The sequence below is a fragment of the Arthrobacter sp. genome (assembly GCF_048266065.1).
GTDB lineage: Bacteria > Actinomycetota > Actinomycetes > Actinomycetales > Micrococcaceae > Arthrobacter_H.
The window spans coordinates 225939-337707 of sequence record NZ_JBLXAH010000004.1 but is presented as its reverse complement, the minus strand read 5'-3'; the positions used below and the strand labels follow the sequence as shown (position 1 = coordinate 337707).

106 protein-coding genes and 1 pseudogene (1 of these 107 running past the window's edge) are annotated in these 111769 nt (G+C 69.1%); 63 read left to right on the top strand and 44 right to left on the bottom strand.

What is annotated here, in order from left to right; translation table 11 throughout:
• Window positions 1-56: 56 nt before the first annotated feature.
• The 7 genes from ACN0TP_RS09030 (at window position 57) to thpD (ending at window position 7505) form a co-directional block, all read left to right on the top strand.
• Window positions 57-992, top strand: a complete 936-nt coding sequence (locus ACN0TP_RS09030) for an SGNH/GDSL hydrolase family protein (protein ID WP_372697624.1) — start codon at window positions 57-59, stop codon at window positions 990-992.
• Window positions 993-1122: 130 nt separating this feature from the next.
• Window positions 1123-2583: an aldehyde dehydrogenase family protein gene (locus ACN0TP_RS09025; RefSeq protein WP_417218517.1), complete on the top strand. Its 1461-nt coding sequence runs from the start codon at window positions 1123-1125 to the stop codon at window positions 2581-2583.
• An 82-nt stretch (window positions 2584-2665) separates the two neighbouring features.
• Window positions 2666-3871 (top strand): hypothetical protein, encoded by a 1206-nt coding sequence (locus ACN0TP_RS09020; protein ID WP_417218516.1) that lies wholly within the window; start codon window positions 2666-2668, stop codon window positions 3869-3871.
• 169 nt (window positions 3872-4040) lie between these two features.
• Window positions 4041-4589 (top strand): diaminobutyrate acetyltransferase, encoded by a 549-nt coding sequence (gene ectA, locus ACN0TP_RS09015; protein WP_417218515.1) that lies wholly within the window; start codon window positions 4041-4043, stop codon window positions 4587-4589.
• Window positions 4590-4673: 84 nt separating this feature from the next.
• Window positions 4674-5942 (top strand): diaminobutyrate--2-oxoglutarate transaminase, encoded by a 1269-nt coding sequence (gene ectB, locus ACN0TP_RS09010; protein ID WP_417218514.1) that lies wholly within the window; start codon window positions 4674-4676, stop codon window positions 5940-5942.
• Between the two features lie 109 nt (window positions 5943-6051).
• On the top strand, window positions 6052-6453 hold the full coding sequence (locus ACN0TP_RS09005) for an ectoine synthase (RefSeq protein ID WP_417218513.1): 402 nt from the start codon (window positions 6052-6054) through the stop codon (window positions 6451-6453).
• Window positions 6454-6605: 152 nt separating this feature from the next.
• The gene (thpD, locus tag ACN0TP_RS09000) at window positions 6606-7505 is read left to right on the top strand and encodes an ectoine hydroxylase (RefSeq protein WP_417218512.1); all 900 of its coding nucleotides are present in this window, start codon (window positions 6606-6608) and stop codon (window positions 7503-7505) included.
• A gap of 69 nt (window positions 7506-7574) precedes the next feature.
• Here thpD and ACN0TP_RS08995 read toward each other — a convergent pair whose 3' ends face one another.
• A complete protein-coding gene (locus tag ACN0TP_RS08995; protein WP_417218511.1) occupies window positions 7575-8024 on the bottom strand; it encodes a pyrimidine dimer DNA glycosylase/endonuclease V in 450 nt (149 codons plus the stop codon).
• 128 nt (window positions 8025-8152) lie between these two features.
• On the opposite strand from ACN0TP_RS08995, the gene ACN0TP_RS08990 reads away from it, so the two are divergent.
• Window positions 8153-8410, top strand: a complete 258-nt coding sequence (locus tag ACN0TP_RS08990; protein WP_417218510.1) for a helix-turn-helix transcriptional regulator — start codon at window positions 8153-8155, stop codon at window positions 8408-8410.
• Between the two features lie 174 nt (window positions 8411-8584).
• A complete protein-coding gene (locus ACN0TP_RS08985; RefSeq protein ID WP_417218509.1) occupies window positions 8585-9478 on the top strand; it encodes a type II toxin-antitoxin system HipA family toxin in 894 nt (297 codons plus the stop codon).
• A gap of 410 nt (window positions 9479-9888) precedes the next feature.
• Here ACN0TP_RS08985 and ACN0TP_RS08980 read toward each other — a convergent pair whose 3' ends face one another.
• From ACN0TP_RS08980 to ACN0TP_RS08935, 10 genes are all read right to left on the bottom strand, one after another.
• A complete protein-coding gene (locus tag ACN0TP_RS08980) occupies window positions 9889-11397 on the bottom strand; it encodes an aldehyde dehydrogenase family protein (protein ID WP_417218508.1) in 1509 nt (502 codons plus the stop codon).
• Window positions 11394-12152 carry an HD domain-containing protein gene (locus ACN0TP_RS08975; RefSeq protein WP_417218507.1) on the bottom strand — a complete coding sequence of 253 codons (759 nt, stop codon included), beginning with the start codon at window positions 12150-12152 and terminating at the stop codon, window positions 11394-11396. The genes ACN0TP_RS08980 and ACN0TP_RS08975 overlap by 4 nt, the downstream gene beginning before the upstream one ends.
• Window positions 12149-13456 carry an NAD(P)/FAD-dependent oxidoreductase gene (locus ACN0TP_RS08970; protein ID WP_417218506.1) on the bottom strand — a complete coding sequence of 436 codons (1308 nt, stop codon included), beginning with the start codon at window positions 13454-13456 and terminating at the stop codon, window positions 12149-12151. The genes ACN0TP_RS08975 and ACN0TP_RS08970 overlap by 4 nt, the downstream gene beginning before the upstream one ends.
• Window positions 13457-13458: 2 nt before the next feature.
• The gene (locus ACN0TP_RS08965) at window positions 13459-13779 is read right to left on the bottom strand and encodes a 2Fe-2S iron-sulfur cluster-binding protein (RefSeq protein ID WP_417218505.1); all 321 of its coding nucleotides are present in this window, start codon (window positions 13777-13779) and stop codon (window positions 13459-13461) included.
• 33 nt (window positions 13780-13812) lie between these two features.
• Window positions 13813-14598, bottom strand: a complete 786-nt coding sequence (locus tag ACN0TP_RS08960) for an SDR family NAD(P)-dependent oxidoreductase (RefSeq protein WP_417218504.1) — start codon at window positions 14596-14598, stop codon at window positions 13813-13815.
• Window positions 14591-16495, bottom strand: a complete 1905-nt coding sequence (locus ACN0TP_RS08955) for a PEP-utilizing enzyme (protein WP_417218503.1) — start codon at window positions 16493-16495, stop codon at window positions 14591-14593. The genes ACN0TP_RS08960 and ACN0TP_RS08955 overlap by 8 nt, the downstream gene beginning before the upstream one ends.
• 90 nt (window positions 16496-16585) lie before the next feature.
• Entirely contained in the window at window positions 16586-17665 is a 1080-nt protein-coding gene (locus tag ACN0TP_RS08950; protein ID WP_417218502.1) for a PEP/pyruvate-binding domain-containing protein, read from the bottom strand.
• A 4-nt stretch (window positions 17666-17669) separates the two neighbouring features.
• On the bottom strand, window positions 17670-18950 hold the full coding sequence (locus ACN0TP_RS08945; protein WP_417218501.1) for a cytochrome P450: 1281 nt from the start codon (window positions 18948-18950) through the stop codon (window positions 17670-17672).
• 141 nt (window positions 18951-19091) lie between these two features.
• Complete coding sequence (locus tag ACN0TP_RS08940) at window positions 19092-19958, bottom strand: IclR family transcriptional regulator (RefSeq protein WP_417218500.1); 867 nt, start codon at window positions 19956-19958, stop codon at window positions 19092-19094.
• Window positions 19959-20251: 293 nt separating this feature from the next.
• The gene (locus tag ACN0TP_RS08935) at window positions 20252-20935 is read right to left on the bottom strand and encodes an HD domain-containing protein (RefSeq protein ID WP_417218499.1); all 684 of its coding nucleotides are present in this window, start codon (window positions 20933-20935) and stop codon (window positions 20252-20254) included.
• A 143-nt stretch (window positions 20936-21078) separates the two neighbouring features.
• Between ACN0TP_RS08935 and ACN0TP_RS08930 the strand changes: the two genes are divergently transcribed.
• The 5 genes from ACN0TP_RS08930 (at window position 21079) to ACN0TP_RS08910 (ending at window position 25904) form a co-directional block, all read left to right on the top strand.
• The gene (locus ACN0TP_RS08930; protein WP_417218498.1) at window positions 21079-21804 is read left to right on the top strand and encodes a DedA family protein; all 726 of its coding nucleotides are present in this window, start codon (window positions 21079-21081) and stop codon (window positions 21802-21804) included.
• 65 nt (window positions 21805-21869) lie between these two features.
• Window positions 21870-23204: a 23S rRNA (adenine(2503)-C(2))-methyltransferase RlmN gene (gene rlmN / locus ACN0TP_RS08925; protein WP_417218497.1), complete on the top strand. Its 1335-nt coding sequence runs from the start codon at window positions 21870-21872 to the stop codon at window positions 23202-23204.
• Between the two features lie 35 nt (window positions 23205-23239).
• Window positions 23240-24094: an oxygenase MpaB family protein gene (locus ACN0TP_RS08920; protein WP_417218496.1), complete on the top strand. Its 855-nt coding sequence runs from the start codon at window positions 23240-23242 to the stop codon at window positions 24092-24094.
• Between the two features lie 72 nt (window positions 24095-24166).
• Window positions 24167-24604 carry a hypothetical protein gene (locus tag ACN0TP_RS08915; RefSeq protein ID WP_417218495.1) on the top strand — a complete coding sequence of 146 codons (438 nt, stop codon included), beginning with the start codon at window positions 24167-24169 and terminating at the stop codon, window positions 24602-24604.
• 139 nt (window positions 24605-24743) lie between these two features.
• Entirely contained in the window at window positions 24744-25904 is a 1161-nt protein-coding gene (locus tag ACN0TP_RS08910; protein WP_417218563.1) for an aminotransferase class I/II-fold pyridoxal phosphate-dependent enzyme, read from the top strand.
• A 44-nt stretch (window positions 25905-25948) separates the two neighbouring features.
• Here the strand turns inward: ACN0TP_RS08910 and ACN0TP_RS08905 are convergent, their stop codons facing one another.
• On the bottom strand, window positions 25949-26350 hold the full coding sequence (locus tag ACN0TP_RS08905; protein WP_417218494.1) for a hypothetical protein: 402 nt from the start codon (window positions 26348-26350) through the stop codon (window positions 25949-25951).
• A gap of 99 nt (window positions 26351-26449) precedes the next feature.
• Here ACN0TP_RS08905 and ACN0TP_RS08900 point away from each other — a divergent pair, with 99 nt between their 5' ends.
• From ACN0TP_RS08900 to ACN0TP_RS08860, 9 genes are all read left to right on the top strand, one after another.
• Entirely contained in the window at window positions 26450-27088 is a 639-nt protein-coding gene (locus ACN0TP_RS08900; protein ID WP_417218493.1) for a MerR family transcriptional regulator, read from the top strand.
• Window positions 27089-27156: 68 nt separating this feature from the next.
• On the top strand, window positions 27157-28116 hold the full coding sequence (locus tag ACN0TP_RS08895) for an ABC transporter ATP-binding protein (RefSeq protein WP_417218492.1): 960 nt from the start codon (window positions 27157-27159) through the stop codon (window positions 28114-28116).
• Between the two features lie 31 nt (window positions 28117-28147).
• Entirely contained in the window at window positions 28148-28900 is a 753-nt protein-coding gene (locus tag ACN0TP_RS08890; RefSeq protein WP_417218491.1) for an ABC transporter permease, read from the top strand.
• 10 nt (window positions 28901-28910) lie between these two features.
• Window positions 28911-30014, top strand: a complete 1104-nt coding sequence (locus ACN0TP_RS08885; protein ID WP_417218490.1) for a sensor histidine kinase — start codon at window positions 28911-28913, stop codon at window positions 30012-30014.
• A complete protein-coding gene (locus ACN0TP_RS08880) occupies window positions 30008-30619 on the top strand; it encodes a response regulator transcription factor (protein WP_417218489.1) in 612 nt (203 codons plus the stop codon). The genes ACN0TP_RS08885 and ACN0TP_RS08880 overlap by 7 nt, the downstream gene beginning before the upstream one ends.
• Window positions 30620-30758: 139 nt before the next feature.
• Window positions 30759-31796 carry an iron-siderophore ABC transporter substrate-binding protein gene (locus tag ACN0TP_RS08875; protein ID WP_417218488.1) on the top strand — a complete coding sequence of 346 codons (1038 nt, stop codon included), beginning with the start codon at window positions 30759-30761 and terminating at the stop codon, window positions 31794-31796.
• 84 nt (window positions 31797-31880) lie between these two features.
• Complete coding sequence (locus tag ACN0TP_RS08870) at window positions 31881-32852, top strand: FecCD family ABC transporter permease (protein ID WP_417218487.1); 972 nt, start codon at window positions 31881-31883, stop codon at window positions 32850-32852.
• The gene (locus tag ACN0TP_RS08865; protein WP_417218486.1) at window positions 32849-33997 is read left to right on the top strand and encodes a FecCD family ABC transporter permease; all 1149 of its coding nucleotides are present in this window, start codon (window positions 32849-32851) and stop codon (window positions 33995-33997) included. The genes ACN0TP_RS08870 and ACN0TP_RS08865 overlap by 4 nt, the downstream gene beginning before the upstream one ends.
• Entirely contained in the window at window positions 33994-34791 is a 798-nt protein-coding gene (locus ACN0TP_RS08860; protein ID WP_417218485.1) for an ABC transporter ATP-binding protein, read from the top strand. Before ACN0TP_RS08865 ends, ACN0TP_RS08860 begins: the two co-directional genes overlap by 4 nt.
• Here ACN0TP_RS08860 and ACN0TP_RS08855 read toward each other — a convergent pair.
• The 4 genes from ACN0TP_RS08855 to purB all read right to left on the bottom strand — a co-directional run bounded on the left by ACN0TP_RS08855 (window position 34788) and on the right by purB (window position 39609).
• Complete coding sequence (locus ACN0TP_RS08855; protein ID WP_417218484.1) at window positions 34788-36185, bottom strand: MFS transporter; 1398 nt, start codon at window positions 36183-36185, stop codon at window positions 34788-34790. The two genes, ACN0TP_RS08860 and ACN0TP_RS08855, sit on opposite strands and share 4 nt — an antisense overlap.
• A gap of 139 nt (window positions 36186-36324) precedes the next feature.
• The gene (locus tag ACN0TP_RS08850) at window positions 36325-37728 is read right to left on the bottom strand and encodes an MFS transporter (protein ID WP_417218483.1); all 1404 of its coding nucleotides are present in this window, start codon (window positions 37726-37728) and stop codon (window positions 36325-36327) included.
• The gene (locus tag ACN0TP_RS08845; protein ID WP_417218482.1) at window positions 37721-38146 is read right to left on the bottom strand and encodes a MarR family winged helix-turn-helix transcriptional regulator; all 426 of its coding nucleotides are present in this window, start codon (window positions 38144-38146) and stop codon (window positions 37721-37723) included. Before ACN0TP_RS08845 ends, ACN0TP_RS08850 begins: the two co-directional genes overlap by 8 nt.
• Window positions 38147-38202: 56 nt before the next feature.
• A complete protein-coding gene (gene purB / locus ACN0TP_RS08840; RefSeq protein ID WP_417218481.1) occupies window positions 38203-39609 on the bottom strand; it encodes an adenylosuccinate lyase in 1407 nt (468 codons plus the stop codon).
• A 173-nt stretch (window positions 39610-39782) separates the two neighbouring features.
• On the opposite strand from purB, the gene ACN0TP_RS08835 reads away from it, so the two are divergent.
• Window positions 39783-40019 carry a hypothetical protein gene (locus tag ACN0TP_RS08835; protein WP_417218480.1) on the top strand — a complete coding sequence of 79 codons (237 nt, stop codon included), beginning with the start codon at window positions 39783-39785 and terminating at the stop codon, window positions 40017-40019.
• Window positions 40016-41497, top strand: a complete 1482-nt coding sequence (locus tag ACN0TP_RS08830) for a hypothetical protein (protein WP_417218567.1) — start codon at window positions 40016-40018, stop codon at window positions 41495-41497. Before ACN0TP_RS08835 ends, ACN0TP_RS08830 begins: the two co-directional genes overlap by 4 nt.
• Window positions 41498-41531: 34 nt before the next feature.
• On the opposite strand, the gene ACN0TP_RS08825 is transcribed toward ACN0TP_RS08830, so the two are convergent.
• The 4 genes from ACN0TP_RS08825 to ACN0TP_RS08810 are packed head-to-tail and all read right to left on the bottom strand — an operon-like array spanning window position 41532 to window position 47142.
• Window positions 41532-41939, bottom strand: coding sequence for a phage holin family protein (locus ACN0TP_RS08825; protein ID WP_417218479.1), 408 nt, complete (start codon window positions 41937-41939; stop codon window positions 41532-41534).
• 49 nt (window positions 41940-41988) lie between these two features.
• Window positions 41989-43515, bottom strand: coding sequence for an FAD-dependent oxidoreductase (locus tag ACN0TP_RS08820; RefSeq protein WP_417218478.1), 1527 nt, complete (start codon window positions 43513-43515; stop codon window positions 41989-41991).
• Window positions 43512-45707, bottom strand: a complete 2196-nt coding sequence (locus tag ACN0TP_RS08815; protein ID WP_417218477.1) for a molybdopterin oxidoreductase family protein — start codon at window positions 45705-45707, stop codon at window positions 43512-43514. The genes ACN0TP_RS08820 and ACN0TP_RS08815 overlap by 4 nt, the downstream gene beginning before the upstream one ends.
• A 1-nt stretch (window position 45708) precedes the next feature.
• Entirely contained in the window at window positions 45709-47142 is a 1434-nt protein-coding gene (locus tag ACN0TP_RS08810) for an MFS transporter (RefSeq protein WP_417218476.1), read from the bottom strand.
• Between the two features lie 128 nt (window positions 47143-47270).
• Between ACN0TP_RS08810 and ACN0TP_RS08805 the strand changes: the two genes are divergently transcribed.
• The 4 genes from ACN0TP_RS08805 to ACN0TP_RS08790 all read left to right on the top strand — a co-directional run bounded on the left by ACN0TP_RS08805 (window position 47271) and on the right by ACN0TP_RS08790 (window position 52182).
• Window positions 47271-48392 carry a histidinol-phosphate transaminase gene (locus ACN0TP_RS08805; protein ID WP_417218475.1) on the top strand — a complete coding sequence of 374 codons (1122 nt, stop codon included), beginning with the start codon at window positions 47271-47273 and terminating at the stop codon, window positions 48390-48392.
• Between the two features lie 122 nt (window positions 48393-48514).
• The gene (pdhA, locus tag ACN0TP_RS08800) at window positions 48515-49672 is read left to right on the top strand and encodes a pyruvate dehydrogenase (acetyl-transferring) E1 component subunit alpha (protein ID WP_417218474.1); all 1158 of its coding nucleotides are present in this window, start codon (window positions 48515-48517) and stop codon (window positions 49670-49672) included.
• A complete protein-coding gene (locus ACN0TP_RS08795) occupies window positions 49669-50643 on the top strand; it encodes an alpha-ketoacid dehydrogenase subunit beta (RefSeq protein WP_417218473.1) in 975 nt (324 codons plus the stop codon). Before pdhA ends, ACN0TP_RS08795 begins: the two co-directional genes overlap by 4 nt.
• A gap of 42 nt (window positions 50644-50685) precedes the next feature.
• Window positions 50686-52182, top strand: coding sequence for a dihydrolipoamide acetyltransferase family protein (locus ACN0TP_RS08790; RefSeq protein ID WP_417218472.1), 1497 nt, complete (start codon window positions 50686-50688; stop codon window positions 52180-52182).
• 23 nt (window positions 52183-52205) lie between these two features.
• Here ACN0TP_RS08790 and ACN0TP_RS08785 read toward each other — a convergent pair whose 3' ends face one another.
• Window positions 52206-52946 (bottom strand): IclR family transcriptional regulator, encoded by a 741-nt coding sequence (locus ACN0TP_RS08785; protein ID WP_417218471.1) that lies wholly within the window; start codon window positions 52944-52946, stop codon window positions 52206-52208.
• Between the two features lie 148 nt (window positions 52947-53094).
• Here ACN0TP_RS08785 and ACN0TP_RS08780 point away from each other — a divergent pair, with 148 nt between their 5' ends.
• Together ACN0TP_RS08780 and idi are read left to right on the top strand one after the other, a co-directional pair.
• Window positions 53095-54441, top strand: coding sequence for an MFS transporter (locus tag ACN0TP_RS08780; protein WP_417218470.1), 1347 nt, complete (start codon window positions 53095-53097; stop codon window positions 54439-54441).
• 71 nt (window positions 54442-54512) lie between these two features.
• Window positions 54513-55070 carry an isopentenyl-diphosphate Delta-isomerase gene (gene idi / locus ACN0TP_RS08775; RefSeq protein WP_417218562.1) on the top strand — a complete coding sequence of 186 codons (558 nt, stop codon included), beginning with the start codon at window positions 54513-54515 and terminating at the stop codon, window positions 55068-55070.
• A gap of 37 nt (window positions 55071-55107) precedes the next feature.
• On the opposite strand, the gene ACN0TP_RS08770 is transcribed toward idi, so the two are convergent.
• Both ACN0TP_RS08770 and ACN0TP_RS08765 read right to left on the bottom strand, forming a co-directional pair.
• Entirely contained in the window at window positions 55108-56649 is a 1542-nt protein-coding gene (locus ACN0TP_RS08770) for an SLC13 family permease (protein ID WP_417218469.1), read from the bottom strand.
• A 145-nt stretch (window positions 56650-56794) separates the two neighbouring features.
• The gene (locus tag ACN0TP_RS08765; protein WP_417218468.1) at window positions 56795-57397 is read right to left on the bottom strand and encodes an NAD(P)-dependent oxidoreductase; all 603 of its coding nucleotides are present in this window, start codon (window positions 57395-57397) and stop codon (window positions 56795-56797) included.
• Window positions 57398-58790: 1393 nt separating this feature from the next.
• Between ACN0TP_RS08765 and ACN0TP_RS08760 the strand changes: the two genes are divergently transcribed.
• From ACN0TP_RS08760 to ACN0TP_RS08735, 6 genes and pseudogenes are all read left to right on the top strand, one after another.
• A complete protein-coding gene (locus ACN0TP_RS08760; RefSeq protein ID WP_417218467.1) occupies window positions 58791-59057 on the top strand; it encodes an ATP-binding cassette domain-containing protein in 267 nt (88 codons plus the stop codon).
• A gap of 128 nt (window positions 59058-59185) precedes the next feature.
• On the top strand, window positions 59186-59371 hold the full coding sequence (locus tag ACN0TP_RS08755; protein WP_417218466.1) for a hypothetical protein: 186 nt from the start codon (window positions 59186-59188) through the stop codon (window positions 59369-59371).
• A gap of 350 nt (window positions 59372-59721) precedes the next feature.
• Window positions 59722-60099 carry a hypothetical protein gene (locus ACN0TP_RS08750; protein WP_417218465.1) on the top strand — a complete coding sequence of 126 codons (378 nt, stop codon included), beginning with the start codon at window positions 59722-59724 and terminating at the stop codon, window positions 60097-60099.
• Window positions 60078-60368: a hypothetical protein gene (locus ACN0TP_RS08745; protein ID WP_417218464.1), complete on the top strand. Its 291-nt coding sequence runs from the start codon at window positions 60078-60080 to the stop codon at window positions 60366-60368. The genes ACN0TP_RS08750 and ACN0TP_RS08745 overlap by 22 nt, the downstream gene beginning before the upstream one ends.
• Window positions 60369-60430: 62 nt before the next feature.
• Window positions 60431-60859 (top strand): annotated as a pseudogene (locus tag ACN0TP_RS08740) (ABC transporter substrate-binding protein); the annotation flags it as partial.
• Between the two features lie 104 nt (window positions 60860-60963).
• Window positions 60964-61437, top strand: a complete 474-nt coding sequence (locus ACN0TP_RS08735; protein WP_417218566.1) for a hypothetical protein — start codon at window positions 60964-60966, stop codon at window positions 61435-61437.
• An 83-nt stretch (window positions 61438-61520) separates the two neighbouring features.
• Here the strand turns inward: ACN0TP_RS08735 and ACN0TP_RS08730 are convergent, their stop codons facing one another.
• From ACN0TP_RS08730 to ACN0TP_RS08720, 3 genes are all read right to left on the bottom strand, one after another.
• Window positions 61521-62816, bottom strand: coding sequence for a PLP-dependent aminotransferase family protein (locus ACN0TP_RS08730; RefSeq protein ID WP_417218463.1), 1296 nt, complete (start codon window positions 62814-62816; stop codon window positions 61521-61523).
• A gap of 98 nt (window positions 62817-62914) precedes the next feature.
• Window positions 62915-63319 (bottom strand): helix-turn-helix domain-containing protein, encoded by a 405-nt coding sequence (locus ACN0TP_RS08725; protein WP_417218462.1) that lies wholly within the window; start codon window positions 63317-63319, stop codon window positions 62915-62917.
• Between the two features lie 22 nt (window positions 63320-63341).
• Window positions 63342-64028, bottom strand: coding sequence for a DUF2848 domain-containing protein (locus tag ACN0TP_RS08720; protein WP_417218461.1), 687 nt, complete (start codon window positions 64026-64028; stop codon window positions 63342-63344).
• Between the two features lie 137 nt (window positions 64029-64165).
• Between ACN0TP_RS08720 and ACN0TP_RS08715 the strand changes: the two genes are divergently transcribed.
• On the top strand, window positions 64166-65527 hold the full coding sequence (locus tag ACN0TP_RS08715; RefSeq protein ID WP_417218460.1) for an MFS transporter: 1362 nt from the start codon (window positions 64166-64168) through the stop codon (window positions 65525-65527).
• A 39-nt stretch (window positions 65528-65566) separates the two neighbouring features.
• Here ACN0TP_RS08715 and ACN0TP_RS08710 read toward each other — a convergent pair whose 3' ends face one another.
• The gene (locus ACN0TP_RS08710) at window positions 65567-66223 is read right to left on the bottom strand and encodes a GntR family transcriptional regulator (protein WP_417218459.1); all 657 of its coding nucleotides are present in this window, start codon (window positions 66221-66223) and stop codon (window positions 65567-65569) included.
• Between the two features lie 34 nt (window positions 66224-66257).
• Here ACN0TP_RS08710 and ACN0TP_RS08705 point away from each other — a divergent pair, with 34 nt between their 5' ends.
• From ACN0TP_RS08705 to ACN0TP_RS08680, 6 genes are all read left to right on the top strand, one after another.
• A complete protein-coding gene (locus ACN0TP_RS08705) occupies window positions 66258-67100 on the top strand; it encodes a carbon-nitrogen hydrolase family protein (protein WP_417218458.1) in 843 nt (280 codons plus the stop codon).
• A 229-nt stretch (window positions 67101-67329) separates the two neighbouring features.
• Window positions 67330-68511 carry an NAD(P)-dependent malic enzyme gene (locus ACN0TP_RS08700; protein WP_417218457.1) on the top strand — a complete coding sequence of 394 codons (1182 nt, stop codon included), beginning with the start codon at window positions 67330-67332 and terminating at the stop codon, window positions 68509-68511.
• Between the two features lie 169 nt (window positions 68512-68680).
• The gene (betT, locus tag ACN0TP_RS08695) at window positions 68681-70915 is read left to right on the top strand and encodes a choline BCCT transporter BetT (protein WP_417218456.1); all 2235 of its coding nucleotides are present in this window, start codon (window positions 68681-68683) and stop codon (window positions 70913-70915) included.
• A gap of 2 nt (window positions 70916-70917) precedes the next feature.
• Window positions 70918-72435: an aldehyde dehydrogenase family protein gene (locus ACN0TP_RS08690; RefSeq protein ID WP_417218455.1), complete on the top strand. Its 1518-nt coding sequence runs from the start codon at window positions 70918-70920 to the stop codon at window positions 72433-72435.
• 41 nt (window positions 72436-72476) lie between these two features.
• Window positions 72477-74069 carry a GMC family oxidoreductase gene (locus ACN0TP_RS08685; protein WP_417218454.1) on the top strand — a complete coding sequence of 531 codons (1593 nt, stop codon included), beginning with the start codon at window positions 72477-72479 and terminating at the stop codon, window positions 74067-74069.
• A gap of 45 nt (window positions 74070-74114) precedes the next feature.
• Complete coding sequence (locus ACN0TP_RS08680; RefSeq protein WP_417218453.1) at window positions 74115-75293, top strand: DUF4232 domain-containing protein; 1179 nt, start codon at window positions 74115-74117, stop codon at window positions 75291-75293.
• Here ACN0TP_RS08680 and ACN0TP_RS08675 read toward each other — a convergent pair.
• Window positions 75290-75700 (bottom strand): LapA family protein, encoded by a 411-nt coding sequence (locus ACN0TP_RS08675; protein ID WP_417218452.1) that lies wholly within the window; start codon window positions 75698-75700, stop codon window positions 75290-75292. The two genes, ACN0TP_RS08680 and ACN0TP_RS08675, sit on opposite strands and share 4 nt — an antisense overlap.
• A 127-nt stretch (window positions 75701-75827) precedes the next feature.
• Between ACN0TP_RS08675 and ACN0TP_RS08670 the strand changes: the two genes are divergently transcribed.
• Complete coding sequence (locus tag ACN0TP_RS08670; protein WP_417218451.1) at window positions 75828-76871, top strand: Gfo/Idh/MocA family oxidoreductase; 1044 nt, start codon at window positions 75828-75830, stop codon at window positions 76869-76871.
• A 17-nt stretch (window positions 76872-76888) separates the two neighbouring features.
• Here the strand turns inward: ACN0TP_RS08670 and ACN0TP_RS08665 are convergent, their stop codons facing one another.
• The 3 genes from ACN0TP_RS08665 to ACN0TP_RS08655 are packed head-to-tail and all read right to left on the bottom strand — an operon-like array spanning window position 76889 to window position 79557.
• Window positions 76889-77641 carry an amino acid ABC transporter ATP-binding protein gene (locus ACN0TP_RS08665; RefSeq protein ID WP_417218561.1) on the bottom strand — a complete coding sequence of 251 codons (753 nt, stop codon included), beginning with the start codon at window positions 77639-77641 and terminating at the stop codon, window positions 76889-76891.
• Window positions 77642-77652: 11 nt separating this feature from the next.
• A complete protein-coding gene (locus tag ACN0TP_RS08660; RefSeq protein WP_417218450.1) occupies window positions 77653-78645 on the bottom strand; it encodes an amino acid ABC transporter permease in 993 nt (330 codons plus the stop codon).
• Between the two features lie 6 nt (window positions 78646-78651).
• Window positions 78652-79557 (bottom strand): ABC transporter substrate-binding protein, encoded by a 906-nt coding sequence (locus ACN0TP_RS08655; protein ID WP_417218449.1) that lies wholly within the window; start codon window positions 79555-79557, stop codon window positions 78652-78654.
• A 379-nt stretch (window positions 79558-79936) separates the two neighbouring features.
• On the opposite strand from ACN0TP_RS08655, the gene ACN0TP_RS08650 reads away from it, so the two are divergent.
• Window positions 79937-81196, top strand: a complete 1260-nt coding sequence (locus ACN0TP_RS08650; protein ID WP_417218448.1) for an NAD(P)/FAD-dependent oxidoreductase — start codon at window positions 79937-79939, stop codon at window positions 81194-81196.
• On the opposite strand, the gene ACN0TP_RS08645 is transcribed toward ACN0TP_RS08650, so the two are convergent.
• Window positions 81193-82269, bottom strand: a complete 1077-nt coding sequence (locus ACN0TP_RS08645) for a YihY/virulence factor BrkB family protein (RefSeq protein WP_417218447.1) — start codon at window positions 82267-82269, stop codon at window positions 81193-81195. The two genes, ACN0TP_RS08650 and ACN0TP_RS08645, sit on opposite strands and share 4 nt — an antisense overlap.
• A 358-nt stretch (window positions 82270-82627) precedes the next feature.
• Between ACN0TP_RS08645 and ACN0TP_RS08640 the strand changes: the two genes are divergently transcribed.
• The 7 genes from ACN0TP_RS08640 to ACN0TP_RS08610 all read left to right on the top strand — a co-directional run bounded on the left by ACN0TP_RS08640 (window position 82628) and on the right by ACN0TP_RS08610 (window position 91577).
• Window positions 82628-84358, top strand: coding sequence for an ABC transporter substrate-binding protein (locus ACN0TP_RS08640; RefSeq protein ID WP_417218446.1), 1731 nt, complete (start codon window positions 82628-82630; stop codon window positions 84356-84358).
• The gene (locus ACN0TP_RS08635; protein ID WP_417218445.1) at window positions 84355-85377 is read left to right on the top strand and encodes an ABC transporter permease; all 1023 of its coding nucleotides are present in this window, start codon (window positions 84355-84357) and stop codon (window positions 85375-85377) included. Before ACN0TP_RS08640 ends, ACN0TP_RS08635 begins: the two co-directional genes overlap by 4 nt.
• Entirely contained in the window at window positions 85374-86291 is a 918-nt protein-coding gene (locus tag ACN0TP_RS08630; RefSeq protein WP_417218444.1) for an ABC transporter permease, read from the top strand. Before ACN0TP_RS08635 ends, ACN0TP_RS08630 begins: the two co-directional genes overlap by 4 nt.
• On the top strand, window positions 86288-88012 hold the full coding sequence (locus tag ACN0TP_RS08625; RefSeq protein ID WP_417218443.1) for a dipeptide ABC transporter ATP-binding protein: 1725 nt from the start codon (window positions 86288-86290) through the stop codon (window positions 88010-88012). Before ACN0TP_RS08630 ends, ACN0TP_RS08625 begins: the two co-directional genes overlap by 4 nt.
• Window positions 88009-89268, top strand: a complete 1260-nt coding sequence (locus tag ACN0TP_RS08620; RefSeq protein ID WP_417218442.1) for an acyl-CoA dehydrogenase family protein — start codon at window positions 88009-88011, stop codon at window positions 89266-89268. The genes ACN0TP_RS08625 and ACN0TP_RS08620 overlap by 4 nt, the downstream gene beginning before the upstream one ends.
• On the top strand, window positions 89265-90665 hold the full coding sequence (locus tag ACN0TP_RS08615) for an LLM class flavin-dependent oxidoreductase (protein ID WP_417218441.1): 1401 nt from the start codon (window positions 89265-89267) through the stop codon (window positions 90663-90665). Before ACN0TP_RS08620 ends, ACN0TP_RS08615 begins: the two co-directional genes overlap by 4 nt.
• 66 nt (window positions 90666-90731) lie before the next feature.
• The gene (locus ACN0TP_RS08610; RefSeq protein WP_417218440.1) at window positions 90732-91577 is read left to right on the top strand and encodes an HpcH/HpaI aldolase/citrate lyase family protein; all 846 of its coding nucleotides are present in this window, start codon (window positions 90732-90734) and stop codon (window positions 91575-91577) included.
• A gap of 6 nt (window positions 91578-91583) precedes the next feature.
• Here ACN0TP_RS08610 and ACN0TP_RS08605 read toward each other — a convergent pair whose 3' ends face one another.
• The 4 genes from ACN0TP_RS08605 to rraA all read right to left on the bottom strand — a co-directional run bounded on the left by ACN0TP_RS08605 (window position 91584) and on the right by rraA (window position 94271).
• Window positions 91584-92150: a copper resistance CopC family protein gene (locus ACN0TP_RS08605; RefSeq protein ID WP_417218439.1), complete on the bottom strand. Its 567-nt coding sequence runs from the start codon at window positions 92148-92150 to the stop codon at window positions 91584-91586.
• A 65-nt stretch (window positions 92151-92215) separates the two neighbouring features.
• Window positions 92216-92953, bottom strand: a complete 738-nt coding sequence (locus ACN0TP_RS08600) for a YcnI family protein (protein ID WP_417218438.1) — start codon at window positions 92951-92953, stop codon at window positions 92216-92218.
• A 108-nt stretch (window positions 92954-93061) separates the two neighbouring features.
• Entirely contained in the window at window positions 93062-93703 is a 642-nt protein-coding gene (locus ACN0TP_RS08595; protein ID WP_417218437.1) for a hypothetical protein, read from the bottom strand.
• Window positions 93704-93806: 103 nt separating this feature from the next.
• A complete protein-coding gene (gene rraA, locus ACN0TP_RS08590) occupies window positions 93807-94271 on the bottom strand; it encodes a ribonuclease E activity regulator RraA (RefSeq protein WP_417218436.1) in 465 nt (154 codons plus the stop codon).
• Between the two features lie 70 nt (window positions 94272-94341).
• Here rraA and ACN0TP_RS08585 point away from each other — a divergent pair, with 70 nt between their 5' ends.
• Complete coding sequence (locus ACN0TP_RS08585; RefSeq protein ID WP_417218435.1) at window positions 94342-95616, top strand: MFS transporter; 1275 nt, start codon at window positions 94342-94344, stop codon at window positions 95614-95616.
• Complete coding sequence (locus ACN0TP_RS08580) at window positions 95613-96299, top strand: FadR/GntR family transcriptional regulator (RefSeq protein WP_417218434.1); 687 nt, start codon at window positions 95613-95615, stop codon at window positions 96297-96299. The genes ACN0TP_RS08585 and ACN0TP_RS08580 overlap by 4 nt, the downstream gene beginning before the upstream one ends.
• Here the strand turns inward: ACN0TP_RS08580 and ACN0TP_RS08575 are convergent.
• From ACN0TP_RS08575 to ACN0TP_RS08560, 4 genes are read right to left on the bottom strand one after another with little or no spacing between them, the layout of a single operon-like run.
• Window positions 96296-97141: a fumarylacetoacetate hydrolase family protein gene (locus ACN0TP_RS08575; RefSeq protein WP_417218433.1), complete on the bottom strand. Its 846-nt coding sequence runs from the start codon at window positions 97139-97141 to the stop codon at window positions 96296-96298. The genes ACN0TP_RS08580 and ACN0TP_RS08575 overlap by 4 nt on opposite strands.
• Before the next feature lie 41 nt (window positions 97142-97182).
• Window positions 97183-98166: a ribokinase gene (locus ACN0TP_RS08570; protein WP_417218432.1), complete on the bottom strand. Its 984-nt coding sequence runs from the start codon at window positions 98164-98166 to the stop codon at window positions 97183-97185.
• Window positions 98163-99587: an MFS transporter gene (locus ACN0TP_RS08565; RefSeq protein ID WP_417218431.1), complete on the bottom strand. Its 1425-nt coding sequence runs from the start codon at window positions 99585-99587 to the stop codon at window positions 98163-98165. The genes ACN0TP_RS08570 and ACN0TP_RS08565 overlap by 4 nt, the downstream gene beginning before the upstream one ends.
• Window positions 99584-100582 (bottom strand): nucleoside hydrolase, encoded by a 999-nt coding sequence (locus tag ACN0TP_RS08560; protein ID WP_417218430.1) that lies wholly within the window; start codon window positions 100580-100582, stop codon window positions 99584-99586. Before ACN0TP_RS08560 ends, ACN0TP_RS08565 begins: the two co-directional genes overlap by 4 nt.
• Window positions 100583-100758: 176 nt before the next feature.
• Here ACN0TP_RS08560 and ACN0TP_RS08555 point away from each other — a divergent pair, with 176 nt between their 5' ends.
• Window positions 100759-101811: a LacI family DNA-binding transcriptional regulator gene (locus ACN0TP_RS08555; RefSeq protein WP_417218429.1), complete on the top strand. Its 1053-nt coding sequence runs from the start codon at window positions 100759-100761 to the stop codon at window positions 101809-101811.
• On the opposite strand, the gene ACN0TP_RS08550 is transcribed toward ACN0TP_RS08555, so the two are convergent.
• Window positions 101732-101992 carry a hypothetical protein gene (locus tag ACN0TP_RS08550; RefSeq protein ID WP_417218428.1) on the bottom strand — a complete coding sequence of 87 codons (261 nt, stop codon included), beginning with the start codon at window positions 101990-101992 and terminating at the stop codon, window positions 101732-101734. The two genes, ACN0TP_RS08555 and ACN0TP_RS08550, sit on opposite strands and share 80 nt — an antisense overlap.
• Before the next feature lie 16 nt (window positions 101993-102008).
• Window positions 102009-102197: a hypothetical protein gene (locus tag ACN0TP_RS08545; protein ID WP_417218427.1), complete on the bottom strand. Its 189-nt coding sequence runs from the start codon at window positions 102195-102197 to the stop codon at window positions 102009-102011.
• A gap of 102 nt (window positions 102198-102299) precedes the next feature.
• On the opposite strand from ACN0TP_RS08545, the gene ACN0TP_RS08540 reads away from it, so the two are divergent.
• From ACN0TP_RS08540 to ACN0TP_RS08530, 3 genes are read left to right on the top strand one after another with little or no spacing between them, the layout of a single operon-like run.
• Window positions 102300-102956: a TetR family transcriptional regulator gene (locus ACN0TP_RS08540; RefSeq protein WP_417218426.1), complete on the top strand. Its 657-nt coding sequence runs from the start codon at window positions 102300-102302 to the stop codon at window positions 102954-102956.
• Window positions 102957-102958: 2 nt separating this feature from the next.
• Window positions 102959-103897 (top strand): ABC transporter ATP-binding protein, encoded by a 939-nt coding sequence (locus ACN0TP_RS08535; protein WP_417218425.1) that lies wholly within the window; start codon window positions 102959-102961, stop codon window positions 103895-103897.
• Window positions 103894-104751: an ABC transporter permease subunit gene (locus ACN0TP_RS08530; RefSeq protein ID WP_417218424.1), complete on the top strand. Its 858-nt coding sequence runs from the start codon at window positions 103894-103896 to the stop codon at window positions 104749-104751. Before ACN0TP_RS08535 ends, ACN0TP_RS08530 begins: the two co-directional genes overlap by 4 nt.
• Window positions 104752-104763: 12 nt before the next feature.
• Here the strand turns inward: ACN0TP_RS08530 and ACN0TP_RS08525 are convergent, their stop codons facing one another.
• The gene (locus ACN0TP_RS08525) at window positions 104764-105402 is read right to left on the bottom strand and encodes a DUF805 domain-containing protein (protein ID WP_417218423.1); all 639 of its coding nucleotides are present in this window, start codon (window positions 105400-105402) and stop codon (window positions 104764-104766) included.
• A gap of 109 nt (window positions 105403-105511) precedes the next feature.
• A complete protein-coding gene (locus ACN0TP_RS08520) occupies window positions 105512-106726 on the bottom strand; it encodes a helix-turn-helix domain-containing protein (protein ID WP_417218422.1) in 1215 nt (404 codons plus the stop codon).
• A gap of 150 nt (window positions 106727-106876) precedes the next feature.
• On the opposite strand from ACN0TP_RS08520, the gene ACN0TP_RS08515 reads away from it, so the two are divergent.
• The 4 genes in view from ACN0TP_RS08515 to ACN0TP_RS08500 are tightly spaced (at most 11 nt apart) and all read left to right on the top strand, a layout consistent with a single transcriptional unit that may run on beyond the window.
• Window positions 106877-108199, top strand: coding sequence for an MFS transporter (locus ACN0TP_RS08515; RefSeq protein WP_417218421.1), 1323 nt, complete (start codon window positions 106877-106879; stop codon window positions 108197-108199).
• Window positions 108200-108210: 11 nt separating this feature from the next.
• Window positions 108211-109875, top strand: coding sequence for a thiamine pyrophosphate-dependent enzyme (locus tag ACN0TP_RS08510; protein WP_417218420.1), 1665 nt, complete (start codon window positions 108211-108213; stop codon window positions 109873-109875).
• The gene (locus ACN0TP_RS08505) at window positions 109872-111581 is read left to right on the top strand and encodes an amidohydrolase (RefSeq protein ID WP_417218419.1); all 1710 of its coding nucleotides are present in this window, start codon (window positions 109872-109874) and stop codon (window positions 111579-111581) included. Before ACN0TP_RS08510 ends, ACN0TP_RS08505 begins: the two co-directional genes overlap by 4 nt.
• Window positions 111578-111769: the beginning of a M20 family metallo-hydrolase gene (locus tag ACN0TP_RS08500; RefSeq protein ID WP_417218418.1), read on the top strand. Its footprint extends 1077 nt past the window's final position; the window shows 192 of its 1269 coding nt (coding positions 1-192); its start codon is at window positions 111578-111580; its stop codon lies beyond the right edge, outside the window. The genes ACN0TP_RS08505 and ACN0TP_RS08500 overlap by 4 nt, the downstream gene beginning before the upstream one ends.

Below are 111769 nucleotides of genomic sequence, written 5' to 3'. Positions count from 1 at the left end.
CGGGACCGCCTCTCCGCGCAGGTTTGGGCGGAGGGGACAGGAGAAGGACCCTCATCATGCACCGCACCCAGCTACAACGACTCCGCACCCTGCTCTACTCCACCGCAGCCGCCCTGGCCCTCGTCGCCACCGGCGTCGGACCCGCAACCGCCGCCCTCACGCCGACCGCCGGCGTCCCGGCCACCCACGCCACCGCCTCCCACGGGTCTTCCTTCCACGGGACCGCCGGAAAGCGCCACCACCACCCTCCGCAACGCATCGACTACGTCAACCTGGGTGACTCCTACTCGGCGGGCTTCGGCTCCGGGAACATCGTCGCCGGCCCCTTCCCGGGCTGCCTGCAGGGTGACGGGCCCACGCATGTGACCCGGTTGGCGGCCCGGCCGGGTGTCCGCCTGATCGCCAATGCCGCCTGTGCCGGGGCCACCCCGTCCGACGTGGCCACCGTTGCCGCGGGCCTGAAGCCACAACTCGCGGCAGCCGAGCTGGTGACGCTGACGCTGGGCGGGAACGATCTGGACTTCCGCGGGATCGCGACCGCCTGCAGCACGCAGGGGACCGCACAGGCCTGCGCCCTGGCCACGACGACGGCACGAAGGGCCATGCCGGGAATCACCTCCGACGTGCGCTCCACGTTGCGGAAAATCGACAGGTCCACCCGCGCGCGCATCCTCGTGCTGGGATACCCGCGGCTGTTCTCCCCGCAGTTCGGTGACAATGCAGTCATCACCGCCGGCAACGCCCGGGCGCTGAACCGGCTCGCGGACCAGCTCAATCGCGCGGTCCGTGCCGGAACCCGGGGCCATGCCAGCTTCGTCCCGGTCACCAGCGCGTTCACGTGGCACGGCATCGGCTCCCCGGTGTCCTGGATCCACCTCAACCCGCTGAACCCGGCTGACCCGGTGAATCTGCACCCGACGACCGCCGGATACCTGTACGGCTACTACCCGGCGGTGCTGCGCAAGGCCCAGCTGCATCGGCTGGCCCGGTGAATCCACGGCCCGGAGCCCGGCTCCGGGCCGGCCCCCTCGGGCGGACCCCTGTCCCTTCGTGCTGGAACATGGGCACAATGGGCGCAGGGGCCCCGCGGCTTCCCGATCCTCCGACCGAAAGGCTGACACCGTGACCTTCCTTGGCGATTCACTCTGGGACGCGAAAATCTACTCCAGCGGCTGGAAGGCAGGGCGAGGCGGCACGTCGGCCGCAGTGGAACCGGCCACCGGTGACACGCTGGCCAGCTACGGCGTGGCCTCCCGCGAGGACGTCCTGGAGGCTTCCCGGGCCGCCGCCGCAGCGCAAAAGGAGTGGGCGGCCCGCAAACCGGAGGAACGCGCCGCCGTCCTGCGCCGGGCCGGTGCCCTCTGGGAAGAGCACGCCGCGGAGCTGGACGAGTGGATCGTGAGGGAATCCGGCGGCATCCCCGCCAAGGCCGGCCTGGAAACCCATACCGCGGCCAACGAATGCCATGAGGCCGCGGCGCTGCCCGGACTGCCCGCCGGTGAGGTGCTGACCACCAACGAGGACCGCTGGTCCTTCGCCCGCCGCCGTCCCGCCGGGGTCGTCTCGGTCATTTCCCCGTTCAACTTCCCCCTCATCCTGGGGATCCGCGCCGTCGCACCGGCCCTGGCATTGGGCAATGCCGTGCTGCTGAAGCCGGACCCGCGGACCACCGTGTGCGCCGGGGTGACGATCATGCGGGTCTTCGAGGAAGCCGGTCTGCCCCCGGGGCTGCTGTCCCTGCTGCCCGGTGGCGCCGACGTCGGCGCTGCCCTGGTCGAGGCGCCCGAGGTACGTGTCATCGCCTTCACCGGTTCCACGGCCGCCGGCCGCAAGATCGGCGAGTCGGCCGCCCGGCTGCTCAAGCGCGCGCATCTGGAACTCGGTGGGAACTCGGCCATGATCGTGCTGCCCGGCGCCGACCTCGCGAAAGCGGCCTCCGCCGCTGCCTTCGGATCCTTCATGCACCAGGGTCAGATCTGCATGGCGACCGGCCGCCACCTGGTGCACCGGGACCTCTACGAGGACTATGTGGCGGCCCTGGCCGAGAAGGCCAGGAACCTGCCGATGGGCGATCCGAAGACCGGCACCGTGGCCATCGGACCGGTCATCGATGCCGGCCAGCTGGAGCGGATCGACGGCCTCGTGCAATCGGCGGTGTCCTCCGGCGCCCGGCTGGCCGCCGGCGGATCGGTCCGCGACGGATTGTTCTACCACCCCACCGTCCTGGCGGATCTGACGGACGAACAGGACGCCTGGCGCGAGGAGATTTTCGGCCCGGTCGCCCCGGTGCGCAGCTTCTCCACCCTGGACGAGGCCGTGGCGATGGCCAACAACTCCAGCTACGGACTGTCCGTCTCCGTCCTGGGCGACGTCGGCACGGCGATGCAGCTGGCCGACCGGCTCGAGTCCGGCAAGGTCCACATCAACGAACAGACCGTCTCCGACGAACCCAATTCCCCGTTCGGCGGGGTGAAGGATTCGGGCAACGGCGGGCGGATCGGTGGTGCCGCCGCGAACATGGAGGCCTTCACCGAACTGCAATGGCTGACCATGCGACCGGAGATCGCCCCGTACCCCTTCTAGGCCCGCCCACCGCGGCGCCAGCCATGGCAGAATCAAGGGGCCAGCCGTCAGCGCCCGGGTGTCGTCAGGAGGCCGTCGAAGGATGCAGGAGGAGGGAGCCGTCCCCGTTGCCCGGCGACAGCTGGACATCGAGTCGCGCTCCATCTGGGCGGGTGTCGCCGCCGGGGTGGTCGCCATCATCGTCGGGCTCATCGCGTTCCGCGGATACCGGCCACCGTTGGCCGGGGACGGATCGGTGGCGATCTACGCCTCCGTCGTCGCCGGTGCGATGGCCGGTGCTGCCTTCGTCGCCGGCTACGTGCAGAACGTGCGGACCGTCCACCTCTGGCTCGGGGCCAGGCCGGTGGTGCGCCAAATCGTCGACGTCGCCGCCCTGCTCGTCGTCCATGCCTCCATTGCCACCATGTCGGCGCTGGTGCTCTTCCGGCTCTTCCAACAGGCCTTCTCCGGGCTGACGGTCGACCCGGTGGCGGGAACGGTGATGCTGGCCGTCTCCGCGGGCGTGGCCGGCTATTTCGGCTACACCTCCGGGGCCCGCATCACCGCAGTTGCCCTCTCCGTCATGCTGGCCGTGTTCATGGCCTCCGGCATGCTCGTGAGCATGCTCTACGCGGAGAACCCGCTGTGGTGGCACTCGATGTTCAGCGAGTTGGGCACCGGCCAGGCCGGGCTGACCTCCTTCTGGACGTTCAACACGACGATCACCACCTCGGGGATCATCCTGACGACCCTCTCGGCCTTCATCACCCGCGATCTCAAACGCTGGGCCGAGGTCGTCGCCACGCGCCGGCACGACGCCGGTGCCCCCGGCCGCGGGCACCGGAACCCGGGAGGCAGGTTCCTGCGTCCCCGCCCGGCGGTCATCCGCGCGTGCCTGGTGGTCGGTGGCATCTGCATGGTCGGGATCGGCCTGTTCCCGGTCAACACGTTCGAGCGGATCCACACCTCGTTCGTCCAGGTCCTCGCCGTCGCCCTGATGGTCCTGTTGACCGGTGTCCCGCTCTGGCTGCCGGGCTTCCCGAAGGCCTTTTTCCTGCTCACGTATATGTCGGTGGCCGCGCTCATCGCAGCGGCGCTGTTGTGGCGCCCGGTGCAGTACTACAACCTCACGGCACTCGAGCTGGCGGCGGCCGGAATCGTGTTCGCCTGGCTAGTGGTTTTCATCCGCAACACCACGGCAGTCGTCGCCGCCGCGGGCGTCGCCCCGGCCGTCCCCGGGCTCCCTGCCGGGGTTCCAGCGGCCCCGGAAGGCCCCGACGAAGCCTCCGGTAATATAACGAAACGGTAACGATGGGCGGTCGGGGGACACGCCCGGGTGTGATCGGCGGCATCCCTTGGCATCTTTGGGATCCCTCCGAATGGGATGGCGACGGCGAAAGTGTCCTCTTGGGGGGATTCGGTGTCAAATCCCCACACCCCGGGTTGATCGAAAATCTCAGCACGTTACGTTGGTGGGGATGGAAAATGAACTCGTAAACACCACGTCCGAGGCTACATTTCGCCACCCAGTCACCGAAGATGGAGCCGCCATGTGGACCATGGCGAAGGATTCCGAGGTGCTGGATCTCAACTCGTCCTACTCCTACCTGCTGTGGGGCCGCGACTTCGCGCAGAGCTCGATCATGGCCGAAATCGACGGCCGCGCCGCCGGCTACGTCACCGGTTACATGCGCCCCGACGAACCCGGCACGCTGATGATCTGGCAGGTCTGCGTCGGCGCCGACTTCCAGAAGCGCGGCCTGGCCGCCGCCATGCTCGATGAGCTCGCAGCACGCACCAACGCCGATCGGCTGGAGACCACGATCACCGCGGACAACGCGGCATCGAACCGGCTGTTCCAGCGCTTCGCCGAACGCCACGAGGCCGACTGCGACCGCGAACCGCTCTTCACCACGGCGATGTACCCGGACGGGCACGACACCGAGTACCTGTACCGGATCGCCCCGCTGGGCCTGGACGCCGACCTGCGCTCGCTGAACCTCGCGGCCAGCCGCTCCGAGTCCTAGCACCCCCTGGTTTCCGACGCCCGGGGCACCCCTTTGCCCCCTGCCGTCATCACGCCTGTCATCGCACCTACGAAGGGAATGACCATGACTGACATTTTTGAAACGCTCGAATCCGAGGTCCGCGGCTACAGCCGCAGCTGGCCCGCCGTCTTCACCCATGCCTCCGGCGCCATCCAGACCGCCGAGGACGGCACGGAGTACATCGACTTCTTCTCCGGTGCCGGTGCGCTGAACTACGGCCACAACAACCCGGCCCTGACCGCCCCGCTGATGGAGTACCTGGCCAGCGGCGCCGTCGTGCATTCGCTGGACATGATGACCCCGGCCAAGCGGGAGTTCCTGGAGACCTTCCAGGAACTGATCCTCAAGCCCCGGAACCTTGACTACAAGGTCATGTTCCCCGGCCCCACGGGGACCAACACCGTCGAGGCCGCGCTCAAGCTGGCCCGCAAGGTCACCGGACGCCAGAACATCATCTCGTTCACCAACGCCTTCCACGGCATGACCCTGGGCTCGCTCTCGGTGACCGGCAACGCCATGAAGCGCCAGGGCGCCGGCGTCCCGCTGGGCAACACCTCCAAGATGCCCTACGACAACTACCTCGAAGGTGCCGGATCCGACCTGGCCTTCCTGGAGCGCTCCCTCGAGGACACCAGCTCGGGCATCGACAAGCCCGCCGCGGTCATCGTGGAAACCGTGCAGGGCGAAGGCGGCCTGCGTGCCGCCCGGGCCGAATGGCTGCGCAACCTCGCTGCCCTGCTCAAGCGCCATGATGTCCTGCTGATCGTCGACGATGTCCAGGCCGGCTGCGGCCGCACGGGCACGTTCTTCAGCTTCGAGGAGGCGGGCATCGAACCGGACATCGTGTGCGTGTCCAAGTCGATCTCCGGCTACGGCCTGCCGATGGCCCTGACCCTGTTCCGCCGGGAACTGGATGTCTGGGGTGCCGGGGAGCACAACGGCACCTTCCGCGGCCACAACCCGGCGTTCGTCACCGCGACGGCTGCCCTGAAGAAGTACTGGGCCACCGACGACTTCCAGAATGAGCTGGCCGGCACCATCGCCGCGCTGCACCGTGGCCTGGCCGAGATCGCCTGCCTCGTCGACGGCGCGGAGATCCGCGGCCGCGGCATGCTGGCCGGAGTGGTCTTCCCCGACCAGGCCACCGCCTCCAACGTGGCCGCCGAGGCCTTCGCCCACGGCGTCCTGGTGGAGACCTCCGGCTCGGAGGATGAGGTCCTGAAGGTCATGCCGCCGCTGACCATCACCGATGACGTGCTCCAGCGTGGCCTGGCCATCATCACCGAGGCCGTGCGCACCGTCGCCGGCAAGCCCGCGCTGGCCGCCGTCTAGGCCAGCCCCCAGATTCCACACCGGGGGAATGCCAACCCATTGCCCCGGTGTGAATGACCAGGGTGTCCGTCAGGGCACCGCAAACCATCATGAATTCCCAGGAGGACCCATGCAGGTAGTGAACCTGAACGACCTGAACGACACCGAGCGCGACATCAAGTCCGAGACCTGGCGCAGCCGCCGCATGGTGCTGGCCCGCGAGGGTGTCGGCTTCTCGTTCCACGACACCGTGATCTACGCCGGCACCACCTCGACGTTCCACTACGCGAACCACATCGAGGCCGTGTACTGCGTCCAGGGTGAAGGCACGCTGACCAACGAGGTGACCGGCGAGGTCCACGAGATCTCCGACGGCACCATGTACCTGCTGGACGGCAACGAGAAGCACACCGTGCGCGCCACCACCGAGCTGCGCATGGCCTGCGTCTTCAACCCGCCGGTGACCGGCCGCGAGGTCCACGACGAGAACGGCGTCTACCCGCTGGTCGTCGAGGAGCCCGCCCAGGCCTAAGGCCCCGGCACCCACAGTTTGCGCGAAGCGCGGCTCGGACTTCGGTCCGGGCCGCGCTTCGGCGTATCCCCGGCCGGACCGTCCGTCCGGCCGACGTACCCAGCCGCGGGGCAGCGGAGTTCCGGCGGCAAACCATCGAGGAGGAAATGGACATGACGGAAACCCTTCGTCGCCACATTGACCAGTATCCAACGCGAACGGACGACGACGTCCGGGTGATCGACCGCGAAGGCCCCGTGGTGTGGGGCGGCCCCGACGACGGGCCCCTCGACGCGGCCACACTGGCCGGGTTCGATGCCAACGGCTACCTCGCCATCGACCAGCTCATCAGCGCCGATGAGCTGGAGGAACTGCGGGCCGAGCTGCGTCGCCTCTCGGAGGACCCCGAGGTCCGCGCCGACGAGGCGACCATCGTGGAGGCTGCCTCCCAGGAAGTGCGATCGGTCTTCGACATCCACCGCACCAGCGAGGTCTTCAAGAAGATCGCCAACGACCCCCGAGTCGTCGGCCGCGCCCGGCAGCTCCTCGGATCCGACGTGTACATCCACCAGTCTCGGGTGAACTTCAAGCCCGGGTTCGAGGGCAAGGAGTTCGCCTGGCACTCCGACTTCGAGACCTGGCACGCCGAGGACGGGATGCCCGCCCCGCGCGCGGTGAGCATCTCGATCTCGTTGACGGACAACCACTCGTTCAACGGCCCGTTGATGATCATGCCCGGGACCCACCGCAAGTACGTCTCCTGCGACGGCGCGACCCCGGAGCTGAACTACAAGAAGTCCCTCATCATGCAGGGCGCCGGCGTCCCCGACAAGGAGACGCTCACCCGTTTCGCCGACGAATACGGCATCGACGTCCTCGAGGGCCAGGCCGGCGGCGCCATCATGTTCGACTCGAACTGCATGCACGCCTCCAACGGCAACGTGACCCCGTTCGCCCGTTCGAACGTGTTCATCGTCTTCAACTCGGTCGAGAACACGCTGGTCGAGCCGTTCGCGGCGGCCGGGCGCCGTCCGGACTTCGCTGGGTCGCGGGACTTCACCCCCGCAGGCTAAGGCGCAACAAGAACACTGCACGACGGCGGCTGGAACCTGTGGTTCCGGCCGCCAGCTCTGTCAGGGCTGCTAACCCGCCGACGAGACGACCTCCCATGGTTCCACCGGGCCGGGAACGGCCGAAAACAGGGGATGCGGATCCGGTCGTGCTGGCGCGGCAGGTACGGCCGTCAGGCGTTCGGGGGACCGGACGGCGAGCTTGGCCAGGAGGTGGACGCGCTCGTGGTCCAGCTGGCCCGTGGTTACCGTCATCAGCGGCACCACGCCGGTCGGGGGGCGCAGGATGAGGGAACGGTTGAAGCGGTAGGCACGGGCATCGGCCTGCGCCGCAATGCCCTCCAGGTAGGCGCCGATCAAGGCCAGCGGTTCCCCACCGGCGCGGAAGCGTGCGAGCTGGGGATGGTTGCGGTAGCCCGTGGTCTTGCCGTCGAGGACCTTCTGCGCCAGCAGCGTTTCCCGCCAACAGGCCACGAGTCCCTTGGCGTCCAGATACCGGGGGTGCAGGGACCAGATGCGCATAGGCCATGGTAACCGCTGAATTTGCCCGGAATTTCGGAAGGATTATTCCGATGCGCTCGATATTCCATGATCGCCTTGGCCAACCAGCAAGAAACGGAAGAATCTTGCCGAAATGATGCGGACCGGTCATGATGGAACGACTGGAGAACAGAACCGGAAGGATCATTCCGCTCATGGATAGGTCGGTAGGGAACGATGCGATGGCCGTGGGGCAAGCCATCCGAGCTGCACGGCGGGAGTCCGGATTGACTCAAACGCAGCTCGGTGAGCTTGTCGGGTTGTCGGACCGCACGGTTCGTGAAATCGAAAAGGGCGGCGGCGGTTCGAGTCTTGGTGCCGTATCGGCTGCAGCCAATGCCCTCGGCCTGCACATAGCTGCCTCCTGATGGTCGACGATCTGGAGGAGTTGCGGTTCGTTGCCGAAGCCGACGTCTACAAGGCAGGTGTGCTGGCGGGCCGCTTGAGCCGGAGGGCGTCGGGAAGCGTGAGGTTCGACTACCTCCCGGCGTACAGCGGTTCGGCAGTGGCTTCGACGCTGCCCGTGCACGCAGGCCGAATCGGTGGGTGGGGGGCTTCCGGCGTTCTTCGCCGGGCTGCTCCCTGAGGGGCATCGTCTGACCGTCTTGCGGCGTGCTGCCAAGACGAGCATGGACGACGAACTCACGCTCCTTCTGGCCGTGGGCTCCGATGTCCCCGGGGATGTCCAGGTCGTGCCGGAGGGGGAACCGCCCGTGACTCCCGAGCCCCGGGCGGGTTCAGCGGCGGCCTCTCTCGACTTTGCCCAACTGGCCGAGGCACCGGATCGCCATGGCATCCCCGGTATTCAGGCTAAAGCCAGCGCCACCATGCTGACGACTCGCGTCCATGCTGCAGGCCTCCAGGCCATCCTCAAAATCGACCCTCCGGACTACCCGCACCTGGTGCTCAATGAGGCATTGCACCTGAAAGCGGCACAGGCGCTCGGCCTGACCGTGGCGACAGCCAGGGTTGTCCACGATCGCCGCGATCGGGCGGGGCTACTGGTCGAGCGGTTCGATCGTGTGCAAGATGATCAAGGCTCGTGGATCCGCCTGGCCAGGGAAGACGCTGCCCAAGTCATGGACATCCTCCCGGCGGCCAAATACAACGTTGCGGCCGAGGAAGTGGTCCAGGCACTGTCCCGAGTGGCCAAGGCCCCTGCCGTTGCCGCCCGGAACCTCTACCTCCAGTTCGTTTTTGCCTGGTTGACCGGCAACGGGGACCTGCACGCGAAGAACCTCGCGGTATTGGCTGGGCGACGCGGAGGGTTTGTGGTGGCACCCGGCTACGACACCCCCTGCACCGCCCTCTACCGGGACATGACGCTGGCACTACCAGTCGCCGGAAAAACCAGGAACGTGCGAGCTAGGCACTGGGAGGAGTTCGCCGAGGCCATCGGCCTGCCGCAGCGCGCAGCGCCAACCAGCTGGCCTTGAAAGCTGCGGTCCAAGCCGACCTGTCCACGCTGCCGTTCGATGGGTCATTGCGCCACGGTGCGCCACGGTGCGCAGCGGGAGTTGCGGCACCGCCGGGAAGAATTCCGCTAGCAGAGTGGCCAAGGGCCGGGCCATGCTCGCGAAGACCCATACCAGCCCACGACGGTGGTGGACCGCCCCGGGGCATCGCAGGCCCCGACGGCCAGGACGTATTGGAAGGCCTCCGGCTCGAGGCTCGCGGTGGCGACGACCGCACCGGCCGTCCACCATGGCCACCGCACCGCGGGAGCCCGAGGTGGAGGCCGAATGTCAGGAACAGCAGCACGTTGATGCCGAGTTTTGACGGGGCGTTGGCGCCGACCCCTCATCCTCGACGTGGTGGGCTGGTGTGCGCCGGACATTGCCGCCCCTCATCGCCGGTGGATCGACTTGTAGCTCAGGTACGCGGAGAGCCCCTCCTCGCCGTATTCGGTACCCAGCCCCGAGTCGTGGCGTCCGCCGAAGGGTGCCGAATGGTTCGACGCGAAGAAGTTCAGGCCCACCGATCCCGAATCGATGCGGTCCGCGACCGCCAGGGCAGCGTCCTGGTCCTCGCCGAAGACCAGGCCTCCCAAGCCGAACCGGGTGTTGTTCGCCAAGGCCACCGCGTCGTCGACATCGTCGTAGCGCAGGACGGAGAGCACCGGACCGAAGATCTCCTCACGGGCGATCCGCAGGGAGGGGGCCACGTCGGCAAAGACCGTCGGTTCGACGAAGAACCCGTCCTCCAGCCCGCCGCCCAGTTGTGCCGCCCGACCGCCGGTGGTGGCGCGGGCGCCCTCGGCATGGGCGGATGCCACGTACTCCATCACCGTGTTGAACTGCGAGGAGGTCGCGCAGGGGCCGAACACCGTGTCGGGATCCAGCGGATCTTCCTGCCGTCCGGCGGCAATCGTGGCGGTGACCATGTCCACCACCTCGTCGTAGCGCGACGCCGGGGCGAGGATGCGGGTGGAGATGTAACAGGTCTGGCCGGTATTGCGCATGCAGGAGCGCACCAGCACCGAAGACATGGCCTCGAGGTCCGCGTCCGGCAGCACGATGGCGCTGGATTTCCCGCCGAGCTCCAGGGTGACGGGACGCAATAGTTCCCCGGCCGCCGCGGCGATCTTCCGGCCCACGGGCGTTGAGCCGGTGAAGGCGACTTTGTCCACGCCGGGATGCCTCACCAGGGCATCGCCGAGCCGCCCCGAACCGGTCACGAGGTTCACCACCCCGTCGGGCACCCCGGCGGCGGCCACCGCGTCGACGATGAAGCGGAAGGACAACGGCGTCGGGGAGGCCGGTTTCATGACCACCGAGCACCCGGCCAGCAGGGCCGGGGCCAGTTTGATGACCATCAGGTTGATGGGGAAGTTCCATGGTGCGATCAGCGCGCAGACGCCCACCGGATCCCGGCGGACCACCGACTCGCCGACGCCCGACGGGAACGGGCGCACATCCTCGGCGTCCAGCCGCGGGGCCAGGGACGCGAAATACCGCAGGATCGATGCGGCATTGGCCGCCGCCCCGCGGGATTCGGCCACCGGGGAGCCGTTCTCCCGCGTATTGGTCAGCGCGATCTGCTCCGCGCGGGCCTCGATCCCTTCGGCGATGCGCAGCAGGTAGCCCGCCCGATCGGTGGCGCTCATGCGCCGCCACGGCCCGGATTCGAACGCTTGCCGGGCAGCGCCGACGGCAGCGTCGATGTCCTCGGCGTTGCCATCGGGGACCGAGCCCCAGATTTCCCCGGTCGCCGGGTCCGTCACCGGGTTCCGTCCGGTGCCCTGGGCGGGGGTCCAGCGGCCGCCGCTGAAGACGTCGTCCACGTGGGTGTAGGGAAGTTCCAGTCCAGCCCGGAGCGACAGTGCGTCGGGGGTGGCAGGTGCCGGGGCGCTCATCGCAGGACCTCGGTCCGCAACAGCGTCACGGAGCGGTCCAGATCCGCGGTGCCCATCCGGACTGCGGCCTCGGTGATCAGCTCGGGGATGATCTCGGCGCGGAGCCTGTCGCTGTACACCGCAGGGTTCATGCCGAACCACGACGATGCCAGGGCGATGCCCGCATGGTCGAAGCGCCAGAGCCGGTCGGCGTCGCGCACCAGCGCATCCTCCAGCGAGTAGGCGACGGGCCGGGTGTCGTGCCCGTCGATGATGGTGCAGACCCGCTCGATGAACTCCTCGTCGTAGCCGAGCCCCGGGAGGACCCGTCGTGCCACGGCGCAGCCCTCGGCCTCGTGTTCGAAGCGGATGGCGGCCTTGCGCCAATCCCCGCCGAACCCCTCGGAGAGGATCCGGGACTCGTCGACATGGGCCCATCCGGTGTCATGCAGGATGATGGCCACCGATACCAGTTCGCGATCCGCGTCAGGATGGGCGTCGCAGAGCCGGGCGGCGAAGGCCAGCGAGATCGGCAGGTGGATGTCGTTGCCCCGGGTGCGCGTCTCGGGGACGACGGCGGCGAAGAGTTGTGTGTACTCCGTTGCAGGGGTGCAGGCAATGGGGGAGGTGTCGACGGGGCCGGCCGCGGGGATGGGCCGGTCTGGGTGGGCCGTAGCGAAGGCCTGGGCCCGCGGGTCGGAGCCATGGTCGGCCGGAGCGTGCGGCGCCCAGGCGGCAGTGGTGCCGGGGGCCGAGCCGGTGGGTTGCGCTGTCATGATGCTCCTTCAAGATGGGGTGTGGCCGCCGGATCGACGGCGAGGGTCTTGAGCTGGACGGCCGGGTCGGTCGCGGCGTCGGCGGGGATGGTCTGCCCGTTGGCCAGGGCGTTCTTGACCGCCATGAAGTCCAGCGGGGCGTTGATGCAGTCGGCGGCGATGATCCGCCCGTCGCGGTAGTAGAGGACGGTGAACTTCCCGCGCTCCTCGACGCGGCGCACTACTGTCTGGTCGAATCCCATGGACAGGCCGGCGATCTGCAGTTTCAGGTCGGCCTGGTTCGACCAGAACCAGGGGATCCCGGCGTAGTCCTCCCGGTGGCCCATCAGGGAGTAGGCGGCGACCTTGGCGTGCTCGATCGCGTTGTTCACGCTCTCCAGCCGCAGGCGCTCGCCGGCGGGTGCCCCGGGCAGCGGATTGGGCATGTTGGCCACATCGCCGACGGCCACGGTGGTCCCGTCGGAGGCCAGGGCGTTCGTGTCGACCGTGATCCCGTTGTCCACGGCCAGCCCCATCTTCTCGGCGAGTTCGGTGTTCGGGATGACCCCGATGCCGATCAGCACGATCTGCGCGTCGAGGTGGGTTCCGTCCTCGAGCTCGACGCCGGAAACGGCGCCGGCGCCGTCGTCCACCATCCGGGCAATCCTGGCGTTGAGGTGGATGTCCAGTCCCCGGGCCCGGTGGGCGTCCAGGAAGAATTCGGCGGTCTGCTCGCCGACGGCCCGCCCGACCAGGCGCGGCCCGTATTCGAGCACCGTGACGTGCTTGCCCATGCCGTGCAGGCTGGAGGCGGCCTCCAAGCCGATGAATCCCCCGCCGACCACCACGACGTCGGTGGCCGAGCCGACGATTTCCTTCAGGTGCAGGGCGTCATCGGCGTTGCGCAGGTAGACCACGCCGTCGAGCCCGCCACCGTCGACGTCCATCCGCCGTGCACGGGCACCGACGGCCAGGGCCAGGCGGCGGAACGGGAAGGCGGCCCCGGAGGAAGCGTGGGCCACGCCCGATCCGTCGTCGTTGGTGTCGATCGACTCGATCCGTTCGCCCTTGACGAGGGCCACGTTGTGCTCGGCCCAGTACTCGTTGGAGCGGAAGATCAGGTTCTCCTTGTCGACCTTGTCCTGCAGGAACTCCTTGGACAGGGCCGGCCGCTGGTAGGGGCGGTGGTCCTCGTCGCCGAGCAGGGTGATGGGCTCCTCGAAGCCCAGTGCCCGCAGCGAGATGGCCAGCTGGACGCCGGATTGGCTGGCGCCGATGATCAGCAGGCCGGTGGGTTCGGCCGTCGTGGTGGGGGCGGTGGACATGGCTACACCTGTGTTTCGGGGGTGGTGACGTGGAGGTCCTGGCCCTCGCAGAGCTTGAGCTGGCAGGACAAGCGGGAGTTCTCCTCGCGGTCGACCGCCGTGCCGTAGAGCATCTCGTCCTCCATGTCCTCCATGGCGGGCAGCCGCTCAAGGTCGTCCTCGCGGACGAACACGTGGCAGGTGGCGCAGGACAGGGAACCGCCGCATTCGGCGACGATGCCCGGCACGCCGTTGCGGACCGCGGTCTCCATGACCGAGTCCCCGACGTTGCCCGTGATGTCGCGGACGTCTCCGTCGGCGTCGGTGAATTGAACCTGGGGCATGATTCCTCCTGTGGTTGGTGCAGGTCTGGGTGGCTAGATGAATTGCCGGCCGCCGTCGACGACCAGGGTCTGGCCCGTGACGTACGAGCTGTCGGGTCCGGCGAGGAACAGGGCGGCGCCGACGATGTCCTCGGGTTGGCTGGGGCGTTTGAGCGCCCCGCGGTCCACTCCGTAGGTGGCGGCGTCGTCCATGAGCCCGTAGCTGGCCTCGGTGAGGGTGAAGCCGGGGGCGATGACATTGGCGGTGATGTTGCGCCGGCCCAGTTCCTTGGCCAGGACGCGGGTCAGCGCCACGACCCCGCCCTTGGAGGCGACGTAGTGCATCCACTGTTCGGAGCCGGAGAAGACGGTGGCCGATGAGAGGTTGATGATGCGACCGCCGTCGGGCAGGTACGGGCTGGCCGCCCGGGCGACCAGCCAGGGGCCCTTGAGGTTGACGTTCATGACCAGGTCCCACTCGGCCACGTCGATCTCCTCGAACGGGCTGCGGGTGACTGTCGCGTAGATCGCTGCATTGTTGATGACGACGTCGATGCGCCCGGCACCGAACTCGGCGGCCTGCCGCGCCAGCTCGGCGGTGGAGGCCGGGTCGGTGACATCGGCGGCGAAGGCCGCGGCCTGCGCCCCCTGCCGGCGCACCAGTTCCGCCGTCTCCCGGGCCCCCTCCTCGTTGACGTCGGCGACGGCCACCCGGTATCCCCGGGCGGCGAATCCGAGGGCGAAGGCCCGGCCCAGGCCCCCCGCCCCGCCGGTGATGAGCACCGTGCGGGAGGGGGAGGCCTTGGACTGCGGGTCGCCCGGGGTGGGCACATCAGACATGGCTGGCACCTGCTGGCGCCGCCGCGGGGACACCGCCGGCGTGGTCGTGGCTGTGGGCTCCGGGACCGGCGACGGGTTGGCGATCCAGGATCTCCACCGTGCCGGCCGTGCCGTTCACGCGCAGCCATTGGCCCGTGGTGATGGTCGTCGACCCGGAACCGGTTCCGGTGACCGCCGGGAGGGCGTACTCACGGCACACGATGGCAGCGTGGCTCATCATGCCGCCGATGTCGGTGACCGCCGCGGCGATCTTGCCGAAGATCGGACCCCAGCTCGGTGCGGTGACGGTCGCGACCAGGATCTCGCCGGGCTGGATCTCGGAGAGCTGGTCGGAATCGTGGATGACGCGGGCCGGCCCCTCCACGGTGCCGGGGGAGGCGGCCATGCCGCGCAGTCCGCCGCCTTCAACGGCTTCGCCGCCGCCGAGCCACTGCTCGACCTGTTCGGTGGTGATGCCCCAGAGCATCCGGGTGAAGGGTTCGGTGATGATCTCCGGCGGGGTGTTCAGCGCCGGTGCCGGGCGTGCCGTCTTCAGTGCCGTGACGATTCCGCGGCGTTCCTCGATGATCCCGGGCCAGTAGATGGGGCCGATCGGTGCCTTTGCGCCCACGCCCCAGCTGGTCACCAGGTCGAACAAGGCGTCGCGGACCTCGTTGCGGCCCAGGTACAGCAGGTCGTCGGGTTCGGTCCAGAACCCCTCGGCGTGCATCATGCGCGAGAGTTCGCGGATCTTGCGCCAGAAGACGCCCATCGTCCAGTGCTCGATGTAGAAGTTGTGGTTTTCCACATACGGGTAGGCGGTGGCTGCCAGTTCGCGCTTGGCGTCGAAGGCCGCCTGGTTCTCGCCGTCGAGCAGGTCGCGGTATTCCTGGACGATGCGTTCCTTCTCGGCGATCAGCGCCTCCTTCGGGCGCATGATGTCCTGGCCGTCGTCGAGCCGGCGGATGTAGTCCGCGATGTAGCCCAGCGGGATGTCCTGGTGCTCGTACCAGTACTTGTCGTGACCGTAGAAGCCGTTGCCCACGGTGAAGTTGAACCAGGGGTCCTTGGCTTCCTCGTACTGGGCCAGCCAGCGCTCCCCGCCCTCCAAGGTGGCGATGGACGCCAGGGTGGTGCCGGCATCGTCCGGGTTGGAGAAGGCGCCCTGCATGCCCAGCTCGACGGCCAGCTTGGCCAGCGACTTGAGCTCGTCATCGGGCCGGAAGAGCTCCATGTCCACGCCCTGGACCATCGTGGCGATGGACTGGTCGGGGATGTTCGGGAAGACGGCCTTGCAGAAGTTGAAGAAATCCAGGTAGGCGATGTAGCCCAGGTTCAGGAATTCGAAGTGGTACTGCCAGTTCTGGTAGGCCAGCTGGATCAGCCGGTCGTAGTTCTCCAGCAGCACCTCGGAGCCGTCCATGGCCTTGCCGGAGGTGATGTCCTCCATGGGCACCATCTCGGGGAGCTTCTTGAAGCTCAGCGACTCCATCTCGTCGATGGTGCCGCGCACCTTGGTGTGCCACTGCTCAAGCTTCTCGGTCCAGTTGGCGAAGTAGTGGCCCACGCGCTCCTCGAAGAGCGGGACGCGTGCGGCGATCTGGTCCTCCGGCACCGGGATGGGTGACATGTAGAGGTAGCCCAGGTGGACCCGGAATTCGATGCCGTTGGCGTTGGGGATCATCAGGTGCCGGGCGTTGTACTGGCCCAGGCACTTGACGGCGAACTCGCCGCCGATGGTCTCGAACGGCTTAAAGACGGTGGGCCAGTGCTGCGAGTCGCAGAACCAGAACTTCGCGTCCTCCGCCTCCTTGAGCTCGTCCTGGAACACCAGGTAGTAGGGATAGATCTTTTCCCAGCCTTCGGCCCCGGGTGGGACGGCGAGCTCGGAGGGCTTGGGGAAGGATTTCATGGACATGTCGTGTCCTTTCAGGGTCGGCTCGACGGTGGGCCGGGGAGGGGGAGGGTGCCGGGGTGGTGAACGCGGGCCGGAAGCCCGCGGTGGGTGTCAGGCTCCCTGCTTCAGGGTGCCGGGGGTGAGCCCGAGGGCAGCGGCGAAACCGCCGCCCAGCACGGGGTTCGGTGCGGTGTGCGGTTTGGAGGAGTGGACGGTTTCGGGCCGGGACTGGAGCAGCAGGAGATTCTGGCCGTCGGGCAGGTCGGCGTCCAGGGCCCATTCGATGTCCTGCGGGCAGCCGTAGTGCTTTTCGGCCCGTTTGGCCATCGCGGCGACGGCGGCGAGCTCGTCATCGGTGAGGCAACGGCGGGCGCGGCGGTCGGCGTCGACCTCGCGTTCGACCAGGCTGTGGGTTCCGGCATCCGGGATGAGCTCGGCATGCTTGTCGCCAATGTGCTCGTGGACCAGGGCCAACGTCACCTTGTCGAGTTGGATGTTGTCCGGGGTGACGGTCCCGGAGACCACCATTTCCCCGACACCGTACGAGGCGTCGATGGTGATCTTGGAGCGGTCTCCCGTGGCCGGGTCCAGGGTCATGGCCACGCCGGAGGTCCGGGCGTTGACCATCTTCTGCACGACGACGGCGATGGAGAGCCCCTCGTCGGGGATCTTGTTCTTCAGCCGGTACAGGATCGCGCGGGAGGTGTAGAGCGATGCCCAGCACTGTCGGATGTGCTCGCCGACGGCGTCGAAGCCCTCGAGCCACAGGTAGGTGTCCTGTTGGCCGGCGAACGAGGCGTCGGGCAGGTCCTCCGCGGTGGCCGAGGAGCGCACGGCCACCGGGACCGGGCCGTCACAGCGGGTCATGAGATCGGCGTAGGCGCCCCGGGTGGCTTCGCGCGCCTCCTCCGGAACGGGCCGCGAGCAGATGGCCTCGCGGATCCGGGCGGAGATGGCATCGACGGCTGCGACGTCGTCGGGGTCGATGCCCGAGAGGTGCTCGGTGATCTTCCCGGCGATGCCCGTCGATTCCATGAACAGGTTGAACTGGTCGGTGGTGACCACGAATCCCGGTGGGACGGGCATGCCGGCGGCGGTCATGGTGACCAGCGAGGCGCCCTTGCCGCCGAGGCGTTCGAGGGAGGCGGGGGTGCGGTCGTCGAAGAACTGGATGTGTTCGGTGGTGGTCATGGTGTCAGGCCTCCCAGGTGACGGGGACGGTTTCGGGGACGCGGAAGGACAGGTTCTTGCGGAACCCGATGTCCTCGGGCGAGTCGAGCTGGAGGTTCGGGGCGAGCCGGGCGATCTCCTCGAGGCAGATCTTTGCCTGCAGTTTGGCGAGCATGTTGCCCAGGCAGTAGTGGATCCCGAATCCGAAGGACAAGTGTTCGCGGGCGTTGTCGCGGGTGATGTCGAAGGCCTCGCCCGCTTCGAATCGGGAGGAGTCCCGGTTGGCCGAGCCCATCAGGAGCAGCAGCCCGGCGCCTTGGGGGATGTCGACGCCGCCGACGGTGGCATTCCGGAGCGCCTTGCGGCGCCAGCCGACGATGGACCCCGAGTAGCGCAGGATCTCGTCGATCGCCTTGGGGATCAGCTTCGGGTCGGCGACCACCTGCTGCCACTGGTCGGGGTGGGCCATCAGGACGCGCACGCAGTTGGAGATCAAGGTGGTGGTGGTCTCGTGTCCTGCGAAAAGCAGGCTGTACAGAACGGAGGCGATTTCGTGGTCGGTGATGTCGGCGCCGTCGTGCTGTGCTGCCACGAGGTCGGCGGTCAGGCTGTTGCCGCCCTCGGCGTGGGCCTCGGAGACCAGCCGCAGGCATTCGGTCCAGTACTCCACGAGGTTGTGGGCGTGGGGGATCTGTTCCTCGTTGCCGAGGTCTCCCCAGGTCATCGCGGCCCGCGAGTCCGACCAGCGCTTGTAGGTGTCGATTTTCGAGGTGTCGGCGCCGATGAGCGTGAGGATCGTGATGGTCGGGATGTCGTAGGCCAGATCGTGGACCATGTCGCCGCGGCGTTCCGGGCGGGCGAGCATCGTCTCCAGGCGGGACACCACGTTCTCGCGGATCGCCGGTTCGAGCTGCTTGTAGCGACGCGGGGTGAAGGCCTTCTGGACGACGGTGCGGATCCGGGTGTGCTCCGGGGGCACCCGTGCCGAAAGGCCCGAATAGGCGGTGAATCCACCGTCGGCCATGATCTGCTTGGCCTCCGGGCCGCGTTCCCTGACGGGGGCCTGGGCGTTCTCGCTGGAGAAGGTCTCCCAGTCGTCGAAGACCGCTTTGATGTCGTCGTAGCGGGTGACGACGTAGTAGTTGATCCGTTCGTCGAACATCACCGGCTGTTCCGCGCGGAGTTCGGCGTAGGCGGGGAACGGGTCCTTCATGTCGAACGGCTCGTAGCCGTGGTGGCCGGCCGGTGCTGCTGCAGCCCCGTGGCCGAAGGGGCAGCCCGTTGCCGTATCCGAAGGGGAAGACATGTGTACTCCTGGTGGGGTCTGCGGTGCGGCAGGATGTTCCGCCGTCGTCCTACCAGTGTCGTCCACGTCACACCGGAAGGCCCGCGCAATCTTCCACTGGACGGAAGGCGTATGTGGGGGTGGCCTCGTCGCTTCGCGCGGCTAGTGTTCCGGGGGTGCCGGCGGCAGCGGATCGATGATGCTGCCCAGCAGGGTCTCCAACGGGATGTGGGCCGTGGCTCGCTGGATCTGGGCGGCGATGCCGTTGAGCACGGGGAGGTGCCGGTTCATCGCGGACGCCTGCCCGGCGGGGAGCACCAGGCCGATCGAGCAGCCGATCTTTCCGGTGTGGAAAACAGGTACGGCGATCGAGCACAGGCCCAGGCGCATCTCCTCGAAGGTGGTGGCGTACCCCTGGGCACGGACGTCCGAGAGTTCGGTGGCCAGCCGTTCCGGGTTGGCGTGGGTATGCAGGGTGGGCTGCTGCAGGGTCCGTTGGAGGTATCCCTGGCGGACCCAGTCCTCCTCGTAGGCGAGCAGCACCTTGCCGCAGGCGGTCGCGTGCAGGGGCAGGCGGCCCCCGACGCGTGAGGCGCGGGGGATCCGCTTGCTGCCGTAGACCCGGTCGATGTACAGCGCATTCACCCCATCGCGGACGACCAGCTGGCTGGTTTCCCCGGTCAATGAGAAGAGGTCCTGCACGAAGGGCCGGGCCGTCTCGCGCAACTGCCGGCCGGCGTTCTGCGCGATCGCCCAGAGGCGCAACCCCAACTGGATGCGGCCGGTGGGGCCGCGGGAAAGGAACCCCCAATCGACCAGTTCGCCCACCAGGCGGTGCGTGGTGCTCAGGGGAAGGCCCGAGTGCGCGGAAATCTCCGTCAGTGACATGGAGCGACGAGTGGTTTCAAAGACCTCAAGGATGCCCAGCACCTTGGAGGTGACGCTGCGTCCGCTCTCCTGGCTGCCGCCGGCCATCGCTGCCACCTTTCCGGATTGGACCTCGATCTGCGGTTCCCCGTGGATTCCCACGGTGCCGCCACGCTTGAGTCTAGGGCCCGCGAATCACCCCGTGGCCATCTGGCCCGATGGTGGGCCCGGGGCCCGGCCGGCGCGGTGGTTTCGCCGGCGATCGGCACGTCGTCCGGCCATCTGCTGCGCACACCGCGGCAGCCAGGTTGCTTGTTCCCAGGCGGCAGGATATCGGGCTGGTGGGAGGCGGATGCCCGGTTCAGGACACCGGAAGATGCCGCGGACAATGTGCCGGGGCCCGCGCGCCGACAGGCGACGTGGACGGTCCCGGTTCCAGTTCCGTGCTGCCCGGCCTACGGCTCCAACAGCGCCCGGCGCTGGGGCCATAGGTTCGCCGACTCCAGACCGGCCAGTGCCCGGGCCGTGGCGCGGGCCTCGTCCGTGAACAGGTGCCCGTGGACGCGGGCGCTGCACAACCGCAGCGCGTGATCCCGGTCCAGCCCGAACCAGTCCATGACGGTATCGAGGCCGTGGGGGCTCAAGCGCCAGGTCTTGTCGGCGTCCTTGACGATCGCATCGTCGATGTCCAGGGCCTCGCGCCGGGAATCGTGCCCGTCGATGATCTGCAGGATGCGGGCACTGCGGTCGGCGTCGTACCCGACTCCGGCGAGGATGCCTTCGGCCAGCCGACGGCCCTCACGTTCATGCAGCAGCACCAGGTCGGGCCGGCCACCACTCGGTGAGATCGCCGAGAGGACCTCGTCGGGTGGGACCTGTGACCAGCCGATGTCATGCAGGAGGATGGCCGGACCGACCACCGCTGGATCGGCCTCGGGGTGGGCGGCCAGGAACGACTGGGCCAGGGCGTAGGCGTAGAGCGTGTGGGCGTCGTTGTCCCGCACGGCCAGCAACGGGGCGGCCTGCTCCCAGATGGCCGCATCCCGGCCGTGCAGGGACACCACCCCGTCCGGCGCCGTGGGCACGTCGGCGGAAACGTCGGAGCCGTAGTGGTTGGCCAGCGGCTGCAGTTTGGTCATGGGGCCAGCGTTGCACCGAAGGCCCGCCCGGCCAAGTGGTGGATTCTGCTGGATGGAAGACGGTCGGGCGCCCGGCCCCGATGTGTGCCCGCCTGGCATAGGATCGACCCTCGGACGCACGACCACAACGAAAGGCTGGACCCGTGAACGAGTTGGGCGAGGGGCTGCGCTCCCTCGACGACATCTGGGTCTATGCCGTCGGCGCCCTGTTCGTGACGGTTTCCGCGCTGATCCCCCCGGTGCCCAGCACCACGCTGTTCGTGGCCCTCGGCGCGCTGGCGGCCAACTCTGATTCGTTGAACCCGGTGCTGCTCGGGATCGCCATGCTCGTCGGCGCCCTCGCCGGGGACTTGGCGACCTACGCGCTGGCCCTGCGCTACGACGTCGTGCATTGGCGCATCCTCTCCGGCAGGCGGTGGCAATCCGCCCTGGCCGCTGCGCGCAGCCGGCTGAAGGACAACGACCTGCCGCTGGTCATGACCTCGCGGTTCATCCCGTTGGGACGGCTGACCCTGAACGTCGGATCCGCGCTGATCCCGCATCCGTGGAGCGTCTTCTTCCGGCATTCGCTGATCGCCGGCATCGTGTGGTCGATCTACTCGGTCGGGGTCGGCGTGCTCTCCGGGTTGTGGGACGGGCTGGACACCGAGTTCGCCGTCCTGCTGGCCATCGTCGTCTCGCTGGTGCTGGGCCGGCTGATCTCCACCATCATCCAGTGGTGGGAGACGCGCAGCATGCCCTCGGCGGTCGTCGCCGCACGGACCGGGTTGCGTGCCCGGCGCAGGCGCCGGCTCGACGGCCGCGCCGCGAAGGCCGCTGCCCGTGACGCGGCCACCGGGCCCCGCACCGACGGGAACGACGCCGGCTAGCAGCCCCGGGACAGTGGTGGGGGACACTCGTTGCCCGGCTGGACAGGCATGGGACAATGGAGACGATGACTACCTCCGAGAAGCCCACGCCCCCCGACGCCGCCGAGCACTCCCGCAGCCGGACCTCGGAGGCCGTTGCCGCGCGCGCTGACCGCCCCGCCAAGCACGATGAGTCAGACAAGCGCCGCATCTCCGAACGCCGCGCCGAGCAGGAGGGCCGCACCCAGGTCCGTCCCACGGCCGAAGGCTGGACGCAGGCCATGGCGCCGGACGGCCGGCCCAAGCTGGAATTCAAGTCCAAGCCGCGCGTCTCCCAGCCGCCCGTGCACCTGGCCGACCTCTCGCTGCCCGAACGCCAGGCGAAGCTCAAGGAGCTCGGCCTGCCGGCCTTCCGCGCCAAGCAGCTCTCCGTGCACTACTTCCAGCACTACACCACCGACCCGGAGGCCATGAGCGACCTGCCCAAGGAGCGCCGGACCGAACTCGTCGAGGCGATGTTCCCCACGCTGCTCACCGAGGTCAAGCGGCTGACCACCGACAACGGGGACACCATCAAGTTCCTCTGGCGGCTGTTTGACGGCTCCCTCGTCGAGTCGGTGCTGATGCGCTATCCCGGCCGCGTCACGCTGTGTGTGTCCAGCCAGTGCGGCTGCGGCATGAACTGCCCGTTCTGCGCCACCGGGCAGGCCGGGCTGACCCGCAACATGTCGGCCGCCGAGATCCTGGACCAGATCGTCCAGGCCAACCGGGTCATCGCCGAGGGCGGGCTCAAGGGCGGACGCCGCGACGGAGGGCACGACGCCGAACGCGTCACCAACATCGTGTTCATGGGCATGGGCGAGCCGCTGGCCAACTACAAGCGCGTCATGACTGCGGTGCACCGCATGATCGACGACGCCCCCGAGGGCCTGGGCATGAGCGCACGCAACATCACCGTCTCCACCGTGGGCCTGGTCCCGGCGATCAACAAGCTCGCCGCCGAGGACATCCCGATCACGTTCGCGTTGAGCCTGCACGCCCCCGACGACGAGCTGCGCGACGAGCTCATCCCGGTGAACTCGCGCTGGAAGGCCGACGAGGCGATCGACGCCGCCTACAACTACTACCGGACCACCGGGCGGCGTGTCTCCATCGAATACGCGCTGATCAAGGACATGAACGACCACGCCTGGCGCGCGGACCTGCTGGCAAAAAAGCTCAACGCCCGCGGCCGCGGCTGGGTCCACGTGAACCCGATCCCGCTGAACCCCACCCCGGGATCCGTCTGGACCTCCTCGGAACCGGACGTCACGGACGAGTTCATCAACCGGCTCATCGACGCCGGGATCCCCACCACCCTGCGCGATACCCGGGGCAAGGAGATCGACGGGGCCTGCGGCCAGCTCGCCGCCGCCGAGTAGGCCGGCGCCCAGCGGGCCGCGTTAGCATCGGTTCCATGGGCATCTTCAGCAACGGCACCACCACCGCGTCGACGATCGCCGAGCTCGCCCCCGAATCCGTGCTGCTGGCCGGGGCGGGACGCGCCATCCTGCTCCAGCTGGCCTACCCTCCGGTGGGGCACGGCGTCGCCCGCCACTCGGGATTCGTCGAGGACCCGCTGGCCCGCCTCCACGGCACGCTGACCTACATCTACGCGCTGACCAACGGCACCAGGGCGCAGGCCGACGCCGCCCGCCGTTGGGTCGAACGCGCCCACGCCCCGGTCCACGCCGACGCCGCCACCGACGGCAGCCATCCCGCCTACGACGCCAACGACCCGCGGGCCCAGCTGTGGGTTGCGGCCACCCTCTACGACTCCGCCATGGTGGTCTACGAGGCACTGTTCCCGCCCCTGCCGGCGGTGACGGCGGAGCGCATCTACCGCGAATACGCCATACTCGGCACGGCGCTGCGCCTGCCCGCCGACGCCTGGCCGGCCACCCGTGCGGACTTCGCCGCCTACTGGGAATCGATGAGCGCGCAGCTCTCGGTGGACCGGACCATCCTGAAGGTCGGACGGAACCTGCTGGCCGCCCGCAACGCCCCCGCCTGGGTGCGGATGCTCATGCCCGTCGCCCGGCTGCTCACCGCAGGACTGCTGGGCCCGGAACTTCGCGCCGGCTTCGGCCTGCGCTATGGGCCAGTGCACGACGCCGTCTTTCGGGCACTGTTGCGCACGGTGGCCCTGGTCTACCCCCGGCTTCCCGCACGGCTGCGCCACGCGCCCCTGCACTTCTACCTGCGCCGGCTCGACGCCTTCTCCTCGCCCAGCGCCGACGCGCCCTCCACCACCGGCCCATCGGCCCGCTGATCAACAGCTGGCGCCCCGGGGCCGCCAGCGCCCGCGGACGGGGGGAGTGTGGTGGTGTCGAGAGGGGACATCATGCCAAGGACCAGCCCTCCACCACGAAGCGAAGCGATGGTGGCCCACATCCGGGACATCCCGCCGCTGGCACGGGTGCCGGGGCGCCGCGAATGCCTTGTCTGCTACGTCTACCGGATGTGGAGGCACCACGGATGCGGTGACGGTTTGGCCCTGGTGCAGCTGTATCGCGGGTTCTCGGCCCGGCAGGACAGGCAGCTGGACGAGCGGCTGGCAGCGGCCGGCGTGCGGAGCGCGTCCGATCTGGTCTTCGGCGCCCACCAACCCCGCGCCGTCTCCTGGAACCCCGGAGGACCTGGGTATGCGGGAGAAACTCCGGATGGTGTCCCGGACTGCCTGCAGGTGGCCCCGGGCTCCACGGCGGGCTGCCACCTGTGGGTCCGCACCACGACCTGGAGGGTTTCCGGTGCCGCTCATCGGCTCACGCTATGGGCCTAAGGCGGGTGCGGCGGCAGCTTCGCCGGAGGCGGCGTGTGACAGGCTGGTGGAAACGCCGTCCGCCGAACCGAGGAGCGCCCCCGTGAACCAGCGACCACTCACCGTTGCCTCCCGGGCCCAGGTGCCGCCGTTCCAGGTGATGGACGTCCTGGCCCGCGTGGCCGAGTTGCGCGCCGCCGGACGGGACATCATCTCCCTGTGTGCCGGCGAGCCCAGCGGTGGCGCTCCGACGGGGGTGTCCGAACGTGCGGCGGCCATCCACGCCTCGGGTGTGCCACTGACCTATACGCCGGCGCTCGGCATCGCGGAACTGCGCCATGCCATCGCCGGACACTACGGCCGCTGGTATGGACTCGACGTGCCGGCCGCCAACGTCGCGGTGACCACTGGATCCTCCGGGGCCTTCATGCTCGCCTTCCTGGCGGCGTTCAACCCCGGTGACCGCGTTGCCCTGGCCCGCCCCGGCTATCCCGCCTACCGGAACATCCTGCGGGCGCTGGGGATCGAGGTCGTCGAACTGGACTGCGGTCCGGAAACCCGGTACCAGCCGACGCCGCCGCAACTGGATGCCGCGGCTGCAGAACACGGGCCCCTCGCCGGCCTGATGCTCGCCTCGCCCGCCAACCCGACGGGAACCATGGTCTCCCGCGGTGAGCTCACTGAGCTCACCGTGTGGTGTGCGCGGAACGGGGTCCGGCTGGTCAGCGACGAGATCTACCACGGCATCACCTACCCGGCCGTCGGGGACCCGGACCCGCGGGGTGTCTGTGCCTGGGAACTTGACCGTTCCGGCGTCGTCATCTCCAGCTTTTCCAAGTACTGGGGCATGACGGGGTGGCGGCTGGGCTGGGCGGTCGTTCCCGACGACCTGCTCCCGGCCGTCGATGCGCTCGCAGGAAACGTTGCCCTCTGCCCTCCGGCTCCCGCGCAGATGGCAGCCGTGGAGGCCTTCAACGAGGACTCCTACCGCCAGGCCCAGGGGTTCGTCGACGAGTTCGCCACGACCCGTTCCGTCCTGCTGGAGAGCCTGCCGCGGTTGCGGTGGGGGCCCGCGGCGCCGGCCGACGGGGCGTTCTACCTGTATGCGGACCTCGGCACCGCCCTGGCGGGTTTCGAGGACTCCACCGCGTACTGCGCGGCGCTGCTCGAGGAGGAAGGCGTTGCGCTGGTGCCGGGCGGGGATTTCGATGGTGTCGGTGGCCGGCGGGCGGTGCGGCTGAGCTTCGCGGCTGGACGGGAAGCCGTCGTCGCTGCCGTGGAACGGATCGTGCGCTTCCAGGCGGTGGACCGACGCAGGTGAGGTGGCGGCCAGCGCGTCGGCAGGGACGTCGGCGCGCAGGGCACTCAACCGGCCCGGATCAACCCGATGCCGCCGACGACAAGGCTCATCGCCAGGAGTGCTGCACCGGCCCACAGCAGGGCGATGAAGCCGTTGGGCTTGGCCGGATTCCTGCCGATGACCGAGAGGAAGAATCCGGCGGGCATCAGGATCGCCGAAAACAGCACGCCGCTGGCCGCATAGCGGAACGGGGCGGCCACCGCCGCGGCGTCCATGAGCAGCAGCACGACCAGCCCGAGGATGACCAGCACGCCGGCGTGGGCGTGTCCGGCGCGGAAGAAGGATTTCTGCAAGTCGTTGGCGGGCTGCTTTCCCGACACCACTCGCAGCACGAACGTGCCTCCGTAGGCGATGGTGACCACGGCCAGCAGGACGACTCCCGCTGTGATGCTGCTTCCGGTATCCATGATGTCTCCTGTGGTTGGGGCCGGACCGTCCGACTAGTTGGATAGTGTCGGTATCCAATATTGGATACTGCTACTATCCAATAGTCAAGGGAGGCGACCATGCGGATATCGGAACTTGCAGCCACCACCGGCAGCAACGTGTCGACGATCAAGTACTACCTGCGTGAAGGCCTGATGCCCCCCGGGGTCTCCCGTGGCGCCACACAGGCCGACTACGGACCCGCCCATGTGCACCGGATCCGGGTGGTCAAGGCACTGGCCGAGGTGGCCGGCCTGCCCCTCCACCGGGTCAGGGAGGTGCTGCGGCTCATCGACGAGCCGGGCGAGGACACCTTTTCCACGCTCGGCCGCGCGGTCGCGGCGCTGCCCCCCTATCTGCACGACGCCGGGGCACAAGAGTCGGAAAGTGGCACCGACTACCCGTTGGCGCGCGCCGCCATGGAATCGCTGGGCCAGGTCTTCGACCCCGGCTATGCCGCCGTCGCGCAGCTGGAGCGGGCCCTCCAGGCGGTCGCGGCGGCAGGGATCCCCTTGGGAGACGAGCAGTTGGCGGTCTACGGCCGATCCCTGATGGAGATGGCCGAGTACGACATCGCCGGGATCCCCGGGGAACCGGCAGCCACGGTGGAGCACGCCGTCCTGGGCACCGCACTCTATGAGCCCGTCATCCTTGCGTTGCGCCGGCTGGCCCACCAGGACGCCGCGGCGCGCCGGTTGGGGGATCCACCCCGACCATGACAACGGTCATGGGCAGGACATGATCGTTGCCCGATGTGCCGCAACGGACCACCGGCAAGACTGGCGTCATGGACAACGCACAGCCAGCCCTCGAGCTGCAGGACCTGCACAAGACCTTCCCGTCGGACGGTGGCCGGCTCAACGCCGTGGACGGCATCGACCTGGCCGTCGACCCGGGGGAAATCGTCGCCCTCCTCGGTCCCAACGGCGCCGGCAAGACCACGACCATCGACATGGCGCTGGGCCTGACGGCACCCACCTCGGGGACCGCCAGGGTCTTCGGACGCGCACCACAGGAGGCGGTCCGCGCCGGACGGGTCTCCGCCCTGCTGCAGACCGGCGGCCTGCTCCGTGACCTCACGGTGCGCGAAACGGTGGTGGCGATCGCCTCCCTCCATGGCGCCACGTCCCGGGTGCAGGAGGTCATGGAAGCCACCGACACGGCCCGGTTGGGGCAACGCAAAGTCGTCAAGTGCTCGGGCGGTGAACAACAACGGCTGAAGTTCGCCCTGGCCCTGTTGCCGGATCCCGATGTGCTGATCCTCGATGAACCGACCGCCGGCATGGACGTGAACGCCCGCCGCGACTTCTGGGCGACGATGCGCCGGGACGCCACGGAGGGCCGAACTGTCATCTTCGCCACCCACTACCTGGAGGAAGCCGAGAACTTTGCCCAGCGCATCGTGCTCATGAACGCCGGAAAGATCATCGCCGACGGCAGCACCGCCAGCGTCAGGGCGCTGGCCGCCGGCCGGACCGTCGCCGCGACCCTGCAGGCGCACGGAACCATCGACGCCGCCGATCCCCGCCTGGCCGAGCTGAGGGCCCTGGACTCGGTGACCGGCCTGCAGGTCAACGGCCCCCGGGTCTCGATCACCACCACCGATTCCGACGCCGTGGCCCGGCACCTGCTCAACGGAGGCGGGGGGACGGAGCTGGAGATCTCGGCGCCGAGCCTGGAGAACGCGTTCGTCCAGATGACCCGGACGCCCACCACCTCGGCCGACGTTGACCACGCCGGCGCCTGAAACCGCTCCCGGAAACCACGGAGGAAACGCCATGAACCCCACCTTTGTCCGCATCGACCTGACCCGACAACTACGCGACGTCATGAACCTGATGTTCGTCCTGGTCCTCCCGACCCTGATGTACGTCATCTTCGGACTCTCGTTCAGCTACGCCAACGAGGCAGCCGGAAACGGCAACGTGAAGTTCTACATCATGGCCTCGATGGCCGCCTATGGCGCTTCCGTCGCCGCCACCACCGTCACCGGGGTGTCCGCAGTGGAGCAGATGCAGGGCTGGGGGCGGCAGATCGCCCTGACCCCGTTGCGTCCAGCGGGCTTCGTCGCCGGCAAGGCGGTCGTGGCGCTGATCGTCACGGCGATGGCGATCGCCGTCGTCTTCGTGGTCGGTGCGCTCACCGGTGCCCACGCCGACAACGGCTGGATGTGGGCCGCCACCTTCGCCATCGCGCTCGCCGGATCGATCCTGTTCGCCCTGTTCGGGTACGCCGTCGCCATGCTGTTCAAGAGCGAATCGGCCATGGGCATCGCCTCCGGCCTGCTGGTGGTCCTGTCCTTCCTCGGCAACGTCTTCGTCCCCCTGAGCGGCACCCTGCTCGACGTCGCCCGCTTCACCCCCATGTATGGATTCGTCGGCCTGGTGCGGTGGCCCATCCTGGAGGGCGCCCAATCCGGATCGAGCCAGGTCGACCCGTTGTGGGCGCTGATCGCTAATCTGGTGGCATGGCTACTCATCTTCGGGATCATCGCGGTGCTGGCCGTTCGCCGTGGCCGGGCCCGCCGGTAGGGGCAACACCATGAGCAGGATCGGTGACCCCGCGCCGACACCGGCGGTGGATGGCTGGGAACGCCACGGGTGGATGCTCTCGGCCATCTGGCTGGTATTCCTCGGCTACACCATCGCCGCCTTGTTGCAGGACGGGCTGGGGGCGGGCCAGCTCGTCCTCGGCCTGGCCCTGGTCATCCTCTACGCCGGTGTCTACCTGGCCGGATTCATCTTCGGCAATCGACTGGACTCCGAGGCCCGGTGGGTGAAGTGGAATCCGGTGGGCCTGGTGCTCATGCTGGCCATCGTGGCGGGCATGGCTGCCATCATCGGGTTGGACGCGCTGTACATGACGCCGTTCCTGATCGCCTACGCCTGTTTCCTGCTGCCCCGGCCGGCGGCGTGGTGCGTGGGCCTGGGAACGGTGGCCACCACGTTGCTGCTGTCGGGCCTGACGGGGACCCTGCCCGACTACGTGTTCATCGTCGCCATCCAAGTGGGCATCTTCGTGCTGAACATGGTGACCTTCGCGTTGATCCAAGCGGGGGAACGCAGCGAGAAGATGCAGTCGGACCTGGCGCTGGCCTCCGAACGGGAGCGGCTGGCCCGGGACGTCCACGACGTCTTGGGGCACACCCTGACAGTGGTGGCCGTGAAGGCGGAGCTGGCCGAACGGCTGATCGACGGCGATCCGGAACGCAGCCGCACCGAGATCGTGGAGATCCGTGCGCTGGTGCGCGGGGCCCTGGCCGATGTCCGGGCCACCGTCGGCGGCCTGCGGGGCAACGACCTCTCCACCCAGCTCGCCGCCCTGCGCGTGACGTTGGACGGGGCCGGTGTGGCGGTGGACGTCGAGGGCGAGCACGCCGGACAGGTCCCCGACCGGTTGCGGGACCCGTTGGGGTGGCTGGTCCGTGAGGCGGGGACCAACGTGCTGCGCCATGCCCGGGCCACCCGGTGCGTCATCCGCTTCTCCCCGGGATCCCTGGTGATCGAGGACGACGGCGTCGGGCTGGGCAGCAGCGCTGCAGGCAACGGGATGTGCGGGATGAGCGAACGCATGGCGGAGGCCGGGGCCTCATTCCATGTCGGCGCTGCGTCCCTGGGTGGGACCCGGGTGGAGGCGGCATGGTGAACATCAGGGTCCTGGTAGCCGACGACCAGGCGCTGGTGCGCGGCGCCCTGGTGGCCCTGCTGAACCTGGAGTCCGACCTCGAGGTCGTCGCGGAGGCGGACAACGGGTCCACCGTCGTCGGGCTGGCCGCCCAACACGCGGTGGACGTGTGCGTCCTGGACATCCAGATGCCGGGAACCAACGGGATCGAGGCCGCCCGGCAGATCCACGACGGCGTTCCCGGCTGCCGGTCGCTCATGGTCACCACCTTCGGGCGGACCGGCTACCTGCGCGAGGCCCTCCAGGCGGGAGCCAGCGGCTTCGTGGTGAAGGACACACCCGCGTCCGAACTGGCCGAGGCGATCCGCAAGGTCCATGCCGGACTGCGGGTCGTGGACCCCGAGCTGGCGGCCGCCTCGTTGTCCGAGGGGGAGAACCCGCTCACCGAACGGGAACGCGAAACCCTGGCCCTGGCCCGCGACGGCAAGGCGGTGGCCACGATCTCCGCGGTCTTGCACCTCTCCACGGGGACCGTGCGCAACCACCTCTCGGCAGCCATCGGCAAGACCGGTGCCGTCAACCGCATCGAGGCCGCGGGCATTGCCGCCGAGCGGGGCTGGCTCTGACTCGGGACGCGGATAATTACGCGACAACAACGTGACGTTGCATAGGGGGTGTGAGGTTGGGGTAGCCTAACCTTGCACATCATTCGAGTCTTGGCGGACCCGTCGCTGACGCATGGTCCGCTCCACGGTAAGGAATCCCATGTCCTTTGCACGTCTGCGTTCCCTGGGGGCCGGAGTGGCCCTGCTGGCCGCCTCCGCCCTCGCCCTGGCCGGCTGCGCCGGCGGCGACGCCTCCGGTGACGGCGGGAGCACCCCCGCTGCCGATGCCGCCGGATTCCCGGTGGCCATCAAGAGCGCGCTCGGCACCGCCGAGATCCCGAAGAAGCCCGAACGCGTCATCACGCTGGGCCAGGGGTCGGCCGAGACCTCCATCGCCCTGGGCACCATCCCGGTGGGCATGGAGGAATACGCCTGGGCGGCCGACGAGACCGGATACCTTCCCTGGATCCACGAGGCGGTGGAGAAGGACGGCGGCCAGCTGCCCGAACTCGTCGGCTCGGGTGAAAAGCTCGACCTGGAGAAGATCGTCGAACTCGACCCCGACGTGATCCTGGCCCCGTGGTCCGGCCTGACCCAGGAGCAGTTCGACTCGCTCAATGCCATCGCCCCGACCGTGGCCTACCCGGACAAGGCCTGGAGCATCGACTGGGACCAGCAGATCGAGATCGTCGGCCAGGCGCTCGGCCAGGAAGCCGACGCGAAGGGGCTGATCAGCGACCTGAAGAAGCAGCTCGCCGACACGGCCGCTGCCCACCCCGAGTACGCCGACTACAGCTTCTCCTACATCTACACCACCCCCGATACCCTCGGCGTCTTCCTGCCGACCGAGCAGCGTGCGGCCATGGTGGGCGCCCTGGGGCTGAAGACCGATCCGGCAGTGGAGCAGATGAAGGAGACCGAGGGGACCGATTCGGCGGTCATCGGCTACGAAAATGCCGACCAGCTCAACGACAGCGACCTCATCTTCACCTTCTATTCCGACGCCGCGGCCCGCAAGCAGGCGCTGTCGAACAAGCTCTACGCCCAGATCCCGGCGATCAAGAAGGGCGCCGTCGTCGCCAGCGACGACAACGCCTTCGTCACCGCCTCCTCGATGATCAACCCGCTGACGGTTCCGTACGCCCTGGACCGCTACATCCCCCTGATCGACCGGGCCATCGCCCAGGCCAAGAAGTAGGCAGCCATCCCGGGCACCACCACACTGCAGCGCAGCCCGCAGCAGACCCGGACCAGGCGTCCTGGCCTGCTGCGGGCTGCGCCCGTGTACCTGGGGTGCCTGGTGGTGCTCGCCGCCGTCGTGGTGGCCAGCCTGGTGTTCGGGTCCAAGGAAACCAGCCTCACCGAGTTGTTCAACTCGTGGGCCGGACACGGTGATCCCTACCTGGAGGCGGTGTTCGACTCGCGCTACCAGCGCACCGTGCTGGGCGTCGTCGTCGGCGCCGCCCTGGCCCTGTCGGGGGCGCTGATGCAGTCCGTCACCGCGAACCCGCTGGCCGACCCGGGCCTGCTGGGCATCAATGCCGGCGCTGCCGCGGCGATGGTCACCTGCACCGCCTTGTTCGGCCTCACGCTCGGATCGCCGGCCGCCGTCTGGGTGGCGCTGGCCGGGGCCGGGCTGGCGGCAGTTGCCGTCTACGTCGTGGGCACTGCCGGGTCCAGCGGGGCGAACCTGGTGCGGCTGATCCTCTCCGGCGCCGTCGTGACCGCCGTGTTGACCGCCTATGTGCAGGGCATCGCCCTGAGCCTGCCGAAGATCTTCGACAACTACAGGTTCTGGGTCGTCGGCGCGCTGAACCACGGCAGCTACAGCCAGTTCCTCGCCGTGCTGCCGTTCCTGGTGCTGGGCCTGGTGATCGCGTTCGCGGTGGCCGGCGGCCTGGACTCCCTGGCGCTGGGAACCGAGGCCGCCACCGGGCTCGGTGTCCACACCGGCCTCACCCGGGCCGCCGGGCTCGGGGCCGCCACCCTGATGAGCGCCGCGGCGACCGCTGCCGTGGGCCCCATCGCCTTCGTCGGGCTGGCCGTGCCGCACATCGTCCGCGCCCTGGTGGGACTCGACATGCGCCGGCAGCTGATCGGCGCGGCGCTCGTGGGCCCGATCGTGCTGCTGGGGGCCGACGTCATCGGCCGGGTGCTGCTGCGCCCGCAGGAACTCATGGTCGGCGTCGTCACGGCGTTCGTGGGGGCACCGGTGCTGCTGTTCGTGGTGCGGAAACTGGGGGACCGATCATGAGCGGGGTCATCACGCAGGGCGCCGGTCCCCGGCACGATGACGGGGCCCTCCCGGGTGCCCCGGGCGGTCCGGAGGAACCGCGCGGTGGCCAGGCGCCGCCGTCGTCCGCTGCCCCCGGGCCGGTGCTGCGGCTGGGGCGCGGCATGGCCCTGCCCGTGGCCCGGCGTCCGCTGGCCGTCGGGGCCGTGCTGGTGCTGCTCCTGTTGGCCGGTGCCTTCGCGACGTTGACGATGGGCGGGCTCGGCATCGAACCCTCCAAGCTGGCAGCTGCCCTCTTCGGCGGGGCCGAGGACGGCAAGCAGGCCTTCGTGCTCGGACACCTGCGCGGACCGCGGCTGGTGGTGGCCGTCGGTGCGGGAATCGCACTGGGGCTCTCCGGGGCCTTGTTCCAATCCGTGACCCGCAACCCGTTGGGCAGCCCGGACGTCATTGGCGTCAGCGCCGGGGCCGGGGCGGGCGCCGCCCTGTTCGGCCTCCTGCTGCCGGGCACCGCTTCCATACCGCTGGGCTCGGTCCTCGGGGCCGCCACCGCCGTCGGGCTCGTCGCCCTGGGCACCGGGACCGGCTTCGGGAACCCGCTGCGGATGATCCTGGCCGGCATCGGGGTCTCGGCCATGGCAGCGGCCTTCACCCAATATGTGGTCTACGTCGTCGCCCGCGACCAGGCGACCATGCTCTCTGCCTACCTGAACGGTTCGCTCGAGGCCCGGTCCTGGGACCAGGCAGCCATCATCGGGGTGGTCCTGCTGGCCTGCGCGGTTCCGCTGGCCCTGTTGAGCGTCCCGTTGGCGCTGAGCGAGATGGGCGACGACGTCGCGATGGCGCTCGGATCCCCGGCGGTGGCCACCCGGCGCTGGGCCGTGCTGTTCTCCGTGGTGCTCGCCGGCGGCGCCGTCGCGGTGGCCGGGCCGATCGCCTTCATCTCCCTGACCGCCCCGCATATTGCCCGGCGGCTGGCCCGCAGCGGGCGGCCACAACTGCTGCTCTCCGGGCTGGCCGGGGCACTGCTGCTGGTGGTCGCTGACCTGGTGGCGCAGCAGGCGCCGTGGGCCTCGGCCCTTCCCGTGGGCATCCTCACCCTGGCCATCGGCGGCGTGTACCTCGGTGCGCTGCTGGTCCGTGAATTCAGAAAGGGCCTGGCATGAACCACGCTCCCACCCCACCCGTCGTCTCGGCCACGGGCCTCACCCTGGGCTACGGCGGCCGCACGATCATCCGGCAACTGGACCTGGATATCCACGCGGGGGACTTCAAGGTCATCGTCGGGCCCAACGGCTGCGGCAAGTCCACGTTGCTCAAGGCCTTTGCCCGGGTGAACAAGCCGGCCGCCGGGTCCATCAGCCTGGACGGGGCACCGGTGGCCGGCCTGAACGGGAGGGCCGTGGCACGGCGCATCTCGCTGTTGCCCCAGGGCGCCGTGGCACCGGAGGGCATCACGGTCGGGGACCTGGTGGCCCGCGGCCGGCATCCGCACCACACGCTGCTGCGCCAGTGGTCGCCGGCCGACGACGCGGCGATCGCCGCGGCCCTGGAGCGCACCGGCCTGTCAGGGCAGGAGCGGGTCCAGGTGTCCTCGATGTCGGGTGGACAACGCCAGCGGGCCTGGCTGGCCATGGTCCTGGCCCAGGACACCGATGTCATCCTGCTCGACGAGCCGACGACGTTCCTGGACATCGCCCACCAATACGACCTGCTCGAACTCTTTGCCGAGCTCAACCGGGAGGGCCGCACGATCGTTGCCGTCCTGCATGACCTGAACCAGGCGGCCCGTTTTGCCTCGGACCTGGTGGTCATGAAGAGCGGGGCGATCCATGCCCAGGGGCCGCCCCGCGTGATCCTCACACCCGAACTGGTGCGCGGCGTCTTCGGCCTCGAGGCCGACGTCATGGATGATCCGCAATCGCTCACACCCATGGTCGTGCCGCACGTGCGTGTCTAGCTGGCCGGGTGCCGGTGTCCCGAGACGGCCGGCATGTCCTGGGGATCGGCCTGCGGGTGGTGCACGTGGTTGCCCAGTTGTTCGATGGGCGTCTTGTACGTTTCGCGGGCCCACCAGGCACCGGCAACGGCGATGATGGAGGAGCCGGCGACGATCCATGCCGCCGGTCCCCAGTTGGAGTGGACGCCGCCGACCAGCGCGGTGCCCAGCAGCGGGGTGAAGCCGGCGCAGACGATGCCGACCTGCAGGCCGATGGCCACTCCCGAGTAGCGCACGCGCACGTTGAACAGCTCCGAGAACCATGCCGGGTAGATCGCGTTGGACATTGCGTAGGTGCCGGCGGTGATGGCCGTGCTGACCGCGAAGACCAGGCCGATCTGCGCCGTCGAAATCGCCCAGAAGTAGACCCAGATCAGTCCGCCGGAGCCGATGACCCCGGCGATGAAGATCGGGCGGCGTCCGTACTTGTCGGAGAACAGGGCGAACAGCGGCTGGGTGGCCATGGCCAGGACGTTGCCCGCGATGCTCACCACCAGCATGGTGGAGGCCGGGATCCCGACGCTGACGGCGTAGGCCAGGCCGAACGCCTGCATGAACGTGTTGGTCACCGTTTCGAAGGACATCATCGAGATCTGCAGGAACTGCGCCGGGTGGGTCCTGAACATGTCCATGAACGGCAGCTTCACCAGGTCGTTCTTCTCGGCCTTCGCCTCGAAGACCTCCGGCTCGTCCAGCGAGCGGCGGACCATGAACGCGACGACGAGCACGACGATGGAGAGCAGGAACGGGATGCGCCAGCCCCAGGCCAGGCGGTCCGCCTCGCTCATCGCGGCCACCGGCAGGAAGACCAGCGAGGCCAGCACGATGCCGGCGGAGATCCCGCTCATCGCAAAGGAGGGGAAGAAGCCGCGGCGTCCCACGGGGGACTCCTCCATGGTCAGTGCTGAGGCGCCCGCGGTTTCCGCGCCGGCCGAAAGCCCCTGGCACAGGCGCAGGAAGACCAGCAGGGCCGGTGCGAGGTAGCCGACGGTGTGGAAGTCCGGCAGGACGCCGATCAGGAAGGTGGATCCGCCCATGAGGACCAGGGTCAGCACCAGCGTGTTCTTGCGCCCGAGGCGGTCGCCCAAGTGGCCGAAGACGACGGCACCGAAGGGCCGGGCGACGTAGGCGACGCCGAACGTGGCGAAGGAGGCCAGCAGGGCAATGGTCGGGTCGCCGCCGGGGAAGAAGATGTGCGAGAAGACCAGGGAGGCCGCCGTCGCATAGACGAAGAAGTCGTAGTACTCGAGCATGCCGCCCAGGAAGGCGGCAAGCGCCGCCTTGCGGGCGCGGTGCAGGCGTCGTGCCTGCTCCGTGCCGGAAGCGGCGGGGGTGGCGGCTGGTTTCGTGGCCATGAGGGGAATCCTTTGGAACTGGGGCTGAATACTGGTCGCACGCGAGGTGTTGTGCGCATTCCGTACAGTCGTGCGGTATCCGACTAGTTCGATGGTAAGGCACGTGACCCCAATCACCAAGAGTTGTTGCCCGGCACTTTCAGCGACCCGACGCGCGGCTCCCCGGGCGGTGGATGAAGCGGTGGGCCAGCAGCACGAGGAAGACCGCGGTGCACAAGGCGGCACCCAATCCGAAGGCCGTCGTGATGCCGGCGCTGCTCGGGCGCAGATCGGGTTCCAGGTGCGTTGCGAAGATCGCGGCAGACACCGCGGTGCCGAACGAGCTGCCGACGGTGCGCAACACCTGGTTGAAGCTGACCGAGCTGCCGAGTTCGGACGTGGCCACGCTGCGTTCGATCAGCGCCGGCATGGCCGCGTAGCTGGCCCCCATGCCGAGGCCGAACACCAGCATCCCGAGCAGGATCTCCCAGAGCGCCGAGTGCGCAAGCCAGAGCATGGTGCCGGAGGCCGCCATGAGGGCCGTGCCCAACGGCAGCAGCGTGGTCAACCGGATGCGGCCCGCCAGGCGGCGCACGACGCGGTTGGCCGTGAAGCTGCCGACCGAGAGGGGGAACATCACGAAGCCGGCCCAGAAGACGGGAAGCGCGATCCCGTAACCGGTGGCAACGGGGGCCTGGGCAACCAGGCTGGAAATCGACAACGCGATGTACATGGCGGCGCCGAGGCCGACGGCGGTGCCGTTGGCCAGCAGGACATCGCCGGTGCGCAGGACCCGCAGGTTGACCAGCGGATGACCCACCCGCAACTCGGTGAGGACCCAGCCGGCCAGCACCAGCGCGGCACCGATGAAGGTGCCCACGGTCGTGACCGAGCCCCATCCCCAGTTCGGCCCCTCGCTGACGGCCAGCAGCAGGGCGCCCAGGCCAAGGCCCAGCAGGGCTGCGCCCCCGAAATCAAAAGGCAGGCGGGGAGCGCGCTCGTCGGGCCCCGCCGGAACGGTCCGCAGGACCACGAGGATCGCGCTGAGCACGAACAGCGCGGCGAACCAGAACGCGATCTGGAACTGGAAGAGCCCGGCGATGATGCCGGTCAGCGGGTAGCCGATGCCGATGCCGGTGGAGACGGTGACCGACAGGCTGGAAATCGAGGGCTGGACCTTCGCGGGCTGCACGTAGCGCCGGGCCAGGGAGATCGTCACCGGGACGATGCCGTAGCTCAGCCCCTGCAGCGCGCGCCCGAGCAGGAAGACCGGGAACGTGGTGGCCAGGGCGGCGATGACCGACCCGAGCAGGATGATGCCCAGTGACGCCAACAGCAGCCGCCGCTTGTCTGGGCCGTCGCTGAGCCGGCCCATCACCGGGGTGGCGATCGCCCCCACGAGCAGGTTGACGGTCAGCATCCACTGGGCGGTGTTGACCGAGACGTCCAGTTCCTCGGCGACGGTGGGCACCAGGAGCATGCCCAGCGAGCTCACGATCGCGGTGGACAAGGCGGCGTAGACCAGGCCCTGGACGAGCCGTGTCCCCTGCGCACCGCTAGGCATCGGGAAGCTGCGTTCCGAGTTTTTGCAGGACGGGGACGGCCGCGGCGAGGGCCCGCCGCTCATCGGCCGAGAGCACGTCCTCGACGGCCCGGTCCAGCCACTGCCGGCCCGCCGCGGAATCGTGGTCCAGCCGCTGCCGGCCCGCCTCGGTGGCCTCGATCCACCAGCGGCGCTTGTCTGCGGGGTCCGGGACCTTCACCACCAGCTCCTGGCGCTCCAGCTCGCGGACGGCCAGCGAGATCCCCTGCGGGCTGACGTGCACTGCAGTGGCCAGCTGTGCCGCGGTGGCCCGACCGTGCCCGGCCAGGTGGCGCAGGACGCCGACCTTGCCGGGTGAGAGGGTACGTCCCGCGTCCAGCTGCCGCAGCAACGGCTGGAGGGAATCGAGGAAGGCGTGGGCGATCGGCTCGGAGGTCATCCGGTGATTCTACAAGCAACTTGATCAAGTTGCTTGACCTTTTGCGCGGTGGTGCCTTACTTCAGGTGGTCCACCAGGTCGGAGGCGATGCCGTTGTAGGTCCCCGGCGTCAGCTCCTTCAACCGGGCGGCCGCCTCCGCGCCCAGACCGAGGCCGGCGACGAATTCCTGCATGCGTTCCGCGTCCACGCGGTGCCCGCGGGTGAGTTCCTTGAGCCGCTCGTAGGGGTTCTCCATGCCGGGGGTCCCGGCGATGGCCTCGGCACGCATGACCATCTGGATGGCCTCGCCGAGCACCTCCCAGTTGTGGTCCAGGTCCTCGGCCAGCACGTCCTCGGCCACATCCAGGCGCTGCAGCCCCTTGGCGACGTTGGAGATGGCCAGCAGCGAGTGCCCGAACGCGGTGCCGATATTGCGCTGCGAGGACGAATCGGTGAGGTCGCGCTGCCAGCGGCTGGTCACCAGCGTGGCGCCCAGGGTGTCGAGCAGGCCGTTGGAGATCTCCAGGTTCGCCTCGGCGTTCTCGAAGCGGATCGGGTTGACCTTGTGCGGCATCGTCGAGGACCCGGTGGCCCCGGCGACCGGGACCTGCTTGAAGTAGCCGATGGAGATGTAGCTCCACACATCGGTGCAGAAGTTGTGCAGGATCCTGTTGAACCGGGCCACGTCGGCGTAGAGCTCGGCCTGCCAGTCGTGGGATTCGATCTGCGTGGTCAGCGGGTTCCAGTCAAGCCCCAGCCCCTCCACGAACGTCTTCGAGACCTGCTGCCAGTCGGCGCCGGGCACTGAAGCGTAATGCGCGGCGTAGGTGCCGGTGGCCCCGTTGATCTTGCCCAGGTATTCGGTGCGGGCGATCCGCTCCAGCTGGCGCGTCAACCGCCAGGCGGTGACGGCGAGCTCCTTGCCCAGCGTGGTCGGGGTGGCCGGCTGCCCGTGGGTGCGCGAGAGCATCGGCACCTCGCGGAGGGTTTCGGCCATCGTGGTGATCTGTTCCACCAGGGCGCGGGCATCGGGCATCCAGACGTCCTCGACCGCGTCCTTCACCCCCAGGGCGTAGGAGAGGTTGTTGATGTCCTCGCTGGTGCAGCCGAAGTGCACCATCGGGGTCAGCGCCTCGATGCCGATGCCCGGCAGGCGGCGGTTGATGTAGTACTCCACTGCCTTCACGTCATGGACGGTGATGGCCTCGATCTCCGAAAGCTCCGAGACCGAATCGGCGTTGAAGTCGGTGACGATCCGCCGCAGCGCAGCGGTCTGCTCGGCGGTCAACGGGGAGGTGCCCGGCAGCACGGAGTTCGAGGTGAGGTGCAGCAGCCACTCGACTTCGACGTGCACGCGGTTGCGGTTCAGTGCCGCCTCCGAGAGGTGGTCCACCAGCGGGGCGATCGCCGACCGGTAGCGGCCGTCGAGGGCACCGAGTGCCAGTGGTTCTGAAGCAAGGGATGTGCGCGCGGAATCAGCCATGGTGCCCATTCTTTCATGGTCCGCCCGGCAGGGGGCACCGCATGACGCGGCCCTGCCGCGCTATCCACAGGTACGACGGCGGTGCCTGCGCCATGCCCGGAGCGCACCTAGCGTGGTGTCTAACCGGTGAGGGGTTGGACCCGCTGTCCCCTCCGGGTGGAAAGGGAGGCACGGTGCAGAACTGGGATCTGCTGGAGGCCAGGGCGCGGCAGGCCCTGGGCGAGCTCTCCTGTGCCCGTGCCGCACTGCTCTCGGCGTGCGGCGTGCAATGGCGCTCGCCGGCGGGAGCCGCGTACCGTCGGCGTTTGGAGGAGTCCCTGGGCCAGCTGGACGCCATTCCCCGCGAGCTGGAGGACGCCCTCGCCGCGGTGCAGCAAGGCAGGGCGCACTCCGTGGTGGATGGCCCATGAGCCATACCAGTACCGGCGGTGTGACCAGCGTGGACTACCAGTTCGACGAGTTCGAACGCGCGGCGGTGCTGCTCGCGCGGGCCGAGCACTCCCTGGGGATGGTCCGGATGCTCCTCTCCTCCGCCCTGGCCGATGCCGGCCCACCGTCCTGGCGGGACGTCTGGCAGTTCTCCCGGGCCGTCGAGGACCACCTGAGGACCGGAAACGCCCTGGCCAACGAGGTGGAGGACCGTCTTGCCCACTGCCGGATCGGGCTCGAAACCAGCAGGGCGTCCTACGAGGATGCCGAACGGCGGGCCCGCCAGCAGGCCTTCCAGGTGCGCTCGGAGACGACCGTCCCCCGGCTGGTCCATGAACTGGCGTCTAACCACGGCCATCCGGACGGGCAGACGATGGAGGACCTGATCAATGCCGCTCCCGGGTATGCCCTGTCACTCCTGCTCTTGTGCGGGGCGCCGATGCGGTTGGCGTCCGGCCACCCGGAGCCACCGCCGATCCCCGCAGCGGTGCTGCGCTTTCTCGCCCGGGCGGTGGCCGACCGGGACCACGGTGGCCCGTTCACCACGGGCATCGCCGACCGGCTCGCCACCAACCTGGCCTCGCACGCGGCCCTCCGCCAGCTGCTGAACGTCCGCAGGATCCGTGTGGCTTCGGTCTCCCGCGCCCAACCGGAGCCCTTCACCGGCACCCTGCCCGATCTGATGTCACTGCAGCAACGGGCAGAAGCGCAGGTCTCGGGAGACGGCGCTGTCCTGGTGTCCACCACCCAGACACCCGCGGGACCCGTCCATGTCCTGACCCTTCCAGGGACGCAACCGGCGGAAGATCGTTTGACCTCCCTGCCCGTGAACCCCTTCGATGAGGGCGGCATCGTAGAAGCCGCGGGCCTCGACAGCCGGTATGTGGGCGAGGCCGCCGCCGAGGCGTTGCACGCCGCCGGGGCCCAACCGGGGGACCGGCTGGTCATCACCGGATACAGCCAGGGCGGGATCCATGCCGCCAACCTGGCGGTCGACCCGCGGATCGCGCGGATGTACGACGTCGAATACGTGGTCACCAGTGGTGCACCCGTGGGCGGAATCCCGTTGCCCGACGGGGTCCGCGGCTTGCACATGGAACACGTGGACGACATGGTTCCGGGGCTGGACGGCCGGCCCAACCCGGACAGCCGCAACCAGGTCACCGTGCGCTTCACGGGCTACGCGCCCGGAACGGACATGGAGGCCGGGGGTTTTGGCGCGGCCCACCAGCTCGGCAATTACACGGCGCTCTCGGAGGAATTGGCGACCAGCACCGAACCCAATATCGTCGAGGACCGGCAGGCCCTCGGTGCGGTGTTCGCGGGGGCCACCACCGTGTCGGTGACGACTGTGGCGCTGCGGAGGGGGCGCGCACGCGAGGTCGCCCGGATCAAGCCGGTGCGTCGTCAGCGGCGAGGGCCCCTGAGGAGGGGGTTGCATGCGGCACCGGCGCACTGACCGGTCACGGCACCGGGCGCGGAGCTTGCGATGCCTAGCGCTCCTTGTCGGGGACGACCCAGCCGATCACTGCCGACACCACGCTGATGATGATCGCCCCGAGTACGGCATCCCAGAAGAACGTGTCGATGTGCAGGCCGATGGGCGTGTAGCTGCTCAGCCACGAGGTCAGCATCAGCATGGCCGCATTGATCACGATGGCAAAGAGACCCAGGGTCAGGCACGTGATCGGCAGCGACAGGAAACCGATGATCGGGCGGACCACGGCATTGACGATGCCGAAGATGAGGCCGATGAACAGGTATGCCACCACCTTGCCGACCGAGTCGTTGCCGGTGGCATCGCTGACGGCGCTGGAACCGACGGTGATGCCCGGCAGCAGCCAGGTCGCGGCCGCCAAGGCCAGGGCGTTGACGATGACTTTGACGATGAATCGCAGCATGGGGACATCCTTCCACACCGTGCTGTGCGGCTCCTGGCGGGTGGGGTGCTCAGGCCGGGGCGGCCTCCGCCGCAGACGCGAGCATCTCCTCGATCACCGTCCGGCACCCACCACACCCGGTCCCCGCACGACAGGCCGAGCCGACCGCGTCCACCGAGGAACATCCGCTGTCGCAGGCACGCTGGACCTCGCCGAACGTGGCTCCACTGCACCGGCACAACACATCCGAGTCCTCGGGAACGCGGGCGGATGCCGGCAGGGCGGCGTCGTCCAGGCGGAACAGCGAACTGCGGTCCGCCGGCAAATCATCGCCACGTTCATACAGCAGCACCAACTCGGCTGCCGTCCGTGGCATGCCGATCGCGATGAATCCCGTGAGGACGCCACCCTCGGTGACCAGTTTGCAGTATCGGCCCTGCCCGGGATCCGCCCAGACGCTCACCCGTTGGGTGCCCGGATCCCACGGGCCGGACGAGACGGTGCCCGCGGCTGCCAGATCAACTCCGCGGGCCTTGAGCATGATCACGGCAGCGGCCTCTTCCGGGACTGGTTCCGCGAGACCGGGCCGGGCGGCGGGTCCCGGGAGGGAAGGCGCGGACAACAGGAGCCGGGCGAGGTGCCCGGCCAGCCAGGACGCCTGGGTCCACCCGGGGCCGATCAAACAGCTGGGGGGACGGCCCTGGACGGCGGCGCAGTCGCCGATGGCGAAGACCCGTTCCTCTGTATCGGCGCAAAGACGCTCGTCCACACGGATCCCCCCGGTGACCACCAGGCCACACCCTTCAGCCAGTTCGGTGCGCGGCCGGACACCTACGGATACCACCAGCGCGTCGCCCGGGCAGGACCTTCCTCCCTCGAGGTCGAGTCCGCTGAACCTCCCCCCGTCCACGCGCACCCCCACGGCCCGCACGTCCGGCACGACCTCGATGCCGGCATCCGCCAGGGCCGCCGCCAGGACGCGGCCGCCGTCGTGGTCCAGCGCCCGCGCCAGCGGGACCGGTCCATGGTGGACGAGCGTGGCGACGGCACCGGCCTCGCGAATGGCCAGGGCAGCTTCGACTCCCAAGATGCCGCCACCCAGGACGACCACCCGTCCACCCGTGCGTACGACACGGGCCAGGCGCGCGGCGTCGTCGAGATCCCGGAGTGCCATGACCCCCTCGGGCAGCGGGGGATCGCCGAGCGGGGAGAAGTCAAGCCCGCGCAGGACCGGTATGGCCGGCCGCGAGCCCGTCGCGAACACCAGCCGGTCGTACCCCAACTCGGACCCGTCGGAGAGCAGGACGCGGCGTCGGGAACGGTCAACACGAACGGCGGAGGTGCCCAGCCGCAGATCGACCCCCGCCCCCGCGAGTTCCTGGGGTTCGGCCAGCGACAAGGACGCGGCGTCCGTGCGGCCCGTGGCCACATCGGCGACGAGAACGCGGTTGTAGGCCGGCCGCACTTCGCCGCCGATGACCGTGAGGCCGATCGTGCCGGCGAGCTTGTGGGGCAGCAGGTCATCGACGAACCTGGCCGCCACCGGGCCGAAGCCCAGCACGACGATCCGCTCTGCCGGGCCGGTGGAGCCGTTCATGCGGGCCTCCCGGCGGACTCGGCGGTGGCCAGCTGGCCAGCCGGGACGAGGGGTTCCACGACCACGGCGCTGTTCTTGAAGGCGGGCATCCCGCTGACCGGATCCGTGACGGCCGCCGTGAGCAGATTCGCACTGCCTTGTCCCTCGAAGTGGAACGGCAGGAACACGGCGTCCCGGCGCATGCCCGTGCTGAGCCTGGCACGTGCAACCACCCGGCCACGACCGTTGCTGAGGGCGAGGGGTTCCCCGTCCCGCACGCCCAGGGCCAGTGCCGTTGCGGGGTGCAGTTCGGCCCGGGGCTCCGGTTGCGCGGCGAGGAGCTCCGGGGTCCTCCGGGACTGCGATCCGCTCTGGTAGTGCTCGAGCAGACGTCCGGTCAGCAGGGTCAGGGTCCCGCGGCCGTGGAGTTCTTCGGACGGCGCCCCGACCCGGACGCCAACCAGCCGGGCCCGCCCGTCGGGATGGGCAAAGCGGTCGAGGAACAAGCGCGGAGTGCCCAGCAGCGGGCGTGCGGGGTCCGGTGTCCCGGTCGTACCGCCCCCCGGGGACGCGGCGCAGGGCCAGTAGATGGCCGACCCGTTCTCCAGTGCCGAGTACGTGATGCCCGAGTAGTCGGCCAGCCCGCCCGCCGAGGCGGCGCGCAATTCCTCGAAGACCTCTCGCGGGTCGCTCGGATACCGTCCGGGTGCCCGCAACCTCCGGGCCAACTCGGCGAAGATCCACAACTCGGAGCGCGCCCCTTCCGGCGGCTCGACGGTGCGGCGCCGCCGTAGCACCCTCCCCTCCAGATTGGTCATCGTCCCCTCCTCCTCGGCCCACTGCAGGACCGGCAACACCACATCGGCCAGGGCAGCGGTTTCGGAGAGGAAGAAGTCGGCGACGACGAGGAAGTCCAAGCGCCGCAGGCCCTCGATGACCCGTGCCGCATCGGGGGAGGAGACCGCCACGTTGGCACCGTGGACCAGGAGCATCCGGGCGCCACCGGGCCTGGCCAGCCCGTGGAGCAACTCGGTGGCGGGCACCCCCGGGCCCGGGATGGCCGAAACGTCGGCCCCCCAGACACCCGCCACGTGGGCGCGGTGCGCGGGGTCGGTGATCTTGCGGTATCCCGGCAACTGGTCGCACTTCTGGCCATGTTCACGGCCGCCCTGCCCGTTGCCCTGCCCCGTCAGCGTCCCGTAGCCCCCGGACGTCGTCCCCGGAAGTCCCAGTAGCAGGGCGAGGTTGATCGCCGCCGTCGTCGTGTCGGTTCCGTTGGCGTGCTGTTCGACCCCGCGCCCGGTGAGTACATAGACGCGCCGTCCACCCGTTCGTGACTCCCGGGCGGCATCGGTCAATTGGTGGGCCACCTGGCGCAGCAGGCCGGCCGGCACTCCGGTCGCCGCCTGCACCCGTTCGGGCCACCACTGCGCCACCGTGCGCACGATGTCGGCCCTGCCGGAGGTGCGCTCGGCCAGGTAGGTCTCGTTGGCCAGGCCCTCGACCAGGACCACGTGGCAGAGACCGAGCAGCAACTGGAGATCGGTGCCCGGAGTCGGCTGGAGGTGTACGCCGCCGCCGTTCCCTGTCAGTTCGGCGGTGGCGGTGCGCCGCGGGTCGACGACGATTAAGCCGCCGGCATCCCGGGCAGGTTCGAGATGCCGGACGAACGGGGGCATCGTGTCGGCGACGTTGGACCCGAGCAGCAGGACCGTCCCGGCTCCCTGGAGATCCGTCAGCGGGAAGGGCAGCCCACGGTCCAGGCCAAAGGCGCGGTTGCCTGCCGCAGCAGCCGAGGACATGCAGAACCTGCCGTTGTAGTCCACCCTGGACGTCCCCACGGCCAGACGTGCGAACTTCCCCAGCTGGTAGGCCTTCTCGTTGGTCAGGCCCCCGCCGCCGAACACCGCCACCGCATCGTGGCCGTGGAGCGAGCGGACGGACTCGATCCGGGCCGCCACCGTGTCGAGTACGTCCTGCCAGGAGGCGGGGTGCAGCTGGCCGTCGGCGCCACGGAGCAAGGGGCCGTCGAGCCGTTCGGGCGCCTGCAGCAGCGAGCCGGCCGACCAGCCCTTGCGGCACAACGAGCCCCCGTTGGTGGGGAAGTCCCGTCCCTGTATTACCGGTGCTCCGTTCTCCACCGGGCTGACGGTCATGGCGCATTGCAGGGCGCAATACGGGCAGTGGGTCGCGTTCTGCGGCGCGGTCGCCACCTCAGGCCCCCGATCCGGCGAAGGGCGACGAGGCCCGCTGGTAGTTGAACCAGGCCACCGCCGACAGCAAGGCGTAGATGCCGACGAAGGACCAGAAGGCGGCGGTGTAGCCACCGGTCGCCCCGACGGAAGCGCCCAGGGCCTGGGGTATGAGGAATCCGCCGTAGGCGCCGATGGCCGAGACCAGGCCCAGTGCGGCCGCGGCTTGCCGCTCGGTGGAGATCGCCGTCGCCTCCCGACGCCCGGCTCGGGCCGACAGGTGGGCCCGTCGGGTGAAGACGGCCGGGATCATGCGGTAGGTCGAACCGTTGCCGACCCCGCTGGCCCCGAAGAGCAGGATGAACAGTGCCAGGAACCACCAGAATCCTCCTGCGGGCGAGGTCAACGCCAGGGCCGCGGTGAGTACCGCCATGACGGCAAAGGCGGCGATCGTGATGCGTGCACCGCCGTGCTTGTCCGCCAGGCGACCGCCGAGTGGCCGGGTGAGCGAGCCGACCAACGGGCCGAGGAAGGCCAGGGAGAGCGCGGCGCCGAGCACGGCGAAGGACGAAAACGCAGGGAAGGAGTCCTTGATCAGTTTCGGGAAGACCGCAGAGAAGCCGATGAAGGATCCAAAGGTTCCGATGTACAGCACGGCGATGACCCACATCTGCGGTTCGCGTACGGCGGCCAGGGATCCGGAGAGGTCGGATCGGGCCTGGCTGAGGTTGTGCATGTTCCGCAGTGCCAGGAACGCCGCGAGCACGATGAACGGCATCCACATCAAGCCGGCCAGCGGAAGGTGGAGGGTACCGGCAGCGAAAACGGTGACCGCCACGGGGACCGCCAATTGGGCCACAGCCGCCCCGAGGTTGCCACCGGCCGCATTCAGGCCCAGCGCCCACCCCTTTTCCCGCGCCGGGTAGAAATAGGTGATGTTCGCCATCGAGCTGGCGAAGTTCCCGCCACCGAACCCGGCCAGCCCGGCCAAGGTGAGCAGGATCCAGAAGGGGGTCGTCGGATCGGCAACGGCCCAGGCCATCCCGCCCACCGGGACCAGCAGCAGCAGGGCGGATACCACCGTCCAGTTGCGCCCGCCGAAGCGGGCCACCATGAAGGAGTAGGGGATCCGCAGGGTGGCCCCGACCAGGCTGGGCATCGATATCAGCCAGAACAGTTCGGTGGTCTCCAGGTCGAAACCGGCCGCCGGCAGGTAGATGGCCACGATCGACCACAATTGCCAGACCACGAACCCGAGGAATTCGCAGAGGATCGAATACTTCAGGTTGACCCGGGCGGTCCGGCGGCCGACGTCCTTCCAGAAGCGGGGGTCTTCGGCATCCCAATTGCCGATCCACCGGCCGGGTCCGACCTCGAGTCGCATCGGGTTCGCCGTACTGGTTGTCGGCATGAGTTGTTCGGTGTGGCCCACAGCTACCTCCACGTCGTGTGTCATCGTCTGGGGTCCACCGTGCCAAGCTCGTGTTTCCGGAATCCGTGGCTGCCGTTTCGCGCCGGGCAACTCTTTCTCACCGGGGGCCCACGTGGATGTGAGGCACAGCCCGGCAGCGATAGGGTTGGGCCATGAGCAACGAGAACCCCGTCACACCCGTCGAGGTGCAACCACGTCCCGTACTGGGCCAGCTTCCGAAGTATGCCGCGGGCAAACCCCCGGCCGTCGTTCCGGGACTGACCTCATACAAGCTGTCCTCCAACGAGAACCCCCAGCCACCGGTGCCGGCAGTGCTGGCGGCCATCCGCGAAGGCGTCGACTTCAACCGCTATCCGGACCCGCTGGCAACGAAGCTGCGCGAGGCCCTGGCCGGATACCTCGATGTGCCGGCTGACGACATCGTCACCGGCGCCGGAAGCCTGGGCGCCCTGACCCAGATCCTGCAGACCTTCGCCGGACAGAACGACGACGATGTCGCCGATGAGGTCATCTACGCCTGGCGCTCGTTTGAGGCCTACCCCATCGTCGTGCAGACCACCGGCGCGGATGCCATCGAGATCCCGAACCTGCCCGATGGCCGCCATGACCTGGATGCCATGGCCGCAGCGGTCAACGCGCAGACTTCCGTCGTGCTGCTGTGCACGCCCAACAATCCCACGGGCCCGGTGTTGACGACCGCCGAGGTCGAGAAGTTCATCAACTCGGTTCCCGCCAACGTGCTGATTGTCATCGACGAGGCCTACAACGAGTTCGTCCGTGCCGACGATGCGGTCAATGGCATCGAGATGTACCGCAAGTACCCCAACGTGGTCGTCCTGCGGACCTTCTCCAAGGCCCACGGACTGGCCAACCTGCGGGTCGGATATTCCATTTCGCATCCGTCGATCACGCAGTACCTGCGGGTCATCGCCACGCCATTTGCCGTGTCGAGCCTGGCGGAAAAAGCTGCGGTGGCGTCGATCGAGAACATTGATGGCGTTGTCGAAAGCGTACAACGCGTGGTGGACGAGAGGACCCGCGTCGTCACGGGCCTGCGGGACCTCGGATGGGAGATCCCCGATGCCCAGGGCAACTTCGTGTGGCTCGCCTTTGGCGATGAGACCCCTGAATTCGCCCGGGTTGCCGGCGAGCAGGCCCTCTCCGTACGGGCCTTCGGCACCGAGGGCCTGCGGGTGACCATCGGCGAGGAGGAAGCCAACACGCGTTTTTTGGAGCTTTGTAGCAAGTATCCAAAACGACCCACCCTTTCCTAGCCGGTCGCCAATCGCGGCGGCGAGCCCCTCGCCCAGTAGGCTGTAAGGGTATTTCCGTTATATGCCCCCTCCGGAATGCATGTCGCAGGGGGCATATTTTCGATCGAAGGGTATCCACGCGCATGACCTCAACCGCACAGGCGACGGCGGCAACTGACATGGTGCAGTTGCTCACGCCAGACGGAGAGCTCCGGCAGGACGACGTCTATTCGCGGTATCTGGCCGACGTCGATGCCGAGCAGATGCGCGGCTTCTACCGCGACATGGCGCTCACCCGCCGCTTCGATGACGAGGCGACGGCCTTGCAGCGACAGGGCCAGCTGGCTTTGTGGGTGCCGCTGCGGGGGCAGGAAGCGGCCCAGATCGGCTCCGGCCGGGCCACCGAGACCCGTGACTACATCTTCCCCACCTATCGCGAGCACGGTGTGGCCCTGACCCGGCAGGTGGATTTCCCCCAGATGCTGCGGATCTTCAGGGGCATCTCCAACGGCGGGTGGGACCCCCGGGAAAACAACTTCCACATGTACACGATGGTGCTCGCCGCGCAGATGCCGCACGCCGTGGGCTATGCGATGGGCATCCAACGCGACCAGGCGGGGTGGGATGCCCAGCGGCTCGCCGCCGACGGCACCGCCGTGGTGGCCTACTTCGGCGACGGTTCCTCCTCGGAGGGCGATACCCATGAGTCCATGGTCTTCGCCGCGAGCAACCAGGCACCGGTGGTCTTCTTCTGCCAGAACAACCAGTGGGCCATCTCGGTCCCGTTCGAGGTCCAGTCCCGCGTCCCCTTGGCACAACGCGCCGCGGGCTACGGCTTCCCGGGGGTGCGGGTGGACGGCAACGACGTGTTGGCCGTGCACGCCGTCACCCGCTGGGCATTGGAACATGCGCGTTCCGGCAACGGGCCCGTGCTCATTGAGGCCCAGACCTACCGGGTCGGTGCACACACCACCGCCGACGACCCCACCAAGTACCGCACGGCACTCGAAGAGGAGACCTGGGGTCCCAAGGACCCGCTGGTCCGTTTGGAGAAGTACCTCAGGGACCAGGGCATGGTCGATGACGACTTCTTCGTCCAGCTGGCCGCCGATGGCGACGAGATGGCCGCCCGCGTCCGCCGCGAGGCGCTGGCCTTCCCGGCGCCGACCCTGGCCCAGTCTTTCGCCAACGTCTATGCCGAAGCCCATCCGCTGATCCGTGAGGAGCTGGAGTTCCACCTCCAGTACGAGGCGGGTTTCGCCGATGCGACCGGCACCGACGAGCAAGGGGATGCCCGATGACCACGATGACCCTGGCCAAGGCCCTGTCCGCGGGCCTGCGCCGCGTGCTGGAAGAGAACCCCAAGTCACTGCTGATCGGTGAGGACATCGGTCGTCTCGGCGGCGTCTACCGCGTGACCGAGGGCCTGATGGCCGACTTCGGCACCGAGCGCGTCGTGGATTCGCCGCTGGCCGAGTCCGGCATCATCGGCACCTCGATCGGCATGAGCCTACGCGGCTACGCCCCCATCGCCGAGATCCAGTTCGACGGCTTCGTCTTCCCCGGGTTCAACCAGATCACCACGCAACTGGCCAAGATGCGGGCCCGATCCGAGGGCCGCTTCGGGGCCCCCGTCGTCGTGCGGATCCCCTATGGAGGTGGAATCGGGTCGATCGAGCACCATTCGGAATCCCCCGAGGCGCTGTTCGCCCACACGCCCGGCCTGCGGATCATCACCCCCTCCAACCCCAACGATGCCTACTGGATGATCCAGCAGGCAGCGGCCTGCCAGGACCCGGTGATCTTCTTCGAACCCAAGCGCCGCTACTGGCTCAAGGGCGAGGTCGACACCGAAACGTCGGCACCGGACGCCTTCAGCGCCCAGGTCATCCGCGAGGGGAGCGATGCGACCATCGTGACCTACGGGCCGCTGGTCCCGGTGGCCCTGGCCGCCGCCGAAGCCGCCACGGAGGACGGGCGCAGCATCGAAGTCATCGACCTGCGCTCGATCAGCCCGATTGATTTCGATACGGTGATCGCCTCGGTGCAGAAGACCGGCCGGCTCATCGTCACCCACGAGGCCCCCACCTTTGGCGGGATCGGCGGGGAAATCGCGGCACGGGTCTCCGAACGCGCCTTCCTGTCCCTGGAGGCCCCCGTGATCCGCGTCGGTGGATTCCACATGCCCTACCCGGTGGCCAAGGTCGAGGAACAGTACTTGCCGGACATCGACAAGCTGCTCGATGCGCTGGACCGTTCCTTCGAGTACTAGGCCGACCGGCACCCCGAACAGCACGCGCCCAAGGAGCCATCCATGAGTACCTTCAAACTGCCGGACGTCGGCGAAGGCCTGACCGAGGCCGACATCGCCTCGTGGAAGGTCAAGCCCGGCGACACCGTGGAGATCAACCAGGTCTTCGTGGAGATCGAGACGGCCAAGTCGCTCGTCGAACTGCCCAGCCCCTACGCCGGTGTCGTGACCGAACTGCATGCCGACGAGGGGCAAACCGTGGAGGTTGGCCAGCCGCTCTTCTCCGTGGATGAAACCGGGCAGGACGTTCCGGCGCCGCAGGAACCGGGCATCGAATCGGCGCCCACCGCCGACGCGGTGGCCGAACCGCAGGCCGCTGCCGTATCCGTTCCGCCGACCCGGGAAGCTCCTGGAACGGCGGAGGAGAAGGCGCCGGGCCCCCTGGTCGGTTCCGGGCCGAAGGCCGATCCAGTCCGCCGCCGACCGCGCACCCAGCGCGGGACGCCGGCCAGCACCCCCGCCACCGAGGCACCCGCGGCAGTCGCGGCCCCCGCGCCGGCTGCCTCCCGCCGTCCCGCGACCGGAACACCTGCAGCGGCGCCGCAGCCGGCCCCTGCAACAGCTGGAAACCGTGCAGGCGCCGCCCGCCAGTCGGTCACCCAGTTGCTGGACCGGGTACTGGCCAAGCCGCCCGTGCGCAAGATCGCCAAGGAACTGGGCATCGATCTGGCCAAGATCAGCGGAACCGGACTGCGCGGGGAGATCACCCGCGAGGACCTCATCTCCTACCAGGGACAACGCGAGGCCGAGCAGGACCAGGCACCGACGTTCTGGATGCAGGGCAGCGTGGACGAGGACCGGGTCACCCGCGAACCCGTTCGCGGCGTGCGCAAGGCGACCGCCAAGGCCATGGTGGAGTCGGCCTCCAGCGCACCGCATGTGAGCATCTTCGTCGACGTCGACGCCTCCCGCACCATGGAGTTCACCCAACGGCTCAAGAAGTCCAGGGACTTCGAAGGCATCAAGGTGTCCCCGCTGCTGATCCTGGCGAAGGCCGTGATCTGGGCGGCCGCGCGCAACCCCAGCGTCAATGCCAGCTGGGTGGACCGGCCCGAGGGCGGGGCCGAGATCCACGTCAAGCACTACATGAACCTGGGCATCGCCGCTGCCACCCCGCGTGGACTGCTGGTGCCGAACATCAAGGACGCCCAGGACCTGAGCCTGAAGGAGCTGGCCGTGGCCCTGAACCACCTCGCCGTCACTGCACGCGAGGGAAAGACCAAGCCGGAAGACATGCGCGGCGGTTCGCTGACGGTCACCAACATCGGCGCCCTCGGCATCGACACGGGCACGCCGATCATCAATCCAGGCGAAGTGGCCATCGTTGCCTTCGGGACCATCCGGCAGAAGCCGTGGGTGGTCTCCGGTGAAGTCATCCCCCGGTGGATCACCACCCTCGGGGGGAGCTTCGACCACCGGGTCGTCGACGGGGACCTCTCCGCGCGGTTCATGGCCGACGTCGCCGCCATCATGGAGGAGCCGGCGCTGCTGCTCGACTGAGTTCGGCCCCGGAGCCGTCCCGATCAGGACAACGGCAATTGGGGCCCCAGCTCCGCGGCTGCTGCCCGCAGCTGGTCCAGATGGCCCGATAGCGCCTCGCGGTCCTTGCGGAACAACGGCGAAGCCAGTGCCATGGCGGCAACCAGCCGTCCGGAGGCGGACCAGACCGGGACACCCACCGCTGCCATGCCGTCGTCGTTCTCCTCCTGCTGCGACACCCAACCTGAATTCCGGGCCGCGGACATCTCCGCCTCGAGTGCGCCACGGTCCGTGATCGAACGACGGGTGCGCACGACCAGTTCGGTGGTGGCCACCAGGCCCGGCTCGAAGGCCAGGAAGACCTTGCCAATGGCGCTCGTGGAGAGGGGGCCGTGGTCGCCGGGGTCGGTGGTGATGCGATATTGCGGGCCGTCGCATTTGGCGATGGTGAGGGTCCGATCACCGTCACGGACGGCGAGGATGGAACTCTCCCCGGTCGTTTCCGTCAATCTGCGCAGGACCGGGCCGGCCGTCCCCTCGAAGCCACGGGCATGCGCCACCTTCTGCCCCAATTGGAAGATCCTCAACCCCAGCCTGTAGGTCTTCGCCACGTCCTCGTAGACCACGTACCCGCTGCTGACCAGCGTGTTCAACAACCGATAGGCGGTGCTGAAGGGCAACTCGCTGGCTTCGGCCACCTTTCCGGCGGGCAACCCGTCCGGGTGGTCGCCCAAGAGGGTCAACAACCCCAGGGCCTTCGCCACGGTCCCCGATCCCTCGGCCATGGTGCTCCTTAATCTTTGACACACGTCCATGTGACGGGCACCATAAGTATAACCAAAATACAGAAGCTATTGCCACTATTTGGACATGAAGACAAAGGTGCCTTCGCCGAAACGACATCGTCGTCTGCCACCCGGGTCCCGAGGAAACATGAACCAGCCAGAAACAAGCCTTGCCAAAACCCCCAAGCGTGCCGCTGTCGCCAGTTGGATCGGCTCGGCGCTGGAGTACTACGATTTCGCCGTCTACGGAACGGCGGCTGCACTCGTTCTGAACCACCTGTTCTTCCCCGCCGACACCAACCCCGCCCTGGCCATCCTGGCTTCCATGGGGACCGTCGGCGTCGCCTACGTCGTGCGCCCGCTGGGTGCACTCATCATGGGACCGCTGGCCGACAAGTACGGCCGGCGTTTCGTCCTGATGCTGACGTTGTTCCTCATGGGTGGTGCCACGTTCGCCATCGGTTGCCTGCCCACGTTCCACGATGTCGGCTTCCTGGCCCCCGTCCTGCTGGTCATCTGCCGGATCATCCAGGGCCTGTCGGCCTCCGGGGAACAGGCTTCGGCGATCTCCGTTTCCCTGGAGCACTCGAGCGAGCATCGCCGCGGGGTGACCACCAGCTGGACGCTGCAGGGAACCCAGTTCGGCACCCTGCTGGCTACCGGCGTCTTCATCCCGTTCGCCACGCTCCCGCAGGAACAACTGCTGTCCTGGGGCTGGCGGGTGCCGTTCTGGCTCTCGGCCGTTGTCATCGTGACCGCCTACATCATCCGGCGCAAGCTCGAGGAGCCGCCGGCCTTCCGTGAGGTCGACGAGACCGTCGTGCAGAAGTCCCCGTTGGCCGCGACCTTCCGCCATCACAAGGCCGCGGTGCTGCGCATCGCCGCCGCGGCGATGATCAACACCGTGAACATGGTCTTCACTGTCTGGTCCATCAGCTACGCCACCAACGGCGTGGGGCTGGACCGGGCGACCATGCTCTGGGTGACCGTCGTGACCAACTTCGTTGCACTCTTCGCGATCCCACTGGCTGGCATCGTGGCCGACAAGTTCGGCCGTAAGCCGGTGTTCGTCGTCGGGACCATCGGCCCGGCCGTGCTCATCTACCCGTATCTCGCGGCCGTCACCGCCGGCAACTGGCCCCTGATCTTCGTCTTTGGGATCCTCATGTCCGGCATCACCTATTCGCTGGCCAACGCCATCTGGCCGGCGTTCTATGCCGAGATGTTCCCGACGCGTGTCAGGGCCACCGGCTTGGCCCTGGGGACGCAGATCGGCTTTGCCGTCTCCGGCGGCGTCGCCCCTGCGCTCGCCACGTTCCTGGCCGGAGACGACATGGCGAACTGGGTGGGCGTGGGGATCTTCGTCAGCGCAATGTGCCTGTTGTCCGCCGTGGCGGCCCTGACCGCCAAGGAGACCGGCAAGCTCACACTGGAGGAGATCGACGTCCTGCACACCACGAGGACCGAGGCAGCGGAAGCCGCCCGGATCCGCTAGGGTTCCGGGAAGGACCAGAGTGTGGCCGGCAGGACCGGCAATGTGCCGAGGGAGCGGATGTGACGGATCGGATGGCCCCACCGGGGCCGGTGGAGCGGGTGGTGCTGCTCGACGCTGGGCACCGGCCGATCGGCACCGCGCCGAAGTCCGAGGTCCACACGGCGCAGACACCGCTGCATCTGGCCTTCTCCTGCCACGTCTTCGCCCCGGACGGGCAGGTGCTGGTGACGCGCCGGTCGCTGGCGAAGAAGGCGTGGCCCGGGGTGTGGACCAATTCGGTCTGCGGACATCCGGCCCCGGGGGAGTCCTCCCGGGATGCCGTCAGGCGCCGCGCCGGCTATGAGCTGGGGCTGGGCCTGGGCATCGTCCAGGAGGTCATGCCAGATTTCGCCTATCGGGCCGTGGACGCATCCGGGATCGTGGAAAACGAGTTCTGCCCGGTCCATTTCGCGCTCGCCGACGGTTTGCCCGCGCCACGGGCCAGTGAGGTGGCCGAATACCACTGGGTGGCTCCGGCCGACCTCGCTGCAGCGGTTGCCGCCACTCCCTGGGCCTTCAGCCCGTGGCTGGTCCTGCAGCTCGGCCAGTTGGCCGCACGCGGCATCGACTACACGGCGCCGCGACCCTGATCCATGCCACGCCACCGGCCCGCGCCGCGGGGTGTCGTCAGACGGAGACGCCGAAGACCAGCGGCAACAAGGTGAACAGCACCGCCGAGATCAGGACGATGGAGACCAGGTTCAGCCACAGGCCCGCGCGGACCATCTGCTTGATGGAGACCTCGCCGGAGCCGAAGGCGACGGCGTTGGACGGTGTCGCCACCGGCAGCATGTAGGCCGAGCACACCGCCAGTGTCATGACGATGGTCATCAGGATCGGGTCGAGACGCACCCCCACCGCAACGGCGCCCATGATCGGGAAGAACGCCGCGGCCGTCGCCGTGTTGCTGGTCAGCTCCGTCAGTCCGAGGCCGACGACTGCGGCGACCAGCAGGATCAAGACCGGGGGCATTCCGGCCAGGCCGCCGACCTGGTCACCGATCCAGGTCGAGAGGCCGGTCTTGGTGAACATGGCCGACAGGCTCAAGCCCCCGCCGAACAACAGCAGCAGGCCCCAGGGGATGTCCCGGGCGGATTCCCAACCGAGCAGCGGAGCCGAGCCGGCCTTGTCGGACCGCTTGCGTGCCGGGACCAGGAACGTGGCCACGGCAGCGGCCATGGCCACCTGCGTATCGTCGATGGTGCCGAGGAAGGGCATCGCCTGCGCGACGGCGGGGATCTGGGCGATGAACGGCACCGCCACCCAGAAGAAGATCGCCAGCAGGAAGATCGCGCCCACCCGGCGTTCCGGGGTGGTGAGGCGACCCAATTTAGCCAGCTCGCCGCGGATGAGCTCCGTGCCGCCGGGAATCTGGTCCAACGCCGTGCGGAAGACGAGCTTGGTCAGCACGAGCCAGGCGATGAACAACATCACGACGGCAACGGGGACCCCGACCAGCATCCATGTGCCGAAGCCCATGTCGTACCCCTGCTCGGATCCCAGATAGGCCTTCATCAGGGCCATGGGCGGCTGCCCGATCAACGTGGCCATGGAGCCGATCGTGACGCCGTAGGCGATGCCCAGCATCATCGAGGCGGAGAACTTGGCGTCCACGGCGTCCTGGTCGATGCTGCGCACCAGCTGCAGGATCGAGACACCGATGGGAACCATGATGACCGCGGTGGCCGTGTTGGAAACCCACGCCGAAATGAACGCGGAGGCCAGCATGAGCCCGAAGACGATCTGGCTGGGCCGGGTTCCCACCAGCTTGATGGTCAGCAACGCAATGCGCAGGTGGAGGTTGCTCTTCTCGGTCGCCAGCCCCAGGATGACGCCACCCATGACCAGGAAGACGACCGGGTTGGCGTAGGGGGAGGCGACGTTGGCCATGGTGTCCATCCCGAACAGCGGGAACAACACCAGCGGCAACAACGAGGTGACGGGGATCGGCGCCGCTTCGGTCATCCACCAGATGGCCATCCACAGGGCGCAACCGGCCACGGCCCGGCCTTCGAACGCCAGCGAGGCGGGAAGCGCGAGTGCCAGCGCCAGGCCGGCCAGCGGGCCAGCCAGCAGGGCCAGCAGACGGCGCCCGCCGCCGGTCCCGGTTTCGGGTGCGGCGGGGCCTGGATCGACCCGCGGTGACGGGATCTGGGTCTCGGTGCTCATAAGGTCCTCAGGGGTGTGGCGGAGTGCACCGATTGAGGTGCGGTTCAACGCCTGACCCTATAGAGGTGATCTAGGCAACAGAAGTATCCATTTGGTCCCGATTCGGACCTGGCGCATATGGATGCAGGTCACCCGACCTGGCGGTTCAGTTGGCGACGGTGAACCGACGGTGCTGGTGCTTCGGTTCCTCCAGCTCGTCGAGCACTGCTACGGCGAAGTCCTGGGTGGAGATGCTGTCGCCGACCGGGGAGTCCGCACCCAGCTTGTAGGATCCCGTGCGCTCGCCCGGTGCGATGACCGGCGCGGGCGCCAGCATGGTCCAGTCCAAACCGGAGGCGGAGTTGTAGTTTTCCATCACCGCGATCATGGCGCGTGACTCGGCCTCGTACTCCGGCGGGAAGCCGGGCTGGTCCACGAGCAGGCCACCGCCGACCATCGTGCTGCCGGCACCGCCAACGATGAAGACCCGTGCGGGAACCAGCGTCTCGCTGATTTCCTCGTGGGCGACGATGAAGTCCTGCGCGTCGCCGCCCTCGCGGGACGGGGGGACCGAGAAGACGACGACGTCGTGGTCGGCGGCCAGCGCACGGTAGGCGCCCAGATCCCCCAGCTCGGCGGTGGCCGAGGCTGCACCTTCCACCGGCGTGCCCTTGCGCGAGACGGCGGTGACCTGGTGTCCGCGGCCCAGCGCCTCGGTGACGATCTGGCTGCCGACCATGCCGGTGGCTCCGTAGATGGCGATCTTCATGGTGAATCCCTCTCGTGAATGGCTGATGACCTCATGCTATGCATTTGATACCCAGTACCTCAACGTCATAAAGTATCCATATGGATACCAAAGGCCGCCCCTTCGATGTCATGGACGTCGACTGCCCGTCGCGCCTGGTGCAGCGCATCGGGGACAAATGGACACCCTGGTCATGCAGGCACTCAAGGCCGGGCTGGCCGGTTCACCGCGGTTCGAGCCGCGGTGGGTGGCGTTACCCCAGGTACTGACGCAGACCCGCGCGCGCTCGAACGTGACGGACTTGTTGCGCGCACCGTCTACGCGCAGGTCCCCCCCGCGTCGACTATGCGCTCACGCCACTGGGCGCCACCCTGCTGGAGCCCCTGGACGCCGTCCGCGCCTGGCCGAGCACGCGGGGTCGATCCTGGAGGCCCGGGACGACTATGACGACCGCCAGGAGGCCGTCCGTGCCTGAATCGCTGCCCACTCCCGCACTGCACGGGGACGCGCCACCGTGGTCCTGCTGCGGAATCGCCGCACGGCCCCGAGGTCCTGCTGCTGGAACGCCCTCGCATCGCGGGTCCTTCGCCGGGGCGGTCTTCCCGGTGGCCACGTCGACCCCGAAGACCGCCAATTCCCTCCCGGACGACGGCGATGCCCGGGATCCGCTGGGGCCGTGGCCCTGCGGGCCGGGGTGCGGAAACCCTGGAGGAGACCGGGCTGGCGGTCAGCGCGGCCGATCTGGCTCTGATCGGACGCCGCCGCCCACCGCCCCGAAACGCCTGCGCACCTGGTTCTTCCTGGCCGCCGTGGATGCCGGAGCCGACACCCGGATCGTCCTGAGCCGGACGAACATGTGGACCATGCCTGGGTGACGCCCGCCGAGGCGCTGCGCCGTCACGGCGAGGGCTGGTCAACCTGGTTCCACCCACCTGGATGACGCTGCGCTGGCTCGCCGGGCAGGACTCGGCGGCCGGGCCGTGGCTGCGGCCCGATGCCAACCGGCCGCCGAATTCAGGAGCCTGCGCACCCTCGACGACGAGGCGGCCCATCGTGGCGTGGGCCGGCGATGAAGCGTATGACCTCGATGGGCGGGCCGGGCCCGCCGGCACCGCAACCGCCTCCACCTCGGCACCTGCCGTGGATTCGGGAACGGACGCGCCCGAGCACGTAACGCTGCAGAAAAGCGTTGAGTGTGATCTGTGTTACTGCTATTCTCAACACCGCAATATGAAGCTGAACCCACAATGGGGTGGCGGTGGGCGTTTTGGCTCCTTCTGCCCCCGCGGGTTCCGAAGGTCCTACGCGGGAAGAGCAGTGATGAGCAGCGATCAAGCAGTGGCACCGAACTTTGCGGTGGAACTGAACGCATGCAGCAAGAGTTCACCACCCCGCATGGCGGACCTACCAGGCGGTGCAGGATATCGACCTGGCGGTCGAGCCGGGGCGGTTCGTGTCGATCGTGGGCCCCACCGGCTCGGGCAAGTCGACCATCCTGCACATGCCGCCGGCCTGGTCGAGCCGACCTCCGGCACCGCATCGAGCTTTGGTTCCCGGTGCGCGGGTGAACCGCAGGGCCTCCTACGTTCCAGCAGGATGCCCTGCTGCCGTGGAAGACGGTCATCGACAATGTCAGCCTGGGCCTGACCATGGCAGGCGTCTCCAAGGGCGAGGCCAATGACCGGCCCGCGGGTGGCTGGAAAAGGTCGGCCTGAAGAACTCGCGATCGCTATCCCCACCAGCTCAGCGGAGGGATGCGCAAGCGCACCTGCCGGCGCAGGCCTGATCGTCGACCCGGACATCCTGTTGATGGATGAGCCGTTTTCCTCGCTGGATGTCCAGACACGCCAGATCGCGGAGAACGAACTACTGGCCCTGGCGGAATCCGGCAAGGCCGTCGTGTTCATCACCCACGACCTCGATGAGGCCATTGCCCTGTCCGACGAGGTCGTCATCCTGGGGCCGGCCCCGGCAGCACCGTGGTCGGCCGCCTGACATCACCATCCCCGACCCCGTGACCTGCTGGAGATCCGCGACGATCCCCAGTTCGCTCGAACTGCACCGGGAGATCTGGGGCAGGTTGAAGATCGAGGTCTCCCGCACTACCAGTCGTCCGTCCAACAAGAAGGCGGTGCGGCATGAGCGCCACCACCGAGAACGCGCAGCGAACACCCGCCTCCCGCCCCCAACGACCCGCCGCAAGGCCGTGTCACCGCCGGCCGTCCGAGTCGGGCAGATCGGGCTCACCGTCCTGGTCCTGGTCGCCTGGGAACTGTTGTGCCGGGTGGGGTCATCGACGACTTCTTCTTCCCCCGCCCCTCGGAGATCCTGAAGACCGTCTGGGAGTGGGTCGGATCCGGGTTCGTCTTCCCCACCTGCTGATCACCCTCGAGGAATCCGCGCTGGCGTTCGCCACGGGCGCCGCCGTCGGACTGCTGCTCGGATTCCTGCTCGCCCGCGTGCGCTTCCTCGAGCAGCTCTTCGAACCCTTCCTGAAGATGTTCAACGCGCTGCCCCGCGTGGTCCTCGCCCCATCTTCCTGCTCTGGTTCGGCCTGGGCATCTGGTCGAAGGTCGCGTTCGGGTTCACGCTATGTTCTTCATCGTCTTCTTCAACACCTGGAAGGCGTCAAGAGCGTCGACCGCGTGCTCATCGACAATGCCCGCATGCTCGGGCCAGCGAACGCCAGCTGCTCCGCCACGTGTTCATCCCCAGCGCACTGACCTGGATCTTCTCCAGCCTGCACATCAGCGTCGGGTTCGCCATCACCGGCGCGGTGGTCGGCGAATACCTCGGGGCATCGGCGGGCTGGATACGCCATCGCCCAGGCCCAGGGCGTCTTCGACACGACGGGCGTCTTCGCCGGGATGTTCATCCTGATGTTCGTGGTCCTGATCATCGACCTGCTCGTCAACCGCGTCGAGCGGCACCGCTGCGCTGGCGTCCCACCAACAACGCTAGCCCGACCACCCCGGCCGGAGACACCCCATGAAGGAAGACCCATGAACAGCACACCCCAGCACGTGCTTCCGCCGGGCGCCCAGGAGCCGCCTCGTGGCGGGATTCCCTGTTCTCTCGGCCTGCGGCGCCCCGCCTCGGCGCCTCCCGGCCAATCCGCGGCCGGCGGTCGGGCGGCAGCGGCGAAAAGGTCACCATCGGCGTCGGCGGGCAGACGCTGCCGTCCTGCCCACGACGCTGGCGCAGCAGCTGGGCTTCTACGAGAAGGAGGGGCTCGACGTCGATCTGCAGGACCTGCAGGGCGGTTCCAAGGCGCTGACCGCGATGATCGGCGGCAGCACCGACGTCACCAGCGGCTACTCGAGCACAGCCCATCCAGATGCAGGCCAAGAAGCAGTCCATCGAGGCGTTCGTGAACGAAAACCTCTCCTCCGGCCTGGCCCCGGTCGTGGCACCGAAGAACGAGGACAGCATCACCTCCTGGAGGACCTGAAGGGCAAGAACGTCGGCGTCACCGCGCCAGGTTCCTCCACCGACATGTTCGTGAAGTACCTGCTGACCAAGGACGGCATGAAGGGCACCGACGCCCGGTATCGGCCGTCGGCGCGGGGTCCTCGGCCGTCGCCGCGGTGGAGAACGGGCAGGTCGACGCCGCCGTCATGCTCGAACCGGATATCTCGGTGCTGGCCAAGAGGATCGGCCACGCCCCGAAGATCATCGCCGACGTGCGCACCCCGGAAGGCCTCAAGGAGGTCTTCGGCACCTCGTCTGGCCGTCGTCGAGCCCTACGCCAAGACCGACTGGCTGCAGAAGAACCCCGAAACCGCCAAGAAGCTCGCTGCGGCGATCCGGAGACCCTGCAGTGGATCTCCGACCACAGCGGCGAGGAGATCGCCGCGAAGATGCCCCAGAAGTACGCAGGTGGTGACGAGAAGCAGTACGCCAAGGTCATCGGCGAGCTGAAGAAGACCCTGAACACCACCGGGGAATTCACCGAAGAAGGCGCCCAGGCGGTGTTGGAGACCCAACGGGTGGCCAATCCCGAAGTGGGGGACAAGGAGATCGACCTGTCCAAGACCTACACCAACGAATACCTGAAGTAGGCCCATGGGCCGCAACGGCTCCGGGCCCCGGGCATCATGCCCGGGGCCCGGAGCCGTTCAACGCCAGTGCGTGGCGGGGTGGATCAGGCGGCGTCGATCGCGCGACGCAGCACCACCGAGAGGCGCTTGACGCCCTCGGTGATCTTCTCCGGTTCGACGGCGCTGAAGGCCAGCCGCAGCCGGTTGTTCGGCTCGTCGTCCGGGGTGAAGGCTGCGCCCGGGATGAAGACCACCCCGTCCTCGATGGCCTGGGCCAGCAGCGGGTAGGTGTCGATCCCCTTCGGCAGGGTGACCCAGATGAAGAAGCCGCCTTCCGGCCTCGTCCATTCCACGCCGTCGGGCATGTGCTCCTGCAGTGCTGCGAGCATCGTGGCGCAGCGTTCGGCATACAGGTCGCGGTAGCTCTCGATCTGGCCACGCCAGTCGTGCCCGTCGAGGTAGCTGGTGATCAGCATCTGGTTCAGCGTCGGCGGGCACAGCACCACTGCCTCGCTGGCCAGGTAGAAGCGCCGGGTCAGGTGTGCCGGGAGCAGGGCCCAGCCAATGCGCAGGCCGGGGGCGAGGATCTTGGAGAACGAGCCCATGTAGATGACGTCGTCGGGGTTGCCGGCGCGCAGCGTCTGATACGGGGCACCGTCGAATTTCAGCAGCCCGTAGGGGTTGTCCTCGAGGACCAGGATGTTGGCCTCACGGCAGATGTCCACGATCTCCTGCCGGCGCTCCGCCGCCAGGGAGATGCCCGAGGGGTTGTTGAAGTTGGGGATCGTGTAGAGGAACTTGATGCGCCGTCCGCTGTCGCGGATCGCGGCGATGCGTGCGCGCAGCTGCTCCGGGATGAGCCCGTGCTCGTCCATGGCGACGGACTCGACCTGGATCTGCTGGGCCTCGAACGTGTTCAGGGCCCCCACATAGGTGGGGTCCTCGCAGAGCACCACGTCGCCGGGATCGCAGAAGACCTTGCAGGCGACGTCCTGGGCGGATTGCGAGCCGGTGGTGACCACGATGTTCTCCGGGTCCACTCCGGTGATGCCCTCTTCGGCCATGACGTCGCAGATGTGGTTGCGCAGCTCGATGGTGCCCTTGCCGCCGCCGTACTGCAATGCCGTCAAACCCTGCTCGGCGATGAGCTGGTGGGCCATCGCGCCGATCTTCTCCAGCGGAAGCGAGGCCAGGTAGGGGTTGCCGCCCGCGAGGGACACCAGGCCGGGGCGCATCGAGATGTCGAAGACGTCACGCACCGCGGATTGCTTGATGTTGGCCGCGCGCTCGGAGAACAGGCTTTCGTGGCGCGCCGAGGCCTCCGCGCGTTCGAGCGCGATCTCCGACTCGGTCGGCACGATGGCAGGGTTCTGTGCAGCAGCGTTCTGGGATGTGTTCACCCTCACATGGTAACCACAGGTGTTCACCGTTAGGCAACAGTTGTTCCCCAGTTGACCTCCTTCGGGGACGTGCCGTGGGCGGCGGCTGCACCTCCCGGTCAGGCGGGCGGTCCGCCGGTCCGCGCCGCATCCCGGGCGGCGACCCAGGCCGCGACGTCCGCCGGTTTGATGCGCCGGTGGCTGCCGCGGTACTCCACCGGGATCGTCCCGGCATCTGTGAGGTTGCGCATGTAGGTGTTGGAGACCCCTGCCAACTGCGCGGCCTGCGAGGTGTTCAGCCAGCGTTCGGCGGTGCTGAGCACCACGGATTCTCCGGCGGACAGGCGGGTGAGCAGGTCCAGCACGGCGTCCGTGGCGGCCGCCGGAAGGCGCAGCGCCGTGCCGTTGACGAACACCGTGGCGTCCGTGGATTCGGCCAAGGCGACGGCCAGCGAGGTCGCGTCGGCGCCGCTGAGTGCCTCGTGCTGGGTGGTCTTCGTCAGGGCGGTGGTCTCCTGGGGCATGAGTCCATCATGCCGTGCCGGATCAGCCGATGGGTTGCGGCATGCGGCGCACGGAGTACCCGAGGCTGATGGATTCGCCGGTGGAGGGGTCCGAAAGTTCCACGCGCCAGGCGTCGGCGAACTGGTCCACGCCCTCGGCCATGGCCACCGTGCCGGAGATCAGGACGGTGCCCGGGCGGTCGAGCCCGCGCTCGCGCAGCACGCCCAGCCAGTAGTCGGGGGACAGGAGCGCCGAGAGCGGGCTGTCCTGGATGAGGGATCCGTCCTCCTGGCCGTGGGAGACCCAGGCGCGCAGGCGCAGGGAATCGAGGTGGTCGCGGACGTCGTCCAGACGCCAGGCGCGATCGGCCAGGACATCCGGGCCGGCATTCTTGCTCCAGGCGACGCCGTGGACCTCGAGGTCGCGGTCGGTGTGGTCGCAGGCAGCCGTCAGGAGGGGGCCGTTTTCGGTGATGACCAGCGCCCACTCTGCTTCGCCCGACGTGCGCCCGTGCTGCGCGGGCACCTCGCTGGTCTGCTGGGCCAGGTAGGGCGAGACGGGGTAGAGGGCCGGGATGGTTTCCGGTCCGGGGATGCCCAGCAGCGCCAGTTCGTCGATGTGGGCCTGGACTTCGGACTGCTCGCGTCCGGCATAGCCGGCGTTGAGCAGGGCGTGCACCTCGACCTGTTCGGTGGTGCCGTCGGGGAGGGCAAAGGCCAGGGTGGTCATGGTTCAACTTCCTGTCGTTCGGGAGGGATTCCGTGGTGTCCGGAGTCCGGGGGAATGGTCATCGCAAGTTCGTATGCTTAATGTATACACTAGGTGTTATTGTGGTGGAAATCACCCCCCGATCCAGAAGGAACATCATGGCGACACGTCCAGACACCCTGCCCCACGGGGCGGGAACCTACGTAGCCCCTCCAGGTCTCTACAAGGCATTTGCCGCGTCGCTGACCGGAACCGCCCTCGAGTGGTACGACTTCGCCGTCTATTCGGCAGCCGCAGCCATCGTCTTCCCGGCGATCTTCTTCCCGGCGTCCGATCCGATGACCGGGACCCTGCTGGCCTTTTCGACCTACGCGGTGGGCTACGTGTCCCGGCCCGTCGGTGGCATCGTCCTGGGCCGGCTGGGTGACAAGATCGGCCGCAAGAAGATCCTGGTCATCACGCTGGCACTCATCGGCGTCGCCACGTTCCTGATCGGCGTGCTGCCCGGCTACGCCAGCATCGGCGTGGCAGCGCCGATCATCCTGGTCCTGCTCCGCTTCGCCCAGGGCGTTGGCGTCGGCGGGGAATGGGGCGGTGCCGTCCTGCTCTCCAGCGAGTTCGGCGATCCGGAACGACGGGGATTCTGGGCGTCTGCCGCCCAGATCGGCCCGCCCGCCGGCAACCTGCTGGCCAACGGCGCCCTGGCCCTGCTGACCCTCATGTTGTCCGAGGAGCAGTTCCTCTCCTTCGGCTGGCGCATCGCCTTCATGCTCTCAGCGGTACTGGTCGCCTTCGGCCTGTGGATCCGCCTGCACCTGGAGGACACCCCGGTCTTCAGGGCCATGGAGGCCCGTGGCGACCGTCCGCAGAGCCCGGTGCGGGACGTGCTGACCACCGAACTGCGCCCGCTGGTCGCCGCAGTGCTCAGCCGCGTCGGCCCCGACGTGGTCTACGCGTTGTTCACCGTCTTCACCCTGACCTACGGCATCACGTTCCTGGGGTTCGAACGCAACCAGGTGCTCGCAGCGGTCATGATCGGCTCGTTCTGCCAGCTGTTCCTCATCCCGCTGGCCGGCGCCATCTCGGACCGGATCAACCGCCGGCTGCTCTACGCGGCGGGGGCGGTGGCCGCGGTGGTGTGGACCTTCGTCTTCTTTGCCGTGCTCAAGGGCGAGTCGGAGGCCATGCTGATCGTCGGCATCGTGCTGGGCCTGCTGTGCCACTCGTTCATGTACGGGCCGCAGGCGGCCTACGTCGTCGAGCAGTTCTCCCCGCGCCTGCGCTCCACCGGCAGCTCACTGGCCTACACCCTGGCCGGGGTCATCGGCGGTGCCATCGCGCCCTTGATGTTCACCGTGCTGCTCGATGCCTTCGGCAGCTGGATTCCGGTCGCGCTCTACCTGACCCTGGCCTGTGCCCTCACGCTCGTGGGGTTGGCACTGGGGCGGGACTCGAATACCGACGAGGACCATGCCTATGTCGCCGCGTCGGGCGGCCCGATCGCCGAAGCGGTGCGGTAAGGACAGGCCGCCGGGGTGCCGGGCCGGCGCCCCGGCGGCTCAGGCGCGCAGCAGGACGTCGCGGGTGACGGCCAGGTGGCTGACGATGGCGGCCCGGGCCGCCGTGGCATCCTCGGCGCGCAGGGCCTCGACGATGCCACGGTGTTCAGTGCACACATGCAGCTGGCGGTCGGCGGAGCGGTACAGGGCCGCCACCCCGACCAGGACCTGGCGTACGCGCAGCTTGTTGTAGGTGGCTGACATCAGGGCGTTGCCGGCGGAGTCGATGAGGACCTGGTGGAACGCCGCGTCGCGTTCGATGAAGGCCTGGGCGTTGTCCTCGCCGTCGGCGGACCGCAGGGCCTCCTGCTCGTCGATGATCCGTTCCATCTCCGCGACGGGCGGATTCCCGGAGGCGAGCGCCACCTCGGCGGCGTGGACCTCCAGGACCTGGCGCATCTCCATCAGCTCGGAGATGTCCCGGCCCGACAGCACCGGGATCTGCGCCCCGCGCTGGGGGATCATCTCCACCAGCCCGTCGGCGACCAGCAACAGCAGCGCCTCGCGAACCGGGGTGCGGGAGACGCCGATTTCCTCGGCCAGCTGCTTTTCATTCAGGAACCGACCCTGCATCCGGGCGTCCACCAGGACGTGCTCGCGCAGGTAATCGTAGGCTTTGTCTCGGCCGGAGGTGGCCGGGGGCGGGGTCTTTGGCATACACAAGGTATATAACAAGTTCGGGAGGACCCACATGAAAATCGCCATTGCCCAGATCAATTCAACCTCCGATCTGCCGGCCAACTTCGAACTCGTCAGCGACCACGCGCGGCGTGCCCGGGAGGCCGGAGCCGCCGTCGTGGTCTTCCCCGAGGCCACCATGTGCGCCTTCGGCAACCCGCTGGCCGAGATCGCCCAACCCCTGGACGGGCCGTGGGCGCAGCAGGTCCGGACGTTGTCCGCCGAGCTCGGGATCGTGATCGTGCACGGGATGTTCACGCCCGGAGAGGACGGGCGGGTGCGCAACACCCTGCTCGCGACCGGCCCCGGGGTGGAGGCCTCCTACGACAAGATCCACCTCTACGATGCCTTCGGGTTCGCCGAATCCGACACGGTGACGGCCGGGGAATCGATCGCCACCTTCGAAGTGGAGGGCACCGTCTTCGGGCTCTCGACCTGCTATGACGTCCGGTTCCCCGACCTCTACCGCGCCAACGCCGCAGCGGGGGCGGCCGTGAACATCGTCTGCGCCTCCTGGGGCGACGGCCCCGGCAAGGCCGGCCAATGGGACACCCTCATCCGGGCCCGTGCCCTGGACACCACGACCTTCGTCGTCGCCTGCGACCAGGCGGACCCGGCGGCCAGCGGGAAGCCGGCCGCCGGCAGCACCCCGCTCGGGGTGGGACACAGCGCGGCGATTTCCCCGCTGGGCCAGACGCTGGCGGCCGCACCGCCGACACCGTCGCTGACCATCGCGGACCTGGACGTGGCAAGCCTGGGGGATGCCCGCGGGAAACTCCCGGTGTTGGCCAACACGCGCCGGATCGACGCCGCGGGCTCCGCCGCGGCCCCGGGCACGACGGCGGTGCATCCGTAAAGTTCGCTGCAAGTGGTTGGGCGGGCCCCGGTCATGCCCTACTGTGGATGCAACGGTCTAAAGAAAGTACTGACCACTGCGCAAGCGCCGCGAGCCAACACCCCTGGCCGGCCTCCGCAGAGCAGGGCTGGCTGCCCGCCGCACGTCGACCCAGTCACCGGTGCCGCAGCCCGCGGAATCCGTGCCACGCCCGCTTCCAGATCAGCTGACTTTCACCAGGAGCATTCCCATGTCCATCGTGACGACCCCAGAAAACACCTCATCCACCGCGCCCATCAGCGAAGAAGACATCTTCTCCGCCCACATCGGCGGCAAGCTCTCGGTGGAATCGACCATGCCGCTGGATTCCAAGCGCGCCCTGTCCATCGCCTACACGCCCGGTGTCGCCCAGGTCTCCCGCGCCATCGCCGCCGACCCTGCCAAGCACGCCACCCACACCTGGGCCTCGCGCCTGGTGGCAGTGGTCTCCGACGGGACAGCGGTCCTGGGGTTGGGCAACATCGGCGCCGCCGCCTCACTGCCGGTCATGGAGGGCAAATCGGCGCTCTTCAAGAACTTCGGAGGGCTCAACTCCATCCCGCTCGTCCTGGAAACCACCAACGTCGACGAGATCATCGAGACGCTCATCCGCCTGCGCCCGAGCTTCGGGGCGGTGAACCTCGAGGACATCTCGGCACCGCGCTGCTTCGAGCTCGAGGAGCGGCTCATCGAGGCGCTCGACTGCCCGGTGATGCACGATGACCAGCACGGCACCGCCGTCGTCGTCCTCGCCGCCCTGACCAACGCGGCACGGGTCGTCGGCAAGCAGCTCTCCGAAATGCGCGTCGTCGTCTCCGGTGCGGGAGCCGCCGGCATCGCCATCGCCGACATCCTGGTCAACGTGGGAGTCGGCGACGTCATCCTGCTCGACTCCAAGGGCGTCATCCACCGTGACCGCGACGACCTGAACCCGATCAAGGCGAAGTATGCCGCCGTCACCAACCGCGAGGGCATCATGGGAGGGACCCGCGAGGCCCTTGACGGGGCGGACGCGTTCGTGGGCGTCTCCTCCTCGACGGTCGCCGAAGAGGACCTGGCCGGGATGAACGAGGACGCCATCATCTTCGGCCTGTCCAACCCGGACCCGGAGGTCATGCCCGACGTCGCCGCCCGCTACGCCGCCGTGGTGGCCACCGGGCGCAGTGATTTCCCGAACCAGATCAACAACGTGCTCGCCTTCCCGGGCATCTTCCGCGGCGCCCTCGATGCGGGAGCCCGCCGCATCACCGGCGACATGAAGATCGCCGCCGCCATGGCCATCGCCGATCTGGCGGCCGAGGACCTGGCGGCGGACTTCATCGTCCCCTCGCCGCTGGATCCGCGGGTTGCCGACGCCGTCGCCGCGGCGGTGGGTGCCGCTTCCCAGCAATAGCACGACGCGCGGGCGGGCACCCAGGTGCCTGCCCGCGCCACAGGCCCCCGCGCCACCGAGCCGTGAACTGCCGGCACATCACGGCAATTGTGGGGTTGGTCACTCGATTCGTATGTTAATATGCGCGTGCCCGCGGGCGCGGAGACCCCAGCTTGTTAGTGTGCAGGATATGACTTCGAGCAATCCGCCTGAATCTGTCCTGGAACCGCCCGCCGACACGGCCGGTTCCGACCAACCGCAGGACCGGAGCCCGATCAACAGGATCGTGTTCTTCGGTGCCGCCGCCGCGGTCCTGGCCATCGCCTTGTGGGCCATGATCGACCAGCCCGGTGCCGATCGCGTCATCGGCGCCGGCGTCGAATTCGTCGGCAAGTCCTTTGGCTGGTGGTACTCGCTGATCGTCGTGGCGGTGCTCGCCTTCGTCATTGCGGTGGCCATCAGCAAGGTCGGCAAGACCCGGTTGGGGCCGGACCATTCGCGTCCGACCTTCAACCTGTTCACCTGGACGGCCATGCTCTTCGCCGCAGGCATCGGCATCGACCTGATGTTCTTCTCGGTCTCCGAGCCCGTCACCCAGTTCCTGTCCCCACCGCGCGGGGACGGCGGCACCGCCGAAGCCGCCCGCCAGGCACTGGTGTGGACCCTGTTCCACTACGGCATCCTCGGGTGGGGCCTCTACGCGCTGATGGGCATGGCGCTGGCCTATTTCGCCTACCGCCACAACCTGCCGCTGAGCATCCGCTCGGCCCTGTTCCCCATCCTCGGCAAGCGGATCCACGGCTGGATGGGCAACGTCGTGGACATCGCAGCCGTCATGGGCACGATCTTCGGCATTGCCACGTCCCTGGGCATCGGCGTCGCCCAGTTGAACTTCGGGTTGGAGTTCATGTTCGGGATCCCCCAGAGCAAGGGCGCCCAGATCTCGCTCATCGCGCTGGCGGTCATCATGGCGACCATCTCCGTCCTGACCGGCGTCGAGAAGGGCATCCGCCGGCTCTCCGAGCTCAACGTCCTGCTCGCCATTGCGCTGATGCTTTTCGTCCTGCTGGGAGGCAAGACCCGGTTCCTGCTCGACGGGATCATCACCAACATCGGCGACACCCTCTCGCGCTTCCCCTCCATGGCCCTGGACACGTTCGCCTACGACCGGCCCGACGCCTGGCTCAACGGCTGGACCCTGTTCTTCTGGGCCTGGTGGATTGCCTGGGCACCGTTCGTGGGCCTGTTCCTGGCCCGCATCTCGCGCGGGCGCACGCTGCGCGAATTCGTCGTCGGCGTGCTCGTGGTGCCCTTCGCCTTCATCCTGCTGTGGATCTCGATCTTCGGCAACAGCGCGCTTGACCTGGTCATCAGCGGCAACCAGGCCTTCGGCGACGTCGCCATGAACACCCCGGAACAGGGTTTCTATGCCCTGCTGGAGCAATATCCCTTTGTTCCCTTCAGCGCCGCCATCGCCACCTTCACCGGACTGCTGTTCTATGTCACGAGCGCCGATTCCGGAGCCCTGGTCATGGCGAACTTCACGTCCAACCTGAAGGACCCCGAACAGGACGCAGCCAAATGGGTGCGCGTGTTCTGGGCGGTGGCCACGGGCCTGCTGACGCTGGCCATGCTGCTGGTCGGCGGCGTCACCACCTTGCAGAACGCGACGGTGATCATGGGCCTGCCCTTCTCGGTGGTGCTGGTGTTCATCATGCTGGGCCTGTACAAGGCGCTCCGCGTGGAGAACGCCCTGGCCGGCAGTTTCCGCGCCGGGCTGCACGGCGTGCTGGCCTCCCGCACCCATGCCGGCGATTCGCGCAGGGGGTGGCGCCAACGCCTCTCCCGGGCCGTCAGCTACCCGGGCAAGCGCTCCGCCCAACGATTCATCACCGAAGTGGCCCGCCCGGCGCTGGAGGAGATGCGCGAGGAGTTCGCCGCCCAGGGCATCGAGGCGACGCTGGCTACGGAGACCGTCGAACTGGTGGGCATCGACTCGGTGAACCTGGTGGTCCACCACGGTGACGAACGGGCCTTCAAGTACCAGATCTTCCCCGTCCAGCTGGATGTGCCCACCTATGCCACCGCCTCCGCAAAGGCGGAGAAGTACTACCGCATGGAGGTCTTCTCGCTGGAGGGAAGCCACGGATATGACCTGCTGGGCTGCAGCCGCGAACAGGTCATCGCCGACGTCCTGGACCAATACGAGGTCCACATGGCCTTCCTGCACGAGAACAACGGAGGCATCGGCGGCAGCAGGATCTCCGAGGACACCGACGAGATCACCGACTGGGAGGGTGACTTCACCATGGTCGAGGAAGCTGCCGGACCCGACCACCAGATCGAGACGGCGGCTTCGTCCTCCACCGCATCCCCCGACCCGACGGACCCCCGCGGGTCCACCAGCATCCCCGACAAGGAGTAACCATGCCAGCCATCCCGCAGACCACGTACCCCGATGTGAACACGCTCTTCATCGATGGGGCGTGGGAGCCCGCGGCGTCCGGGGAAACCCGCGACATCATCTGCCCCGCCGACGGCACCCACGTCTCCACCGTCTCCGAGGCCGGGGCCGCCGACGCCGAACGCGCCATCGCGGCGGCCCGGAAGTCCTTCGACTCCGGCGTCTGGTCCTCGGTCCCCGCCCCGGAGCGCGGTGCCTTCCTGCTCAAGGTCGCCGCCCGGCTGCGGGAGCGCAAGGAGGAGTTCGCCCGCGCCGAGACCGGCGACACCGGCAAGCGGATCCTCGAGTCCCGCATCGACATGGACGACATCACCAACTGCTTCGAGTACTTCGGCCGGTTGGCCGGGCAGGATGCCGGACGCATCGTCGACGCGGGCGACAACACCGTCGTTTCGCGCATCGCCTACGAACCCGTGGGCGTGTGCGGCATGATCACCCCGTGGAACTACCCGCTGCTGCAGGCGGCCTGGAAGATGGCCCCGGCCCTGGCCGCCGGCTGCTCGTTCATCCTCAAGCCCGCCGAGCTGACCCCCTCGACCTCGATCCTCATGATGGACGTCTTCGCCGAACTCGGGCTTCCGGCCGGCGTGGCGAACCTGGTCACCGGGGCCGGCGCCAGCGCCGGTGCTCCGCTGTCCTCGCACCCCGACGTCGACATGGTCTCCTTCACCGGAGGCCTGGTGACCGGACGCGTCATCGCAGCCAGTGCCGCGGCAACTGTGAAGAAGGTGGCCCTGGAACTCGGCGGGAAGAACCCCAACGTGGTCTTCGCCGACGCCGACTTCGACGCCGCCGTGGACAACGCCCTGAACGGCGCCTTCGTCCACTCCGGCCAGGTCTGCTCCGCAGGAGCCCGGCTGGTGGTCCATGAATCCATCGCGGAACGCTTCGTCGACGAACTGGTCCGCCGGGCCGAGGGCATCCGCCTCGGAGGACCCTACGACGAGGACGCCGAGACCGGCCCGCTGATTTCCGCTGCCCAGCTGGAGAAGGTCGACGCCTATGTCAAGCGCGGCGTCGCCGAGGGTGCCCGGCTGCGCACCGGTGGCCGCGCGGCCACCAACGACGACGGTGCCGGGCTGGGCGAGGGGCACTACTACCTGCCGACCATCCTGGACCAGGTTACCCGCGGCATGTCGGTGGTCACCGACGAGGCCTTCGGCCCGACGGTCACCGTCGAGACGTTCTCCACCGAGGACGAGGCCGTGGCCATCGCCAACGACACCATCTACGGCCTGGCCGGGGCCGTGTGGACCCAGGACGCCGGACGCGCCCAGCGGGTGGCCGGGCGGCTGCGCCATGGCACCATCTGGATCAACGACTTCCACCCCTACCTCCCCCAGGCCGAATGGGGAGGTTTCGGGCAGTCGGGTGTCGGCCGCGAGCTCGGACCCACGGGCCTGGGCGAATACCAGGAGGCCAAGCACATCTACCAGAACACCGCCCCGGCGGTCACCGGTTGGTTCGCCGAGCGGCCCTGATCCCCTTTCCCCCCCGGATCCTGAACAAGGAGAGAACAGACATGACAGATTTTGAGACGCTGGATGGTTCCAGCTACGACTACATCGTCATCGGCGGCGGTTCCGCCGGTGCCGCCGTCGCCGCCCGGCTCAGCGAGGACCCCTCAGTGGAGGTCGCCCTGGTGGAGGCCGGCCCCGACGACCGCGGCATCGACGAGATCCTGCAACTGGACCGCTGGATGGAGCTGCTCGAATCCGGCTACGACTGGGATTACCCCATCGAACCGCAGGAAAACGGCAATTCGTTCATGCGCCATGCCCGCGCCAAGGTCATGGGCGGCTGCTCGAGCCACAACTCGTGCATCGCCTTCTGGGCCCCGCGCGAGGACCTGGACGAGTGGGAAACGAAGTTCGGCGCCACGGGATGGAACTCCGAGACCGCGTACCGGTTGTACCGGCAGCTGGAGACCAACGAGGACGCCGGCCCCCAGGCACCGCACCACGGTGACTCGGGACCCGTGCACCTGATGAACGTCCCGCCGGCCGACCCCAGCGGCGTCGCCCTGCTGGATGCCGCCGAACAGGCTGGGATCCCGCGCGCGAAGTTCAACAACAACGAAACCGTCACCAATGGTGCGAACTTCTTCCAGATCAACCGCCGGGCCGATGGCACCCGCTCCTCCAGCTCGGTGTCCTACATCCACCCGATCTCCGACCGGAAGAACTTCCACCTGCTCACCGGCTTGCGCGCCCGGGTGCTGGACTTCGACGAGGACAACCGGTGCACCGGTGTCAGCGTCGTGGACAATGCCTTCGGCAAGACCCTGAAGCTCAACGCCCGCCACGAGGTCGTCGTCTCCGCCGGTGCGATCGATTCGCCCAAGCTGCTGATGCTCTCGGGCATCGGCCCGGCGGCGCACCTGAAGGAGCACCGGGTTCCGGTCCGGGTGGATTCGCCGGGCGTCGGCGAGCACCTGCAGGACCACCCCGAGGGTGTCATCCAGTGGGAAGCCAAGAAGCCGATGGTCACCGAATCGACCCAGTGGTGGGAGATCGGCGTCTTCACGCAGACCACCGATGGCCTGGACCGGCCGGACCTGATGATGCACTACGGATCGGTGCCCTTCGACATGCACACCCTGCGCCAGGGGTATCCGACGACGGAGAACGGCTTCTGCCTCACCCCGAACGTCACCCATGCCAAGTCGCGGGGGACCGTGCGCCTGCGCAGCAGCGACTACCGCGACAAGCCCATGGTCGACCCGCGGTACTTCACCGACGAGGAGGGCCACGACATGCGCGTCATGGTCGCCGGCATCCGCAAGGCCCGCGACATCGTCTCCCAGCCGGCCATGGCCGAATGGGCGGGCCAGGAGCTCTACCCGGGCACCGAGGCGCAGAGTGATGAGGAGATCGCCGACTACATCCGCCGCACCCACAACACGGTCTACCACCCGGCCGGAAGCGTGCGGATGGGTGCCGCCGACGATGCGATGTCGCCGCTGGACCCCGAACTGCGCGTCAAGGGGGTCACCGGACTGCGCGTCGCCGATGCCTCGGTCATGCCTGAACTGGTGACCGTGAACCCGAACATCACCACCATGATGATCGGCGAACGCTGTGCCGAATTGATCCGCGAGTCCCGCCGGGGCTGAGCCGCGACACCCCGGCCGTGTCATGCCCTCGGTAGGCTCGGGGGCATGACCTCGCCGCGACCTGCCATCACCCGCCCGACGATCGGGCTCGTCGCGGCCCTGGCAACGGTCGCCGCGTGGTTGGCCACCAGCGCCATCAACCACCTGGCGGCCACGGTCGGCGCAGGTCCGCGCACGGCGGCCGTCCTGCCGCTGCTGCCCGCTACCGGGCCGTCCTGGATCGCCGCCTCCGCCACACCGTGGCAGTTCCTGGTCCCCCTCGCGGCGGCCCTCGCGCTGGGGACGATCGTGCTGGGCTGCGTGCCCGCTGCGCTGGCCGCCATCGCGCGGACCGGACGGACGCCGGTGTTCTGGACGGTCTGGGCGTGCCTGGTGGCCGCCTCGGCCGGGCTGGGCCTGCTGTGGGCCGTCGGCGGGATCATCGCGGACTGGCCGCCGGCGCGGCTGGCCTTCCTCTTACGCGATGTCCAGCCAGCGGTCGGGGCGGGGGCGTATTGGGGACTGGCGTGGGGGTGGGCCCCGGCCTGGGTCGCGGCGGCCGTCGGGCGCGGGATGCACCGACGCCGCACCGTCTCCCGCCGCGCGGTCGCCGTCCTGCGGCTGCTTCCGGCCGTGGGATGCGCCGCACTCCTGTTGGCCGCTCTTCCACTGGCGTCCGAAGCCAACCGGGCCGCGACGCCCCAGCCGCCGCCGACGGCGGAACCGGCTCCGGCGCCGGTTCCCATCGGCCAGCCCACCGTGTCCTACGCGATCGAGGACGGGGCACCGGGCTCGCTCCATCCTGCGGGAGGCAACTGGTGCGCGGGCGGCGACGTGCACACGGTGCTCGGCGCGGGCGACGCCGCCACCGGCCACCGCTCCCAGGAGCTGCGCACCACGAACACCTCGTCGCGCCCGTGCCGGCTGGGCGGTTACCCGGATGTGGCCTTCGACGACCCCCAGGGCAATGCGATGAACGTGCTGTTCTACCGGGGCGGCTCATTCATGACCACCGACCCTGGCCCGTCCGCGGTCGTGCTGCAACCCGGTGCATCAGCCACGGCGATGCTCGGGTGGAATGCGATGGCAGCTGCCGGCGACACCACCGCCGGAACGATCCTCATCGCCCCCTACGCCGGCACCGACCGGACGCGGCTTCCGGCAGGTCCCGACGCCGGTGGCCCGGGCCTCGACATCCTCGACGGAAGCGCCGTGGCGATCACCGCCTGGTCGGCGGGCGGTTAGCGCTTCTTCGCGGTCTTCGGCGTGGCCTTGCCCTTGCGGGCGATGGAGCGCAGCTGGACGATCCGGGCCGCCCCGGCGATCGCCACGACGATGCCTCCGCCCACGGCCGCCACGAACAGCGCCAACCCCAGCTGGACGGTGCCCTTCAGGCCGAAGTACTGCAGGTCCACCGTGTTGGTGTTCTGCGCGATGAAGATGATCAGCAGGACCAGCAGCACCAGTGCCAGGACCGTGGCCGTCCACATCACGCCGCTGCGGGTGACCCGCATCGGATCCTCGGCGGGGGCACCCCCACCGGTCGCATCGGCTGCGGGGCGTCCGGAGACGGTCCCGCCGGAGTGGTCTCCGGTGACGGGCTCAAGCGGTTCCTGCTGCGGCGTCGGGTTCTTGTGGGGGTCCTTCGACATGTGCATGCCTTTCCTCGACGTAGGGTGGGCCAACCACCGGGGTTCTGGGCAACAGCATACGGTCCGTGGCAGCCCGGGTGCTGCAGCATTGGTAGTGTTTGGCCGTATCCGACCCGAAGGAGCCACCGTGGACCAGCGCCGACCATTGCGCACAGCCGTCATCGGGTTCGGCCTGTCCGGCCGGGTCTTCCACACCCCGCTGATCGAGGCCGACCCCGCCTACTCGCTGACGGCCATCGTCACCGGCAACCCCGAACGCGCCGCCCGGGCCGCAGCGCTGCACCCCGGCGCTCGGATCCTGCCCGATGCCGCCGCCCTCTTCGCCCGCGCCGATGAATTCGACGTCGTGGTCATCGGCACCCCGCCGGCCACCCATGCCGAGCTGGCGTTGGCCGCCATCGGCCACGGCCTGCACGTGGTGGTGGACAAGCCCTTTGCCATCAGCAGCCGCGCGGGCCAGGAGGTGCTCGACGCGGCCCGGCAGGCCGGCGTCATGCTCTCCGTGTTCCAGAACCGCAGGTGGGACGCGGATTTCCTGACGGTTTCACGGCTCGTCGCCGACGGTTCGCTCGGTACGGTGCACACGTTCGAGTCCCGGTTTGAACGCTGGAAGCCCGCTGGCCTGCGTGACTGGAAGGACACGGCCGGGTTGGCCGGCGGTGGGGGCATCCTGTTCGACCTGGGCACGCACGTCATCGACCAGGCCCTGGCACTCTTCGGCCCCGCCACCTCCGTCCATGGCGAAACCCGCAGGCTCAGCGGTGGGGCATCGGATGCCGACGAGGACGCGTTCGTGGCGATCCGCCACGCCAGCGGGGTGGACTCCCACCTCTCCCTGGGCCTGCACTTCGCCGTCCCCGCGCCCCGTTTCCGGGTGCTGGGCACCGAGGCCGGCTACGAGGTCTGGGGCCTGGACGGGCAGGAGGCAGCGCTCGACGGCGGGGCGTCACCCGCCGATCCCGGCTATGGCCAGGTGCCCCGGGACCAATGGGGCCGCCTCGGGGTGCCCGGCGCGCTGGAGCCGGTACCCTCCGAGACCGGGGACTACCCGGCGTTCTACAGTGGTTTCGCCGCAGCGGTGCACGGCGGGGGCCCGCTTCCGGTGGACCCGGCCGACGCGATCACCGTGCTGGAGATCATCGAGGGGATCCACCGCTCCGACCGGTCCTGACCGGGATCCGGCGTCGGTCAGAGGACCTTCGAGAGGAAGGCCTTCGTCCGGTCATGCGCCGGAGCCGTCAGCACCTGGCGCGGATCGCCTGATTCGACGACGACGCCGTCGTCCATGAAGACCAGGGAATCGGCGACTTCCCGGGCGAATCCCATTTCGTGGGTGACCACGATCATGGTCATCCCGCTCGAGGCCAGTTCCTTCATCACCTCCAGCACCTCGCCGACCAGTTCGGGGTCCAGCGCGCTGGTGGGCTCGTCGAAGAGCATCAGCTTGGGGTCCATGGCCAGGGCGCGGGCGATGGCGACCCGTTGCTGCTGCCCGCCGGAGAGATGCGCGGGGAAGTGGTCCCCCTTGTCACCCAACCCGACCCGGGCCAGGAGCTCGTTGGCGCGGGCCGTCGCCGCGGCCTTGGAGAGCTTCTTGACCCGCATGGGGGCCTGGATGATGTTCTCCAATGCCGTGAGGTGGGGGAAGAGGTTGAACCGCTGGAACACCATGCCGATCTCCCGGCGCTGGAACGCCGCCTCCTTGGGGCGGAGCTCATAGAGCTTTTCACCCTTCTGCCGGTAACCCACCAGCTGCCCCTGGACGGAGAGCCGCCCGGCATCGACCCGCTCGAGGTGGTTGATGCAGCGCAGGAACGTGGATTTGCCGGACCCGCTGGGACCGACGATGCACAGCACCTCCCCGGTGTTGACCGTGAGGCTGATGCTGCGCAGGACCTGGTTGCTGCCAAAGCTCTTGGACACCCTGTCGGCGTGCACCATGGCGACGTCGTTCATCCCTTGCCTCCTATGTCGTTGCCCGTTGGCGCCGTAGTGGCGGCTGCGGCCCCCGGCGGAACCGGGCCGGCCGTGTCCTTGCGCCGGCCGGATCCGCGGGAATAGCGCTTTTCGATGAAATGCTGTCCAATCATCAGCAGCGAGGTGAACAGCAGGTACCAGATGGATGCGACGATCAGCAGCGGCACCGGGGTGAACGTCACCGCCGAGATCCCGCGGGAGACCCCGTACAAGTCGATGCTCAGCGGAATGGCGGCCACCAGCGAGGTGGTCTTCAGCATGGAGATCACCTCGTTGCCGGTCGGCGGGATGATGATCTTCATGGCCTGGGGGACCACGATGTGGCGCATGGTCTGTCCCCATGACATGGCCAGCGCCTTCGAGGCCTCCTCCTGTCCCTCGTCGACCGAGAGCAGCCCGGCACGCACGATCTCTGACATGTAGGCCGCCTCGTTCAGGGCCAGGCCGATGATCGCGGTGATGAACAGGTTGGTGAAGATGTCGTTGGGCACCGTGAGCCAGGGGTCCATGAACGGGATGCCGAAGGTGAAGACCGGGTAGATCAGTGCGACGATGCCCCAGAACACCAGCTGGACGTACACGGGTGTCCCGCGGAAGATCCACAGGTAGAGCCATGCAACGCTCTTGACCACCGGGTTCGGGGAGAGCCGCATGATGGCCAATAGCAGCCCCAGCGCGATCGCGATGGCCATCGAATAGACGGTCAGCTGCAACGTGACCAGGGCGGCGGCGCTGATGCGCCGGTCGAAGATGTACTTGCCGACGTCCGCCCACCCGTAGTCCTCGCGCTGGGCAGCGTCGATCACGAAGACGGCCAGCGCCAGGATGAGCACGACGGCCACGAGCATCCGCCAGGGGTGGCGCAACGGTATGGCCCGGATCGGTTCGCCCTCGGACGTCGCAGGCGTGGCGGAGGAGGCGCCCGGGGTGGCCGGGTGCCCGGCGGCCGGCCGGGGGTCGGGACTCACCGTTGCCTACTTCTCGGCGGCGACGTTGAGGGCGGCCTTCTCGACCCCGCCGCTCTCGACACCCCACTGGGAAAGGATCCGGGTGTAGGTCCCGTCGTCGATCAGCGACTGGAGGGTCTTCTGCAGCACCGGGGTGAAGGCGCTGTCCTTGGCGACGGGGATGCCGTAGGGGGCGACCTCGAAGGCATCACCGGCCGTCTGGATCTTTTCCTTGGTCTTCGAGATCGCGTACAGGGTCACGGGTGAGTCGGCGCTCATCGCATCGACTTGTCCGATGACCAGCGCATTGGTCGCCTGGTCCTGCGCGTCGTACTTGAAGATCTCGATCGGCTTCTTGCCCGCCTTCACGCAGGCCTTGGATTTGGCGGGGACCTCGTGGGTGTCCTCGTAGGTGGTGGCCTGCACGGCGACCTTCAGCCCGCACGCATTCTCCGGGTTTACCGTCTTGCCGACCGGCGCCGCCCATTGGATGCCGGCAGAGAAGTAGTTCACGAAGTCCGCCTGCTTTTCGCGTTCGAGGGTGTCGGTGAAGGAGGACATGCCCATGTCGTCCTTGCCGGCATTGACGGCGGGCAGGATGTTGTCGAACGTTCCGATATCGAAGTTGACCTTCAGGCCCAGGGCGGCGCCGATGGCGTTCGTCAGGTCCACGGACCATCCTGCAGGGTCCCCGTTGCCGTCCTTGAACTCGTTGGGCGGGTAGTTGTTGGCCATGCCCACATTGAGCACGCCGGCCTTCTGCATCTTCTCCGGTAGCAGGGCGGCCAGCTCGTCGTTCTTCTTCACGGTCACGGCCGCCGAACTTCCGGTGGCCTCCCCCTGGGGAGCGTCGGCTCCGCTGTTGTCCACACAGCCGGTCATCAGCAGGACGGCGGCGGCGGTCAGGGCGGGAAGGGCGAATCGGGTTCTCATGGTCTGTCCTCGAGGTGAAGGCCCCGCTTCGACGGTGAAGGCGGGAACAGCGGAAAATGCGGGTGATGTGCCCCGGCTGGTGGAGCCTTGCGGCAACGATGGAGCCGGGCGGGGGCGGGGGATGGGGATACCGGAAACCAGCATGCAGTTCCGGCCCCGGTGGTCGACCCGGCGGGTCGGAGCTCTGTGGCCGCGTACGTGGCGTTCCGGTTGACGTGGGGATCCTGTAGCCCAGGAACCGCTGGTGGGGGGAGGCGCCTCTGCGCTCATGCTACGCCGCGGCCGTCAGGTATCCGGGAGCCGGGAGGGCAACGGAGCACCGGCCGGGTCCTCGGTAGGCTGGTTGGGGCGGTTGGCGCCGGAAACGAGGATGGATGCGATGACTGGTGCGGCACGCCCACAGGGGCACACGGCGGCGGACCCGGGAGACGGGACGCGTTCCGTCCTGGTCATCGGCGGTGGGCTGGCCGGATTCTCCACGGCCCGGCAACTGCGCGCCCTCGGCCACACCGGGGTCATCCGGATCGTGGACCCCGAGGGGCTGCCCTATGACCGGCCGCCGCTGAGCAAGGCCTACCTGCTCGGCCACACGGACCGGGCGGGATTGCTGCTCGCCGATGCCGACTGGGCCACGGCGCACGACGTCGGGATCCTCACCGGGACGGTGGTGGCCCTTCGGCCCGATGCAGGCCAGGCCGACCTGGCCGACGGGACGGTGCTGCAGGCCGACGTCCTGGTCTTGGCCACCGGCGGGACCGCCCGACGGCTGCCCATCCCCGGCGGCGACCTGGACACGGTGCTGGAGCTGCGCACCCGCGCCGATGCCGACCGCCTGCGGGCGGTGTTGCGTCCCGGCCTGCGGCTGGCCGTCATCGGGGCCGGGCTGATCGGTGCCGAGACCGCGTCGGCGGCCCGCGAACTGGGAGCCGACGTCGTGCTCATCGATCCCGTGGACCCGCCCCTGGTTCCCGCGGTGGGACCCGAACTGGCCCGCCGCCTGCATGACATGCACGCCGATCGCGGGCTGGAAGTCATCACGGGTGTCCCCACCTCGATCGAGCGCCACGGAGCAGGCCACACCATCGGGCTCGACGATGGCCGGACCATCGGCGCCGATGCCGTACTGGTGGGCGTGGGCATCACCGCCAACACGGCGCTCGCCGAGGCCGCCGGACTGGAAACGGAAGCCGGCGTCATCGTGGACGAACGCCAGCGCACCAGCCACCCGCGGGTCTACGCTGTCGGCGACGCCGCCCGGATCCGCGACAGCGACGGGACCCTGCGGCGCCGGGCCGAGCACTGGGAAAGCGCGATGAACACCGGCCACACCGCGGCCGCGGCCATCGCCGGCGTGGACGTGCCCGTCCACGGGGCCAGCTGGTTCTGGTCGGACCGCCATGGGGTCCACGTCGAGGGCGTCGGCTCCATGACGGGATCGGGGAGCACCGTGATCCGGGAGATCGACGGGCAGCCGGCCATCGCCTTCCGCGTGGACGACGACGGCTACCTCACCGGGTGCGCCGCCATCGACGGGGGACTCGCGGTGCGGGCCGCCCGGAGGATCATCGATCGGCGGATCCGCGTGGATCCCGCCCAGCTGGCCGATCCCACCGTGAACCTGAAGAAGCTCGCCCGCTAGCCTTTCCCGGAGCCGTCGCCGTCGGAGGCCGATTCGCGCCGCAGTTCGCGTCCCTGTTCGATGTCCTGCTCCTCCTGCCGGGCGAGCTTGTCGATGGCCTTCGTGTCCCGCAGGGGCAGCTGCACTGAATCCTCCGCGGCAATGCCTCCCTGCAGTTCGCGCCCACGTTCGAGTTCGGCGTCGAATTCGGCGCCGAAGAGCAGCGAGTTGTTGGCGATCCAGATCCACAACAGCATGACGATCACCCCGCCGATGGCCCCGTAGGTCTTGTTGTAGTTCCCGAAGTTCGCAACGTAGAAGAAGAACCCCACGGTGGCGATCGCCAGCACCAGCAGTGCGATCACCGAGCCCAGGCTGATCCACCGGAATTTGGGCTGCTTGACGTTCGGTGTGGCGTAGTAGAGGACGGCGATCAGCGCGACGGCGAACACCACCAGGATGGGCCACTTGGCGATGCCCCACACCATCACGGCGGTGTCTCCGAGCCCGACGACATCACCCAGGGCCCTGGCGATGGGCCCCGAGACCACCAGCAGGATCGCCATGAACACCGCGATGAGCAGCATGACGAGCGTGACCAGGAGCATCAACGGGCGCAGCTTGTAGAACGGGCGCCCCTCCTCGACCCCATAGATGCGGTTCAGGGCCCGGCCGAACGCGCCGACATAACCGGAGGCCGTCCACAGGGCACCCAACAGGCCGGCGATCAGCGCGAATCCTGCCGAGGGCGCGCTGGCCAATTGCTCGATCGGCTGGCGCAGGGTGTCGGCGACCTGGGGACTGGCCACGTCCTCGAGAATGCGCATCATCGTCTGCGTGGTCGACTTCGCCTGGCCCACGACGCCGAGCAGGGACACCAGCGCCAACAGGGCCGGGAACACCGACAGGACAGCGAAGTAGGTCAACGAGGCCGCCAGGTCAGTGCATTTGTCGCGGGTGAATTCCCGGACGGTGCGCTTGAGGACATATTTCCAGGAGCTGCCCGTCAGCTCGGGCGGCGCGGAGGGCTTGCGTCGGTCCTCGGTCCGCGGTGCGGTCCCGGCGGCCGGGTCTGCCTGGTGTCGAGCGGTCATTCGAAACCTCCTGGTGTCGTGGGGTGGTCGTCGAAGCACGTGTGTGGAAGTCAAGCATGCGTTCTTCCCCGTCACAACCAGGCGGGTCCACGTGGTGCCTCGGTCCGCCCACGGCCCCCTAGCCGAGGCGGGCCCGCCGGTCAAGGACAAGTCCATAGATGTCGCCGTGTGGCGCCGCCTGGCACCCCGCCGGGCCGCAAACCCACCGGAAGCGGGTCGAAGGCCGCGTCATATGACCCGAAAATACGTCGTTGAGCGCCACGTGACGGCCCGCTTGAGGCGCGCACCGCGCATGGGTTCCCATCGAAGCACGGCATCCACCCCTCCGCCCGGATGCCGCCGACTTCAAGGAGCATCCGTGGAAAATCGCCAGCCGGCGTACCAGGCACCACCCGATCCGACCGTCCGTTCGCGGTATCGCCGCACCGCCGGGAGAACGCACCACACCAGGGCGCTGGCCGCCATGATGGCGGTGCTCGCCCTCGCGTTGAGCGCGTGTGGCGGGGCCAGCCGGGCCGACACCGGGGCCTCCGGCGGCAAACCGGTGAGCGGGGGGACGTTGACCTTTGCCACCGGTGACGTCGAGCCGGCGTGCCTGGATCCCATCGTCTCCGGGAACGTCCCCCAGGCGCTGGTGTCCACGCAGTACCTGGAACCTCTGTTCTTCCAGAACGAGGACGGCGACATCCTTCCGTGGCTGGCCACGCGCTGGAAGTGGTCCACGGACCGGCTCTCGCTGGACATCACCGTCCGCGACGACGTGCATTTCACCGACGGCCAGCAGCTGAATGCCCAGACCATCATCGACAACGTCGCCTACATCAAGGACCCGAAGACCCTGTCCAGCACCGCGCTGTTGGCTGTCGAGAAGGTCGCCTCCGTTGAAAAGGTCGACGAGTTCACCGCCCGGCTGCACCTCTCCGAACGCGACAACGCCCTGCTGGAGCATTTCTCCCAGGTCTGGCTGCCGATCCAGTCGCAGAAGGCACTGGCCCGCGGCGCCGACGCCAATTGCCTCTCGCCGGTCGGAACCGGACCGTTCACCGTCCAGCGGTGGGACAAGCAGCAGGAGGTCGTGCTCACCCGCAACGAGGACTACGACACCCCACCGCCCACTGCAGGGCACACGGGACCGGCGTACCTGGAGAAGATCATCTGGCGCTTCCTGCCCGATCACGCCGCCCGGTTCGCCGCCCTGCAATCCGGGGAGGTCGACGCCATCGACGTCCTGCAGCCGCAAAACGCAGTCGCCGCGGATGCCGACCCGGCCCTGGACACACTGATTGGATCCCGCCCCGGCCACGTGGTGAACCTGACGTTCAACACCACCGCCGCCCCCTTGGACGACGTCAGGGTCCGCGAGGCCCTCGTGAGGTCGGTCGACGTCGACGCGGCACTGAAGAGCATCTTCATGGGCACCGTCCCGCGATCGAACTCGGTGCTGAGCAGCATCACGAAATACAACCTGCAGGAACCTGCCGTCTACTCCACCGATGTGGAGCAGGCGAACCGGCTGCTGGACCAGGCGGGCTGGACGGCCCGCGACGCCGAGGGCTACCGGACCAAGGACGGGAAGCGGTTGGGGAGCACCGTCATCCAGAACGACTCGATCCTCGTTCCGGTCTCGGTCCTCGAGCAGTTCCAGGCCAGCGCCAAGGCCGTCGGGTTCGAGCTGCGGATCAGCCAGGAGGAGACCTCCAGCTTCAACGCCCGGCGCTACGCCTGGGACTACGGGCTGGCCCCGCTGTACTACACGAAGAACTCGCCGTCGGTGCTGAACATCGTCTACGACTCCGCGCACATCCCCTCCGTCATCAGGGGCGGATACCACGCCAACAACAACGGCCTCACCGGACCGGCGGCCCGGAAGATCGACTCCGCCCTCCGCGCCGCGGCCACCACCGGCGACGAGGACGAGCGCGGCCGGCTCTACGCGAAGGCACAACGGCTCATCGACGCCCAGTACCTCTCCCTGCCGATCTTCGACCAGCAGACCCGGCTCGGGTTCCGTGCTGACGTCGAAGGCGTCAAGCTCCTGTCCCCGCTGGGGATGCCCACCTTCTACGACACCTGGTTGGACCGATCATGACGACACCCACCGAGACCCGGCCGGCAGTGCTGGCCACGCCCGCCGCCACACCACCCGAGATCCCTGCACGACGACGGGGCACTGCCCCGTTCGCCCGGCTCGCCATCCAGCGCATCCTGGGTGCCGCCGTCGTGCTCTGGGCCGTGGCCACCCTGGCGTTCTTCGCCCTGCGGCTCGTCCCCGGAGACCCCGTGGACGCGCTGCTGGGTGGGCCGGGGAACAACGCCACCGAGGCGATGCGCCAGCAGGCGCGCGAGGCCAACGGGCTGGACCGTCCGCTGCTGGTGCAGTACGCCGCCTACCTGGCCCGACTGGCTACCGGGGACCTGGGCCAGTCCTACCAGCTCCGTGAACCGGTGGCCAAGATCCTCGGCGAACAGCTCGGCAGCACGCTGCTGCTGGCGGTTCTTGCCCTGGCCGCCGCGTGGGTAATGGCCCTGGCGTTGGCCCTGTGGTCCGCCCGCGGCGGCCGCGTGGCCACCACGGTGGGCAACCTGCTGGAGGTCGTCTCGGCTGCGGTTCCGCACTTCTGGCTCGGCAGCCTGCTGATCCTGGTCTTCAGCGTCCAGCTGCAGTGGCTACCCGCCACCAGCGGCGCCCCCGGGGTGGAGGGGCTCATCCTGCCCGTGGCGACGCTGGCGATCCCGCTGGCCGGATTCCTGGGGCAGGTGATGCGCGAATCGATGCTCACGGCCATGGAATCGCCGTTCGCCCTCTCGGCCCGGGCCCGGGGCGAAGCGGAGACGCAGGTGAGCCTGCGCCATGCCCTGCGCCACGCAGCCCTTCCGGCCATCGGCCTGTCCGGCTGGGCCATCGGATCGCTGATCAGCGGTGCAGTGGTCGTCGAGACGGTCTTCGCCCGTCCCGGGATCGGACGCACCCTGTTGCAGTCGGTGCTGGTGCGCGATGTCCCGCTGGTGCTCGGCGTCGTGGTCCTGGTCGCCGCCATCTACGTGGTGGTCACCCTGCTCAGCGACCTGGCGGACCGCCTGGCCGACCCCCGGTTGCGTGCCGCATGAGCGCCCCGATCCCCGGAACCGGCCAGGTGTCCACCACCGCGCCGGACACCGGCTCGCACGCCCCGGCCGAACCCGTTGCCCCGGGACCCGCGGGCCGGCGGAACCGGCTGCTGCGGCTGGGCCCATCCATCCTGCTTCCGGCCGGCCTCCTGGCGGTGCTGGTTGCGGCGGCGGCCATCCCGGGGGTGCTGGCCCCGTCGGGACCGCTGGCCATGGAACCGGCAGTGGCCTTCACCCCGCCCGGGCCCGGCCACTGGTTCGGCACCGACGAATCAGGGCGGGACGTCTTCTCCCGGGTCATCCATGGTGCGCGCAGCTCGCTGCTCATCGGCGTGCTGGCCACTGTCATCGGCCTGGGCGTCGCCACCGTGCTCGGCGCCCTGGCCGGATTGGGCACCCGGACGCTGGACTTCGGCGTCTCGCGGTTCCTGGAGGTCCTCTTCGCGTTTCCCGGCCTGCTGCTGGCCCTGTTGGTCATCACCATCCTGGGCCCCGGCGTCGTCACCACGACGGTGGCCGTGGGGCTCTCCACCGCCCCCGGCTACGCCCGCATGATCCGATCCCAGGTCCTCTCGGTGCGGCACTCCGGCTATGTGGAGGCCTCGCTGGTGCAGGGGCGATCCCGGTGGTTCATCATCCGGCAGCACATCCTGCCCAACGTGGCCGCGCCGCTGCTCGTGCTGGCCACGCTGGGCATCGGGCAGGCCATCGTCTGGGCCTCGTCGCTGAGCTTCCTCGGGCTGGGGGCCACGCCGCCCGACCCGGAATGGGGCTCGATGCTCTCCAACGGGCGGCTGTACATCGGCAACGCCTGGTGGCTGACCGTCTTCCCCGGGCTGTGCATCGTGCTCAGCGCCGCTACCACCACCCTGATCGGCCACGGCGTGCAACGACACCTGAAGGAGAACCGATGAGCACCACCCAGGCACCACCGGTGGCCAGCGTCCGCAACCTGCGGATCGGTTTCGGCCCCGCCGACGCCCCCGTCCCGGCAGTCCACGGCATCGGATTCGACCTCCACGCCGGGCAGTGCCTGGCGATCGTGGGGGAGTCCGGCTCCGGCAAGTCGGTCACGGCCAGGACCCTGATCGGGTTGACCGGACACGGCGCACGGATCCAGGCCGACCGGATCGAGCTGGCCGGGGAGGACCTGCGGGCCCTCGGCGACCGCGCCTGGCGCCGGGTCCGGGGTGACCGCGTGGGTTACATCCTGCAGGACGCCCTGGTGTCGCTGGACCCCTTGCGGACCATCGGTGCGGAGATCGACGACTCCCTGCGCCTGCACACACGTCTGCCACCGGGGCAACGCCGTCGGCGGGTCCTGCAGCTGCTCGAGCAGGTGGGGATCCCCGATCCGGAACAGCGCATCCGCCAACGCTCCGGTGAACTCTCCGGCGGCCTGCGCCAACGCGCGCTCATCGCCTCGGCCATCGCTGCCGACCCGGCACTGCTGGTCGCCGATGAGCCGACCACCGCACTGGATGCCACCGTGCAGGCGCAAATCCTTGACCTGCTGGCCGAGCGCAAACGGGCCGGCTCGGCCCTGCTGCTGATCAGCCATGACCTGGCGGTCGTGGCCCAACTGGCGGACCAGATTGCCGTCATGCAGGCCGGGCAGATCGTGGAGTCGGGCCCGGCATCCGAGGTGCTGGCCAACCCCCGCCACGACTACACGCGCCGCCTGCTCCGGGCCGTGCCCACCGACAAGCCGCGCGGCAGCCGGCTCTCGGCGGAGGAAACCGTCATCTCGGAGCGGCACCGGAACCTCATGACCGCCCGGGCCGGCTCGCACACCGGTGGACACGGGGAACCGGACGTCGTGCTCAACGCGGTGAACCTGCGCAAGTCCTACCGGAACCCCGACGGCACCGACCGCGTGGCCGTCGGGGACGTGTCCTTCGCCCTGCGCCGGGGGTCCACCCTGGGGATCGTGGGGGAGTCCGGGTCGGGCAAGAGCACCGTGGCCCGCATGGCGTTGGGGTTGACCCGCCCTGACCGGGGCAGCATCGAGGTGCTGGGCCTGCCGTGGAGCGCGGTCCCCGAACGGGAACGGCGGCCCCGCCGTCGTCATGTGGCCACCATCGCCCAGGATCCGCTGGGTTCCTTCGACCCCCAATGGAGCGTGGGACGGATCCTCGCCGACGCCGTGTCAGGCAGCGGAAAACGCAGCCGCACCGCAGTGCGCGACGAGGTCGCCGCACTGCTCGAGACCGTCGGCCTGTCTGCCCAGCTGGCCGTGCGCCGGCCACTGTGGCTCTCCGGGGGACAACGCCAGCGGGTCTCCATCGCCAGGGCTCTGGCCAGCGGCCCGGAGATCATCATCTGCGACGAGCCGGTCTCCGCGCTGGACGTCTCGATCCAGGCCCAGGTACTGGACCTGCTCGATGCCCTGCAACGCGAATTCGGCCTGAGCTACGTCTTCATCTCCCACGACCTGGGCGTCGTGCGGCACATCAGCGACGAAATCCTGGTGATGCAGGACGGGCACGTGGTGGAGGCAGGCCGCGCCGAGGAGATCTTCGCCCACCCCACCCAGGACTACACCCGCCGTCTGCTCGAGGCGGCACCCCGCCTGGCCTCCCCGACCGGGAGGGTCCGGGCGGCAGCACCCCACGATCCGGAAGGACGCCCATGACCGCCCTGGCCATCACCGAGGACCCGAACACCGGCACCCCACCGACCACTGCGCAGCTGCTGGCACGTTTCGCACCCCTGTTGGCGGACATTGCCGCCGGCGCGGCCGCACGCGAGGCATCCCGCTCCCTGGCCTACGACGCCGTCGCCCGACTCGCGGAGGCCGGCTTCACCGCGGTGCGCATCCCCCACGCCGACGGAGGCAGCGGGGCCACCCTGTCCCAGAGCCTGCGGCTGCTACGTGCCCTGGCCCAGGCCGATCCCAACCTGGTCCAGGCACTGAGGGCCCATTTCACCGCCGTCGAATCGTTGCTCGCGTCGCCGGATGCGGCCCGTCGTTCCCGCTGGTTCGCCCGGATCACCGCCGGAGGGATCCTCGGAAACGCCACCACCGAAAAGGGCAACGCGCCGGGAACGAACTCGACCCTGCTGATCGAGCGCGGCGGACACCTGGTCCTGAACGGGACGAAGTACTACAGCACCGGCAGCCTCTATGCCGACTGGATCCAGGTCCACGCCGACACGGAAACCGGTGCCAGCGTGCGCGCCACCGTCCGCCGGGACGCCGAGGGCGTGCACGTGGTCGATGACTGGGATGGATTCGGCCAACGACTGACCGCCTCGGGCACCGCGCGTTTCGAGGACGTCGCGGTGGACCCGCACGATGTGGTGGACGCCCCCCGCGGGGGAACCGGATTCACTGCGGCCTATGTCCAGGCCAACCTGCTGGTTGCCCTGGGAGGGATCGCCGGCGCCGCCCGCGACGACGCCGTCCGCTATGTCCGGGGACGGACCCGGACCTTCTCCCATGGGATCGGGGACTCGGCCCAGCGTGATCCGCTCGTCCAGGAAGTCATTGGCCGTCTCTCCAGCTCGGTGGCCGCCATCGATGCGGTACTGGACGCGCTGGGCGTGCGGATCCAGGAGGCGGCCCGGCGGTACACCGTGGGGGACCTTGATGCACCCGCCACGCAGGAACTCGATGCCGCGGTCTCCGAAGCGCAGGTCTTCGTCGTCGAGCAGACGCTGGCGGTGACGAACCAGCTCTTCGAGGTCGGCGGCGCCTCCGCCGTCTCCGAGGGACTCGGGCTTGACCGGCATTGGCGCAATGCCCGCGTCCTGGGCCAACACAACCCGGTCATCTATCGTGCCCGGGAAGTCGGCCAGCACCGGCTCACCGGCGACCAGCACACCACGGCCATCTACGTCGGCACACCGCACCAGGATGCCGAGCCCACGACAGGAGAACCAGCATGAGTACGCCACTGCTCTTCAACGCCTTCCTCATGAACACGCCCTCCCACATCCACCACGGACAGTGGAGGCACCCCGACGCCCGCCAACACGAGTTCAACGACCTGGACCTCTGGATCGAACTCGCCCGGACACTGGAGGAGGGCCTGTTCGACGCCATGTTCTTCGCCGACGTCACCGGCCTCTACGGCCCGGCCGGAGGACAGTACGCCGACAACGTCACCGAGGGCCTGCAGATCCCCTCGAACGACCCGGCCATCCTGCTCGGCGCGCTCGCCGGTGCCACCCGGGACATCGGCCTGGCCTACACGTCCAACGTCATGCAGAACCACCCGTTCAACTTCGCCCGGCAGGTCTCCACCCTCGACCACCTGTCCCGCGGCCGGGTGGCCTGGAACATCGTGACCAGCACCCAGGAGAATGCCGCACGGAACTTCGGCCTCCCCGGGTTGCCCGAGCACGATGCCCGGTACGACTGGGCCGACGAATACCTCGAGGTGGCCTACAAGCTATGGGAGGGATCCTGGGACGAGGACGCAGTGCTGGTCGACAAGGCCGGCGGGCGGTACGCCGACCCGTCCCGCATCCACAAGATCCACCATGTCGGGCCCCGCTATTCGGTCGAGGGGCCCCACCTGCCGGCTCCCTCGCCGCAGCGCACCCCGTTGCTGTTCCAGGCCGGTGGCTCGGCCCGGGGCATCCGCTTCGCCGCCCGGCATGCCGAAGCGGTGTTCATCGGTCCGCCCACGCCCGAGGTCGCCCGCCAGCACACCGAGGATGCCCGGGCCGAGGTCGTCGCCGCCGGCCGCCGTGCGGAGGACATCAAGTTCTTCCAGGGACTGAGCTTCATCGTGGGCAGCACCCAGGCGGAAGTCGACCGCCGGCGCGCCGATTTCGAGGAGTATTCATCGGTCACCGGCTACCTCACGCACTCCTCGCTGGGGATCCTCCCCGACGGATCCCGCCTGCCGGAGGACACCGAGCTCCGCGACATCCCCAACAACGGTGGCCAGGGCTTCGTGGATTGGCTGCGCCGGGCCCACCCCGACCGTGAACCGACCCTGGCCGATCTGGCCCGGGGAAGGATCCAGCGCGGCATCGTCGCCGGCACACCCGACCAGATTGCCGACCAGCTCGAGCAATGGCAGGGGGCCGGGATCGACGGGGTCAACGTCATGAACTGGCGGCTTCCCGGCAGCTACCTGGAATTCAATGAGCGGATCCTGCCCACGCTGCAGCGCCGCGGACTGGCCAAGACCGAATACCGCCCCGGCACGCTGCGCCGGAAGATCTTCGGCCGCGACCGGCTGCCGGAAAACCACCCGGGTGCCCGCTACCGCGGCGCCTTCGGTGAAGGTGCGGCCGCGGCTACCCAGCTGGCTGGTAGCACCGTCAGGTGACGAATGCCGTGTGACCGGCGTCCCGTCAGTGGAACGGCGGGCAGCGGACTCGGTAATGTGGGGGGCATGTCCCTTCGTAACCGCCGCGCCGCGTCCCTGCCTGCCAAACTCTCCCGCTCGTGGCTGTTGGTCAACGCCTCCAAGCCGGAGACCTACGCGTCGGCCCTGGCCTCGGAAGCGGACTCGGTCATCTTCGACATGGAAGCCGCGGTTCCGGACGCACAGAAGGCAGCCGCCCGGGATGCAGTGGTGGAGGCCCTGAACTCCGGCATGACCGCCTGGGTGCGCGTGAACGGCATCGAAACCGACTTCTGGGCCGATGACCTGGCGGCCTTGTCCAAGACGAAGGGCCTGCGCGGGGTCATGCTCGCCATGACCGAAAAGCCCGAACAGGTCACCTACACTGCCATGCGCCTGCAGGCCGGCACGCCGGTTCTGGCGCTGATCGAATCGGCCATCGGAATCGAGAACGCCACCGCGATCGCCTCGGCCCCGGGCACGTTCCGCCTCGCGTTCGGCACCAACGACTTCCGCAAGGACACCGGCGTCTCGGAGGACCCGATGGCGCTGGCCTACGCCCGGGGCAAGCTCGTCGTCGCCTCGCGCGTCGGGCAGCTCCCCGGCGCCATCGACGGGCCGGCGGCAGCTGCAGCCGCTTCCCCGGACGTCCTCGCCGGCTGCAAGGTCACCGCATCGATGGGCATGACCGGCAAGCTGAGCCTGTCGACGGGCCAGGTCGAGGACATCAACCAGGGGCTCTCGCCGAGCACCGACGAATTGTCCTGGGCCCATGAGCTGCTCGAGGCCCACGCGGCAGGCGCTGCCGTCGGTGACGGCTCGTACCTGCCGCGCCTGGCGCGTGCGCAGAAGATCGCCGACCTGGCCGACTCCTACGGCCTCTGGAACGCCTGATCCCGTCTACTCGGTGCCCAAACGCCGCCACGCGATGACGGCTCCGGCACCGATGAGGATCAGCACTGCCACGCCCACGGGGATGACCCACGGGGCCAGGCCCCGCGACGTCTCCCCGTGCTGTTCCGGGGCGGCATCCGCGGCGGTCGGGGTGGCCGCCCCGGGCTGCGCCCCGCTCGTGGTCGTGAAGCTGAACTTGCCCTGGATGGGGTGCCCATCGGAGGAGACGACGCGCCACTGCACGGTGTAGGTGCCCGCTGGCGTGCCCGGTTGGACCGCCTGGGTGACCACGCGGTTGGTGACAGTGGCCGGGCCCTGGGCCCAGTTGTTTCCCGCGTCGTCGACGACGCGGATTTCAGATCCCATCGCGATGGGGATGTTGTCGTACGTCAGGCCGATTTTCGCCGGCATGTCCGCGACGGTGGAGCCCTCCGCGGGGCTGGTGGAAACCAGGGTGTCGTGGGCGCTGGCCGCACCGATCGGGACCAACAAGGCCAGCAGGACTGCAGCCATCAGGGTAACGGCGCGCGAAACGGCCGGCCGGCGACGGCGGGTGGAAGTTGTGGGGTTCATGGCATTCGCTTTCAGGAAGGCCAGGTGGCCCGCCGCCGCACGGCGGGCCACCCGGGCGCCGGAGACTAGTTCTTGCGGGTTCCGAACGTCCTGACCAGGGCGAACGCGCCCACCAACAGGCCGACCACGCCGATCCACAGCCCGGCCACGCCCACGCCGTCATCGGACGTCGACGGCGCGGCTGCCGCCTCGTCGGCCGGCGCCGAAGACGCCGCGGAGCCGCCATGTGCATCGTCTGCTGCGGCGGCCGTGGTGGTGAACGCAGGTGCCGGGTGCTCGGCTTCCTGGCCGTCGGTGGTCGCCGGATCATCCCATTTCACGACCGAGCCGTCGGTGTAGTGCTGGGTGGCGGGCAGGACCACCTCGGTACCCGCCGCCGGCAACGTGCCCAGCGAAACGGTGAACGTCTGGAACTCGTCAGGCCCGATCTGATGGGCCCGGTCGGCGGTCCACGTGATCGAGGTGGCCGCCTCGGTGACCGTGGTGCCATGGACCTCGACGGGCTGGGTGAGCTTGCCCTGGTTCACCTTCACGGTCCAGCCTTCCACCGGCTGGACGCTGACGGAGGTGAAGGGCGTCTTCTCGGGCAGCTGGACGGTGAGCTTGTCGGTCTTTGCGCTGTCCGATTCGTTGGGCACGCTGAACGTGGCGTGGGCGTAGGTGCCCTCGGCGGTCTTGTTCGGGCTCACTGTCACGTGGGCCGAGGCCATGCCGGCACCGAGCAGCATCAGTGCGCCGGTGGCTGCTGCGGCTGCAGTGGTGGTGGCCAGACGGTGGCGCGTGGGGGTGGTGGTGTGTGTCATCGGAAATCGTTCCTTTGCAGGGCCGCGCAGGGCACGGCCACGGAGGGTGGTTCGGGGAACCGGCCGAGGTTTCCGGCCGGCGAAACGAGCCCGGGCCGCCCTCCTGCGTCAGGACAGGGCGGGTGCCGGGTGCAGGCGTGCCGGCGGCCCGCGATGGCGCTCGGCACGGGCGGGGCAACGGGGGCGCAACACCGGCAGGGAACGGATGGCCTGCAGGCGCGGGGCAGGAGCGTGCACGAGGACGGCGCGCGGAAGCCACACCAGTGGGCGCAGCCAGGCGATGAGCAACCAGAGGGCGTCCTCGCCGCGGGAGAGGGCCAGCGCCGTCAGGACAATGGCCAACAGGTGGGCCGCCAGCATGGGCAGTCCCCAGCTGGCGGTGTGCAGCCCGGCCAGGGCGGCGGCACCGTCGCCGCCGGCGCAGGAGGCCACCACGGTCTGCAGGTGGTGGGCGTGCCCCGCGGAACCGTGGCCGGATCCGCCGGTGCAGGCGCCGCTGGCACCGAACCACGCAAAGGCGTGGTGCAGGGACCACTGGCCGACGCCGAGCAGGGGGACCAGCGTCCGCATCCCCATCCGGCGGCCGGCCAGCAGGACGACGGGGATGTTGACCAACGCGGCGAGCAGCACCAGCACGGGCATCCCGGGCAGGGGTGCGCCACCGAGGACGTGGGCGCCGGCGGCCAGCGACAACACGGTGGTGGTCACGGCGGCGGAACGGAACAGGCGCAAGGGGGCAGTCGCGTTCATGCCATCCCCTTTCGCCGTCGGGCCGCGGAGGCGGCCCCCACCAAATTATCGAATGTCACCCACGCGCAACGAATCGGGGGCGGCCGGGTGTCTGCCGTGGAGGTCAGGGGGCGACGAGGATCCCGTCCTCATCGCTGTGGAGCATGGCCCCGGGACGGAACCTCACGCCACCGAAGTCCAGGACGACGTCGAGCTCCCCGGCCCCGTCCTTCGACGACTTGCGCGGGTTGGACCCCAGCGCCTTGACGCCCAGATCCAGCCCGGCCACCTCGACCCGGTCGCGGATGACTCCGTTGATGACGACGCCGGCCCATCCGTTCGCCACGGCGGCTGCGGCAATCATGTCCCCCATGAGGGCCGATTCCAGCGATCCACCGCCGTCGACCACCAGGACGGCTCCGTCGCCCGGGCCGTTGAGGACCTGCTTGACCAGCCCGTTGTCCCGGTGGCACCGGATGGTGCGGACCGGCCCGCTGAACCGGGCGCGGCCGCCCAGGTTCTGCAGCTGCAGGGAGAGGGACTGCAAGGTCTCGTCGGCGTCGTACACGTCGCAGGTAGTGAACGTCATGGAACCAGCATAGGTGGGGGATGCGTCACATGATGCGTCCATGCAGACATCAGACGTCTAATGTTTAAGCATGCCAGCCATCCCGCCTTCCCCCAGCGCGCCCGTCGCGACCTTCGACGAATCCGTGGCCCAGCACGCCGCCCCGCGCACCCGGTTCGTGGTGGTCCTGGGGGTCATCGCGATCGTCTTGGTCGGGTTGAACCTGCGGGCCGGGATCGCCAGCGCCGCTGCACTGTTCCACGACCTGCAACAGGTCCTGGGGTATGGCCCGCTCGTGGCCGCCGTGCTGCCGTCCATTCCCACGCTGACCTTCGCCTTCGCCGGCGCCGCCACCGCGTGGCTGGTCCGCCGGGTCGGCCTGGAACGCACCATCCTGCTGGCCCTGGTGCTGCTCGCCGCCGGCCTGGGCGTCCGGGCGATCCCCTCGGTGGGGATGCTGTTGCTGGGCACCGTGGCCGCCATGTGCGGCATTGCGCTGTGCAACGTGACCATGCCCTCGTTCATCCGCGAACACTATGCCCACCGCACCTCCCTGTTGACCGGCACCTACACGATCACCATGTCGGTGGGGGCCACCGCGGCCTCCGCCCTCGGCGTTCCGCTGGCCCTGCAGCTTCAATCGCCCACGCTGGGCCTGGCCGCCTGGTCCCTGTTGGCCGCTGTCTCCGCCCTGGTCTTCATCCCGCTGGCCCTCGGCAGCAGGCCCCGGAACCTCCCGGGAGCAGGCGCGGAGCTCTCCCCGCTGCAGGTGTTGCGCACCCGCAAGGGACTGCTCATCACCGGACTGTTCACCGTCCAGGCACTGCTGGCGTACTCGTTGATCAGCTGGCTGCCCGTCATCCTGATCTCCCGCGGCATGGAGCCCGCGATGGCGGGGCTGCTCTTGGCCGGCATGCAGTTGGTGACGGTCCCGTTCACCCTGGTCCTGCTGCCACTGGCTGCCCGACCGCGCGGGCTGCGCCGGGCGTTCATGCTGTGCTGCGTGACGGTGATGGCCGGGTTGGCGGGGTTGGCCCTGCTGCCGCTCTCGCTGTCCGTGCTGGCTGTCTTCTTCCTGGGGCTGGGCATCTCGGTGTTCCCGCTGGTGCTGATCGTGATCAGCCGCAGTGGCCAGGACCCCGCGGAGACGACAGCAATCTCGACCGTCGCCCAGTCGGTCGGCTACCTGGTGGCCACCGCCGGCCCGTTCGGGATGGGGCTGATCCACGGGCTGACCGGGGCCTGGGGACTGCCGCTGTGGCTGCTGGTGGTGGTGGCGTTGGCCCAGATGGTGCTGTGCCTGGCCCTGACCGCCGGGGAGTCCGGGCGGCCCCGGGTCCTGCGCAGCGAGCGGGTGGGCGCATGACCGGCCCCCACCGCACGCCCCTGGCCCAGGAGGTCATCGAGGCGTTGCGTGCGGCCATTGCGGCCGGCGAATGGCCCGTCGGGCAGCGCATCCCCGCCGAACCGGCACTGATGGAACGCTTCTCCGTCTCCCGCGGGACCCTGCGCGAGGCGATCAAGGCACTGGCCCATGCCGGCATGCTCCAGGTGCGCCGCGGCGACGGGACCTACGTGCGCACCGACAGTGAAATCCAGGGGGCCGTCCAGCAGGCCTACGACCGGCATGTCGACGAGGATGTGTTGCAGGTCCGTTTTGCCCTGGATGCCCAGGCAGCGCGGCTGGCCGCCGCGGCAGCGGACGCCCCGGCGATCGAGGGGCTGCGCGCCATCCTGTCCGAACGACGCCGCGCCTGGGCGGCCGAAGACGTGGAAGCGTGGATCGCCGCCGACTGGGAATTCCATCTCGCGGTGGCCCGGGCCTCGGGTAACGCCCTGCTGGTGGAGCTCTATGCCAGCTTCGGGGACGTCTTCCATGGCACGAAGACGGCCCAACGCCTGCAGGCAGGATTCGACGGCTGCCGGGCAGCGGGGCACGAAGAGGTCCTCGAGGCGATCGTTGCCGGTGACGGTGAGGCCGCTGCCCGCAGCACCACGGACAACCTGACCTACTGCCTGTCCTTCACCGCGGCGGGTGAAGCGGGCTAGACGATCTGGTTCCGTTGCGCGCCGAGCCCCTCGATTTCGGTTTCCAGCACGTCTCCGGCGGTCAACCAGGGGTGCCGTCCGGCCTCGTTGCGCCGGCCCAGCGCAACACCGGCCGGGGTGCCGGTGAGGATGAGGTCACCCGGCATGAGAGTGACCATGGTCGAGAGGTAGGAGACCAGTGCGGCCGGTCCGAACACCAGGTCCGCCGTCGAATCCTCCTGCACCACCTCCCCGTTGACCTTCGTGCGGATCCTGGCGCCATCGGGGAATTCGTCCGCACTGACCAGGAACGGGCCCACCGGGGTCGAGGCCTCCCAGGCCTTGCCCTGCATCCACTCGGTGGTCCGCCCCTGCCAGCCGCGCATCGAGACATCGTTGGAGACGGCGTATCCGGCGATGTGCGCCGCCGCGTCCTCCTCGGCGATGCGCCGTCCTGCAGTGCCGATGACGATCGCCAGTTCGCCTTCCCAGTCCAGCCGGTGGTCCTCCGCCGGGACCTGGATCGGATCCGTCGGGCCGGTGAGCGAGCGGGCGAACTTGGTGAAGACCGTCGGGTGGGAGGGCAGTTCCTGCCCGGTCTCCAGGATGTGGTTGCGGTAGTTCAGGCCGATGCAGAAGACCTTCTCCGGGGTCGGGACCAGGGTGCCGAACGCGGCGTCGGCCACCGGAACACGGGCAGTCCCCGCCGCGGTGTCCAGGGCCTGCTGCCGGGCGGCCTCGTCGGCGGCCAGGAACGTGCCGACGTCATCGAAACCGGTGAGTTCATGCGCTGTGTCCCCGAGGACGACGGCGGCGAAGGTCTGCTGGGCGGCACCGGGCCGGCGGAGGGTGGCAAGTTTCATGCCACCATCCCACCACATGCCGGCCGCATCCCGCCCGGGCGTTACGCCGGGTTCGACTCCCGGGCTGCTGCCACCTCGGCGGCCGTCGGGTAGGCGGCCTGGGTGCCCTTCTTCGTGGCGGCCAGTGCGGCGGCCACCGAGGCGAACGCCGCGGCGTCTGCCAGGGGCTCGCCCGCGGCCAGCCGGGTGGCAAGCCCGCCGGTGAAGGCGTCCCCGGCGCCGGTGGTGTCCACGGCATCCACGCGCGTGGGGGAGATGCGGGTGATGGGGGCACCGGCGTCGTGCGTTCGATCCAGAACCACCGAACCGTGGGCTCCCAGGGTGACGACGACGCGGTCCAGGCCGCGGCCGGCGAACCGCTCGGCGACCGGTTCCCACGCGCTGTCGGGCGCGTCGGGGCCGGGGATCGGTGCGCCGTCGAGGAACTGGGAGGCCTCGTGCGCGTTGACCAGCAGCACCGAGGTGGCGCGCGCCAGTTCGGTGCTGATCGGCGCGTAGGGGGAGAGGTTCAGGACCACCGTGGCACCGGCGTCGTGCCCGGCGCGGGCTGCGGCCACCACCGTCTCCGGGGCCACCTCCAGGCACAGGCAGAGGACCGAGGCGCCGGCGAACAGCCCGGCCGCGTGGTCCACGTCGGCCGGGGTGAGCGTGCCGTTGGCGCCGGCGGAGATGACGATGCTGTTCTCCCCGGCGGCGTCCACGGTGATGAGGGCGACGCCGGTCTCCACGTTCGCGGCGGTGCGCACCGCGGTGACGTCGACTCCTGCCGCGGTGCAGGAATCGAGCAGCAGGGTGCCGTTGGCGTCGTCCCCGACGGCACCGAGCAGTGCCACGTCGGCACCGAGCCGGCCGGCGGCGACCGCCTGGTTGGCGCTCTTGCCCCCGGGGTTCACCCCGAAGCCGGAGCCCTGCAGGGTCTCCCCGGGACCGGGGAGGCGCTGCGTGTAGATCGTCAGGTCGGCGTTCAGGGAGCCGACGACGACGATGCGCCCTGCCGCTTCCTGGTCCGGGGTGGGGGTGCTCATGCGGTGACCTCCGCTTCGACGGGTTTCGGGATCAGCAGGGAGGCGGCCAACGCGGCGAGCGTGATGACCAGGCCGGTGACGATGACCGCCACATAGGAGCCGGAGGCGCCCAGCGACGCGGTGCCGACCTGGACCGCCGGCAGGACCAGGAAGCTCAGCCCGGCGCCGAGGTTGAACGCGCCGGCGTTCATGCCCGGCAGAAAGCCGGGGTTGCCCGCGGGGGAGAGGACGACGCCGAGCCCGTTGAGCATGATGTTCGCGGTGCCGGCATACATGATGCCCAGCAGTGCGGTGCCCACGATCATCAGCGGCAGGCTGCCCAATCCGAGGAACAGGATGAGCAGCAGGGCCACCACGGAGCCGATCATGCCGATGCGCAGCACCCGGGTGTACCCCATTACGGGGGCCAGGCGTCCGCTGACGGGGCCGAAGATCCAGCCCAGCAGGGCGTAGGGGGTGAGGATGAGCAGTGCTGTCTCGGTTGGGCCGATGCCGAAGCCGGGGTCGGCGGCCTGGACGTAGGCCGGGATGATGCCGTTGATGACGGCGAAGATGCCGGTCATGGTCAGGATGGTGGTCAGCAGCGGCGCCCAGGTGGAGCGCTGGCGCAGGTGCACGATCTCCACCATGGGCTGGCGGGTGCGCTTCTCGGTGGCCCAGAACGCGGCGAACGCCGCAATGGCGACGGCCAGCAGGACCAGTGAGAGCACCAGCGTGGAGGCCGAGAACCCGCCGACCAGCCCGGCCCCCTCGTTCAGGGCGGTGAGCAGTGCGCCGACGGCGATGACGATGCAGAACACGCCGCGCCAGTCCATGGTGGTGCCGGCCTGCGGCTTGGTTTCGCTGGTCTTCCACGCCACGGCGGCCGCTGCCACCAGGGCGAGGACCACCATGAACCAGAAGATGCTGCGGAACCCGAAGTTCTCCGCCAGGTAGCCGCCCAGGAAGGAGTCGACGCCGGCCACGCCGCCGTTGACCGCCAGGATCAGGCCCATCATGGTCCCGTAGCGGCGCTGGTCGGTCACCGCGGAGCGCAGCATGATCAGGCACATCGGCACGGTGGGGCCGGAGATGCCCTGGATGATGCGTCCGGCGAAGAGCCAGCCGATGTTCGGTGCCAGCGCGGCGACGACGGAGCCGGCCGCGGTGAGCACCAGCATGATGACCAGGATCCGCTTGCGCCCCACGATGTCGCTGAGCCGGGGCAGGAACAGCGAGAACAGGGCGGCGGTGGTGAAGAACCAGGTCTGCGAGAGGCCGATGGCCGCCTGGTCGGTGTGCAGTTCCTCGCCCATGGTGACCAGGGCGGGGCTGAGCATGGAGGCGTTGAGCTGGAAGGCAACGCAGGCGGCCAGCAGCGCGAACAGCAGGGTTCCGGTGCCGCCGGTCGCGGCGTTCCGGGCGGTGGAGGTGGTGCTCATCGTGCGGCCGCCTCTCCCGCAGCGCCGAGCTCGACCTCGCCGATGCGTTCGAGCGCATCGGTCACCAGGTCCCAGAAGCGTGCGTGGTCCAGTTCGGTCGCGACCGAGGTGTGGCAGTCCGCCGGGGCGGGGGCACGGAAGTCGGCGACCGTCATGCCCAGGGTCAGCGTCCCGGTCAGCTCGATGTCCACGGGGACCTTGCGGGTGGCCACGATGGTGGGGTCGATGACGTAGGCGACGGCGCAGGGGTCGTGCACGGGCGGGTAGTCGAAGCCCTGGGCGTCCTTGTAGGTCTGGGCGAAGAAGTCCATCAGCTCCCGCACGAACCGGGCCGGGCCGGTGCCCAGCGCCTCGATGCGCTCCACGACGTCGGGGGTGGCGAGCGCCTGGTGGGTCAGGTCCAGGCCGACCATGACAACGGGCCAGGGCTCGTTGAAGACGATGTGCGCGGCCTCGGGGTCGATGATGATGTTGAATTCGGCCACGGCACTCCAGTTGCCCACGTGGTAGCCGCCGCCCATCAGCACGACCTCGCGGACCCGTTCGACGATGCGCGGTTCCTTGCGGGCGGCCATCGCGATGTTGGTCAGCCCGCCGGTGGGGACCAGGGTGACGGTCCCGGGCTCGTGCGCCATGACGGTCTCGATGATCAAGTCCACCGCGTGACGGGGGTCCAGCTCGATCGCCGGCTCCGGCTGGGCGGGCCCGTCCATGCCGGATTCGCCGTGGATGTCGGGGGCGTTTTCGATGGTGCGCACCAGCGGGCGGTCGCAGCCGGCGGCGAACGGGACCCCGGTGATGCCGGCGATGGTGCCGACGGACAGGGCGTTGGCGGTGACCTTGGCCAGGGTCTGGTTGCCGACCACCGTGGTGACTGCGAGCAGCTCGATGTCCGGGTTGCCGTGCGCCAGCAGGATGGCCACGGCGTCGTCGTGACCGGGATCGCAGTCGAGGATGATCTTGCGGGGGCCGTCGGTCGCGGGGTGTGCGCCCATGTTTTTCTCCACGTCATTGGGGTCGCCGGAAGGTGCCCGGCGGTTCAGGGGTTTCTAGAAAAGTGTGCACCCCCACGCCGCCGACGTCAAGCGCTTAACGCAATGATGCGCGACGGCGGTGTCAAGCGCTTGATCCCCCGGCCCGCCCCGGGCGTTGACTCGCTAGGATGGAGGGCATGGAATCCGACGACGCTCCAGCTGCGACCCCCCGCCCCGGTGCGCGAGGACACCGCCGCGTCACAGCAGCGCTGGTCGCCGAACGGGCGGGGGTCTCCACCGCCACCGTGTCGCTGGTCGCCAACGGCAAATCCGCGGGCCGGGTGTCGGCGGCCAACGAGGAACGCGTCCTCACCGCCATCCGCGAACTCGGGTACGTCGTCGACGGCATCGGCTCCTCGCTCTCGCGCGGTGTGAGCTCCACTGTCATCCTGGTCGCCCCCGACATCTCCAACCCCTTCTTCGCCCGCGTCATCGCCGGTGTGCGCTCCGCCCTGGGGGGCGACTACCAGCTGCTGCTCTCCGTCACCGACGCCGGCCAGTTCCCCAGCGCCCTCGAGACCCGCAAGCTGCTCTCGCTGCGCCCCGCGGGGCTGCTGGTCGACGCCCCCGATGAGGCCTTCCTCGAGGAGCTCTCCGCCCCCGGGCCGGTGGTCCTGCTGGACGCCCCCGGCGTCGGCACCGGACGGGCCGGCGTGGACCTGGACGTCGCCGGCGGTGCCCGCGCCCTGGCCGCCCACCTGGCGGGGTTGGGGCACCGCCGCATCGCCTACGTCGACGGGATCACCGGCACTGCGACCTTTGCGGTGCGGCGCTCGGCCTTCCTCGAGGAGGCCCTGGCGCGGGGCCTGGAGGTGCCGCCGGCGGGGCAGCTGGCCACGACCATCGACGTGGGGGTCGCTGCCTCCCACTTCGCCGCCTCCTGGCCCGCCTGGCAGCGCGCGGGGATCACCGCCGTCGTCTGTGCCACGGACACCCACGCCTACGGCATCCTGCAGGAAGCCCGGGTTGCCGGTGTGCGGGTCCCCGGTGACCTGGCGGTCGCGGGGTTCGACGACCTGCCCTATTCGCAGACCAGCAATCCGGCGCTGACCAGCGTGCACCTGCCCGCCGAGGAGTTGGGGCGCCATGCCGGTGAGCAGCTGCGCGGCCTCATGGACGGCCGGCCCCTCGAGGAGCCCCGGCTGACCCTGGCGACGTCGCTGATGGTGCGCGGCTCGACGGCTTCCTGAGGCAGGGTGGGCGCTGGCAGTATCGGGCACGCACGAGGCCGACGAGCCCACTCGCGTCGATGTCGCCAGCGATGTAGGAATCCGCGTCTCCCCGAGTTCTGGTGGACACGCTCAACCCCTCGAGTTCAGCGCTGTGGATGGCTTCCGCCACCTGCCCTGCCCGTGACCCGGGGTTGCTCATCGCGGCCCGCCGCCGTCTAGAAGACGACGAAGAGCAGCACCACCACCACCGACACCGCGGTGACCAGCCCGACGGCCAGGGGCCAAAGCCGCCGGGGTCCGGCCTGCGGGTCGAAGGGCTCCCGGAACGCCGAGGTCACCCGGTTTCCGCCAAGCAGCGGATGCTCGTCAACCTGCGGGATCTTGTGTCCGTCATGGTCTTGCATGGCGTTGCTCCTCGGGTTGGTTCCGCTGTGGCGTTCTCCCCCGAGCCTATCCCGGGACCAAAGACCCTTGACAGGGCTGAACAGATGTTTAGTATCTTGAACATGCGTTCACATCCGGAAGATGCCACCACCCGGGCGAGGATCCGCGATGCGGCGATCACTGTCTTCGGCCAGCGGGGATTCGCCGCCGGCACCGTGCGGGACATCGCCGCGGATGCCGGTGTCAGTCCGGGCCTGGTGATCCACCACTTCGGCAGCAAGGCGGCGCTGCGCACCGCGTGCGATGCCCACGTGCTGGACAACGCCCGCGCCAGCGCCGAATCGGGCAACGACCCCGAGCGGCTGCGTGATGTGCTCACCGAATACCTCGAGCAGCCCGACGCATACGGACGCGAACTGGCCTACATCCGGCGCGCAGTCATCGACGACTCCGCTGCAGGTGACGCGTTCTTCGACGCCTACGTCCGGTTGACCGAGCAGCTCCTCGCCGACGGCGTCAGCGCCGGCACCATGCGCCAGGTCCAGGACCCGCGCGCCACCGCCGCCTGGATGGTCGCCAATTCCCTCGGGTTGCTGGTGCTCGGCCGGCATGTGGCCCGCGGACTGGGCCACCCCGAGTTCGGCACCGAGACCATCAACCGCATCGCGGGCCCCGCCGTCGAGCTCTATACGCACCCGCTCTATCTCGATGACGCGTTCCTGCGGGCCACCCGCGACGCCGTCTCGGTTCCCGAACCAGGACAGGAAGCGGGGCAGTAGCCATGGAACACGCCATCGAGGTGGCGGGCCTGGCCAAGAGCTACGGTGTCCGCAAGGTCCTGCACGGCATCGACTTCCAGGTTCCCCGCGGTCAGGTGTTCGGGGTGATCGGGCCCAACGGCGCCGGCAAGACCACCACCATGCGCTGCCTGCTCGACATCATCCGCCCCTCGGCCGGCCGGATCAGCGTCCTCGGCGTCGAACCCCGGCGGGCCGGCCCGGACATCCGCCGCCGGATCGGCTACCTCCCCGGCGAACTCGCCCTGGAGGGGCGCACCACCGGCCGCCGGCTCCTGGCCCACTTCGAGGACATCAGCGGCCCCGTCGCACCGGGCCGCATCGACGACCTCGCCGAGCGGCTCGACCTGGACCTGGACCGCCAGACCCGCAGCCTGTCCAAGGGGAACAAGCAGAAGCTCGGCATCATCCAGGCCTTCATGCACGACCCGGAACTGCTCATCCTGGACGAACCCACCAGCGGCCTGGATCCGCTGATGCAGCAGGAGTTCCTGCGACTGGTCCATGAGGCCCGCGAGGCCGGCCAGACGGTCTTCCTCTCATCGCACGTCACCAGCGAAATCCAACAGGCCGCCGACGCCGTGGCGATCCTGCGTGAGGGCGGCATCGCGACCATCTCGACGGTCGCGGCGCTGCGTGAATCCGCCACCAGCCGGCTCCGGGTCCAGACGCAGCTGCCGTCCGGGGACGTCGGCACGCTGCTCGGGGCGCTCGCCGGCCTGTCCCACCTGCGCCTCGAGACAGTGCACGACGCCGGTGGCTCGCCCGTGTGCCAGGCCACGGCCGACTGGACCGGGCCCGTCGCCGAGTTGGTGGACGTGCTGCCCCGGCTGCACCCGGTGGACTTGGCGCTGGAGGAACCCGACCTGGAGGAGGCCGTCTTGGCCCTCTACCGGCGGCCTGCGGAAGAGGGGACACCATGAACGCACAAGCGAAGGCGAAGGCCCAGGCGTCGCACCGCGACGGCCCGGTCCGGCCGTCGCGGCTTCCGTTGCTGCGCAAGGCACTGGTGGACGCCCGGTTCTCGATGGGCACCTGGGCCGTGGCGATGCTGGCGGTGATGTGCCTGTACCTGCCGCTTTTCCCGGCCATCGGCGGCAGCGACCAGATGCAGCAGATGCTCAAGGCGCTGCCACCCAAATTGGTCAACGCCCTGAACTACGGCCAGATCGCCTCGGGCCCCGGCTACACGCAGGCCACGGTCTTCGGCCTGCTGGGATTCCTGCTGATGACGATCATGGCGGTGTCGGCCGGGGCTGCGGCCATCGGCGGCGACGAGGAGTCGGGGCTGCTGGAGCTCACCATCGCCCACGGGGTGACCCGCACCCAGGTGGTGCTGGAGCGCGCCGCGGCCCTGGTCCTCCGGGTGGCGATCCTGCACGTCTTCATCCTCATCGTGCTGCTGGTCCTCAAGGGGCCCTCGGAGCTGGGGTTTGATGCGGCCCACGCCGCAGCAGGGGTGCTGATGTTCGCCCTGCTGGTGCTGCTCAACGGCTGCTTCGCCCTGTTGGGCGGGGCGCTCGGTGGACGGAAGGTCCACGGCATCGCCGCCGGTGCCGGGGTGGCGGTCCTCGGGTACGCGTTCAATGCGCTGGGCAACCAGAATCCGAATCTGGAATGGATGCACACCGTGTCGCCGTACTACTGGGCCTACGGGAAGTCGCCGTTGCTTAACGGCGTGGATGCCCCGGCGGCGCTCCTGCTGCTCGGCGTCAGCGCGTTGTGCATTGCGCTGGCCGTCGCGGCACTGCATCGCCGGGACATCCACGGGGTGTGACGGGTCGTGGACCTACGGCTGGGTCGGCCCGCCCGGCTGCTGGTAGCCCTGCTGCGAGTCGGCCTGCTGGTAACCCTGCGGGGCGTTCTGGCCCATGTATCCACCGGCCGGTGCCCCGGGGTAGCCGGACGGGGAGCCGAAGGCGTTGGCGTGTGCCGCCGCGCCGCCGTCGGCGTCAAATCGGGCACCGTCCGGGACGGTCGGCATCAGCATCAGGACCAGGATCACCAGTGAACCGATGCCCGGGACCAGGATCAAGAGGTACAGCAGGCCGCTGAAGTTGCCGTCATGCAATCGGCGGACGGCGAGGGCGATGGTCGGGATGATGATGGCCAGCCAGTACAGGCCGAGCAGCCCCAACGGGACGCCGAAGGCGAGGCTGTCTGGCTCACCCGTATCCGGGTCGATGCCGGTCACCATGAGCGCGATGAATGCCCCGTACAGGACGATGACGACGAGGGCGTTGCAGAGCATCCACCACCAGTACTCACTGCGGCTGGCGCGGCCGCTGAACGTGGCGTACTTCGTGAAGAAGCGCTTGACGGCCTGGCCGAAGGACGCACCGTACAGCGGCTGGTCCAAGGGAACCTCGCCATTCCCGGTGGTGGCCACGGGGGCGGATGCGTAGGGGCTGGGATATTGGTTGCTCAAGTTAGCTCCATCGAAGTGATTACGTGCGATCGCTAGTAGTCTTCCAGATTGAACCTCCCTGCGCGATGGGGAGATCTCCCCGCGTCCGCTGGTCAGCGGAGGATCGAGGTCAGGCCCAGGCGACCACCAGGCGGGCCGCCTGCCGTGGAATCGACAGGTCGACCCCCGTCAGCGCGGTGAACCGATGCATGCGGTTCATCAAGGTGTTGCGGTGGCAGTACAGACGGGCGGCTGCCTCGGCGACGCTCCCGGTCTCCAGGTAGGCCCGCGCCGTCTCCACCAGGCGCTCGCGCTCCACCGTGCCGCATCCGGCCAGGGCCGCTTCGACGTCCGCCGCGAGCCGGATGCCGTCGGTGGCCAGCCGGGAGGCTGCCAAGCGGGCCCAGGCGGTGTGCAGCCGCAGGGCCGTGGCATCGGAGTCCGTGGCCAGCTGCGCCAGCTCCAGTGCCAGTTCCCCGGCGTCGTGCAGCCCCGCCAGGCCGTGGACCTCCTCGACGAGGCCGCAGCGCAGTGCAGCTATGCGTTCGCCGGCCTCGTGCAGTGCGGAACCTGGCCGGTTGTCGGCGGGCCAGAAGGCCAGCAGCGCGTCGGCGAAGGGGTGGGTGAAGACCTCGGCGCCGCGGCGGGCGGCCAGGGCGATGCTCACCCGCAACGCGGCGGCATCCTCGCCGGCGGCGACCGCGACGGACAACCGGGCGTCCACCGGCAGGTCGAGGGCGGCGGCGGCCCGGTCGATGACGGTGCCCGGTGCGGGTGTGTCGCCGAAGAGCGTGGCGACGAGCCCCTGGCGGACCGAGAAGGCCTCAGTGGCCATGCGCTGGCGTTCGGCGATGTAGGCGCCCTGGGTCTGGCTGGCATAGGCGTCGACCACATGCCAGACGCTGTTGGCGCGGGCCACCAGCAACGGGGCATCCGCTGCGGTGGATAGGTCCATGAGCGCCTCCCACAAAACGGAGAAGTCCAGCCGGATGGCCGTCATCAGGGCGTCGACCGGGATGTCGGCGCGGGCGCGGGAGACGCCCACGTCGGTGGCGATGCCGAGCTTGGCGTCCCGCAGCTCGTCGGGGTCGGCCGGGGTGCCGGAGGCATCGGCGGAGCGCAGGCTGTCGATCAATGCCTCGAAGGACTGCTCGCCGGTGCGGCGCAACTCGGTGGCCGGGAGGCGCCCGTCCTCGTAGTGGGGCATGCGCAGGACGCGGGCCAGGAACTCGTCGGTCAGCCGTTCCACGCCCAACCCGTCGAGCAGGGTGTTCCAACGCGCCGAGTCCTCGTCCGCCGTCGTGCCGTTGTTTTCCACAGTATGTGACGTCCTGGAGTGGCTCATGCCACCAGAATATGTGCTTTTGCACCGGCCAGCGAGGTCAAGCCGTGACAAACAACGCTACGGGTGAGCACGCTCACACTGCGAGACTGATGGGGATCCCGGGCACGGTAGCCATGCCGTCCTGCCCCGAGCACCAGTGTGGAGGCACACATGTCACAGCCAACGAACCTCGAAGCGGGCGCGACCCACCAGGTCACCGACCAGGAGGCCACCAAGGTCGCCATCGGCGCCCTGGTCGGCACCGCCATGGAATGGTACGACTTCTTCCTCTTCAGCGCCGCAGCCGCGCTGATCTTCAACATCCACTACTTCACCAACGAGAACGCGACGGCTGCCGCCATGGCCTCCTTCGCGACGTTCGGCGTGGGGCTGGTGGCCCGTCCCCTGGGCGGCATGTTCTTCGGTGCCATGGGCGACAAGATCGGGCGGCGCAAGACGCTGATGATCACGATCGTCGGCATCGGTGCGATCACCGGGCTGATCGGCCTGCTGCCGGACTACGCCGCCATCGGCATCGCCGCCCCCGTCCTGCTGGTGCTGCTGCGGATCTTCCAGGGGCTGTTCGTCGGCGGCGAATGGTCCGGCGCCATGACCATCGTGGTGGAGAACGCCCCGCTGCAACGCCGCGCCCGCTACGCCGCGCTGCCGCAGATCGGCTCGCCGATCGGCACCATCCTCTCCTCCGGCGGGTTCTTCCTGGCCACCCTGTACTTCTCGCAGGATTCGTTCACCTCCTTCGGCTGGCGCATCCCGTTCCTGGCCGCCTTCCCCATGCTGCTGCTCGCCCTGTACATCAGGTCCCGGCTCGACGAGTCCCCGGTGTTCGCCGAGCTCATGGAAGCGGGCGCAACCGAAAAGGCCCCGATCCGCACCGTGCTCAAGCAGAGCTGGAAGCACATCATCGTCGGCATGGCCGCAGCGCTGCTGGGCGTCGGCGGCTTCTACCTGGTCACCGCGTTCATGGTCTACTACGGCACGAAGATCCTCGGCTACAGCGCCTCGCTGATGCTGCTGGGAACCATCATCGCCGCCGTCGTGGAGATCCCCGTGCTCATCGCCGGCGGGCGGTTGGGCGAGCGGTTCGGTGGCAGCAAGGTCATCATCTACGGGGGCCTGCTCTCCGCCGTCGTCGCCTTCCCCGCCTTCCTGCTGGTCGCCAGCGGCAACGACGTCCTGGTCATCCTCGGCATGGTCCTTGCCGTGGCCACGCTGTCCTTCCCGTATGCCGCCTCCGGCACCGTGCTGACCGGCCTGTTCCCGGCCACCACCCGCTACACGGGGGTGGGCTTTTCCCAGAACGTGGCCGGCATGCTCTCCGGGTTCATCCCGCTGCTGGCCGTCAGCGTCACCGCCGCGGCCGGCAACCACTGGTGGCCAGCGGCCCTGATCCTGATCTTCCTCTCCTTGTTCACCGCAGTCGCCGGCTACCTCGCACCGCGCATGAGCGTGGACCTGCCCGGCTTCAAGCACTAGAAAGGACCCCCATGAGCATCTCCGCCGGCCACCTGGTCGTCCGCCAACTCGAGGCCCACGGCGTGCAACGCGTCTACTCGGTCCCCGGGGAAAGCTTCCTGGACGTGTTGGACGGGCTGCACGATTCCCCGATCACCACGGTGGTCGCCCGCCACGAGGGCGGTGCCGGGTTCATGGCGCTGGCCGAGGCGCGGCTGACCGGTACCCCCGGCATCGCCATGGTCACCCGCGGGCCCGGTGCGGCCAACGCGATGATCTCCGTGCACACCGCCTGGCAGGACGCCACGGCCCTGGTGCTGTTCGTCGGGCTCATCCCGGTGGCCGACCGCGGACGCGACTCCTTCCAGGAGTTCAGCCTGGACGGCTGGTTCGGCACCACGGCCAAGCGCGTGATGGTGCTCGACGACGAACACCGGGCCGCCGAGCTGGTCGCCGAGGCGATGCACGCGGCCTCCTCCGGGCGGCCCGGACCCGTGGTGGTCGGACTACCCGAGGACGTGCTGGTGCGCCTCACGGACTCGGCGCCCGTGGCCCCGCGTCCCGTCCCGGCGCCGGTGCCGGGGCACGCCGCGGTGGACGAACTGGCCTCACGGCTGGCCGCCGCCGAACGCCCCCTGGTCATCGCCGGCGGTGACGGCTGGGCGCAGGACGTGGACGGCCGGACCACAGGAGCCACGCTCGCCGCCTGGGCCGAAGCCGCCCAAGTCCCGGTTGCCGCCGACTGGCGGGCCTACGACGCAGTCCCGCACACCTCGCCCGCCTGGGCCGGGTACCTGGGCTACTACCGTTCCGACGCGCTCGCCGACCGGATGTCCGAGGCGAACCTGCTGGTCTTCGTCGGGTGCGGGCGCTCCGACGTGCCCTCCGACGGGTATACCCGCGGATTCGAGGCAGACACCGTCGTCGTACTTCCCGATCCGACTGCAGCCACCCACGCCGGCCGGATCGACCAGCAGATCGTCGCCACCCCGGCCTCGTTCACCTCGGCGCTACCGGCCGCTGATGCGGTGCGCGGGACCCGGGGCGGTGGCTGGATGCAGACGCTGGCTGCCGAACAGCTCAGGTTCGCCACCCCGGCAGCGGAAAACCCGGCAACCGGAGTGGACCTCTCGGTGGCCTTCGGCCTGCTGGAGGAGAAGCTCCCGGCGGACCGGACCATCACCTACGGGGCCGGCAACGCCACGCTCTGGGGACACCGGTACCTGACCCACGCCGGCCCGGGCTCCCTGGTCGGCCCACGCAACGGCGCCATGGGCGTCTCGGTGCCCGCGGCAGTGGCCGCCTCCCTCATCCACCCGGACCGGGTGGCCGTCGCGGTCTGCGGCGATGGCGACTTCCTGATGAACGGGCAGGAGCTCGCGGTGGCCGTGGCCCACGGCGCTGCACCGCTGGTGATCGTGGTGGACAACGGGGTCTTCGCCACGATCGTCCAGCACCAGGAGAAGCACTACCCCGGCCGCCCCTCCGGCACCTCCATGGTGAACCCCGGGTTCGCGGCGCTGATCGAGGCGTTCGGCGGCCACGGCGAGGACGTGCACGCCACCGCCGACGTGGCAGCGGCGATCGACCGGGCGTTGCAGGCCGTCACCGCCAGGAAGGTCCCGGCCCTGCTGCACCTGCGCATCGACCCGGCCACCATGCCGCCGTCCACCGCTGCGCCGGAGGCCACCGCATGAACCTGGACCTGGTCCTCACCGGTGCGGAGGTCATCACCCTGGAGGAGGACCGCCCGCGTGCCCACCGCATCGGCATCCTGCACGGGCGCATCGCCGGGTTCGACGAGGAACTCGACGGGTGCACCGCCACCTCCGAGATCGAGCTGGCCGGCGCCGTCGTCGTGCCCGGGTTCATCGATGCCCACTGCCACACCACCTGGTGGGGGCTTGGCCTGGAGTCGGTGGACCTGCAGCGGGCCCGCGGACTCGAGGAGCTCTATGCGCTGCTGCAGGCGGAGGCGGACCGCCTCGACGGGCTCGGGGACCGGGAAGCCTGGCTGCACGGCACCGGCTTCAACCACGAACACCACGGCGGGGCGTTCCCCGACCTCGCCCGGCTCGACGCGATCAGCGGGGACCGACCGCTCTACCTGCGCCACGTCTCCGGCCACCAGGCGATCACCAACACCGCCACGCTGGCCCTGGCCGGGGCGCTCGAGCCGGGATTCGAGGACCCCGTGGGTGGGGCGGTGGTCCGCGACGGGCAGGGCCGTCCCACCGGCGTCGTCGAGGAGGCGGCGCAGGGGCTCGTGCAGGCGCTGCTGCTGCCGTATTCCCGCACCGCGATCGTCGATGCGCTCGACGCCGCGACCACCCGCTATGCCGCCGAGGGCATCACCAGCTTCACCGAGGCAGGCATCGCCGCGGGATGGATCGGCCACAGCCCGCTGGAGGTCGACGCCTACCAGCACGCCCGCCGTACCGGCCGCCTGTATGCCCGCGCCCAACTGATGCCCACCCTCGACGCCCTGCACCCGGTCACCGGCCACGCGGAGGACCTGCACGGGGGCGCCGGCCGCGGCCTGGACCTGGGGCTCGGTGCCGGCTTCGGGGACGACTTCGTCTCCCTGGGCCCGGTGAAGGTGTTCATGGACGGTTCGCTGCTGGGCGCCACCGCAGCGGTCACCGAGGACTTCTGCGGCCACCCGCACCACCGCGGCTACCTGCTCGACGACGAGGCCAGCTACCGCGAGAAGATCGCCGCCGCCTACCGCGCCGGCTGGCCGATCGCCCTGCATGCCATCGGCGACGCAGCGATCGACCTCGCCCTGGAGATCGTCATCGGCTGCCAGGACGCCTACGGGCCGAACCCGCTGCCCAACCGGATCGAGCACTTCGGCATCGCCCGCCCCGACCAGGTCACCCTCGCAGCGGCCCACGGCATCGCGGTCACCCCGCAGGCCGCATTCATCGGTCCGCTGGGGGACCAGATGGCAGCACTCGTCGGCCCCGAGCGCGAGGGCTGGCTCTATCGCGGCCGTTCCATCGTCGACGCCGGTGGCCTGCTCGCCGGCTCCTCCGACCTGCCCGTCTCGGACAACAACGTCCGCCGCGGCCTGCAGGCCTGGGTCGACCGCCGCACCTCCACCGGCCGGGTCCTGGGCGGAGTGCACGACGACGGCACTCCCCTCGAGGGGCTCACCCCGGAGGAGGCACTGCGCGCCTACACCAGCTGGGCTGCCGCCGCGACCGGCACCCTGGCCGAGAAGGGCACCCTGCGCACCGGCAAGCTCGCCGACCTGGTGGTCCTCTCCGGCTCACCGCTCGATGCCCCCGACGTCGCCGAACTCGACGTGTTGGCCACGATCGTCGGCGGCCACTTCACCCATTCAGTCCTCGACGGCACCACCCCCGAAACCGCCACCCCGAAGGGAGCCCCAGCATGAGCACCACATCCACCACCGCTGCGTCCACGAGCGAGCACAGCGAGGCGGCCCGCGCCTTCCTCGCCGACTTCCGGTCGATGAGCACGTTCGGCGCCACCTCCGGCGGGGGAGTGGACCGCCAGGCCGGCACCGCCGCCGACGGCCAGACCCGCAACTGGTTCCGCGGACTCGTCGAGGGGCACGGCTTC

What these genes read in the sequence shown, in the direction of transcription:
- ACN0TP_RS09030 (WP_372697624.1), top strand. Translation starts at nt 57, where the DNA reads ATGCACCGCACCCAGCTACAACGACTCCGCACCCTGCTCTACTCCACC.
- ACN0TP_RS09020 (WP_417218516.1), top strand. Translation starts at nt 2,666, where the DNA reads ATGCAGGAGGAGGGAGCCGTCCCCGTTGCCCGGCGACAGCTGGACATC.
- ectA (WP_417218515.1), top strand. Translation starts at nt 4,041, where the DNA reads ATGGAAAATGAACTCGTAAACACCACGTCCGAGGCTACATTTCGCCAC.
- ectB (WP_417218514.1), top strand. Translation starts at nt 4,674, where the DNA reads ATGACTGACATTTTTGAAACGCTCGAATCCGAGGTCCGCGGCTACAGC.
- ACN0TP_RS09005 (WP_417218513.1), top strand. Translation starts at nt 6,052, where the DNA reads ATGCAGGTAGTGAACCTGAACGACCTGAACGACACCGAGCGCGACATC.
- thpD (WP_417218512.1), top strand. Translation starts at nt 6,606, where the DNA reads ATGACGGAAACCCTTCGTCGCCACATTGACCAGTATCCAACGCGAACG.
- ACN0TP_RS08995 (WP_417218511.1), bottom strand. Translation starts at nt 8,024, where the DNA reads ATGCGCATCTGGTCCCTGCACCCCCGGTATCTGGACGCCAAGGGACTC.
- ACN0TP_RS08990 (WP_417218510.1), top strand. Translation starts at nt 8,153, where the DNA reads ATGATGGAACGACTGGAGAACAGAACCGGAAGGATCATTCCGCTCATG.
- ACN0TP_RS08980 (WP_417218508.1), bottom strand. Translation starts at nt 11,397, where the DNA reads ATGAGCGCCCCGGCACCTGCCACCCCCGACGCACTGTCGCTCCGGGCT.
- ACN0TP_RS08975 (WP_417218507.1), bottom strand. Translation starts at nt 12,152, where the DNA reads ATGACAGCGCAACCCACCGGCTCGGCCCCCGGCACCACTGCCGCCTGG.
- ACN0TP_RS08970 (WP_417218506.1), bottom strand. Translation starts at nt 13,456, where the DNA reads ATGTCCACCGCCCCCACCACGACGGCCGAACCCACCGGCCTGCTGATC.
- ACN0TP_RS08965 (WP_417218505.1), bottom strand. Translation starts at nt 13,779, where the DNA reads ATGCCCCAGGTTCAATTCACCGACGCCGACGGAGACGTCCGCGACATC.
- ACN0TP_RS08960 (WP_417218504.1), bottom strand. Translation starts at nt 14,598, where the DNA reads ATGTCTGATGTGCCCACCCCGGGCGACCCGCAGTCCAAGGCCTCCCCC.
- ACN0TP_RS08955 (WP_417218503.1), bottom strand. Translation starts at nt 16,495, where the DNA reads ATGTCCATGAAATCCTTCCCCAAGCCCTCCGAGCTCGCCGTCCCACCC.
- ACN0TP_RS08950 (WP_417218502.1), bottom strand. Translation starts at nt 17,665, where the DNA reads ATGACCACCACCGAACACATCCAGTTCTTCGACGACCGCACCCCCGCC.
- ACN0TP_RS08945 (WP_417218501.1), bottom strand. Translation starts at nt 18,950, where the DNA reads ATGTCTTCCCCTTCGGATACGGCAACGGGCTGCCCCTTCGGCCACGGG.
- ACN0TP_RS08935 (WP_417218499.1), bottom strand. Translation starts at nt 20,935, where the DNA reads ATGACCAAACTGCAGCCGCTGGCCAACCACTACGGCTCCGACGTTTCC.
- rlmN (WP_417218497.1), top strand. Translation starts at nt 21,870, where the DNA reads ATGACTACCTCCGAGAAGCCCACGCCCCCCGACGCCGCCGAGCACTCC.
- ACN0TP_RS08920 (WP_417218496.1), top strand. Translation starts at nt 23,240, where the DNA reads ATGGGCATCTTCAGCAACGGCACCACCACCGCGTCGACGATCGCCGAG.
- ACN0TP_RS08915 (WP_417218495.1), top strand. Translation starts at nt 24,167, where the DNA reads ATGCCAAGGACCAGCCCTCCACCACGAAGCGAAGCGATGGTGGCCCAC.
- ACN0TP_RS08910 (WP_417218563.1), top strand. Translation starts at nt 24,744, where the DNA reads ATGGACGTCCTGGCCCGCGTGGCCGAGTTGCGCGCCGCCGGACGGGAC.
- ACN0TP_RS08905 (WP_417218494.1), bottom strand. Translation starts at nt 26,350, where the DNA reads ATGGATACCGGAAGCAGCATCACAGCGGGAGTCGTCCTGCTGGCCGTG.
- ACN0TP_RS08900 (WP_417218493.1), top strand. Translation starts at nt 26,450, where the DNA reads ATGCGGATATCGGAACTTGCAGCCACCACCGGCAGCAACGTGTCGACG.
- ACN0TP_RS08895 (WP_417218492.1), top strand. Translation starts at nt 27,157, where the DNA reads ATGGACAACGCACAGCCAGCCCTCGAGCTGCAGGACCTGCACAAGACC.
- ACN0TP_RS08890 (WP_417218491.1), top strand. Translation starts at nt 28,148, where the DNA reads ATGAACCCCACCTTTGTCCGCATCGACCTGACCCGACAACTACGCGAC.
- ACN0TP_RS08885 (WP_417218490.1), top strand. Translation starts at nt 28,911, where the DNA reads ATGAGCAGGATCGGTGACCCCGCGCCGACACCGGCGGTGGATGGCTGG.
- ACN0TP_RS08880 (WP_417218489.1), top strand. Translation starts at nt 30,008, where the DNA reads ATGGTGAACATCAGGGTCCTGGTAGCCGACGACCAGGCGCTGGTGCGC.
- ACN0TP_RS08875 (WP_417218488.1), top strand. Translation starts at nt 30,759, where the DNA reads ATGTCCTTTGCACGTCTGCGTTCCCTGGGGGCCGGAGTGGCCCTGCTG.
- ACN0TP_RS08865 (WP_417218486.1), top strand. Translation starts at nt 32,849, where the DNA reads ATGAGCGGGGTCATCACGCAGGGCGCCGGTCCCCGGCACGATGACGGG.
- ACN0TP_RS08860 (WP_417218485.1), top strand. Translation starts at nt 33,994, where the DNA reads ATGAACCACGCTCCCACCCCACCCGTCGTCTCGGCCACGGGCCTCACC.
- ACN0TP_RS08855 (WP_417218484.1), bottom strand. Translation starts at nt 36,185, where the DNA reads ATGGCCACGAAACCAGCCGCCACCCCCGCCGCTTCCGGCACGGAGCAG.
- ACN0TP_RS08850 (WP_417218483.1), bottom strand. Translation starts at nt 37,728, where the DNA reads ATGCCTAGCGGTGCGCAGGGGACACGGCTCGTCCAGGGCCTGGTCTAC.
- ACN0TP_RS08845 (WP_417218482.1), bottom strand. Translation starts at nt 38,146, where the DNA reads ATGACCTCCGAGCCGATCGCCCACGCCTTCCTCGATTCCCTCCAGCCG.
- purB (WP_417218481.1), bottom strand. Translation starts at nt 39,609, where the DNA reads ATGGCTGATTCCGCGCGCACATCCCTTGCTTCAGAACCACTGGCACTC.
- ACN0TP_RS08830 (WP_417218567.1), top strand. Translation starts at nt 40,016, where the DNA reads ATGAGCCATACCAGTACCGGCGGTGTGACCAGCGTGGACTACCAGTTC.
- ACN0TP_RS08825 (WP_417218479.1), bottom strand. Translation starts at nt 41,939, where the DNA reads ATGCTGCGATTCATCGTCAAAGTCATCGTCAACGCCCTGGCCTTGGCG.
- ACN0TP_RS08820 (WP_417218478.1), bottom strand. Translation starts at nt 43,515, where the DNA reads ATGAACGGCTCCACCGGCCCGGCAGAGCGGATCGTCGTGCTGGGCTTC.
- ACN0TP_RS08810 (WP_417218476.1), bottom strand. Translation starts at nt 47,142, where the DNA reads ATGACACACGACGTGGAGGTAGCTGTGGGCCACACCGAACAACTCATG.
- ACN0TP_RS08805 (WP_417218475.1), top strand. Translation starts at nt 47,271, where the DNA reads ATGAGCAACGAGAACCCCGTCACACCCGTCGAGGTGCAACCACGTCCC.
- pdhA (WP_417218474.1), top strand. Translation starts at nt 48,515, where the DNA reads ATGACCTCAACCGCACAGGCGACGGCGGCAACTGACATGGTGCAGTTG.
- ACN0TP_RS08795 (WP_417218473.1), top strand. Translation starts at nt 49,669, where the DNA reads ATGACCACGATGACCCTGGCCAAGGCCCTGTCCGCGGGCCTGCGCCGC.
- ACN0TP_RS08790 (WP_417218472.1), top strand. Translation starts at nt 50,686, where the DNA reads ATGAGTACCTTCAAACTGCCGGACGTCGGCGAAGGCCTGACCGAGGCC.
- ACN0TP_RS08785 (WP_417218471.1), bottom strand. Translation starts at nt 52,946, where the DNA reads ATGGCCGAGGGATCGGGGACCGTGGCGAAGGCCCTGGGGTTGTTGACC.
- ACN0TP_RS08780 (WP_417218470.1), top strand. Translation starts at nt 53,095, where the DNA reads ATGAACCAGCCAGAAACAAGCCTTGCCAAAACCCCCAAGCGTGCCGCT.
- idi (WP_417218562.1), top strand. Translation starts at nt 54,513, where the DNA reads ATGGCCCCACCGGGGCCGGTGGAGCGGGTGGTGCTGCTCGACGCTGGG.
- ACN0TP_RS08770 (WP_417218469.1), bottom strand. Translation starts at nt 56,649, where the DNA reads ATGAGCACCGAGACCCAGATCCCGTCACCGCGGGTCGATCCAGGCCCC.
- ACN0TP_RS08765 (WP_417218468.1), bottom strand. Translation starts at nt 57,397, where the DNA reads ATGAAGATCGCCATCTACGGAGCCACCGGCATGGTCGGCAGCCAGATC.
- ACN0TP_RS08755 (WP_417218466.1), top strand. Translation starts at nt 59,186, where the DNA reads ATGGATGAGCCGTTTTCCTCGCTGGATGTCCAGACACGCCAGATCGCG.
- ACN0TP_RS08725 (WP_417218462.1), bottom strand. Translation starts at nt 63,319, where the DNA reads ATGCCCCAGGAGACCACCGCCCTGACGAAGACCACCCAGCACGAGGCA.
- ACN0TP_RS08720 (WP_417218461.1), bottom strand. Translation starts at nt 64,028, where the DNA reads ATGACCACCCTGGCCTTTGCCCTCCCCGACGGCACCACCGAACAGGTC.
- ACN0TP_RS08715 (WP_417218460.1), top strand. Translation starts at nt 64,166, where the DNA reads ATGGCGACACGTCCAGACACCCTGCCCCACGGGGCGGGAACCTACGTA.
- ACN0TP_RS08710 (WP_417218459.1), bottom strand. Translation starts at nt 66,223, where the DNA reads ATGCCAAAGACCCCGCCCCCGGCCACCTCCGGCCGAGACAAAGCCTAC.
- ACN0TP_RS08705 (WP_417218458.1), top strand. Translation starts at nt 66,258, where the DNA reads ATGAAAATCGCCATTGCCCAGATCAATTCAACCTCCGATCTGCCGGCC.
- ACN0TP_RS08700 (WP_417218457.1), top strand. Translation starts at nt 67,330, where the DNA reads ATGTCCATCGTGACGACCCCAGAAAACACCTCATCCACCGCGCCCATC.
- betT (WP_417218456.1), top strand. Translation starts at nt 68,681, where the DNA reads ATGACTTCGAGCAATCCGCCTGAATCTGTCCTGGAACCGCCCGCCGAC.
- ACN0TP_RS08690 (WP_417218455.1), top strand. Translation starts at nt 70,918, where the DNA reads ATGCCAGCCATCCCGCAGACCACGTACCCCGATGTGAACACGCTCTTC.
- ACN0TP_RS08685 (WP_417218454.1), top strand. Translation starts at nt 72,477, where the DNA reads ATGACAGATTTTGAGACGCTGGATGGTTCCAGCTACGACTACATCGTC.
- ACN0TP_RS08680 (WP_417218453.1), top strand. Translation starts at nt 74,115, where the DNA reads ATGACCTCGCCGCGACCTGCCATCACCCGCCCGACGATCGGGCTCGTC.
- ACN0TP_RS08675 (WP_417218452.1), bottom strand. Translation starts at nt 75,700, where the DNA reads ATGTCGAAGGACCCCCACAAGAACCCGACGCCGCAGCAGGAACCGCTT.
- ACN0TP_RS08665 (WP_417218561.1), bottom strand. Translation starts at nt 77,641, where the DNA reads ATGGTGCACGCCGACAGGGTGTCCAAGAGCTTTGGCAGCAACCAGGTC.
- ACN0TP_RS08655 (WP_417218449.1), bottom strand. Translation starts at nt 79,557, where the DNA reads ATGAGAACCCGATTCGCCCTTCCCGCCCTGACCGCCGCCGCCGTCCTG.
- ACN0TP_RS08650 (WP_417218448.1), top strand. Translation starts at nt 79,937, where the DNA reads ATGACTGGTGCGGCACGCCCACAGGGGCACACGGCGGCGGACCCGGGA.
- ACN0TP_RS08645 (WP_417218447.1), bottom strand. Translation starts at nt 82,269, where the DNA reads ATGACCGCTCGACACCAGGCAGACCCGGCCGCCGGGACCGCACCGCGG.
- ACN0TP_RS08635 (WP_417218445.1), top strand. Translation starts at nt 84,355, where the DNA reads ATGACGACACCCACCGAGACCCGGCCGGCAGTGCTGGCCACGCCCGCC.
- ACN0TP_RS08630 (WP_417218444.1), top strand. Translation starts at nt 85,374, where the DNA reads ATGAGCGCCCCGATCCCCGGAACCGGCCAGGTGTCCACCACCGCGCCG.
- ACN0TP_RS08625 (WP_417218443.1), top strand. Translation starts at nt 86,288, where the DNA reads ATGAGCACCACCCAGGCACCACCGGTGGCCAGCGTCCGCAACCTGCGG.
- ACN0TP_RS08620 (WP_417218442.1), top strand. Translation starts at nt 88,009, where the DNA reads ATGACCGCCCTGGCCATCACCGAGGACCCGAACACCGGCACCCCACCG.
- ACN0TP_RS08615 (WP_417218441.1), top strand. Translation starts at nt 89,265, where the DNA reads ATGAGTACGCCACTGCTCTTCAACGCCTTCCTCATGAACACGCCCTCC.
- ACN0TP_RS08610 (WP_417218440.1), top strand. Translation starts at nt 90,732, where the DNA reads ATGTCCCTTCGTAACCGCCGCGCCGCGTCCCTGCCTGCCAAACTCTCC.
- ACN0TP_RS08605 (WP_417218439.1), bottom strand. Translation starts at nt 92,150, where the DNA reads ATGAACCCCACAACTTCCACCCGCCGTCGCCGGCCGGCCGTTTCGCGC.
- ACN0TP_RS08600 (WP_417218438.1), bottom strand. Translation starts at nt 92,953, where the DNA reads ATGACACACACCACCACCCCCACGCGCCACCGTCTGGCCACCACCACT.
- ACN0TP_RS08595 (WP_417218437.1), bottom strand. Translation starts at nt 93,703, where the DNA reads ATGAACGCGACTGCCCCCTTGCGCCTGTTCCGTTCCGCCGCCGTGACC.
- rraA (WP_417218436.1), bottom strand. Translation starts at nt 94,271, where the DNA reads ATGACGTTCACTACCTGCGACGTGTACGACGCCGACGAGACCTTGCAG.
- ACN0TP_RS08585 (WP_417218435.1), top strand. Translation starts at nt 94,342, where the DNA reads ATGCCAGCCATCCCGCCTTCCCCCAGCGCGCCCGTCGCGACCTTCGAC.
- ACN0TP_RS08580 (WP_417218434.1), top strand. Translation starts at nt 95,613, where the DNA reads ATGACCGGCCCCCACCGCACGCCCCTGGCCCAGGAGGTCATCGAGGCG.
- ACN0TP_RS08575 (WP_417218433.1), bottom strand. Translation starts at nt 97,141, where the DNA reads ATGAAACTTGCCACCCTCCGCCGGCCCGGTGCCGCCCAGCAGACCTTC.
- ACN0TP_RS08570 (WP_417218432.1), bottom strand. Translation starts at nt 98,166, where the DNA reads ATGAGCACCCCCACCCCGGACCAGGAAGCGGCAGGGCGCATCGTCGTC.
- ACN0TP_RS08565 (WP_417218431.1), bottom strand. Translation starts at nt 99,587, where the DNA reads ATGAGCACCACCTCCACCGCCCGGAACGCCGCGACCGGCGGCACCGGA.
- ACN0TP_RS08560 (WP_417218430.1), bottom strand. Translation starts at nt 100,582, where the DNA reads ATGGGCGCACACCCCGCGACCGACGGCCCCCGCAAGATCATCCTCGAC.
- ACN0TP_RS08555 (WP_417218429.1), top strand. Translation starts at nt 100,759, where the DNA reads ATGGAATCCGACGACGCTCCAGCTGCGACCCCCCGCCCCGGTGCGCGA.
- ACN0TP_RS08550 (WP_417218428.1), bottom strand. Translation starts at nt 101,992, where the DNA reads ATGAGCAACCCCGGGTCACGGGCAGGGCAGGTGGCGGAAGCCATCCAC.
- ACN0TP_RS08545 (WP_417218427.1), bottom strand. Translation starts at nt 102,197, where the DNA reads ATGCAAGACCATGACGGACACAAGATCCCGCAGGTTGACGAGCATCCG.
- ACN0TP_RS08540 (WP_417218426.1), top strand. Translation starts at nt 102,300, where the DNA reads ATGCGTTCACATCCGGAAGATGCCACCACCCGGGCGAGGATCCGCGAT.
- ACN0TP_RS08535 (WP_417218425.1), top strand. Translation starts at nt 102,959, where the DNA reads ATGGAACACGCCATCGAGGTGGCGGGCCTGGCCAAGAGCTACGGTGTC.
- ACN0TP_RS08530 (WP_417218424.1), top strand. Translation starts at nt 103,894, where the DNA reads ATGAACGCACAAGCGAAGGCGAAGGCCCAGGCGTCGCACCGCGACGGC.
- ACN0TP_RS08520 (WP_417218422.1), bottom strand. Translation starts at nt 106,726, where the DNA reads ATGAGCCACTCCAGGACGTCACATACTGTGGAAAACAACGGCACGACG.
- ACN0TP_RS08515 (WP_417218421.1), top strand. Translation starts at nt 106,877, where the DNA reads ATGTCACAGCCAACGAACCTCGAAGCGGGCGCGACCCACCAGGTCACC.
- ACN0TP_RS08510 (WP_417218420.1), top strand. Translation starts at nt 108,211, where the DNA reads ATGAGCATCTCCGCCGGCCACCTGGTCGTCCGCCAACTCGAGGCCCAC.
- ACN0TP_RS08505 (WP_417218419.1), top strand. Translation starts at nt 109,872, where the DNA reads ATGAACCTGGACCTGGTCCTCACCGGTGCGGAGGTCATCACCCTGGAG.